At 41.7% G+C, this 81,543-nt stretch carries 65 protein-coding genes (1 of these 65 cut by a window edge); 37 read left to right on the top strand and 28 right to left on the bottom strand.

Translation table 11 applies throughout. The annotated features are described in order from the left end of the window. Nucleotides 1–204 precede the first annotated feature (204 nt). The 20 genes from H6541_07215 (at nucleotide 205) to H6541_07120 (ending at nucleotide 25,161) form a co-directional block, all read left to right on the top strand. Entirely contained in the window at nucleotides 205–921 is a 717-nt protein-coding gene (locus H6541_07215) for a DUF3784 domain-containing protein (protein MCB9015571.1), read from the top strand. 402 nt (nucleotides 922–1,323) lie between these two features. Beyond that, nucleotides 1,324–2,364, top strand: a complete 1,041-nt coding sequence (locus H6541_07210; protein ID MCB9015570.1) for a Fic family protein — start codon at nucleotides 1,324–1,326, stop codon at nucleotides 2,362–2,364. A gap of 345 nt (nucleotides 2,365–2,709) precedes the next feature. Continuing rightward, nucleotides 2,710–3,777 carry a ribosome small subunit-dependent GTPase A gene (gene rsgA / locus H6541_07205; protein MCB9015569.1) on the top strand — a complete coding sequence of 356 codons (1,068 nt, stop codon included), beginning with the start codon at nucleotides 2,710–2,712 and terminating at the stop codon, nucleotides 3,775–3,777. Between the two features lie 496 nt (nucleotides 3,778–4,273). Next, on the top strand, nucleotides 4,274–4,657 hold the full coding sequence (locus tag H6541_07200) for a hypothetical protein (GenBank protein MCB9015568.1): 384 nt from the start codon (nucleotides 4,274–4,276) through the stop codon (nucleotides 4,655–4,657). Between the two features lie 260 nt (nucleotides 4,658–4,917). Continuing rightward, nucleotides 4,918–5,427: a GNAT family N-acetyltransferase gene (locus tag H6541_07195; GenBank protein ID MCB9015567.1), complete on the top strand. Its 510-nt coding sequence runs from the start codon at nucleotides 4,918–4,920 to the stop codon at nucleotides 5,425–5,427. A gap of 266 nt (nucleotides 5,428–5,693) precedes the next feature. Beyond that, entirely contained in the window at nucleotides 5,694–6,101 is a 408-nt protein-coding gene (locus H6541_07190; GenBank protein MCB9015566.1) for a hypothetical protein, read from the top strand. Nucleotides 6,102–6,308: 207 nt separating this feature from the next. Beyond that, the gene (locus tag H6541_07185; GenBank protein ID MCB9015565.1) at nucleotides 6,309–6,710 is read left to right on the top strand and encodes a GFA family protein; all 402 of its coding nucleotides are present in this window, start codon (nucleotides 6,309–6,311) and stop codon (nucleotides 6,708–6,710) included. 534 nt (nucleotides 6,711–7,244) lie between these two features. Next, nucleotides 7,245–10,580: a PAS domain S-box protein gene (locus H6541_07180; protein ID MCB9015564.1), complete on the top strand. Its 3,336-nt coding sequence runs from the start codon at nucleotides 7,245–7,247 to the stop codon at nucleotides 10,578–10,580. A 203-nt stretch (nucleotides 10,581–10,783) separates the two neighbouring features. Further along, the gene (locus H6541_07175) at nucleotides 10,784–11,377 is read left to right on the top strand and encodes a YdeI/OmpD-associated family protein (protein ID MCB9015563.1); all 594 of its coding nucleotides are present in this window, start codon (nucleotides 10,784–10,786) and stop codon (nucleotides 11,375–11,377) included. Nucleotides 11,378–11,720: 343 nt separating this feature from the next. Then, nucleotides 11,721–12,764, top strand: a complete 1,044-nt coding sequence (locus H6541_07170) for a beta-lactamase family protein (GenBank protein MCB9015562.1) — start codon at nucleotides 11,721–11,723, stop codon at nucleotides 12,762–12,764. Between the two features lie 734 nt (nucleotides 12,765–13,498). Further along, nucleotides 13,499–14,989: a response regulator gene (locus tag H6541_07165; GenBank protein ID MCB9015561.1), complete on the top strand. Its 1,491-nt coding sequence runs from the start codon at nucleotides 13,499–13,501 to the stop codon at nucleotides 14,987–14,989. 304 nt (nucleotides 14,990–15,293) lie between these two features. Next, on the top strand, nucleotides 15,294–15,671 hold the full coding sequence (locus H6541_07160) for a DUF1801 domain-containing protein (GenBank protein ID MCB9015560.1): 378 nt from the start codon (nucleotides 15,294–15,296) through the stop codon (nucleotides 15,669–15,671). 97 nt (nucleotides 15,672–15,768) lie between these two features. After that, nucleotides 15,769–16,779 (top strand): DUF3089 domain-containing protein, encoded by a 1,011-nt coding sequence (locus tag H6541_07155; protein ID MCB9015559.1) that lies wholly within the window; start codon nucleotides 15,769–15,771, stop codon nucleotides 16,777–16,779. A gap of 142 nt (nucleotides 16,780–16,921) precedes the next feature. Next, nucleotides 16,922–17,503, top strand: coding sequence for a glutamine amidotransferase (locus H6541_07150; protein MCB9015558.1), 582 nt, complete (start codon nucleotides 16,922–16,924; stop codon nucleotides 17,501–17,503). Nucleotides 17,504–17,752: 249 nt separating this feature from the next. Then, complete coding sequence (locus H6541_07145; GenBank protein ID MCB9015557.1) at nucleotides 17,753–18,922, top strand: glycosyltransferase; 1,170 nt, start codon at nucleotides 17,753–17,755, stop codon at nucleotides 18,920–18,922. A gap of 1 nt (nucleotide 18,923) precedes the next feature. After that, nucleotides 18,924–20,636 carry a hypothetical protein gene (locus tag H6541_07140; protein ID MCB9015556.1) on the top strand — a complete coding sequence of 571 codons (1,713 nt, stop codon included), beginning with the start codon at nucleotides 18,924–18,926 and terminating at the stop codon, nucleotides 20,634–20,636. Then, nucleotides 20,633–21,904 carry a polysaccharide biosynthesis C-terminal domain-containing protein gene (locus H6541_07135; protein MCB9015555.1) on the top strand — a complete coding sequence of 424 codons (1,272 nt, stop codon included), beginning with the start codon at nucleotides 20,633–20,635 and terminating at the stop codon, nucleotides 21,902–21,904. The genes H6541_07140 and H6541_07135 overlap by 4 nt, the downstream gene beginning before the upstream one ends. A gap of 34 nt (nucleotides 21,905–21,938) precedes the next feature. Further along, nucleotides 21,939–22,214 (top strand): TfoX/Sxy family protein, encoded by a 276-nt coding sequence (locus tag H6541_07130; protein MCB9015554.1) that lies wholly within the window; start codon nucleotides 21,939–21,941, stop codon nucleotides 22,212–22,214. Between the two features lie 54 nt (nucleotides 22,215–22,268). Continuing rightward, nucleotides 22,269–23,195: an SPOR domain-containing protein gene (locus H6541_07125; GenBank protein MCB9015553.1), complete on the top strand. Its 927-nt coding sequence runs from the start codon at nucleotides 22,269–22,271 to the stop codon at nucleotides 23,193–23,195. 82 nt (nucleotides 23,196–23,277) lie between these two features. After that, nucleotides 23,278–25,161 carry a type IIA DNA topoisomerase subunit B gene (locus H6541_07120; GenBank protein MCB9015552.1) on the top strand — a complete coding sequence of 628 codons (1,884 nt, stop codon included), beginning with the start codon at nucleotides 23,278–23,280 and terminating at the stop codon, nucleotides 25,159–25,161. Here H6541_07120 and H6541_07115 read toward each other — a convergent pair. The 3 genes from H6541_07115 to H6541_07105 all read right to left on the bottom strand — a co-directional run bounded on the left by H6541_07115 (nucleotide 25,158) and on the right by H6541_07105 (nucleotide 28,251). Continuing rightward, nucleotides 25,158–26,675 (bottom strand): NAD(P)H-hydrate dehydratase, encoded by a 1,518-nt coding sequence (locus H6541_07115; protein MCB9015551.1) that lies wholly within the window; start codon nucleotides 26,673–26,675, stop codon nucleotides 25,158–25,160. The two genes, H6541_07120 and H6541_07115, sit on opposite strands and share 4 nt — an antisense overlap. A gap of 69 nt (nucleotides 26,676–26,744) precedes the next feature. Further along, the gene (locus H6541_07110) at nucleotides 26,745–27,680 is read right to left on the bottom strand and encodes a hypothetical protein (GenBank protein ID MCB9015550.1); all 936 of its coding nucleotides are present in this window, start codon (nucleotides 27,678–27,680) and stop codon (nucleotides 26,745–26,747) included. Between the two features lie 10 nt (nucleotides 27,681–27,690). Then, nucleotides 27,691–28,251 carry a hypothetical protein gene (locus H6541_07105; protein ID MCB9015549.1) on the bottom strand — a complete coding sequence of 187 codons (561 nt, stop codon included), beginning with the start codon at nucleotides 28,249–28,251 and terminating at the stop codon, nucleotides 27,691–27,693. A gap of 201 nt (nucleotides 28,252–28,452) precedes the next feature. Here H6541_07105 and H6541_07100 point away from each other — a divergent pair, with 201 nt between their 5' ends. Continuing rightward, a complete protein-coding gene (locus tag H6541_07100; protein ID MCB9015548.1) occupies nucleotides 28,453–29,133 on the top strand; it encodes a response regulator transcription factor in 681 nt (226 codons plus the stop codon). On the opposite strand, the gene H6541_07095 is transcribed toward H6541_07100, so the two are convergent. Beyond that, nucleotides 29,121–29,894 (bottom strand): shikimate dehydrogenase, encoded by a 774-nt coding sequence (locus tag H6541_07095; protein MCB9015547.1) that lies wholly within the window; start codon nucleotides 29,892–29,894, stop codon nucleotides 29,121–29,123. The genes H6541_07100 and H6541_07095 overlap by 13 nt on opposite strands. 66 nt (nucleotides 29,895–29,960) lie before the next feature. Beyond that, nucleotides 29,961–31,358 carry a tetratricopeptide repeat protein gene (locus H6541_07090; protein ID MCB9015546.1) on the bottom strand — a complete coding sequence of 466 codons (1,398 nt, stop codon included), beginning with the start codon at nucleotides 31,356–31,358 and terminating at the stop codon, nucleotides 29,961–29,963. Nucleotides 31,359–31,704: 346 nt separating this feature from the next. Here H6541_07090 and glmM point away from each other — a divergent pair, with 346 nt between their 5' ends. Both glmM and H6541_07080 read left to right on the top strand, forming a co-directional pair. Continuing rightward, entirely contained in the window at nucleotides 31,705–33,093 is a 1,389-nt protein-coding gene (gene glmM / locus H6541_07085) for a phosphoglucosamine mutase (protein MCB9015545.1), read from the top strand. A gap of 98 nt (nucleotides 33,094–33,191) precedes the next feature. Next, nucleotides 33,192–33,494 carry a hypothetical protein gene (locus tag H6541_07080; GenBank protein MCB9015544.1) on the top strand — a complete coding sequence of 101 codons (303 nt, stop codon included), beginning with the start codon at nucleotides 33,192–33,194 and terminating at the stop codon, nucleotides 33,492–33,494. Here H6541_07080 and H6541_07075 read toward each other — a convergent pair. Both H6541_07075 and recR read right to left on the bottom strand, forming a co-directional pair. Next, nucleotides 33,472–34,182 (bottom strand): pirin family protein, encoded by a 711-nt coding sequence (locus tag H6541_07075; protein MCB9015543.1) that lies wholly within the window; start codon nucleotides 34,180–34,182, stop codon nucleotides 33,472–33,474. The two genes, H6541_07080 and H6541_07075, sit on opposite strands and share 23 nt — an antisense overlap. Before the next feature lie 92 nt (nucleotides 34,183–34,274). Next, a complete protein-coding gene (gene recR, locus H6541_07070) occupies nucleotides 34,275–34,892 on the bottom strand; it encodes a recombination protein RecR (GenBank protein ID MCB9015542.1) in 618 nt (205 codons plus the stop codon). Between the two features lie 110 nt (nucleotides 34,893–35,002). Here recR and H6541_07065 point away from each other — a divergent pair, with 110 nt between their 5' ends. Next, nucleotides 35,003–35,752: a toxin-antitoxin system YwqK family antitoxin gene (locus H6541_07065; GenBank protein MCB9015541.1), complete on the top strand. Its 750-nt coding sequence runs from the start codon at nucleotides 35,003–35,005 to the stop codon at nucleotides 35,750–35,752. Between the two features lie 3 nt (nucleotides 35,753–35,755). Here the strand turns inward: H6541_07065 and H6541_07060 are convergent, their stop codons facing one another. Together H6541_07060 and H6541_07055 are read right to left on the bottom strand one after the other, a co-directional pair. Next, the gene (locus H6541_07060) at nucleotides 35,756–36,433 is read right to left on the bottom strand and encodes an HAD family hydrolase (GenBank protein MCB9015540.1); all 678 of its coding nucleotides are present in this window, start codon (nucleotides 36,431–36,433) and stop codon (nucleotides 35,756–35,758) included. Between the two features lie 5 nt (nucleotides 36,434–36,438). Continuing rightward, entirely contained in the window at nucleotides 36,439–37,974 is a 1,536-nt protein-coding gene (locus tag H6541_07055; GenBank protein MCB9015539.1) for a glycosyltransferase family 39 protein, read from the bottom strand. Nucleotides 37,975–38,144: 170 nt separating this feature from the next. Here H6541_07055 and H6541_07050 point away from each other — a divergent pair, with 170 nt between their 5' ends. Continuing rightward, on the top strand, nucleotides 38,145–38,615 hold the full coding sequence (locus H6541_07050; GenBank protein ID MCB9015538.1) for a DUF4293 domain-containing protein: 471 nt from the start codon (nucleotides 38,145–38,147) through the stop codon (nucleotides 38,613–38,615). Here the strand turns inward: H6541_07050 and H6541_07045 are convergent, their stop codons facing one another. From H6541_07045 to H6541_07020, 6 genes are all read right to left on the bottom strand, one after another. Further along, a complete protein-coding gene (locus H6541_07045) occupies nucleotides 38,616–39,113 on the bottom strand; it encodes a metallophosphoesterase family protein (GenBank protein ID MCB9015537.1) in 498 nt (165 codons plus the stop codon). It lies immediately after the preceding gene. Between the two features lie 100 nt (nucleotides 39,114–39,213). Next, the gene (locus H6541_07040; protein ID MCB9015536.1) at nucleotides 39,214–39,873 is read right to left on the bottom strand and encodes an ATP-binding protein; all 660 of its coding nucleotides are present in this window, start codon (nucleotides 39,871–39,873) and stop codon (nucleotides 39,214–39,216) included. 179 nt (nucleotides 39,874–40,052) lie between these two features. Further along, nucleotides 40,053–41,303: a peptidase C1 gene (locus tag H6541_07035; GenBank protein MCB9015535.1), complete on the bottom strand. Its 1,251-nt coding sequence runs from the start codon at nucleotides 41,301–41,303 to the stop codon at nucleotides 40,053–40,055. 76 nt (nucleotides 41,304–41,379) lie between these two features. Further along, nucleotides 41,380–41,847, bottom strand: a complete 468-nt coding sequence (locus tag H6541_07030; GenBank protein MCB9015534.1) for an aspartate carbamoyltransferase regulatory subunit — start codon at nucleotides 41,845–41,847, stop codon at nucleotides 41,380–41,382. Between the two features lie 28 nt (nucleotides 41,848–41,875). Further along, nucleotides 41,876–42,784, bottom strand: coding sequence for an aspartate carbamoyltransferase (gene pyrB / locus H6541_07025; protein ID MCB9015533.1), 909 nt, complete (start codon nucleotides 42,782–42,784; stop codon nucleotides 41,876–41,878). Between the two features lie 113 nt (nucleotides 42,785–42,897). Beyond that, a complete protein-coding gene (locus H6541_07020) occupies nucleotides 42,898–44,241 on the bottom strand; it encodes a GTPase (protein MCB9015532.1) in 1,344 nt (447 codons plus the stop codon). Between the two features lie 322 nt (nucleotides 44,242–44,563). Here H6541_07020 and H6541_07015 point away from each other — a divergent pair, with 322 nt between their 5' ends. Then, nucleotides 44,564–46,354, top strand: coding sequence for an arginine--tRNA ligase (locus H6541_07015; protein MCB9015531.1), 1,791 nt, complete (start codon nucleotides 44,564–44,566; stop codon nucleotides 46,352–46,354). A gap of 355 nt (nucleotides 46,355–46,709) precedes the next feature. Here the strand turns inward: H6541_07015 and H6541_07010 are convergent, their stop codons facing one another. The 4 genes from H6541_07010 to H6541_06995 all read right to left on the bottom strand — a co-directional run bounded on the left by H6541_07010 (nucleotide 46,710) and on the right by H6541_06995 (nucleotide 51,195). Then, on the bottom strand, nucleotides 46,710–47,366 hold the full coding sequence (locus H6541_07010; GenBank protein ID MCB9015530.1) for an HAD hydrolase-like protein: 657 nt from the start codon (nucleotides 47,364–47,366) through the stop codon (nucleotides 46,710–46,712). Nucleotides 47,367–47,504: 138 nt separating this feature from the next. Next, nucleotides 47,505–49,310, bottom strand: coding sequence for a 3-isopropylmalate dehydratase large subunit (locus H6541_07005; protein ID MCB9015529.1), 1,806 nt, complete (start codon nucleotides 49,308–49,310; stop codon nucleotides 47,505–47,507). Between the two features lie 23 nt (nucleotides 49,311–49,333). After that, a complete protein-coding gene (locus H6541_07000) occupies nucleotides 49,334–49,879 on the bottom strand; it encodes an HD domain-containing protein (GenBank protein MCB9015528.1) in 546 nt (181 codons plus the stop codon). A gap of 116 nt (nucleotides 49,880–49,995) precedes the next feature. Further along, nucleotides 49,996–51,195: an isocitrate/isopropylmalate dehydrogenase family protein gene (locus tag H6541_06995; protein ID MCB9015527.1), complete on the bottom strand. Its 1,200-nt coding sequence runs from the start codon at nucleotides 51,193–51,195 to the stop codon at nucleotides 49,996–49,998. Nucleotides 51,196–51,409: 214 nt separating this feature from the next. Between H6541_06995 and H6541_06990 the strand changes: the two genes are divergently transcribed. The 3 genes from H6541_06990 to miaA are packed head-to-tail and all read left to right on the top strand — an operon-like array spanning nucleotide 51,410 to nucleotide 54,410. Continuing rightward, a complete protein-coding gene (locus H6541_06990; GenBank protein ID MCB9015526.1) occupies nucleotides 51,410–52,834 on the top strand; it encodes an HD domain-containing protein in 1,425 nt (474 codons plus the stop codon). Between the two features lie 59 nt (nucleotides 52,835–52,893). Then, nucleotides 52,894–53,490 carry a hypothetical protein gene (locus tag H6541_06985; GenBank protein MCB9015525.1) on the top strand — a complete coding sequence of 199 codons (597 nt, stop codon included), beginning with the start codon at nucleotides 52,894–52,896 and terminating at the stop codon, nucleotides 53,488–53,490. Beyond that, nucleotides 53,484–54,410, top strand: coding sequence for a tRNA (adenosine(37)-N6)-dimethylallyltransferase MiaA (gene miaA / locus H6541_06980; GenBank protein ID MCB9015524.1), 927 nt, complete (start codon nucleotides 53,484–53,486; stop codon nucleotides 54,408–54,410). The genes H6541_06985 and miaA overlap by 7 nt, the downstream gene beginning before the upstream one ends. A gap of 104 nt (nucleotides 54,411–54,514) precedes the next feature. Here the strand turns inward: miaA and H6541_06975 are convergent, their stop codons facing one another. After that, nucleotides 54,515–54,904 (bottom strand): hypothetical protein, encoded by a 390-nt coding sequence (locus tag H6541_06975; GenBank protein ID MCB9015523.1) that lies wholly within the window; start codon nucleotides 54,902–54,904, stop codon nucleotides 54,515–54,517. Between the two features lie 576 nt (nucleotides 54,905–55,480). Between H6541_06975 and H6541_06970 the strand changes: the two genes are divergently transcribed. After that, the gene (locus H6541_06970) at nucleotides 55,481–57,121 is read left to right on the top strand and encodes a T9SS type A sorting domain-containing protein (protein ID MCB9015522.1); all 1,641 of its coding nucleotides are present in this window, start codon (nucleotides 55,481–55,483) and stop codon (nucleotides 57,119–57,121) included. A 218-nt stretch (nucleotides 57,122–57,339) separates the two neighbouring features. Here the strand turns inward: H6541_06970 and H6541_06965 are convergent, their stop codons facing one another. Next, nucleotides 57,340–59,376: a S9 family peptidase gene (locus H6541_06965; protein MCB9015521.1), complete on the bottom strand. Its 2,037-nt coding sequence runs from the start codon at nucleotides 59,374–59,376 to the stop codon at nucleotides 57,340–57,342. A 365-nt stretch (nucleotides 59,377–59,741) separates the two neighbouring features. On the opposite strand from H6541_06965, the gene H6541_06960 reads away from it, so the two are divergent. Then, the gene (locus H6541_06960; GenBank protein ID MCB9015520.1) at nucleotides 59,742–62,084 is read left to right on the top strand and encodes a response regulator; all 2,343 of its coding nucleotides are present in this window, start codon (nucleotides 59,742–59,744) and stop codon (nucleotides 62,082–62,084) included. 108 nt (nucleotides 62,085–62,192) lie between these two features. Here H6541_06960 and H6541_06955 read toward each other — a convergent pair whose 3' ends face one another. The 6 genes from H6541_06955 to H6541_06930 form a co-directional block, all read right to left on the bottom strand. Then, the gene (locus H6541_06955) at nucleotides 62,193–64,652 is read right to left on the bottom strand and encodes a glycoside hydrolase family 31 protein (protein ID MCB9015519.1); all 2,460 of its coding nucleotides are present in this window, start codon (nucleotides 64,650–64,652) and stop codon (nucleotides 62,193–62,195) included. Between the two features lie 71 nt (nucleotides 64,653–64,723). Continuing rightward, on the bottom strand, nucleotides 64,724–66,049 hold the full coding sequence (locus tag H6541_06950; GenBank protein MCB9015518.1) for an alpha-glucosidase C-terminal domain-containing protein: 1,326 nt from the start codon (nucleotides 66,047–66,049) through the stop codon (nucleotides 64,724–64,726). A gap of 209 nt (nucleotides 66,050–66,258) precedes the next feature. After that, nucleotides 66,259–68,367 carry an insulinase family protein gene (locus H6541_06945; protein MCB9015517.1) on the bottom strand — a complete coding sequence of 703 codons (2,109 nt, stop codon included), beginning with the start codon at nucleotides 68,365–68,367 and terminating at the stop codon, nucleotides 66,259–66,261. Between the two features lie 15 nt (nucleotides 68,368–68,382). Beyond that, nucleotides 68,383–69,699: an insulinase family protein gene (locus tag H6541_06940; protein ID MCB9015516.1), complete on the bottom strand. Its 1,317-nt coding sequence runs from the start codon at nucleotides 69,697–69,699 to the stop codon at nucleotides 68,383–68,385. Nucleotides 69,700–69,737: 38 nt separating this feature from the next. After that, a complete protein-coding gene (locus H6541_06935) occupies nucleotides 69,738–70,397 on the bottom strand; it encodes an HAD family phosphatase (protein ID MCB9015515.1) in 660 nt (219 codons plus the stop codon). Then, nucleotides 70,397–70,867, bottom strand: a complete 471-nt coding sequence (locus H6541_06930; GenBank protein ID MCB9015514.1) for a methylglyoxal synthase — start codon at nucleotides 70,865–70,867, stop codon at nucleotides 70,397–70,399. Before H6541_06930 ends, H6541_06935 begins: the two co-directional genes overlap by 1 nt. A gap of 180 nt (nucleotides 70,868–71,047) precedes the next feature. Between H6541_06930 and H6541_06925 the strand changes: the two genes are divergently transcribed. Further along, nucleotides 71,048–72,142, top strand: coding sequence for an ATP-dependent 6-phosphofructokinase (locus H6541_06925; protein MCB9015513.1), 1,095 nt, complete (start codon nucleotides 71,048–71,050; stop codon nucleotides 72,140–72,142). 114 nt (nucleotides 72,143–72,256) lie between these two features. On the opposite strand, the gene H6541_06920 is transcribed toward H6541_06925, so the two are convergent. Beyond that, a complete protein-coding gene (locus H6541_06920) occupies nucleotides 72,257–74,515 on the bottom strand; it encodes a CotH kinase family protein (protein MCB9015512.1) in 2,259 nt (752 codons plus the stop codon). A gap of 245 nt (nucleotides 74,516–74,760) precedes the next feature. On the opposite strand from H6541_06920, the gene H6541_06915 reads away from it, so the two are divergent. From H6541_06915 to H6541_06895, 5 genes are all read left to right on the top strand, one after another. After that, complete coding sequence (locus tag H6541_06915) at nucleotides 74,761–76,041, top strand: NAD(P)/FAD-dependent oxidoreductase (protein MCB9015511.1); 1,281 nt, start codon at nucleotides 74,761–74,763, stop codon at nucleotides 76,039–76,041. 229 nt (nucleotides 76,042–76,270) lie between these two features. Next, nucleotides 76,271–79,420 (top strand): HAD-IA family hydrolase, encoded by a 3,150-nt coding sequence (locus H6541_06910; protein ID MCB9015510.1) that lies wholly within the window; start codon nucleotides 76,271–76,273, stop codon nucleotides 79,418–79,420. Nucleotides 79,421–79,459: 39 nt separating this feature from the next. Beyond that, nucleotides 79,460–80,098 (top strand): uridine kinase, encoded by a 639-nt coding sequence (locus H6541_06905; protein MCB9015509.1) that lies wholly within the window; start codon nucleotides 79,460–79,462, stop codon nucleotides 80,096–80,098. 100 nt (nucleotides 80,099–80,198) lie between these two features. Continuing rightward, the gene (locus H6541_06900; GenBank protein MCB9015508.1) at nucleotides 80,199–80,834 is read left to right on the top strand and encodes a uridine kinase; all 636 of its coding nucleotides are present in this window, start codon (nucleotides 80,199–80,201) and stop codon (nucleotides 80,832–80,834) included. A gap of 182 nt (nucleotides 80,835–81,016) precedes the next feature. Next, a protein-coding gene (locus tag H6541_06895; protein MCB9015507.1) for an alpha-amylase crosses the window boundary here: on the top strand, nucleotides 81,017–81,543 show its 5' portion. 763 nt of this gene lie beyond the right edge of the window; only the first 527 of its 1,290 coding nucleotides appear in the window; it begins with the start codon at nucleotides 81,017–81,019; the stop codon falls past the right edge of the window.

Raw genomic sequence — 81,543 nt, 5'->3', positions numbered from 1 at the left:
TGCTGTTTTCGGTAAGTTTGAAAAAGGGTAAAGGGAAATGATAAAATGCTCATAACAAAAGCTAAATGCAAGCGGGCAGATAGTGCTGATTTGAAGCATCATACATTTAATAAGCATAGTGGTTTATTAAATGTTGATTGCTTTGAAATGCCCGCCTGCACTTAGCTTCGGCCGCTGGCCACAATTTTTCAAAACAGACAGACAATGGATATACTTAATTTAGTTGTAGGATTATTCATGATTGGGATTGGATTTTTAGTAAAATCTGCACCTGATTTGATTGCTGGATACAACACCATGTCCGCAGAGCAAAAGAAAAATGTGGACATTGACGGTTTATCGACTTATATGCGCAATGGATTAATTATTATCGGATTGTCAATTATAATCGGATATTATTTATTTAAATGGATTGGCTTTACAATGATAGCCAACTCAATGATACTGATAGTTACTATAGTTGGGGTGACTGTTTTGGTGGTTAAAGCACAAAGGTTTGACAATAACAAGAAGAAGAAAACTAAACTTACATATTTGATTCCTGGATTGGGTTTTATATTGGCGATTGTACTTATAACTTATGGACTTATTCCTTCAAAGGTAATTTTCAATAAAGATTCGGTTCAATTTTCAGGCATGTATGGAATTGAATTTAAAATTGCCGAGATAGAAAGTGTTAAACTGGTTGACAGCCTTCCAGAAATCAAAATGCGGACAAATGGATTTAGTTTTGGAACAGTTAAAAAAGGGTTTTTCGACCTTAATGAATTTGGAAAATGTCGATTGCTTATTCATTCAGAAAAGCCTCCGTACTTGATTGTTTCAAAAGAAAACGGAGAGAAAACAATAACTAATTTCAAAGAAAAATCTGTTACTGAATCGGCATATATTGAGATTAAAACATTGAAAGAAAAAATATAACTGTGGCCAGCAAACAGGAATTAAATCGGCGTGCAAGCCCTGTTCCGCCAAAGCGAAAGCCCGGCGAATATGAGCTTCGCTGAGCTCGTCCTTCGTTCTCGGTTACCGGTTAAACTACATTCAACAGCCTGTTCAATCCCGAAGTTTCGGGATAAAACCCGATTTTTTTCTCATATCAGAAATTTTTGTTGTGAATAATTCCTGAATAACGGAAAGAATCGGGTATTTTTGATGAAGCTATCCCGCGCAGGCGGGATTTAGTTCAACAATGCGTATAATACATTGCTTACATTCTGCTAATTTGTTAAGGACGTTGTAGCTCATCTTGAAAGAAAATACGGCTCAATATTACGACTATTTGAGCCATAATAATTATATTTGTGAGCCGTAAATTAAAACTCTATGATTGATAAAAGAGAATTAGAAATAATTGAGCTTATAAAGAAAAACCAAGAAGTTTCTTCAAGTGAAATATTTGATAGTCTTTCGACATCGATTAGTTATGCTACTGTAAAAAGATTACTTTCCAAGTTAATCGATGAAAATCTCTTAACAAAAAAGGGACAGGGAAAATCAACGAAATACTTGATATCACCTACTTATGAAATTCTATACCCTGTCGACAAAGAGAAATACTTTGAAAAGGAAATTGATGAAAGAGTAATTAAGGAAAGTTTTAATTTACAACTCATCTCAGAGACCCTCAAAGTGTGTAGCGTATTCACATCAAATGAATTAGAGCAGTTAAGTTTACTTCAAAAGAAATTCGAAAAGAATATTTCACAACTATCTGAAATAGAATACAAAAAGGAATTAGAACGGTTAGCTATTGACTTAAGTTGGAAATCGTCTCAGATTGAAGGAAATACATATTCTCTGCTGGAAACGGAAAGACTTTTTAAGGAAAAGGAAACTGCATCAGGCAAAACAAAAGAAGAAGCTGTTATGCTTCTAAATCACAAGGAAGCCATTGACTTTATAGTTGAAAACCCTGATTATCTGATTCCATTATCAGTTTCGAAAATTGAAGACATACATAGTTTACTGATAAAAGAACTCGGGGTAGACAAGAACATAAGAAAAGGAAGAATAGGTATTTCGGGAACAAATTATCGCCCTCTTGATAATGAGTTTCAAATTTCAGAAGCCCTTTCGAATATGTGTGAGTTGGTGAATAGCAAAGAAAATATCTTCGAAAAAGCATTGCTCTTGTTGGTGCTAATTTCATATATCCAACCCTTTGCAGATGGAAATAAAAGAACGGCAAGAATTGTAAGTAATGCTATTTTAATGAATTATAAGTATTGTCCTGTTTCATTTAGAACTGTTGACTCTGTTGAATATAAGAAAGCAATGCTTTTATTTTATGAACAGAATAATATATCTAGTTTTAAAGAAATATTTATTGACCAATTTAAATTTGCTGTAAATACTTACTTTTAATGGTACGATAAAAAACGAGCTAAAACAAATAGGAATTTGAGCGGCGTGCAAGCCCTGTTCCGCCAAAGCGAAAGCCCGGCGAATATGAGCTTCGCTGAGCTTGTCCTTTGTCCCCGGTTAACGGTTGAACTACATTTCAATGCTGAAAAGAAATACCACCCCGGAGGGGTGAAATGTTTATAGAAAATGGGATGTCAATCCATGAATCCGACCCCGTTGGGGGTCGTACCTTTTACCCGCGTTTATCATTCTGCCATGGAGAAAAAGTAAAGGAAAAGTGTTAAGTTTGTGTTGGTAAACGCGTGGTGCGAATATTGAAATAACAGGCTTAAACTGGTAACTGAAATGAAATTGGAAGATTTAGGGTATAATGAGAAGCTTGAAAAGTTAAGGATTGAGCATAAGCTGAAGGATTTTGAGATTGGCAGGGTTATTTCTGAACACAAGGAAAGATATATTGTCAGGACAGAGAACGGAGAATATGAAGCCGAGATAACAGGGAGTTTGCGGTTTTCGGCGAAAAATCGGGAGGATTTTCCCGCAGTAGGAGATTGGGTTGCATTGACAACTTATGATGCTGATTTTTCGCTTATTCATCAAATACTGCCACGGTTTTCAATGATTGCCAGACAAGCCGTTAGTCAGTTTGGAGAAATACAAATAATTGCGGCAAATATAGATTATGCGCTGTTGGTTCAAGCTGTCGACAGGGATTTTAATATCAACAGACTTGAAAGATACCTGACTATTTGTTATTCATCTAAAATAGTTCCGATAATTGTACTGACGAAAACTGATTTGATAAACGAACCATCTAAAAATGAAATTATCGATAGTATCATTCAACGAATCGGCAATATTTCAGTTTTTGCCATCAGCAATGAAACACAGGAAGGATATGAAGCTTTAAAACTGATCATGGAAAAAGGTAAGACTTTTTGTATGCTTGGCTCTTCGGGCGTTGGAAAATCTACCTTGTTGAATAATCTTTCAGGAAGGCCTGTAATGAAAACTGATGCAATTAGCCAAAGCACAAACAAAGGAAGGCACGTTACAAGTCACAGAGAATTAATTGTGCTTGAAAATGGCGGAATACTTGTTGACAATCCGGGAATGAGAGAAGTTGGCATCGTTGATACAGCTGATGGATTGGCCACAACCTTCGATATAATATTCAGACTTTCGGAAAATTGCAGGTTTAAAGATTGTACCCACACAAATGAGATGGGTTGTTTGGTTCTTGAAGCCATTGAAAAGGGTGAAATAGACAAGGCTTCCTATGAAAATTACTTGAAAATGGAAAGAGAGAAAGCTCATTTTGAATCAACAATTGCGGAGAAACGAAGAAAAGACAAAGCATTTGGAAAAATCCTCAGGAACTATAAAAAAGACCTGAACAAAAATAAGTACTAATCGCGCCGTGCGGTACAGCCAATAAGGGGTTCAGAGCTATGGCAGGGATTGCAGCCCGTTTCAGCTTTTGTGTTCCTGACAGGAAATGGTTTGAAACCCTTTACCGGACACACTGACAGACTGCCCTCTCAAAGCCCCTGACATTGCCCTTTGTGTGCCGGTTTTTTTCTGACAGCGCAATGGCTGCTTCGGGCAGTGATTGAACAGTTGCAAAGGTTGTGCGATACGCTGATGCCTGATGGTTTTAAATTCAAATGAAAGCCTTTTTAAAGGCCATTTAAAAAGGCTTTAAGAATGGAATAAACAGTGCTGTTTTGTGGGGAAGCTTACTCCCTTTTACAGCGATTTCAAAAGCTAACAATAACGAACCCGGTTGTATTTGTTGCCTGAATGCAGCCAAATAAAAAATAAACATATGGTATTGCAGGATTATTACAAATTCCAGCCCGAAAAATTTAATCAGGAAGGTCTTCACATCGAAACCCGTGAATGGTTTATGGATGTATTAACGGAGTTTGAAAGGGATTTTCATCATAAGCATGAACATTGTTATGCCAATTATTTATTTGCGAACAGTTCGACGATGATTTTAATAAATAAAGCCCTGGACCTGGGCAGCCATGAAAGCTGTGGAATGGACTTAATTGATGGTGAAGTTAATTTGGATGCCAATCTGGAAATTGAAACGTTTAGTGAAATGGATATGGTATATGCAATTGGTTCAAAATTAGAACAAAATGAAGATGAACCTGTATTTTTAGTTACAGATGAGCAGATAGGAGATGGATTGATTTTATTAAAATATATTCCGGATACAGAATCGGATGATGCTGAACCTCAAGTGCCGGTGAATGAAAATGTATTGACAGGCATGGATTAAAAACGCAGGGTAACAGCCGTGCACCTGATTTTCTCCGGCACCCCTTGTGAAGCCACGGTGTGCCTGATTCCATTGCCGGACTAGATTTACTTTGCGATAGTGATGGGCGCTGCACAGAAAATGGATTGAAGGTAAAATTGAATTTGAGAAAACGCGATTATGCCTGAATGAAAGAATAAATCGGGTTTTATCCCGAAACTTCGGGATTGAAAAAGCTTTCCTGCGCAGGCGGTGCCGGGTTTAATTTAGATTAATCTGAAATGATTGAAACAGAACGACTGATATTAAGGCCATTAACTTATGAGCAGTTAATCAAATATGCAAAATGCGATAACTCTCTGGAATTGGAGCTCAGGCTGAATAAATCGGCAAGGTCGGTTTCAGCAGAGCTTCAGGAAGCATTAGAGCAGACCATTATTCCAAATGTGAGGGATAAAAGCAAAAACTATTTGTATTCAACCATCTGGACAGCCATTTATAAAACTGAAAACAGAATGGTGGGCGACCTGTGCATTTATGGAGAGCCCAATGCTGAGGGTGAAATAGAAATTGGTTATGGCACTTATGAGGAGTTTCAGAATCAGGGATTTATGACAGAAATGGTAAAGGGCTTAGTTGATTGGGCTTACATGCAGCCGAAGGTAAAATCAATCATGGCTTCGACTGATAAAACCAATACGGCATCGTTTCGGGTGCTTGAAAAGAATCACTTCGTCAGAACGGGGGAGTCAGGAAATTTATATCATTATAAATTGGAATTGAACAGATAGGGCCATAAATCAAGTGGCTGCCAATGAAGTGCATGAGGTGCGGTCGCGTTTTCTGACAGAGCCGGCGATAAACCTTGCCTGCAATGCCTCCTTTGGCCTGTTGATGTACCAGGCGACGGTGAAAGGCATGTTTTCAGGCAAATCATGTTTGAAAAACGGAAGAAACTGCTATTTTTGAAAAAGCTATACTGCCAGGGTGTCATTTGGTTCATCAGCCATAAAATATCAATATAAACTATCAAATAAAAACAATGGAGGTTATCAAAATGAAAAGAACTTATTTATTCATGTTCCTGTTTATGGGGATCATTCATCATGTCGGGGCGAGTGATTCAATTTCAAAATCATTAATTGGTCATTGGTTTGTGGTGCAGAGAAATTATGATTATTCAAGCGGGGATTCAGTGAATGATGAAGAAAAAGTGACATATAATTTTGTGTTCAATGATGATGGATCGGGTTATTGGATGGTTGAAACAGAAAAGAAACATTCCGGTGGCAAGCCGGTGAAGAACGAACAAAAGTTCAATTACAAATGGACGGTTAAGGACGATAAAATTGTTCTGGACTTTTTTGAAATGAGTAAAACTGTTGAATGCAATTTTAAATTTTCAGATGCTGTTTTAACGCTAACCGATCCTGAGAATAATACGAGAAAATACGCAAAAAAATAGGTGTATGATTTTATACTGACAGTGGCCGGATGCACTGGTTTTGTCAGGGTTATGGCAGGGAAGGTGTTTGATGCCAGGCTTGCTGCCCGGTTAAACAGCGTAACCGTATGGCCGTAAAGTGTTGTACAATCTGTAATTGTGCAATTTCTGGTTAATGCCGCAAAATGCGGGTCTGTTCAGTTGAGCAATTAAAAAGTAACGGATTACATGGAATACGTGGGTTCTTGTTTGTGCAAAGGAGTTAAATTTAAAGTTACAGGTAACTTTGAGCATTTTTATTTATGTCATTGCAGATATTGCAGGAAAGATACAGGGTCTGCTCATGCTGCCAATTTATTTTCGACGACAGCTAAACTTGAATGGATAAAAAAAGAGACAGAAATCAAGACATATCAACCGTCCAGAAGCAATCATGTGAAAGCCTTTTGTGTCCATTGTGGTTCGGCTTTACCTCATTTGCAAATGGATGGTAAACTTTTAGTTGTTCCGGCAGGATGCCTGGATACTAAGCTGGAAAAACGGCCTGATGCTCATATTTTTATCACAAATAAAGCGAGCTGGGACGAGTCGCTGGAAGCAATAAATAAGTTTGGACGTCTCCCCGGATGAAAAGTGAAGAAAAAGATATTTGCTGTTGTTAATTGAGCTTCACAGACATGGGGGTTAATCGCTTGAACTGCATCCCTGATTCCGGCTATATACTTGCTGGCTTTTGTGAATAGGATTTTAAGAAAAATAGGGCAGGTATTATTGAATTAAGGAAATAATGATTTTCTGTTTCTGAAGAATAGCCGTGCCCCCAAAATATTTTCATACAAATATTGAATATGAGAAAGAATCGGGTATATTTGAAATAGATATTTTATCGGGGTTGGATTTTGTTAAGGCAAGTTTAAATTAATGCGGGATAAGTATTGAGGAAGAGCAATGCAGTCATTATTTCCCGGTGAAGAGCATTCACTCAATCATCCATCCATTGAATTCAGGGAAGTTGCGAAACAATTAAATGCCATACAGCAGGAGCCTTTATGGAAACTGTAAATGTGCGAAGGGAAGTATTGTTGATTGTATGGGGGAGCAGACTCTTCATAGAAGTCAAATGGAATAACCGATTGTACTAAAACCCTGACAAAAACTAATTCAATGACTGATAATTATCTAAAAAAGGAACTTTATGAATTAATCAAAAGTGATGAATCCATTTTTGATTTTATTCAGGCGTCATCGCTTGACGGACTTTGGTACTGGGATATCGAAAATCCTGAAAATGAGTGGATGAATCCGAAGTTCTGGACGGTTTTGGGTTACAATCCTGAAGAAATGCCGCATAAATCAAGTGCCTGGCAAAACATCATCAACCCTGATGATTTAAAAGTTGCATTGGATAATTTTACAAAACATTGCGAAGATCCTGCTCATCCGTACGATCAGATTGTAAGATACACGCATAAAAACGGATCAACGATATGGATTCGTTGCCGCGGTTTGGCTATCCGGGATGAAAGTGGAAAACCAATCAGAATGTTGGGGGCACATCATGATATTACAGACATTAAGAATGTTGAACAGCAATTAAAAAAAGCCAGGGAGAACGAAGAAGAAAGTAAACTGAAATTTCAAAACGCTTTTGAACATTCGGGAATCGGAATGGCTTTGGTGAATACACAAAAGCGATTCACAAAGGTCAACAAGTTTTTTTGCAGGATGTTGGAGTATACCAATGTGGAACTTGAAAATATGTTTATTGAGGATGTTACTTATTTTGACGATAAAAATATTGGACAGGATGAGCTGGCTGCCTGTGTTCAAGGTAAACTGGCGCGCTTTAGCGTTTCAAAAAGATATGTGACGAAAACAGGGCGTATTGTTTGGGGAAATTTAAATGTAGCCATTGTCAGAGGACCCGATTTGTCGAAATCTTTTTTTATTGCACAGATTGTAGATATTACACGGCAAATAGAATACCAGCAGAGTTTGCTTCAGGCTAAGGAACTTGCAGAAAAAAACGAGGTTCAAAACAGGGCAATTCTTCAAACAGCCTATGACGGGTTTTGGTTAACCGATTTCAAGGGAAATATTTTTGAAGTAAATGATGCCTATTGTAAAATGAGCGGATATACCCGGCAGGAACTACTCACCATGAGAATATCTGATATAGAAGCCAACGAATCAGCGCTTGAAGTAGATAATCACATGATAAAAGTGCTGAAAAAGGGAGAAGATAGATTTTTATCAGTGCATCGTAAAAAAGATGGAAGTGTTTACAATGTAGAAGCGAGTGTAAAAGTTGTACCGGAATTAAATGAAAGAATAGTCGTTTTTTTAAGAGATATTACCGGGTTTTTAAAAGCCGAACAGCAATTGATCAATGCCCTGGAAAGTATGGAGGATAGCGAGAAAAAATACAGGGGGCTGTTTTCCAACTTGATAAGTGCGTTTGGGCTGCATGAAATGATATTCAACGAAAAGGGAGAACCACTTGATTATATCCTTTTGGAAGTGAACCCGATGTGGGAAAAAGTGGTTGGAATAGAGGCTTCATCTGTTATTGGCAAATCAATCAGAGAAATTATGCCTGCTATTGAGCAAAGTTGGATTGACAGGTACGGGAAAATTGTGTTAACGGGAATGTCTGAGGAATTTGTTGATTACAACGAGGCTACCCAAAAATACTTTAATGTTTTTGCATATAAGCTGGAGGGAAACAAGTTTGCGGTAGTTTTTAACGATGTTACTGAAAAAAAGCGTTTTGAGCTGGAAATGATTAAAGCCAAGGAAAAGGCCGAAGAAAGCGAACGGTTACAACTTCTTCAAAATAAGGAGATAGAGCAACAAAACGAGCGGCTGGAAAGTTTGCTGCGAATTTCTCAACTACAAACTACATCCATACAGGAGCTTCTGGATTATGCACTCGAAGAAGCCATTAAATTGACCTACAGTAAAATAGGATATATTTATTTCTATAATGAAACTACCCGGCAGTTTATTCTTAACACCTGGTCGAAGGAGGTGATGAATGAATGCACGGTAAGGGATCCGCAAATTACTTACGATCTGGACAAAACAGGCTGCTGGGGAGAAGCTGTCAGGCAACGGAAACCTATTGTATTGAACAATTATGCTGAAGATAATCCGATAAAGCATGGCACTCCCCGGGGACATATCCAATTGTCGAAATTCCTGACCATCCCCGTTATAATCGGTGAAAGAATTGTTGCGGTAGCAGGTGTAGCCAATAAAGAACAGGATTACAATAATGCTGACATTCGCCAGCTGACACTTCTGATGGACGCTGTCTGGAAGATTTCAGAAAGAATTTCATTAATCGAAAATCTTGAGAAAGCCAAAGAAAAGGCCGAAGAAAGCGACCGCCTGAAGTCAGCCTTCCTGGCCAACATGAGCCATGAAATACGCACCCCCATGAACGGTATACTTGGTTTTACAAACCTGCTTTTAAAACCTGATTTAAACAATGAAGAAAAAGAAAACTATATTAAAATCGTTCATAAAAGCGGGCAGCGTATGCTGAACACCGTGAATGATATTATCGAAATCTCAAAATTAGAAGCCGGATTGGCAGACCTCAGGTATGAAGCTGTTGATTTTAATAAAAGGGTTGTTGAATTGGTTCAATTCTTTACGCAGGAAGCATCAGAAAAAGGATTGAAACTGAGTTTGGAAAAATTACTTCCTGAAGAAAACAGAAATCTTAATACCGATAAAAATAAACTGGATTCCATCCTTACAAACCTTATCAAAAACGCCATCAAATACACGCAGGCCGGAACAATTTCTATCAGCTGTCAAATTCAGGCGTCTGTTATTGAATTTTATATAAAAGATACTGGTATTGGTATTCCGGCCAATCGTCTCAATGCCATATTTAATCGTTTCGAACAGGCCGATATCCGGGATACAAAGGTTTTTGAAGGTTCGGGATTAGGTCTGGCAATTGCAAAATCTTATGTTGAGATGCTAGGCGGCAAAATATGGGTCGAAAGTGAAGAGGGAAAAGGCTCAACATTTTATTTTACCTTGCCTGCTGCGAAATCAGAAGAGAAACAGGCCAATGCTGATGCAGTCTTATCGGATAATGGCAATTTAAATTCCAAAACAAAAGGACTGAAAGTTTTGATTGCTGAAGATGATGAGGTGTCCATGAACTATCTTTCCATTCTGTTGAAGGATTGTGGCAAACAGATATTAATGGCGGAAACCGGAAAGGAAGCCGTAGAACTTTGCCTTCGTCATCCTGACATTGATTTAATCCTGATGGATATTCAAATGCCTGAAATGGGCGGTTATGAAGCCTCCCGGCAAATCAGGGAGTTCAACAAGGAGGTAATCATCATAGCCCAAACAGCATATGCACTTTCAGGCGACCGCGAAAAAGTAATGGCAGCAGGCTGTAATGATTATATATCGAAACCTGTAAAAAAAGAGGTATTACAAAGCTTGATTGAAAAGTATTTCGGGTAGTAATGAATGCATCATTTGGGCAAAATCCTGGTGAACTTAACGTGAAAGATAAGCGGGGCTGGCTCTGAAAAAACTGTAATACAAGCGTGTTAAAGTGCCTGGATTGCATCTGGGAATTTACTGCAGGGGTTAAAAGAGCCGAAAACAACAGCGAATAACTTTGCTGATGCGTTGGCCAATGCTGCCTTGCTTAAAATATTGTGATGAAAGAGCTTGAACATTTATTTTTTGAGAGTCGCGAATCTTTTCGCCTTTGGTTAGAAACTAATCATGAAAAGAGCCCGGGCATTTGGATGATATTTTATAAAAAGCATCTGAAGGCAGAGGGTATCACATACCATGAAGCCCTGGAAGAGGCGCTCTGTTTCGGGTGGATTGACAGCTTGATTAAAAAAGTAAACAACGACCAATATGTGCGAAAATTTACACCAAGGACAAATATTTCCAATTGGTCTGACCTCAACAAAAACATAGTCATGTCGCTCATTCAAAGGGGCAAAATGACCAAAGCCGGGCTTGAAAAGGTGGATGTTTACTTAAAAACAGGGGAAATTGACTGGGAGAGCAGGCCCTTAAAAAAGCAAAGCAAAGAACTTGATACAGCTATCCCTGATTTTATGCTGAAAGCATTTGCTGAAAATGAACCCGCATTGACAAACTTTCATCAACTGGCCCCCACATATCAACGACATTATATTCTCTGGATAACCACAGCCAAAAGAGAAGAAACCGTTATGCTCAGGTTGAAAGAGTCAATAAAACTGTTAATAGAAAACAAAAAGCTGGGAATGAAATAGCGTGAATTTGCAGGCAGCTGCTTATAAAACCGGTGAATTGTTTTTGGGTTGATATTGCCACGGGCATGTTTCAGGCATTATGGCCGGTTTATCTCACACCTTGAGCAAAATGCCGGGCAGAAGGTATTGAAAAGATAATACCCGGGCCTGCAGGTGCCATAACCTTAATTTTCTCTCAAGCATGGAAGGCAACCGCAGGGCTTCACCTTGAAAGTTTGCCGGCCAGGCAACGAAAAAGACAGTCTGTTATGGTCCTGTGACTTGAAGTGTATAAAAAATGTTAAGTTTGTAAAGTGACTTGTACATTGTGGCTCATTTTACACAACGCAAAGCCCGAAGAAATATGCAGAAAAATACCATAAAGCGAATCATTCAGCTATTATTGCTGGTGGGGACCGTCATCTCATTATTTTTTGTTCCATGGCCCATTGTAAAGGCATGGTTAGCACCCTTGCCCGAAACCGTTCAGGAGCAGGTGAATAAAGCCATGGATTATGGATTTGACGGCATAGTTGTTTATGTGGATGAAGCCGGAAAACCTGCCAGATTGTACGTAGCCGGTTATAAAAACCGTGAAAACAAAATACCTGCCGACCCCAATGCTTTGTTCAAAATAGCCAGTGTGGGTAAGCTGTACAATGCATTATCGGTCGCAAAACTGGTAAGAAGTGGCAAACTCTCTCTGAATAAAACGCTTCTTGATTATTTGCCTGAGTTGGGCAACAGAATTGAGTATGCCGGCGAAATTACCGTGAAAATGATGGTACAACACCGGAGTGGCATTCCCAATTATACTGATTCCTACAATTATTGGGTTCACCCGAAAAAAAATGATGATGAAAAGCTTGCCTTAATACTGGATAAACCTGCAAATTTTAAGCCTGACCGCGATTATGAATATTCCAACACGAATTATTTACTGCTCGGCCGAATGATGAATAAAGTATTGGGTTATGACCATTTTGAATATGTAAAAGAAGAGATTTTAAAGCCGCTGAACTTAAACCATACATTTGGCTCCATTCACGATGTAGATATGAATGATGTGATGAGTGGTTACTATGTGGGCTACGACAAAGACTTAAAAACAGAGGATAATGGTTCAATGTTGGCCACTGCAGAAGATTTAGGGAAATTTATCAGGGCGTTAAATAATGGATCAGTATTTAAAGATGAGAAGGAAAAGGAAATCTATAGCTCATTATATAAATTTGGGCATACAGGGTTGATACCTGGTTATCAAACCCTCGCCTGGTATGAGAAAGAGATAGATGCGGTGGTTATTCAATTTACAAATACAGTTGATTTTAATGGCTATAACTGGAATTTGTCGGAGGTGATGTATAACCGCATTGTCAGAATAATTAAACAAAACAGCCGTCAATAAACAGTACGCAAAGCGATGTTAAGCTCCGGTAGGATAAAGTACCGGCGATAAACCTTGACAGAATTGCTCCCTTTTCAGGGCGATGAGTTAATCAGCAGCCGGGGATGGGATTCAGTACAAATTATGGGCTAAAGCTATGGGCGCCATGACAAATAATTGACGAAGTCTTAAAAAGCAAAGGTCTCCCGGGCATAGATAGCTCAAAGAATCTGTTCATTTGCTCAGCTGATAGAGAAAAGTTGTGTTTTGCACAGCAAAGACTGGTCTTTTTCAGGATGGGAAGCCTGCATACATCCGGAATATTCGGTTGCGGAGTTTTTTGAAAATTTTCGGGAGCTAAAGCGCATAATTCTTGCCGATAGAGCCATGTATAATTGCTACATTTGTGATGTTTTAGTTTATCTTGGATTCTTTATTTCTTGTAGCTGTAAAAATAACTAAACGTGAAGCGTATAAGGCTCCGACTTCCTAATTTACTGGCTGATAATATAGATTTATCGCCGGGGATATTGCGCTTGGGACTCATTTTTGGAATGGTCATATATGGCGCCTTTGGTTTGCTTGATTATTATGCCATGCCATCCAACTACAATATTGCCTGGATTATCCGGTATGCATTCATATTCCCCATGCTCATTGTAACTTTCTTACTATCATATTACAAGCCATTTTATCGTTATAGCAAAGCCGTATTGTTTCTTTTACTTACTTCCGGTCAATTGGGTATCCTGATAATGGTAGCTTTAAGCAAGCCCGGCGACATGGCTAACAATACATATTATGCTGGTTTGATTTTGATAATGCTTTGGGCTAGTTATATTTACCGGATAAATTTTTATACAACCATTTATATTGCATTTTCTACAATAGTTTTATACAACCTGACTGTTTTTTTTAAGCTTGAGCAATCTGATGGTTTGCCGGGGCTATCAGAAATATACATGCTTATCAATAATAATTTTTTTCTGATTTCGGCAGCTGTTCTGGTTGTTATAGGAGCATATCAGTTTGAAAGAAATTCCGGCAAAATCAAAAAAGCGAATCAGGAACTAATCAGGGAGAAAACGCAGTTAAGACTGGCTAAGGAAAAAGCCGAAGAAAGTGATCGACTGAAATCAGCTTTCCTGGCAAATATGAGTCATGAAATCCGTACACCTATGAACGGAATTCTTGGCTTTGCCGATTTGTTGAAAAAACCGACACTTACGGGTGAAGAACAGCAGAATTATATCAGGATTATCGAGAAAAGCGGAGCCCGCATGCTTAATCTTATCAATGATATCATAAGCATTTCGAAGATAGAGTCGGGTATAATGGACATTTACCTTTCCGAAACGAATATAAACCATCAAATGCAATTTGTTTATGATTCGTTAATACTGGACGCCAGACAAAAAAAACTCAACTTGTCTTTTGCTTGCGCTTTATCCGGTAAAGAAGCAATTATACAAACAGATGGGGAGAAGTTGTATGGAATTCTTTCCAATTTGGTTAAAAATGCCATAAAGTATACCGATACCGGAACAATTGAATTTGGGTATATTGAAAAAGCTGATGAATTTGAATTTTACGTAAAGGACACGGGAATAGGAATCCCGAAAGAAAGGCATGAAGCTGTTTTTGAGCGTTTTATACAGGCTGATATTGGCGATAAAATGGCAAGGCAGGGCGCAGGTCTCGGTTTGACTATTTCGAAAGCCCATGTTGAAATGCTGGGTGGAAGAATTTGGTTGGTAAGTGAAGAATCTAAAGGCTCAACTTTCTTTTTTACCATACCCATCCATAAGAAAGCAGAAAGAAAACCAAATGCATCTGTTGTGTCTGGAAATGAAGTGCCCCCGTTGTCTTTAAATATTTCCGGTTTGAAAGTTCTTATTGCCGAGGACGATGAAACTTCAGAAAGGTTAATGTCTGTAAAACTGAAAAAGTATAGCCGTGAAATCCTTAAAGCTGCCACAGGGCTGGAGGCGGTTGAAATTTGTCGGATGAACACTGATATTGATTTAGTGCTCATGGATATTCAAATGCCCGGGATGAATGGATATCAAGCTCCCCGTGAAATTCGAAAATTCAATGAAAAGGTGATTATTATAGCCCAAACTGCTTTTGCCCTCGCTGGTGATAGAGAAAAGGCCCTGAAAGCTGGTTGCGATAATTATATTTCAAAACCCATAAGGCATGACCAGTTGTTGTCTTTACTGCAGTTGTATTTTGCGAATGAATGAGTTGTAACCCGGCATGAAAGCATTTAAAATAAAATATGCCTTATTTATAACCCACTCGCTGCGCAACATCACGACTCCGGCAACCCCCTCCGGTTAAACTAAATATTGCCAATTTCTTACTCTTTCTGATTTGGAAAGCAAGACTGGAGATCAAACGCCTGGCGTAAATATCCTGCAAATCTAGGCAGACGATAGCCTGGGAACGGGAATAGATGGGGTAAGCCTGCATTGAAGGGCGTAGAAAAGAATATTGAATGAGGTTCTCTAGATTTTTCCGCATCAAAATTTCATCAATAAGTAACAGATGAATAACGTTGACCATTATATTTCAGGGTTTCCGGCAGAGGTTCAGGCCATTCTCCTGCACATCAGGGTCATTATCAAAGAATCCGCTCCTGAAGCTGCCGAAAATATGGCATATGGTATGCCTGCTTACAAATTTAATGGCAAACCGCTGGTGTATTTTGCCTGCTTTAAACATCACATCGGGTTTTATGCCACTCCTTCGGGCCACCAGCAGTTTTCAGCTGAGTTGGCTCACTTTAAACAGGGGAAGGGCTCTGTCCAGTTTCCGCTTGATAAACCCGTTCCGTTTGACCTTATAAAACGGATGGTTGAGTTCTGGGTAAGGGAAAATTTATTGGCCAACCCAAAAAAAGGCAGTGAAAAACCGGATAAGTAAAATTATTTATTGAAATTTGTGATATCGAAATTAGTTTAATGCATTGAAGCTGAATTTATATGGGCTTGTCATAAAAAAAATAGATGAAATGATGAAAATGAATCTGAAGTTATTCAAAATTATTTTGGTTCCCGTTTGTTCATTGGTTATCCTGTCGTGCCAAAAATCAACATCCACCAACACTGCAACTGTAACCGATTATGCAAAAGGGGAGTATTGGTTGTCCCTTCCCGCCGATAACACAAAGGATGTCGATATTTTTTATGTTTATCCTACAGCCTGGTTTAAGGAGAGCCAGGACGAACCCAACTATTGTTCCATTGATAATCCAATGATGCTCATGGGCTCGCAACGTGCTTTTGATGTGCAGGCAAGTGCTTTTGAAACTGTTGGGAATGTTTTTGCACCCTATTACCGTCAGGCCGATGGCGTATATACACTTTCACTTTCTGAGGAGCAGAGGTGGGACGTTATGTCAGGAATTCCGGCGAAGGATGTGACAGCCGCTTTTGATTATTACATAAAGCATTACAATAATGGCCGTCCTTATATCCTGGTCGGGCATTCGCAGGGGGCCAATGTATTGTTGTGTTTACTGCAGGACTATATGCGTAAAAATCCTGCCGTTTATGCACGGATGGTGTGTGCATATGTAATCGGATATCCGGTAACTGCTGATTATTTAAATGCAAACAAGCATCTGAAGTTTGCCGAAAATGCGGATGATTTGGGTGTGATCATTTCTTATAACACCCAGTCGCCTGATGTTGTACAAGGGGCAAATATTGTTGTGGGCAATAATATTGGAACAGTGATCAATCCTGTTAACTGGAAAAGGGATGAAACCCTGGCAACGGCATCTGAAAGCCTCGGCTCGTATATGATAGTTGACAGTGCAGGCCACTTTGGGTTGGTGGCTCATTTTGCCGATGCCCGTATTGATTTGGCTAAAGGGGTTTTGTTATGCAGCAGTGTAAACGATAGTGCCATGTTTCAGATTTCAGGAAAAATGGGATTAGGTGTTTATCATAGTTTTGATATCCCTTTTTATTATTATAATCTGCGCGAAAATGCAGAGAGAAGAGCCCGCAATTTTTTGGGACAATAAATTGCAATATCCTTTGATATGGCGCAAAGGGTGGTTGTAAAAAAAGGCGGTTGCTTGTTTTTTATTTACAAAGGCAGGCTTATGCTTGAGGAGATGATTTTGTAGCGCAGTTTTTAAGAATTTGTAATTAACACCATGTCACATGAAAAAGAAAATATGTGTATTTCTGTTTGATGGTTTCGCCGATTGGGAAATTGCCTATCTGATGCCAGAAATCAAAAAAAGAAGTGATAAGTTCGAATTAATAAGTTTCACTCTTGATGGTAAACCGGTGCATTCAATGGGCGGTTTGCATGTGACTCCGGAAATGTCGCTGTTACAGCTTAAGCCGGATGAGATATTTATGCTTATACTGCCCGGGGGGACAGCATGGGAAAAAGGGGGCAACACCGCAATTGATGGCCTGCTTGATACCTTATTTGCCCAAGATAAATGTATTGCAGCCATTTGCGGAGCCACCTTTTATCTGGGGCAAAAGGGATGTTTAGACCATGTAACACACACAAGCAACGATCTTTATTATCTGAAAGCCGTTTCGCCTGCATATGCCGGAGCATTGAATTATGCAGATGAACCGGCTGTTACCGGCCAAAATATCATTACAGCCAAAGGCGTGGCGCCAATTGAGTTTGCCAGGGAGATTTTTGAAAAGATTGAACTTACAGATAAACAGAATATTGAAAAGTGGTTTCAGCTGTTTAAGCACGGTATCTGGAGCGAATAAAACCCAGTGGCTCAACAGAACGTGATTGCACAGGACAATGATTTATTGCAATTTATGCAGCATCAGAATAAACAGGGGCAGCTGGTAGTGCAATACAACATGATGCGATAACTGGTTTACGCATTTCAGTCAGATTTTTACAGCGAATTATTAATTGAAATTAAATAAATCGTCTATACGGTTATACCTCTCTCTTTCGGATAGGCTATTCCCTTAAATTTCCTTAATTTTGGGGCTGAATTCAGAGTTATGCAAACAGCAGAGCCGAAGCATATTTTTTATATTCCACGCTGGTACCCTTCCACAGCAGATCCCATGCTGGGGCTTTTTGTGAGAAAGCATGCACTGGCAGCTACTGAAGCCGGATTTCGGGTGACGGTAGTTTATGCTGCTCCGGGGCTTACCGGTAAAAGCAGGGAGCTTTTTTCAACAGACATACAGTCGGCTGGCCTGCTTACCGAAGTTCGGGTTAGTTACCGTAAAGCCGAAGGGCTTTCGGGTATGGCCCGTCAGCTTATTGCCTGGAATCTGGCCGTAAAAACGGCTGTGCAGCAACAGGGACGGCCTGATTTGATACATGCGCATATTCTCACACGGGTGGCACTGCTGTCGTGCTGGCTGGCTTATAAATGGAAAGTGCCCTGTGTCATTACAGAGCATTGGTCGCGCTACTATCCCGAAAATATGCAGTACAAAGGCTGGTTGCGGCGTTTTTTAACTGAAAGGGTGGTCAAACGTGCACAAGCTGTAACAGTGGTTTCAAACCGGTTGGCCAATGCCATGAAAGCGCAGGGACTACAGTTTGCTACAAAGCTGCTGCCTAATGTAGTGGATACAGCCGTTTTTAAGCCCGCCGAAAAATATAAAGGCCCTTTCAGAATTGTGAGCATTACCTGTTTTGAGGAAAAGTCGAAAAATCTGAAAATGCTGGTGGATGCCGTTGCACATATTGCCACACATCGGCATGATATTGAATTAGTGATGATTGGCGATGGGAATGATTACGATCTAATCAAAAAATATGTTGCCGGAAAGCATATGCGTTATAAAACGGTGCGGTTTACAGGCGTGCTTCAGGACCATGAGCTGGCCGAAGAGCTTCAGCAGGCATCCTGTCTGGCGCTTACCAGTAATTATGAAACTTTTGGCATTGTGGCGTTTGAAGCTCTCGCTTGCGGCATACCTGTGGTAGCCACCGATGTGGCCGATTTAGCCGTTTTTATCAACGAAGAGAATGGCAAAATTGTGAAAACCGGCGATGCTGAAATTCTCGCCGTTGAACTGGAAAATGTATTAAACCGCTTGCCTGAATACAAACCGTCGGATATGCACAAAAGGGTAGAGGCTGAGCTGAGTAGCCGCGCCGTTGCTGAAAAGCTTAAAGAATTGTATATCAGTGCTATCGGAAATATCAATTAAAGTGACAGAAGAAAAGAGAGTGCTGAAATTTGCCATCATGAGCAACACTGCTGTTTTGCAACAGTGGCAGCGCGATGTGCTTGATATCCTGCAGCAGAGTTCATATGCCGTGCCTGTATTGCTGATAATGCCCGAAGAAGAGCAGGTAATAGCTAAAAGTCTGGTTTCTAAAATGATTCATTACAACTGGCATCAGTTGTTTTTCAGGCAATATTACCGTCATTTTTTCAGGCCTAAAGCATTCAGCCGGGTTGACAGTTCTGACATCTTCGGAAAGCTTACTGTTTTGCGTTGCAGGGTGAAGATGAAGGGGCGCTTCAGTCAATATTTCGAGCCTGCCGATATTGAAAAAATAGAAGCGCATCATCCTGATTTTATCTTAAAGTTTGGCTTTGGTATAATAAGGGGAGATATTTTAAAATCAGCACCTTATGGAATATGGTCATTTCATCATGGCGATGAGCAAAAATACAGGGGTGTGCCTCCTGCATTTTGGGAAATTGTGAAAAAGGATGAAATCACCGGCGCCATCCTGCAACGGTTGACCGAATCGCTCGATGATGGCATTATTCTTCGCAAAGGCTTTTTCCCCACCATTAACCATTCATGGCAGGCCAACCTTGATCAGGTTATTCAGCTATCGAAAAGCTGGCCGGCCGAAGTGTGTCACGAAATTGTTACCCAACAAACATTCCCCTCCGAATCTGACAGCCCGCCTACGAATGCTGAAATTTTAAAAGAGCCTGAGAACTACACATTTATGCAGTTTCTCTTTATGCAGGCCTTTAATAAAATATATTTCCATTTCAGGGAAATGTTTGCTGCTGAAAAATGGCAAACGGGCTTAATGAAGGCCCGGACAGCCGAAGTTGTTACGGGAACAGGATACCTTATCGATAAACAAATGGTTCATTGGCTGTCGGCAGGCGGTGCTGACCGTTATTATGCCGATGGTTTTGTAATACGTGAGCAGGAACGCTTACTTACCCTGTTTGAAGCCTATGATTACCGCACCCGCAAGGCTGGCATTGCTGCCAGTTGGTTCAGCGAGCGCGATGCCATATTTACACCTGCAGTGCCAGTGCTTGAAGAAGACTGGCATTTGTCGTATCCGTTTACCTTCAGACACGATGATGTAATTTACTGTGTTCCGGAGTCGCTCAGCCATGGAGCCATTGAGCTGTATCGTTTTGATGTGGCAGGGATGAAGCTGCTGCATGAGCGTACCCTTGTTCCTGACATGGCAGCTGCAGATCCCACACTGGTTTTTCATCAAAACCATTGGTACCTGTTTTTTACCCCGGCTCATGCAACCAACATTGAGCTGCACATCTGGCATGCCGATACTCTTGACGGCCCTTTTGTGCCGCATGAGCTGAATCCTGTTAAATCAGATATATCGAATGCCAGGCCGGCCGGCGCCTTATTCAGTCTCGATGGAAACTTGTACAGGCCTGCACAAGATTGCTCGCACACCTATGGTGGCCGCATTATCATCAATGAAATAAAAGTGCTGAGCGAAACCAGTTTTCTTGAAATGCCGGTAAGTACGCTGGAGCCCCCGCCGGGTTTCAAAGGGATACATAACCTTTCATTCTCAGGTGACTATATGTATTTCGACTGTAAGCGTGAACGTTTCTCTCCCGCGTCATTCAAGTGGCAGTTGTTCAGGCGGTTAGGCCTCATTTCAAATAAGAAGGGAGGCAGCAGGTGATTCGGAAAATTATTTCCACCACAGCTTCAAGACTTGTCATAGCCCTGCTCAACCTGGCCATCATATGGTTGCTGGCGCGAAAGCTCGGTGCCGAAGGGGTTGGAACAGTGTCGCTGGTAGTTCTGGGTATTAGTATTATTCAGATGGTGAGCGCTTTAGTAGGCGGCAGTGCACTGGTTTATATGGTGCCGCGGCATCCTCTGATGCAACTGCTGATGCCTGCCTGGATATGGGCAGTGGTGGTTTCGGCCGCCGGCAGCCTGTTGCTCGGTTGGTTTTCACTGGTGCCGCATGAATATATGCTTGATCTTTTCTGGATATCACTGCTGCAGTCCTACTTCAGTATCAATCAGAATGTGTTGCTGGGCAAGGAAAAGGTGTTTCAGTTTAACCTGCTGGCTGTGCTGCAGGTAATGCTTGTGCTGGCTTCGCTTCTGGTTCTGTTCGGAGGTCTTCACTTGTTCAGCGTAAGCGCTTATATTATAGCGCTTTACATCTCTTTTGGCAGTGTATTCCTTATCAGTTACCTGCTTATTTATCGGTATACCAGCCTTTCGGGATGGTGGAACAGGGCTATTTTCAGGGATACATTCCGCTTTGGCGGATACCTGCAGGCGGCCAGTTTTATGCAGCTGTTTAATTACCGCCTGAGTTACTATATCATTGAAAAGTATTTCGACAGGGCTACCCTGGGGGTTTTTTCCATTGGCGTTCAGATTTCGGAAAGCGTATGGATTATTTCGAAAAGCATTGCCATGGTACAATATGCCCGGATTGCCAACAGTACCGACGAAGCTTATGCACACCGCCTTACCAGCGATTTTTTCAAAATCACAGGTCTGATTACAGTAGCTATTCTGGCGGTATTGCTGGTTTTACCCGCTCAGTTCTTTGTATTGATATTTAAAGCGGGATTCAGCAATGTAACAGAAGTTATTCTGAGCCTGTCTCCGGGTATTCTGGCGGTTGCCCTTTCGCTTATGCTGAGCCATTATTTTTCGGGCAGCGGCAAACCATGGCACAATACGATTTCGTCGGGCATAGGGCTCGTATTTACAGTTGGACTGGGATTTACCCTTATACCTGTTTATGGCATCAGCGGGGCAGGACTCACGGCTTCTGCTGCATACATGGCTGGCATGCTGTATCAGCTGTTTATTTTTATACGCCGATCGCCCAATGGCTGGCGATGCCTGCAACTGAAACAAAGCGATTTTGCCGGTTTACTCACCGAACTGCGGAAAGGCTTCATCAGCAATAAATCCTGAAATCATCTTCACGTAAGCTCATTAAATATCCTTTATGAACCTGAACGAACTTCCCAATATAGGCCCCGGACTGGTTAAAAAGCTGAAGCAGGTGGGGATTGAAACGGCAGAGGATCTCGCACAAACAGGCGCAGAGCAGGCATTTATCAGGCTGGATGCGCTCGATCATACTGTATGTATCAACACGCTTATGGCATTGGAAGGAGCTTTAAAAGGCATTCGCTGGCATCAACTGCAGGCTTCCGACAAACAGATGCTGCGCTTGTTTTTTCAGCAGGTAAAAGCCGGCCATACCTCAAATGCGGAATGAATTCCCGGGCAAACTTTGGCAAAATGGCGGTAAATCAGTAATTTTACACGCGTAATGAATAAATACCGCTTCAGAAAAATGGTAACCAGAAGATTATATCTGTTTTTGTTATTTCTGCTGCTTTTGCTTCCGGGTGGGGTGGATGCTCAGGTAATTAACCTGGGGCCGGTAAAAGATCACTGCGCTTCGGCTGAAGAGGTGAGGTTATATAATCTTATTTCTGAGTACCGGCGAGTGCACAAGTTACCTGTAATCCCATTTTCGCGTTCGCTTTCCTATGTGGCACGGGTGCATGCCATGGATTTGCAGTTTAACCGGCCCGATTTTGGCGGATGCAATCCTCATAGCTGGTCTGATAAAGGCAAATGGAAAGCCTGTTGCTATACCCGCGACAAAAACCGCCAGTTATGCATGAACGAAAAGCCCAGGGAAATTGCCGGCTACCGCTACAAAGGCTGGGAAATGGTGTATTCAGGCGGCGAAGAAGCCCATGCCGGCGATGCCTTTGACCTGTGGAAAGGGCTGGGACTCACCAACGACTATCTGTTAAATACCGGAAAATGGATAAAGCCCTGGAAAGCCATTGGCATTGGTTTTTATGGCGATTATGCCACCGTGTGGTTTGGCGAAGGTGATGACACTGAAAAAGATTTTGGTGGCTGCGCTACCGATACAACAGCCAGTGCTAAAGCTGATGAAGTAGCAAATGCTGCAACTGAAGAAACAGTGCTCTCCGAAACAGAAATAGATATGGCTGGCAGGTTTCATATTATTACCGGAAGTCTTAACTCGGCTGAAAAAGCTGCAGCAGAGGTCAAACGATTGAAATCAACCGGTTATCAAAGCGCCATGATACTGCCCAATGGCAATATGTTCAGGATATCAGTTGACAATTACGCCACTGAAGCAGAGGCTGTTCAGGCATTGACTGAATGGCAGAAAGTGTTTACCGGCGCGTGGGTACTCAAGCCTCAGCAGTAAGTCATAAAATTTTTCAACATCAAACGTTTTATATCAACAAGCTCAACTACCATCGGCTACTTTAAGCTATATTTGCAATCCTATGGAAGAATCTGAATACACGCAAAGCAATCCCGGCCAATATTCTGATGACAGTGTACGTACGCTTGACTGGAAAGAACACATCCGGTTAAGGCCGGGGATGTATATTGGTAAACTGGGCGATGGATCGTCGCAGGATGATGGCATTTATGTGCTCATGAAAGAGGTGATTGACAATGCCATTGATGAATTTGTTATGGGCAATGGCCGTACCATTGAGGTAGCCATCAAAGATCAGCGGGTAACTATCCGCGATTATGGCCGTGGTATGCCGTTGGGCAAAGTCATTGATTGTGTTTCGAAAATCAACACCGGAGCCAAATATGACTCCAAGGTTTTTAAAAAAGCGGTAGGACTCAATGGTGTGGGGTCAAAGGCGGTGAATGCCTTGTCGAAGAGCTTTATTGCCCAGAGTATTCGCGAAGGCAAAACCAAAATAGTTGAATTTGAACGAGGTGAAGTGGTTAATGATCATCCGCTGGAGCCATCTAACCTCAGGGCCGGTACCCTCATCAGTTTTATTCCCGATGAGACTTTGTTTGGCAATTACCATTTTCTTCCTGAATATATTGAGCAGATGCTGTGGAATTATGTTTTCCTGAACAATGGGCTTACCATTTGGTTCAATGGCATCCGCATGCAGGCTAAAAACGGGTTGCTCGATTTGCTTGAACGCAACAACAATGGCAATCCTGTGGTTTATCCCATTATTCAGATAAAAGATGAGGATTTTGAATGTGCTTTTACCCACAGCGCACGGCAATATGGTGAAGAGTACTATTCTTTTGTGAATGGCCAGCACACTACACAGGGAGGGACGCACCAGGCCGCTTTTCGCGAAGCACTGGTGAAAACCATCCGCGATTTTTACAAAAAAGACTTTGACCCGGGCGACATCAGGCAATCGTTGATTGCTGCCATCAGCCTCAAGGTGCAGGAACCCGTTTTTGAATCGCAAACCAAAACCAAGCTCGGTTCGCAATATATGGAGCCCGACGGGCAAACCATCCGCAATTATATTGGCGATATTCTTAAAAAGCAGCTCGATAATTACCTGCATATGAACAGCGAAGCAGCTGAAGCCTTGCTGCGCAAGATTATGCAGAGTGAGAAAGAGCGGAAGGATATGGCCAATATTAAAAAACTGGCCCGCGAAAGTGTAAAAAAAGTAAGTCTGCATAATAAAAAGCTGCGCGATTGCCGTTTGCATTACAACAGCAACGATGCGCGCAGGCTTGAAACCACCCTCTTTATTACGGAGGGAGATTCGGCCAGCGGATCAATCACCAAATCGCGTGATGTAAATACACAGGCCGTTTTCAGCCTGAAAGGGAAACCTCTTAACTGCTATGGCCTTACCAAGCGGGTTGTTTACGAAAATGATGAGTTTAATCTGCTGCAGTCGGCACTCAACATTGAGGAAGGTGTCGAAAATCTCCGTTACAACAACATTGTGGTGGCAACTGATGCCGATGTCGATGGTATGCACATTCGTTTGCTGCTTCTTACCTTCTTTCTGCAGTTTTATCCTGATGTGGTAAAATCGGGGCACTTGTACATTCTGCAAACGCCCTTGTTCAGAGTAAGAAACAAGAAAAAGACCAATTACTGCTATTCTGATGAAGAGCGGCTGGCGGCCATTGCCGAGCTGGGCCCGAATCCTGAGATTACCAGGTTTAAAGGACTGGGAGAGATTTCACCCGATGAGTTCAGGCATTTTATTGGATCATCTATGCGGCTCGACCCGGTTATTTTAAGAAAATCATCAGAAATACCTGAAATACTTTCGTTCTATATGGGGCGCAACACTCCTGACCGGCAAGGATTTATCATCGATAACCTGCGCCTCGAAGAAGATATTGTAGAGGAAACGGCAAAAGTTTAATACAATTTCTTAAAAGCTTTACCCAGGTATTGAATAATGTCGCCGGGGAGCATGGCTTCCTGTCCGAATTTGCGAGCGGCCATATCGCCGGCTTTGCCGTGCAGCCAAGTTCCCAAAATGCAGGCATCGCGCGCCGGGTAGCCCGAAGTGAGAAGTCCGAGAATGATGCCGGTTAGTACATCACCGCTTCCGCCAGTGGCCATTCCGGGGTTGCCGGTGGGGTTAAAATAGATGGTTCCATCGGGGGCAGCAATAGCAGTGCGGGCTCCTTTGAGGATGATGAATAGCTTAAACCGCATGGCCATCAGCCGCAGCATCTCGAGTCTGTCGAAGTGGTTGGCGGTGGCTCCGGCAATACGCTCAAACTCTTTGGGGTGAGGCGTAAGGATGCTTCCCGCAGGCAAAAAGGAAATCCAGGTTTTATTTTCGCCCAAAATGTTGAGGGCATCGGCATCTATCACCAACGGAACATGGGTTTGCTGTATCAGCAATTTAAAAGCAGCTTGTGTTTGCGATTCCATACCCAGCCCGGGGCCAATGCCTATGGCCTGATAGGGCGCTATGTCAGGCATCTGACTAAAACAAAAGTCTTCAGGGTCAATGCTTACCATGGCTTCATGTACCGAATTTTGCATAATCAGAAATCCATCGCCCGGAATATGCGCAGTAAGCAGTCCCACACCTGAACGCAAGCAGGCCCTGGCAGCCAACATTGCAGCGCCCATTTTTCCTGTGCTTCCGGCTATAAGCAGGGCGTGGCCGTAATGTCCCTTGTGCGAAAATAGCGTTCGCGGACGATATAAATTGCGGCAGTCCTCTTTTTCAATCAGCAGATGATTGCATTCGCACGTCTCCATGAATGTGGCATGCAATCCGATGTCGAGCACATGAACCCTGCCGGTGTACAGTTCGTTTTCGGCCATCATAAAAGCAAGTTTAGGCGTTTGGAAGGTAAGGGTGTAATCGGCCCTTACAATTGCCTGCCTGTTAAGTTCGGCCGGGAGGTCGGCAAAAAGCCCTGAAGGTATGTCAATGGAGATTACCAGGGCATGGCTTTGGTTAATCTGCTCAATAATGCCGGCAATAAACCCCGTAGCCTGCCGGTTGAGACCTGATCCCAGAATGGCATCAATTATCAAATCGTCAGCAGTGAGATCAAGGGCCGGGTCGCTTTCAAAAATATCAGTAATGACCAGTTCGGGAATCTCACCCAGTTGCCTGAAGTTTTCTGTAAAATCGGGCGAAGCCTGATCGGCATGCCTGATTACCAATACTTCCACATCATAGCCTTCGTTGTATAGCAGGCGCGCAATGGCCAGTCCGTCGCCACCATTATTGCCCACGCCGCATATAACCCTGATAAGCTTTTCTTTGGGTGCGTTTTTGATCATCCACCGGAAACAGGCCAGCGCTGCTCGTTCCATCAGCTCAATTGATGCGATGGGTTCATGCGCTATGGTGTAGGCATCTGCCTCTCTTATTTTCTCGACGGGTAAAATTTTTAAGGCACACATGATTTACTTTTTTTTGAATTTCAGACGGATAACATACAGCATGGCCGGTTGTGCTCAGGCAGGCTAATGTCAGATTCCGGTTGTGTTGAGGTTGCCAAGGCTCACTGTGACTATCTTTTTTTGTGATTCATCATCATTGTTTACCAGGCTCATGCTTACCTGCAGATGCAGGTTGTATATATTGATGTCAGTTTCCTTGGCCTTAATCTTCCCGATTTTCAGAATGTCGGAGTTGATAATGCCTTCGTTGCGGCTGGCTTCGCGGCCGAATATTTTATCGGACAGGGTGGCCAGTGGAAGCAGGTTGTAATCGCCGTTAAATTCGTGGATGTGCGAAACATCTTCAATGGTGAGTACCTGCAGGTTTTCAATTCCATCAATGTTTACTGTAAACCAGCGGTGCACATGCTCATCAATAAGGCAGCGGTTGAGGCTGTCGCGCGAAAGTATGCGGGCATTGTTGATAATGGCTCTGCCATAGTGATTGTCGTTGTATGAATAAACATGATCGTAGGTGATGGCATATCGTGTGCTGATGCCCCCGATGATTTTGCGCAAACGCGGGTAAAAGTGAAAAGCATTGTAAATGCGCAATGTAATGGCATAATTACAGGCAAATAGCAGTGAATGCAGGGGTGTGTCGAAAATTAAAAATCCACCATCACCGGTGCTGATAAAGCTCTTCTCAATCTTTTCGCGGTTGTATTTCTGAAATATAAAAGGATGATTGTCAATACAAAGGTCGATGGTGGTAGTGAGAATGGTTTTGAATAAAAACGGAATCAGCATTTGCTCAAACTCGCCATAGGAACTGTACTGGTAAATATCGAGACCTAAAACCGATTTGGAGTTCATGTTTTTTATATCGATGCATTTTTCCAACTCGGCAAGCATCTCGGTTTCGTCAGGAACCACATTGGTTTTTTCGAAGATTACCCGTTTGTCATATTTTTGCAGTATCTCCTTAATCTGTTGGTGCTCCAGCGTTTTAATACGGTTCTTCATGATGATGGTTTTATGCAGTGGTAGTTGTGCAGGTTTTGATGACAGTTTTAACTTTATCGAGCAGCCATTGCTTTTCGGCATTGGTGCAACGCTCGCCGAATGCAAAAGCTTCCCCGTTGCTGATAAAGGCAGGATAAACACCTTTGCGTGTAATCCCCGACAGGGTTTTGTATGTGCCTTCAACCAGGCAAATGTCTGATATTTCTCCGTGTTTAAATTCAACAGAGGCGGTGTTTTTTCGCTGTTTCTTTTTCAAAAGAACGGATTGCCTGCTGATGATTAATTGTTGCGAAGCCAGTATGGTGCTGAGCGAAAGCCGCAATGTAACACCTCCTAGCAGCCAGAAGGGGATGGACAGCAATGTCCAGGCCAGGCCGTATTGCATCAGTAATACAGTCCATACCAGTATCATCAGCAGCCAGAAAAAAATGACAAACAGCGTGAAAAAGCCTTTTGTGCTGAAGCCTTCTTTGGGTATGTCAATCTGAACAGCTTCTTCGGGCAGCAGGGTAACGCGAAAGCGGTCAGGAACTGCCAGGCTTGTCTTTTTTTCTCCTGTTTCTTTTTCCATGAATGAAGCGATGTTATATTGATTCAACGATTTATAGCAGTAAGACCAGCTGTATTCCTGATTATCAAAAGTAGTAAATTAAATGAAACTTCAATGGCGCTGATGCCTTAAAACGTAAAGAGTATAACTGATTATTAATATACAGTTTACAATAACTTAATACAGGGCGTTTACATTTGAGGCCGGATTTAAAATGGAAAAATGGATTATCAGAACAATACTATCCTGTTGGTTGATGACGAAGCAGATATTCTTGATTTTTTAAGCTATAATCTCAGAAAGGAAGGGTTTACAGTTTTTTGTTCGACCAATGGAAAAGATGCCCTGAAGGTAGCACAGGAAAACAAGCCTGGTCTTATTATTCTGGATGTAATGATGCCCGGGGCTGATGGTTTTCAGGTTTGCCGCGAAATCAGGAATAATCCGGCGTTAAAAGACTCTGTGATTGCTTTTTTATCGGCCAGAGGCGAAGAGTTTTCACAGATAGAGGGTTTTGATGCTGGTGCTGACGACTACATCCGGAAGCCTGTAAAACCCAGGGTTTTTGTAAGCCGTGTTAAAGCACTTATGCGCAGGCAGTCGCATGAACATGTGAATGATAATCGCTTGTATATCAATGATATTGTTATTGATAAGGAGCGTTATATGGTGTTGAAGGAAGGTCGTGAGATTGAAATGTCGAAAAAAGAGTTTGAGTTGTTGCTGCTGTTGGCTAAACGTCAGGGAAAAGTGTTTTCGCGTGAAGAGATTTTTACCCGAGTATGGGGCGACGATGTTATTGTGGGCGAGCGAACCATTGATGTTCACATCAGAAAAATCAGGGAGAAAATAGGTATCGATAACATTAAGACTATCAAAGGAGTGGGCTATTACTTTTCGTAAAAGCTTTCTTTTTGCCATATTTCCCAGGCCATATCAGCCTGCCGTATCAGCATTCCAAGGCCGTTGCGGGTTTGGGCTCCGCGTTGGGCTCCTTCCTGTAAAAACCGCGTTTCCGGCGGATTGTATACCATGTCAAACAGGTAATGATTGCTGTTTATCCATGCCATGGGAAGGTCAGGCAGTTCATTGGTATGCGGAAACATCCCGACCGGACTGGCATTGATAATAAGCCTGCAGCTTTTGATGATTTGCATATTCAGCTGATTGTAAGCCATGATCTCACTGTTGGGATGGCCATGTTTGTTGCGGCTCAGCATTTTGTATGACCAGCCTTTTTGTTTAAGTACGTATGCTGCTGCTGCAGCAGCGCCGCCTGTGCCAAGTATAAGGGCATGGCCGGGCGTTTCTCCGGTAAATTCGCGCAGTTCAAGGGCGAGTGCTCTGGCATCTGTGTTCCATCCTTTCAGAATGGTTTGTCCGTTTCTCCTGCCAAAACTTATCGTATTAACTGCCCCAATCTCACGGGCCTCATCAGAAAGCTCATCAAGAAACGGTATGATTTCTTTTTTGAATGGTATGGTTACGTTCAGCCCCTTCAACTGAGGTTCGTCTGCCAAAAGTCTTGCAAAATCACTAATCTGCTGAAGCGGAAATAGTTCATAAACAGCATCAACCTTGAGCAAAGTGAACTTTTGCGTAAAATAATCCTTTGAAAAAGAGTGTGATAGCGGAAAACCAATCAGTCCGTATTTTGGTAACATACTGTCGGAGTTTGATTGTTAAGTGAATCAGCCTGCACAGTAGCAGCGTGTATACTACAGGCAGAATTACAACGAATCAATGATGGCTGTAATCACCTGATCATTTTGCAGGTAAGGGGCAAATTCAAAAAGTGCCGCAAGGCCTTCTTTACCATGAACAAGGGCTGCCTGTAATTGAATATGAGCCTCTTTGGGTTTGCCCAGGCTGTAGAGATAAGCCACTTTTCTAAACTCAAGAGCCACATTGTCAGGTTGATGGCTGAGCCCGGTTTCGAGTACTTCCAGGGCATGGGCATATTCAAAAAGTTCGGCAAACATGGCAGAAAAATCGAGCCATATGTCGGCATCCATCGGGTCGAGTTCAGCAGACAGTGTAAAAGAGTTGGCGGCTTCACCAAATAAACCGGCATGTTGCTGGCAAACGGCCAGGGTAGCCAGGTATTCAGGGTTTTCGGGGTCGAGCTCTAAGCCTTTGGCAATGTAGCGGAGTGCCGATTTTGCATTTCCCTTCTCTTCGTAACATACGCCCAGGCCCACCCAGGCATCGGCGATGTTTTCATCCATTTCAATCGTTTTCCTGAAGTTTTCAATGGCTTTGTCAAGCTCACCGGTTTTTTCGTAGCATTCACCAATGTAATAATAGGTGAGGGCTTCAGGTTCTTCATGTTCAAAAGTTTCACGGTAAGCGGCTATGGCATGATGGTACATCTGCATGCCAGCCAGTGAATTGGCTTTATTGAAATAGGCCGATGAAAATGTAGGTTCAATGGCTATGGCAAAATCAAAAGCTTCAATGGCTTTTTCGAATAACTCAATATTATTGTAGGCTACACCCAGGTTAAACCAGGCAAAACGCGAATAAGGATGACGATCAATAAACGCATTGAAATATTCGATACTGGCTTCAGGCTGATTGGTGATTTCATAACAGAAGGCAAGCTCGAAAATGATGGTCTCATTTTCAGGCTCAATTTCCAGCACCTTTTTCAGGTATTCGATGGATTTTTCGTAATTGCCCAGATTTTCGTATTCAAAGGCAATATTCGAATAAATACTGCTTAAATCTTCATCGTGACTCAGCGCTTTGTTGTATTCCTTGATTGCATCGTCGTAACGTTTCAGCTGGCTGTAAATAGCACCTTTGGTAATATAAATATCGCTGTTTGACGGGTCAATATCCTCAACCCGCGCAAGAACGCGCAATGCTTTTTCCGCTTTGTTGGTCGATACAAGTAACTGGGCCTGCCTGATCATCAGGTTGCTGTGGCCGGGATATTGCTCCAGAGCATGACTGATGGCAGAGGAGCATTTTTTCAGGTCGTTGATACTCAGGTAATGGTCAATCAGATCTTCGTATTCTTCTACATCGAAGAAATAATGGGCGTCTTCCGAGAGCATGGTATCAAACCGCTCCAGCAAGTCGCTCAGGGAATCATCATCTTCGTGTTCAAAAAAATCGTTCATTGTTGTAAGATTTTGGTCAATACACCGGGCATTAACCGGCTGCAAATTTACGCATTTTTATCATCAACAGGACTGAAACAAAAAATGTAATGTGTAATTGTCCGATTGACCACTCTTGTAATATTAATGTATTTTTTACCTCAAAAGTCATGCAGGGTGTCAAAGTTATAGACAATCTGTTGTTAATAAATAATTGAAAGTTAATTTCTGGATGATGTCATAAATCATTGATAAATAATGATATGTAAATGAGAAATTGATTTTTGAGGAACGAAAAAATGAGTTTGGTACTTGGATTTACTTCATATTTTAGGCTACCTTTGCTCCCTGTTTTATAACGTGCAATATGACTTTAATCAAAAGTATATCAGGGATCAGAGGTACAATAGGTGGTCATCCCGGAGAAGGGCTCAGTCCGCTTGATATCGTAAAATATACATCAGCTTATGCTCACTTGCTGGGCAACAATGGTGAAAAAAGGCTGAAAGTAGTTGTAGGCCGCGATGCGCGGGTGTCGGGACCTATGGTAAATAGCCTGGTTTGCGGCACTTTGTCGGGAATGGGAGTGGATGTGGTAGATATTGGATTGTCAACTACACCCACCGTTGAAATGGCAGTCATCGATCTTGAAGCCGATGGAGGTATTATTTTAACAGCCAGCCATAATCCATGGCAATGGAATGCGCTGAAACTGCTCAACAGAGATGGTGAGTTTATCAGTGCTGAACTTGGCGAACAGTTGCTGAATGTTGCTGCCAGCGGCAATTATACCTATGCTCCGGTTGATAAGCTGGGAACCATTACCCAGGATGACAGTCAGATAAGAAAGCACATTGAAAAGATTCTTGCTTTACCTCAGGTAAATTCCTTTGCCATCAAAATGGCACGTTTCAGAGTGGCTATTGATTGCGTTAATTCAACCGGTGGAATTGCCATTCCTTTGCTTCTCAGGTCGCTGGGTGTTGAATTGATTGATGAGCTGTATTGTGAACCCAATGGTCTTTTTCCGCACAACCCCGAACCTTTACCCGAAAACCTGCAGGAAATCTCCAAACTTGTTGTAAAAAGCAAAGCACATGTTGGTTTTGTTGTGGATCCTGATGTTGACCGTTTGGCCATTATTTGTGAAGATGGCGAGATGTTTGGCGAAGAGTATACACTGGTTGCCGTATCAGATTATGTTTTATCGGCCACGCCCGGTAATACAGTTTCCAATATGTCATCAACCCGTGCTTTGCGCGATGTAACCGAAAAGCATGGCGGCCGTCACTATGCTTCTGCTGTTGGCGAAGTTAATGTGGTTGAAAAAATGAAGGAAGTTGATGCCATCATTGGCGGCGAAGGCAATGGAGGCGTTATTCTTCCGCAGCTGCATTATGGCCGTGATGCCCTGGTGGGAATTGCCCTTTTTCTTACCCATCTGGCACAGTCGGGCAAACGAACCTCAGCTTTGAGAAGCACTTTCCCCGAATATTTTATCTCCAAAAATAAAATTCAGCTTTCGGCTGAAATGGATGTGGATAAAATTCTGGAAAGTATTACTGCTAAATACAAAAAACAGCCGGTTAATACCGAGGATGGAGTAAAAATTGAATTTGGCCATGAGTGGGTTCACCTGCGAAAGTCAAATACTGAACCCATCATCCGTATTTATTCAGAAAGCGATTCGATGGTAAAAGCCGACGTGCTGGCAAGGAAGATAATTGACGATATTAAAGAGGTGATCAGAGGCTAAGTTTTGCACCTGGCCATGATTTTCCCGATTTCTTATATTTTCAGGAAAGTTGGCTTTACTTTTCTGTTTATATTCGTGCAAACTTTGAGTATCTGTCTATGGCCGCTAAACGTAAGCGCAGAAAAGTTAGAAAATTCAAGCAGGTTAGTTTTAAACTGACTACTCAGCAAAAAAAGCGGGTCGATGCTTTTTGTGTGAAACATCACACATCTCCTATCAATATGTATAAGAAAGCCATTATGCTTTATCTGGCCAACAACGGATATGGCAGTCATAAGCTTCCTGAAAATTATATTGGCCCCAACCAGATGAGTATTTTTGATTTTGTTGAAGACCCGTTGCTGGAAGAAATCAAAAATGATCCGAGGCTCAGGTTTATCAGTCCTGAGGAACCTCAATAATAAGGAGCCTGCTTTTTTGCTTACTGGTAAATTTCAGGACATCAGCACCGGTAATTTCAGCTGAGTCGCGCTCTTGCAGCAGATGGAGGCCTGTTTCTATCTCACCTTCTATGACAAATAAAAAGATGCCATTCTCTGCATGGTGAGGTTCATACGTATAAGATTTCGACTCGTCAGAATCGAGCAGGCTAAGCCAGGCCTGCTGATGGATAGTTATGATTTGGTCGCCACCTTCAGGTGATACGATGGTTTGAATTTTATTATGCCGGTCGGCACGTTGTAAACTTATCTGTTCATATCTGGGTTGCGTATTACGGCTTTGTGGAAACAGCCATATCTGCAGCAGGTTGATGGGCTCGGTGGCCGAATGGTTTAACTCAGCATGCTCCACACCCGAACCAGCCGACATATATTGCACGTCGTTTTCTTTAATCACCATCGTGTGTCCCATACTGTCGCGGTGCTCAAGCGCGCCCGACAAAGGTATGGTAATGATTTCCATGTTGTTGTGCGGATGTGTGTTGAATCCTCCACCACCAGCTATGATATCGTCGTTCAATACGCGCAAAACGCCGAATCGTTCGCGCAAAGGGTCAAAATACTCTGCAAAACTAAAGCTGTATCTGGCTTTTAACCAGCCGTAATCAGCAAAACCCCGTTCATGCGATTTATGCAGTCTGATTTTCATATCCTGGTTTTTTAACTTTCAGAGAATAAGGTTACGCCCATGTGTGCATACTAAACAAGCAGCCGGAAAAATGGATTGTATCTGAAGCAAGTTTAGTCAAACAGCTTTTCATAAAGTACCCTGTTGATGATCGACTTGCCCAGCGTGATTTCATCCGCAAATTCGAGATCATCGCCAATGGCTACTCCGCGCGAAATGGCTGAAATGGTTTTCACTTTGTCTTTCAGCTTCTTAAACAGATAATAATTGGTAGTGTCACCTTCAGTGGTGGCAGGCAGGGCCATGATTAGTTCGGCTATGGATTCAGTTTCTGCCCTTCTGATAAGGGAATCAATGTTCAAATCACTGGGCCCAATGCCATCCATGGGCGAAATGATACCTCCCAGCACATGATAAAGCCCCCTGAATTGACCGGTATTTTCAATAGCCATCACATCCCTGATGTCTTCTACCACGCATAAAACCGAAGGATCGCGTTTCTGATCCGAACAAATGTCGCACACCTCTTCATCGGAAATATTATGACAACGAACACAATACCTGATGCTGGTCCTGAGCTTGATGATAGCATTCCCCAAAGTCCCTGCATAAAGCTCATCCTGACGAAGAATATGCAGTGCAAGTCTCAGAGCGGTGCGCTTCCCAATGCCGGGCAGCCGCGTTAATTCATTCACTGCATCTTCAAGCAATCGCGATGAATAGTTGTTCATAGTTCAGAAAATATTGAAACCAGATATTGTTTTACCTATTTTTGTACAAATTTACAATAGTTTGTTGGTCGAGAAGTAAGTCTTTTGATTTTAAATTCATTGGTTTGATAATGAGATATTTAAGTATAGTTTTTCTTGTATTTTCCTTTCTTGGCAATTATTCAGCTTATGCCCAGCTGCCGTCTGAAACCACTGCTATAAACCAGTTGGATGCCAAAGGATACAAACAGGGCGATTGGAAGAAAACCGATAAGGAAGGGCGCCTGGTTTATGAAGGAAAATTTATTAACGACAAGCCCGCCGGCCGGTTTACCTACTACGATACTACCGGTAAAGTACGGGCCGTTTCTGAATTCAGTGAAAACGGGGCAAAATGTTTCACTACTGCTTTTTATAAGGGAGGTGGCAAGATGTCGGAAGGGCTTTATGTGAATGAAAAGCGCGAAGGCCTTTGGAAGTTTTACAACGAAGAGGGTGTGCTGGTAGCTGATGAAAATTACAAGAATGGTATTGCTGAAGGATTGTGGAAGACATACTATCAGAACGGTGCTTTACTGGAAGAAATTACCTATAAAAACGGTGAAAAGGAGGGTCCCTGGAAACAATACTTTTATGATGGGCCGCTGAAATTGAGTGCCAGATATAAGCAGGGAAAGCTTGAAGGACTTGCTACTTTTTATTATGCAAGCGGCCGGGTGATGGTGTCGGGCCCATATACCAATAATTTTAAAGATGGTGTATGGATTCATTTGAATGAAAAAGGAGTAGCCGAAAAGAAGGAAGTTTGGGCAGGGGGATTTCTGCAGGCTGAAGAATATTACGACAAAGAGGTTGAGCGTATGGTAAAGGAAGAAAAATAAGCTTTATTGACTTATGGGTGATTTTTCGAATACTTTTTCAATTTCCTTTAAACTTTCTATTACAGAATACCCAGAGGATTGAAGCCTTTGTGCTGATTGATGCCCGTTGGCAACAAGCAGGCAATGAATGCCAAGTTCATGAGCTACCTCTGCATCGTGCAGGGTGTCGCCAATCAGGCAGGTTTCCGAATGTTTGAATCCTGTTTTCAGCATGGTCGATTTAGCCAGCCCGATTTTTCCAAAAGCCAGATGGTCTTCAATACCATAAACAGCGTTAAAATGTGTTTCAATCTGGTGAGCTTTTACCAGTTTCAAAAGTTCGGTCTGTTCCATGGCCGATAAAATAATTTGTTCCCGGCCGCTGTTTTTGAAAAAGTGCAGCGTTTCGTTAACGTTGGAATGTAAGCCGGCTGTCTTTACCAAATCAAGATAGTGATCCATAAATTCAACAGCTACCATTTCATAGGGTTCCTGATTGAAATCAAAACCGGCAGATACATAATAATCTTTCACCGGAAAGGTGAAAATTTCAAGGTACTTTTGAATGTTCAGCTGAGGCAGGCGGCGTTTTTGAAGCAAACGGTTGATGGATACCACGCAAATGTCAAGGTCGTTGAGCAAAGTGCCGTTCCAATCCCATATGATGTTCTTGCAAGCCGAAAGTTCAGTTGAATACTTCATTGATTTTAAGGATTGTTTTTCAGAATGATGATGCCTGGTTCGTTTCCGACAATAGTAAAACCATATTTTTTTAAGTCTGCGACAGAAATGCTGCTGATTTTGAACCGGTCTTTGTATTCATCAGTAATCAGCAAGTAGTCTATTTTCATGCTATCGGCATAATTCAGTAACTGTGACCCTGCAATCTTTTTACCGGCTTTCTGCATCTCGGCAAGGCTAAGGTCGCTTTGTATCCTTTTAAAATTGCCCATTTCATTGAATATATAGGTCATCGGAGCCAGAATGTTCAATTTATGTGTGTTGGGGTCCATATACTTTTCGGCAATTCTGACATTTTTCTCTACATCAAACTTTCTGAATGAAACACGCACATTCCAAAAGGAGTTTACACTTAAATAAACCAGCACAAGCAGCAGGCTTATTACGGCAGGTTTTTGGCCGGCTAATCTCACTCCCTGTGCTGAAGAGCTGCTTTTGTTTTGATATATTTCGTAAAGTGAAGTGATGATGATCAGGAAAATATAAGGGATGTAAAGCAACATATACTTCGATGTGGAATGTACTGCAACCAGCGATAATGATACAATGAGCAGAAACAAATAACGCAACAGGTTGCTGTGTTTTTTTAGGTTCTTAAAGTTTACAACAAGCAGAAAAATAAACAGAAGCGAAAAAGTAATTTCCTTGGGGCTGTGAAAAAAGCGCATCTGTTCATTCAGCATTTTGGCAAAGAAGGAAAGAGAAGCCGGCAATACCGATGATTTTTGCAATGCAGGGGAGTCGTTGATTTGATAAAGCCAGTAACTGATACCGAATTTTTCAGAGAAGTCGTAAAAATAAATGGCAAAGGCGGGTAATGAAGCCAGTGAAAACAGCACAGTTGCTTTTATTCTTTTATTCCAAAGAAGCAACAGGGCGCCTGCTACCATAAAAATAAGTCCGTTCAGATGTGTAGCTGCCGCCAAACCTGCAAATACACCGCCAAGCAGGAACGCCAGAAGTTTTCTTTCCTGCGAAAGACCTTTTTCGAGGAACAGATAGGATACAAAACCTAATGTCATCACCATGATTTCAGGCCTGAACACAAATGAATACTGAAAAATCAGGGCATTGGACATTATTATCAGCAAGCTGAGCCAGGCAGCCTCTTTGCCCATGTTTAGCCATACATATCTTGCGAAAATAATCAGGAAAATTCCGAGGAAGAGTAAACTCACACTTTTAAGGGTGGTGAGTGAAAACCCGAAAATGCTGATAAAAAGTGCACCAACCAGCGTAAATGCTTTGTGGTGAACAATATGTCTTGTTTCCTGGCCGGTAATGCCATGCATCAGCTCTGACTTTACATAGCCCTTTTCGGCCATCCAATAAGCGTGTTCACCAATCCATGCATCATCAATGTCAGGCTGGCGCTGCCACAGACTATATGAAAACAGAATTAAAGTGCAGAAAATGAATATTTTGACTAAAATGAAATACTTCATCAGGGTCTTATCCGGTTCGGGATTATTTTTTAAGGCTGCAAAGGTACAGCTTTTCATCTTAATCATTTAAAAACTGTATGCAGCTCATGAGTAACAACTATCAAAAACAGGGCCGGAAATTTAATTTCTGCCGGTCAGTGTGTGTCCAGCCCTCAATTTAATATACAGGCAGGGCGTTTCAATCCAATCTTGTTTTTATCTTTGCAGGCAAACTAAATTCATTGAAAATGATTCAGCGCATTCAAACTCTCTTTTTGGTTCTGGCAGCAGTTGTTCTGTCCATGGCATTCTTTTTTCCGTTAATTACTTATATCGACGGTCAGGTTTGGCTTGAAGTTTTCCTGAAAGGGATAAAAGATAATTCAGCTCCTGTTTTCGGGCTAAGCAATAAGCTTTTGCTGCCTTTGCAGATTATAAACGGTATAACTATTTTACTGGCGATAGCTTCTGTATTTCTCTACAAGAACAGGAAGTCGCAAATGAAAATGGTAAGAATGGGTATAGTTTTAACCCTGGTAAATATTGCCCTGGTGTTTTTTTATTTTGCGAATGTTTTAGCCCGCATTACCTCAATGGCTCCTGATTTTAATCACACAGCCATTTACCTGATTCTGGTTGGCTTGGTTATGTTTGTGATGGCTAACCGGTTTATTATGAAAGACGAAAAGCTCGTGAAAGCTGCCGACCGCCTTCGTTAATTATTGCTTTTTAGGCATTTCCATAATTTCTAAATCTCTGATATCAGCACCGTCAATGGTAAATCTGACAACGGTGCTGATTTCATGAAAGCCCTGTTTGCCGGCAGCACCCGGATTGATGTGCAGCAGTTTATTTTTAGGGTCGTTGATTACTTTCAGGATGTGCGAATGGCCGGTAATAAACAAGGCCGGAGCTATTTCTTTAATCAACTGACGGGCCTCAGCACTGTATTTGCCCGGATATCCGCCGGTATGCAGCATCAGCACTTTTATGTCTTCGCACATAAATTCCTGAAAAGGGGGATAAAACGATTTTAAGTCATTTCCGTCAATATTGCCAATTACGGCTTTCAGTGGCTTGATGGATGCCAGTATTTTTGCGGTTTCAAGGTCACCTATGTCACCGGCGTGCCATATTTCATCGCATTCAGCAAAAAAGCCTGATATCTTAGGGTTAATGTAACTGTGTGTGTCTGAGAGCAATCCTATTCTTTTCATTCGTTTTATTATATTTGTTAATACCTGGGCTTTACCGGCATCTTTTTTCTTTCTTCCGGGTATGATTGCAATTCTGAAAGCTTGCGCGATTGCTACAGGCTTACTTTTCGCTATCGGTGCTGAATCTGTATTCGGGATTCAGAGAATAGTATACTCCACTGCCTGAATAATTTAGATTGATAATATTCAAAACTATGAAATCAGCCAGTATGTGTTCGCATCGCTGATAGGTGTATCCTGATAATTTTTTAAAAGCAGAGACCGTAATTCTTTCATTAACCTCAAGATAGGCCAGCAAGGTACGTTCTATACGTGAGTATTCGATATAAACCCCTTTGGGGTCTTTCTGTTTCCTCCAGACTTTGCGCAATACGCCGTTGGCCGGAAAGTTCTGGTCGCCCACCCTTACATATACCTGATATTTTCCATCTTTGTCAGGTGCGGAATGAGGTCCTGAAAAACTTTTTGGTATAATGATTTCCAGAACATTGCGTCCGTTTTCTATCCATTCTTTCAATTCAAAATGAACCTCGGGTCTGCAATAAAGGCTGGCTCCGGCTTCAACCATATAATATTCCTCATCAGAACGCACACCGGCAATGGCGCCATTGTCTTTTACGCCCAGCAGTAAACGTCCGCCATCGGTATTGGCAAAGGCAGCAATGGAACGGGCAATTTTTTTCGAGTCGGTGATACCGAATTTAAAATCGAGTTGCTGGTGTTCGCCTTCGCTGATGAGTTTTTGAATATGTGTTGGCATATTTAATTCCGGGTGTACAGTGTATAACTGCAGGTTATTCAATACGTTGCCGTTTATTATTCACTTTACTTCAGTTGTTTTGTTCAAAAGAAGCTTGCCGGCAAAGGAAGGCAAAGGTGAGATTCGGTTGAAGAGAATGTAAACTTCAGACTGAAACTCACCTTAGCCCGGAAGCTTTTCTATTTACCAAACATGGGAAGCAAATCTTTGAGGGCTTCCTTGTTTACCAGAAAAGTCATCATTTTCAATTTTACATAATCTTCATGTACGAAATAATAACCGAAATTCGGGTTTTTATCTATTCCGCCTGTTCTTGAACCTGCTCCGGAATCTTTAAAAAGAAACCAGGTTGTGCCATTCATTTCTTTGTAGCCGACTACATGCATGCCATGGTCATCGGTGGTTGTTTCATTGCTGAAACGAAACTGACGTGCATTTTCATCAATGGCTGCTGAAGGGATATCGAATGATGGAATCATTGCAGCATTGGCCTCACGGGCCAAAAATCCGGCTTCTGAAACATCGCCGGCAATAGAAACTGTGATGCCCGCTTTTAATGCTTTCTTTAAAATTTTCATGTAATCGTCAAGCGGAATGTTGTAATAGCTTGCATCGCCCCACCAGTTGTCCGGCACTTCAAAAATAACCTGTTTCCAGTAAGGTTGTTGCATATAGGACAGAACATCCACGTAATCGTCAGGATTGATGCGCAGGATTTCAGCCAGATATTGCTGAGGGGTGTAATCCTTGCCTTTTACATTAACAGCCGCAGGCGGTTCACCCATGTAATGGTTCATAATACTTTTGACAGTGGCCACCACCTGACTTTCGTTCCATGCATTGCTGGTTTTAACACCTTCAAGATATGCTTTGATTTCATTAAACATCTTTTCATGCGACTGAAATTCCTGTCCGGGTTTTAGTCCTGAATAAGATGAATAGGGGAGGGCTCCGTATTTTTTCATGATTTTAATCACCGCATTCATTTCCGAGCCTTCGCCAATATAGATTTTTCCTCTGGTTCGCACAAATTGTTGGGCTCTTTCAATGTACTCGCAGTAAGCTGTGTACATTTCCGAAAGTTTAACCTCCTGCCTGGTGAGACGATAAATGTCAGACTCGAGCATAGATGTGGCTGAATAACTCCAGCAAGTGTTGGTGTTGCCCTGCGATACAGGAGGCAAATGCCAGATTGTTTTAAATGTACTTTTATCGGTTGGTATGTTCAGCCCTGTTGGATCCAGTTTAAATGTGGCTGTCTGTTTCACCGGCAATTGGGTGCTTTCATACTGTTCAATCCCTTTAAGTATTGAATTTTGATAATAGCCCGGCTCGTAAGTTTTAAACATTCCTTTGTTTGAAACGGGTGTCTGGGCAAAAGAGGCAGCCATAACAATACTGCCAAGCGAAACAAGCATTTGTTTTTTCATATCTGTTTGATAGAGATGACTAACCCCTGCCAACCTTAAGAAAACCGGATTGACAGGGGTTAAAAAAATCCGGAAACTAAAGAATCTCGATATTATTTTTTGCAGTGATTTTTTCACAGTAATGACACTGGAGCTTAAGCTCATCCTTGTCAATAACATCAAACTGTGTGCTAACCTGCTGATGATTGGTTATACAGTTAGGGTTTACACATTTCACAAACTTACGGATAATATCAGGAATTTCTACATTGAGTTTTTCAACTACTTTGTAGTTCTTGATAACAATCAGGGTTGCTTTAGGAGCAATAAGCGCAATTTTGTTGATATCGCGTTTTTCAAAAAACATATTGCTCACTTTGATAATCCCTTTCTTTCCGTATTTTCGGCTATCAAGGTTAAAGCCAATGGTAACCTGTGTCTGGTTGTCTTCAAGGTTAAGCATTTTTACAACCCTGAATACGCTTTTAGCAGGAATATGGTCAATAACGGTTCCGTTTTCAATAGCCGAAACAACCAGTTCTTTTCTAATATTTTCGTTTTCCATTTTTTGCTGTGAGTTAAAAGTTTGTTGCTTATTTTACACCTAAGATTGTTGCCAGAAGTGCTTGTCTGACATAAACACCATTAAGGGCTTGCTGAAAATAATAAGCCTGGCTGGTTGAGTCCACATCTTCTGTAATCTCATTTACTCTTGGCAGTGGGTGTAAAACCCGCATATTGTCTTTACAGCCTTCGAGCATGCTGGCGGTTAAGATATAAGCATTTTTAACTTTTTCATATTCAATGGGGTCGGAAAACCGCTCTTTTTGGATGCGGGTCATGTAGATGATATCAGCAAACTGCATTACTTCCTGAAGATCGGTGTATTGATGGTATTTCAGGTTGTTGTTTTTGATATGCATTTTAACGTAACTCGGCAGCTTGAGTTCAACCGGCGATACCAGATGGAAGGTGGTGTCGAAGTTGCAAAGAGCCATCACATCGGAATGAACGGTGCGCCCGTATTTAAGATCTCCCACAAATGCTATGTTCAGCCCGTCGAGCTTGCCCTGCGTTTTGCGGATGGAATAGAGGTCGAGCAAGCATTGCGTAGGGTGTTGGTTTCCTCCGTCACCGGCATTGATAATGGGAACGGTAGCGACTTCACTGGCAAACCTGGCGCTTCCTTCGCGCGGGTGGCGCATGACAATAATGTCGCTGTAGTTGCTTACCGTAAGAATAGTATCTTTTAACGATTCTCCTTTTGAAACACTGGAGTTGGTCGCATCAGAAAAGCCAATTACCTTGGCTCCTAAACGAGAGGCTGCACTTTCAAAACTAAGCCTCGTACGCGTTGAAGGTTCAAAAAAGAGAGTCGCTACCACGAAATCTTCAAGAATCCGTTGGGTGGGTTGTTTTTCAAATTCTTCGGCCAAATCGAGTATCTTCAGGTACTCAGCCTTTGTGTAATCGTTAATGGATACTAAGCTCCGGTTTTTCATGGTTAATTTGTGGGTTAGTAAAAATTTGGTTTAACAAAAATAATGAACTTCAGTTTTCAAAATGTCTTTGATTGAAAAAGCCAAAAAAAAGCCCCGATAAACGGGGCTTCAAATTATTTAACCAGATTGTGTTTTTTAACAAACTCATCAATAATGCCGGAAAGGTTGGGAGTGCCGATTTCCTGAAGGTCGTAACCAACTTTAACGGTGGGTTTATTAATTTTAACTATTCTGCTCAGATCAATAGGAGTTGCAATTACTACTGCGTCGCATGGTGTGTTCTCAATGGTTTTCTCAAGATCGCGAACCTGCTCTTCGCCATAACCCATAGCTGGTAACAAAGTACCGATGTTAGGATAAATGCGGAAAGTTTCGCTGAGTTTACCAACGGTGTATGGACGTGGATCAACCAACTCGCCAGCACCAAATTTAAGAGCGGCAACAACACCGGCTCCGATTTTCATTTCACCGTGGGTAAGGGTTGGTCCATCTTCAACAACCAATACGCGTTTGCCGCGGATAAGTTCAGGTTTGTCAACAGTCAGTGGTGAAGCACCGTCAACAACCACAGCAGTAGGATTGATTTTTGCCAGGTTGGCGCGCACGGCATTGATGTTTTCAAGGCTTGCTGAGTCAATTTTATTGATAACAATAACATCTGACATACGGGCAACCACTTCACCGGGATAATAGCTTACTTCAGCACCCGGGCGGAGGGGGTCAGCAACACCAATCATCAGGTCGGGTTTGTAGAAGGGGAAGTCATTGTTTCCACCATCCCACAATATAACATCGCAACCATCAGGATCAACTTCTGCAGCGCGAACAATGGCTTCGTAATCAACACCAGCATAAATCACGTTTCCGCGAACTACATGTGGTTCGTATTCTTCCATCTCTTCGATGGTGCATTTGTGCTTCTTCAAATCTTCAACAGTAGCAAAACGCTGAACTTTCTGTGCATTCAGGTCGCCATATGGCATTGGATGACGAATAGCCACTACTTTCAGGCCTTTTTCCATCAGAATTTCAATAATGCGGCGGCTGGTCTGGCTCTTGCCACAACCGGTGCGGGTTGCACCAACGGCGATTACAGGTTTGGTACTGGTTACCATGGTATCTCTGGGGCCGAGTAAAATAAAGTTGGCTCCTGCCGAGTTAACGATGGCACTCATATTCATTACCCTGGGATAAGGTACATCGCTGTATGAGAAAACACAATCATCAGCTTTTAATTCCTTAATCAGTTTGGGTAAATCCTGTTCAGCATAAATAGGAATTCCGGCAGGATAAAGATCCTCTCCGGCTAATTCTTTCGGGTATTTGCGACCATCAATATCAGGAATCTGTGCAGCAGTGAAAGCAACAACATTGTAGTTTGCATTACCGCGATAATAGGTGTTAAAATTGTGGAAGTCCCTTCCGGCGGCTCCGATGATAATTACATTTTTTTTCATTGGTATTGGTTTTTGTATTGATAATTGAGTGAAATAAGTGCTTGCTTAGCGTATTTCAGCTCTTTCACGGGCCCGGGCAGACTTTTTAGCCTGCTTTAAGAACCTTTTCCGGCAACCTGCCGCAAAAAAACCGTTGCAAATATAATTGTTTAAGTTTCATAGCAACGTTTAGACTGAATATATTTTTTATCTGTGGCTAATTCATAAATATTATAAATAACCAATTACGGCATTGTGTATATAATTGATAGTCAGTAAGGTGTAAAGAGGTGGCGTTTTGTTGAATTTTCATGTAATTTTGCAGCCCAAATATTCTGACTGTATGACTATAGAAAAAATCCTGACTGAAAAGGCGGCCGAGGCTGTTCAATTGCTTTTTCAAACTTCTGTCGATCCTGCTTTACTTGCTGTTCAGCGTACCATTCCTGCCTTTCGCGAGCAAGGCGATTTCTCCCTTGTGGTATTCCCTTTGCTTAAAATATCGCGCAAATCGCCTGAAGATACAGCCAACATGCTGGGTAAAGTAATTCTTGATAGTATGCCGGAAGCCGAAAGCTTTGGCGTGGTGAAAGGTTACCTGAATGTCAGAATTAAACAGGATTACTGGTTGCAGTTTATTTCTTTGCAGGAAAACAATTCCAGCTTCGGGTTGTGTGCTGCTGATGACGCTAAACCTGTTGTGGTTGAATATTCATCACCGAATACCAATAAACCCCTCCATCTGGGTCATATTCGCAATAATCTGCTCGGATATTCAGTTTCTAAACTGTTGAAAGCCAGCGGTAAAAATGTATTAAAGGTTAATCTGGTCAACGACCGGGGAATTCATATCTGCAAGTCAATGCTGGCCTGGAAGCTGTTTGGCAATGGCGAAACGCCTGAATCATCAGGTAAGAAAGGTGATAAACTTGTGGGCGACTATTATGTGCTTTTCGATAAAAAATATAAGGCTGAGATAGCCGAATTAATGGCTTCAGGCTTATCGGAGGAACAGGCTGCCCAGTCTTCTGTTTTTATGCAGCAGGCCCGCGAAATGCTTGTTAAGTGGGAAGCCCGTGACGAAGAAACCATCAGGCTGTGGGAAATGATGAATGGATGGGTTTATAAGGGATTTGACATTACTTACAAGCGGTTGGGTGTTGATTTTGACAAGATTTACTATGAATCGCAAACCTACCTGCTGGGAAAGAAAACTGTGCAGGAAGGCCTGGAAAAAGGCATTTTATTTCGCAAAGATGATGGTTCGGTGTGGATTGATCTCTCCGATGATGGTTTGGATGAAAAGCTGCTCTTACGCGCTGACGGCACTTCGGTGTATATGACGCAGGACCTGGGAACCGCTCAGTTACGAGCCGACGATTTTAACCCTCAAAGCCTGGTTTATGTTGTTGGAAACGAGCAAAACTATCATTTTGATGTGCTTAAACTTATCCTGAAAAAGCTGGGACGCCCATGGGCCGATAGTATTTTTCATCTTTCATATGGCATGGTTGAATTGCCGGAAGGTAAAATGAAATCGCGCGAAGGAACTGTAGTGGATGCTGATGACCTGATTGATGAAATGGTTGCAACAGCACGGGCAATGACGGAAGAGTTGGGCAAGATTGAAGATTTTAACAGCAAGGAAGCCGAAGCCTTGTATCGCATGGTTGGCCTGGGCGCTCTAAAGTATTATATGCTGAAGGTGGATCCTAAAAAAAATATGCTGTTTAATCCACGCGAAAGTATTGATTTTAATGGTAATACCGGCCCTTTTATTCAGTATACCTATGCCCGGATTAAGTCAGTGCTGAGAAAAGCTGCTATTGCAGAAGCTGCCAATGAACCTTTTACAGGTGTTACGCTACAATCAAAAGAGGCGGCTTTGCTTATACTCCTGTATCAGTTCCCTCAAACAGTTATCCAGGCAGCTGAAGAATACAGCCCGTCGGTCATAGCCAATTATTTGTTTGAACTTGCCCGCGAGTACAATCAGTTTTATCATGAATTAACCATTCTTAAAGAGCCTGATGCTGCCAGCAGGGCTTTGAGATTGTCATTGTCAAAACTTACTGCGCAGGTTATTCAAACCGGACTCGATCTACTGGGGATAGAGGTGCCTGAAAAGATGTAAGCCTTTAAATGAAACGTATTGCTCAAAGGGAATCACGGTGCTAAAGCGGCTCTTTTGATTTCCTTTTTTTTTGAAAAAGTGGCGAATCATTATGGTGAATAAAATAAAAAAGACTGCTCTGAAAAGAAACAGCCTTTTTTTAATCAGGGATTGAGGAGGGGTTATCCGGTTAATAATTTGCCGGAATCAAATGCAACCGGCAAATAAAATAACAAGGTCTTTGATTATAAGACAATTAATGACTGTTTTACCCCTATCCTGGTAAAGAAACAATTGAAAATAATTTTTCTGTTAAGGGAGAAATGGATTTGTTTCTCCTTGTTTGTTCGTATAGCACTTTATGCAGGATTTCCCTTTACTTATGGTGAATTTTTTCAAACATTTCCCCGGGTGATTGAATGAAAAGGGAAGGATGTTCGGCAGCCAGTTCAGGGTAACTGCCATAACCGTAAAGAATTGCTGCGGAAGAAACACCTGCCAGACGCGCTCCTTTTATGTCGTGATAGCGATCGCCAATCATCAGTACCCTGCCGGAAGGTTCAAGACCGGTTTGTGCGAGTGTATAGGTGATGAGCTCATGTTTTTCGCTTCTTGCCCCGTTGAGTTCACATCCCGATACGGCGCTGAAAAAACCGGAAAGACCTGCATGAATGATGATTTCTCTGGCATAGACTTCTGCTTTTGAAGTGACCACACTCAAATGATATCCTGCTGACTTGAGTTTTGCGAGGGTTTGAGGAATTTCATGATAAATTTTATACTCATTGATCCCTCTTTTACTGTAATATTCCCTGTAAACTGCGGTTGCCTGTTCGGCTTTCTTTTCATCAAAGCCAAACATTGTTTTGAAGGAATCGCGCAGTGGAGGGCCAAGAAAAGGATTGAGGTCGGCTGGTCGCTCATTTTTAGTAACACCCAGCATATCAAGTGCATAGATGAGTGAATTGAAAATTCCGGGACGCGAGTCAATGAGCGTGCCATCCATGTCAAAGAAGAGATGCGTATACTTCATGCGTTGTCTGCTGTTACTCAGTTTTTCGAAGGTGCAATTTATTAAAATTGTTGTTTCGGCCTGAGACAAAAACTTTATTAAAAAATGAGCTGATGGTTGTCATCAGCTCACAGGCATAAATGAGAAAGAATTGCAATGCTAAAGCAGTCCTCCATTCAGAAAAATCTGTAACTGAGCATCATAAAACCTGTGAATAAAGGTCGATTTTCCTGTATTGAGGTTTGTAAGTTCGCCGGTTAAAAAGTCAACACTGATTAAATCCCCTGTTTTAAGTTCAACTTCGGCCATCATGTGCTGGTTACTGGTGAGGATGGGCAATGCCGCATTTATAGCATTTCGCTCGTAAATGGCGCCATATGATTCAGCAATGATACATTGAATGCCTAAGGCTTTGAAGCAATCAACAGCCTGTTGCCGCGAACTGCCTGCACCGAAATTTTTACCGGTAACGATAATGTCTCCGGGCCGCGCTTTTTTGGCGAAATCTTCATAGCCTTTCAGGTTATCAAACGTGTACTGTCCCATTTCATTGATATCAGTAATGGTAAGATATCGGTTATGAAAAATCATGTCTGTATCAATGTCGTCCTTTGAAATAACCCACACCCGGCCTTCGACAGCTGTTTTAGCTTCACGTGGGGCAGGCTTTGCTTTTTTTTCAGTTACAGCCATGTGTTCTTTTGGGCTAAATGTTGCCGGATGTTCAGGAATTTCGTCGGGCGTTGTAATAAACCCTGCCACTGCTGAAGCTGCTACCACAGAAGGAGAAGCCAGATAAACAAATCCTTTTCCCTGTTTACCTGAGAAATTGCGGTTTCCGGTGCTTATGGTCACTTCATCAGGTCCATTCTGGCCAACCTGACCTGCCGCGCAGCCAGCACAACCGGCGTTAGAAACCAATGCACCGGCTTCCTTAAAAGTCTTAATCAAACCCTCGTCAAGGGCCTGTTGCCAGATAGCATCAGTTGAAGGTACAATCTTTAAAACGACTCCGGGTGCAATTTTTCGGTGTTTAAGAATTGCAGCAGCAACTCGTAAATCTTCAATGCGCCCGTTGGTACAACTTCCTATAAATGCTGAGTCAATTTTAATATTCTTAACAGAATCAACAGAGGCATTGTCGTGCGGATGTCCCGGATTGGCAACCATTGGAACAAAAGTGCTGATCTCAATGGAGAATTCTTGTGCATACGAGGCATGATTATCAGCCACAACCGCTTCAAAACGTTTCCCTGAAAGCTTTTCAAGCTCCTGAAGTACAGCTTCGTTGGGTGTAAACAAAATGATGATAGCCCCCATTTCAGTTGCCATAGAAGAAATGGTGATCCGTTCATCCAGGGTGAGCTTGTCAACGGCATCGCCATATATCTCAACACTATAGCCCAATAACTTATTGGCACCAAAAACATGAAGAAGATTAAGCACGATATCCTTGGCTGTTACATTTTGAGGACGTGTTCCTGTTAAAATTATTTTTACAGATGCCGGAACTTTGAACCATACAGCGCCTTTAGCCCAGGCGGCTGCAATATCCTGATCGCCCATGCCTTGCCCAAAGGCACCGATTGCGCCCATTATGTTGGCATGTGAATCGGTAGAAACAAAGGTGGAGCCCGGAAAAGCCAGGCCTTTATCAATAGCCAGATGTGTGCCGATTCCGGCATCTACATCATAAACCTTCATATTGTTTTGGCGCGCAAATAACCGACAATACTGCTGATTGGCAGCATATTTCTGGTCTGAGCCTCCCGGATTGCAATCGAAAGTAAATATAGTACGGTTGGCGTCGGCAATAGAAAGGCCATTGTCAAGCAGGTTTTTAACCACATTGGCACCTCCAAAGTCACGGGCAGCGCGGGCGTCGATAAAAACATCAATAATATCGCCTGGTTTTACAGCTGGCTGATTAGAGTGGCTGGCAAGAATTTTCTCAATAATGGTCATGGTCGGGTCCTTTTAATTGGATGTCAGATTTTCAGTCTTTCACGAAATGGTTCAAATGTCATAAAATCTGCATGGTGCACAATGTATGCTTCAGTGGTTCTTTTTACCATGTTACCTTCGCCTGCATGGGTGGCAATAATGTGGCACACTTCGGCCGGCACGCCGCACATCTCAGCCAATGACACGCCGCTAAAGGGGTGGCGAATAAACTTCCCGTAGTTTCCCTGAACAGATTTGCCGTCTTTTATTTCGTACTCAAGAAGTTTGCCAACATCGGCCAGAATGGCGCCGGCAATTAAAATATCCATTTGAACAGGTAAATCTGTTTTAAAAAACAAATTCATCTGATTTCCACAATCTCTGGCAATATGTACAACCGCTCTTTTATGATCCATAAATGAAACTTTCAGATCGGGGCCAGCCAGCAGGGTAAATGGTATTTTATGCAAATCTTCAGGTGTGAGCACACTTTTTTGTAAGGCCAGAGCCCAGGTGCGGGATGTGGATTCGCGCAGGCTCTTATCAGAAATCCAATCAATTTCAGGCCATAAATGCCGGGCCTGTTCCATGTATTCAGGTTTAATTTCAATGGTCATAGCTCTTTTTCTTTGGAAGTGAACAGGTTCTCTTTGGCCTGGTATTTTTTAAATGAATAAAATGTGGCGGACAGGCGAATTTCTGAATGCTATTTAAGTTTGGCTATAATGGCATCGGCCATCTGATGGGTAGAAGCAGCACCTTGATGAATGACTTCAGGGGTTCCTTTGAGTTTGAGCATATCGTAGGCACGCACTTTGCCTTCCGAAACGACGTCACTAACTGCTTTGCGAATGCGGTTGGCCATTTCCCACTCATCAAGATGTTCAAGCATCATAACTGCCGATAATATCATTGCTATGGGATTCACTATGCTGGTTTCGTAACCGGCATATTTGGGCGCCGACCCATGGGTTGGCTCGAATACAGCGATTCCCCGTTCCGGATTATATTGAGCACTTGTGGCAAATCCAAGCCCCCCGATTAAGCCGGCAAAGGCATCTGAAACAATGTCGCCAAACATATTGCCGGCAACAATAACATTGTAGTTTTCAGGGTTTTTGGTAAGCCACATCATCATGGCATCAATGTTTACATCTTCAACTCTGATATCAGGAAACTCATTTTTACTCATCTCCTGCGCTATTTTAAGCATCATGCCTGATGTTTCACGTATGACATTGGGCTTTTCACAAACGGTAATTTTGCTGAAACCTCTTTTTTGAGCATATTCAAATGCTGCTTTGACAATACGGGTAGTGTACTTTCGGGTAAAAATTCTTGTAGATACGGCTAATTCAGGGCGGGGGCACCATGCAAAGTTTGCTTTAAACTTAGGATGTGTCATCAGGGCTTCATAAACCTTGTCATCGGGATTTGTCCATTCAACCCCGCCATACAAACCTTCGGTATTTTGCCTGAAAATCATAACATCAACGGCCGGTTCTTCCATGATACCTTCCTTCCCGCGCCTGATAAAATTCAGGGGATTTCCGGGCAAAGTCTGACAAGGACGCATGCAAATATCGAGGTCAAACATCTGGCGCATACTCACTATCGGGCTGTAATAGTTAAAGCCTTTCCCCTGAAGTTTAGCTTCCAGTTCAGCCGCTGCTTTGTCTTTGGGTTTTGAAGTGATGGCACCGAAAAGAGCAATTTTATGCTGTTTCAGAAGCTCAATGGTTCTGTCGGGTAACGGATTACCTTCTCTGCACCAGAATTCCCATCCTATGTCTCCGTGAACATATTCGGCTTCAAAGCCTGCAGCTTTCAATACGCGAAGTGTTTCATCCAGTACCACTTTTCCTATACCATCGCCGGGTAATGTTACAATCGTTCTTTTTGCCATCTTCGATTTTTTTTGTCGTTCATTATTATTGTCAGCTTCTTATCAAAAATAGGGAACAAAACTTTAAAGCCCAAACATTTATGAAAATAATTTTTTATCGCTGCTGCCTGGTTCCGGGCTTGCAAAGCAAGCAAGCAAGGCTTGCAACAGTTGCCGGTTGATGCGGGTCTCAGATTAGTTTCTTATTTTTGCTCACTCAGAAAAATATTCAAAGATGGATCTCCAGAAGCATTTAACCCACCGGATTTTTAAGACAGTTGCTTCAGCGGCAGCTGAACTGGGTCTCGATGTGTATGTTATCGGCGGCTTTGTTCGTGATATTTTTCTGAAAAGAGGGTCGAAAGATATTGATTTTGTGGTGGTTGGTGATGGTGTAAAACTAGCAACTGAAGTTGAAAGCCGGATGCAGGGTCACCAGAAAATCAGTGTTTTCCGAAACTTTGGAACTGCAATGATTCATGACGGGGAATTGCAGATTGAATTTGTGGGTGCCCGGCGCGAATCTTACCATCCTGAATCGCGCAAGCCTGACATTGAGCAGGGAAGCCTTGAAGATGATCAAAAACGAAGGGATTTTACCATCAATGCACTGGCAATCAGCCTGAATAAAGCTGATTATGGCTCATTAATTGACCCATTCGGAGGGCTGCAGGATATGGATAACAAAATTATCAGGACGCCAATGGATCCTGATATTACGTTTTCAGACGACCCTCTGCGTATGCTGCGTGGTATCAGATTTGCCAGTCAGCTCGGATTTACCATTCATCCTTCAACACTTTCGGCCATCAAGCGCAACCGCAACCGAATTTCTATTATATCGGGTGAACGCATCAGCGAAGAGCTGAATAAAATAATTTTATCACCCAAACCCTCAGTTGGGTTCAGGTTACTTGACCAAACGGGCTTGCTTCAGCTGATCATGCCCCAGTTTGTGGCACTGAAGGGAACTGAAACAAAGGAAGGCCGCGGACATAAAGATAACTTTTATCATACTTTGGAAGTGCTTGACAGGATTGTGCCTCATACCGATAATTTATGGCTGCGCTGGGCTGCCCTTTTGCACGATATAGGCAAGCCTGCCACCAAACGTTTTCACCCTGAACTGGGTTGGACATTTCATGGTCATGATGCCAAAGGTGCCCGTATCGTTGCCCAGATATTCAGGCAGTTGCGATTGCCAATGAATGAAAAAATGAAGTATGTGCAAAAACTGGTGTTGCTTCATTTAAGGCCCATTGTGCTTTCTGAAGAGGAAGTGACCGATTCGGCAATAAGACGGCTCCTGTTTGATGCCGGTGATGATATTGATGACCTGATGACCCTTTGTGAAGCAGATATTACGTCGAAAAACAAGGAAAAAGTTAACAGGTATATGGCCAACTTCAGTCTTGTTCGTCAAAAACTGAAAGAGATTGAGGAAAAAGACCGTCTACGCAACTGGCAGCCTCCAATCAGCGGTGAATTGATAATGGAAGCTTTTGGTGTAGCACCCGGCCGGCAGGTTGGATTAATCAAACTGGCCATTCGCGAAGCTATATTGGATGGCCGACTGGATAATGATTTCGAAAAAGCGTATGCTTTTATGATTGAAGAAGGTAAAAAACAAGGCTTAGTGCCTGTAAATGAAGGGCTCTAAAATTTGTTTTTTTTTAATGAATGACTTAATTTTACTTTTTAATATTAAAAACTCACAAAATGCACGCATATCGTTTCAGGTTGTTATTTGACGAACAGGAAGACTTCCTGCGCGACTTCGAATTGCTTTCGTCGCAGACATTTGCCGACTTTCACGATCTGATAAAAAAATCTGTTGAGTTGCCTGGTAATGAACTGGCTTCCTTTTTTGTATGTGATCGTAACTGGCGTAAAAAGAAAGAAATTACGCTGATTAACATGAATGGAGGCAACCCGGAGGAAGAGGAAGATGATGACGACCGCCGTGGCCCTAAACCAACGCGGATGCAGGTAGTTGAAATGGACAAGGTGCGTATTCGCGAAGTGATTGACGATCCCCATCAGCGTTTGCTATATGAATATGATTTTCTGAATCCTAAAGTGTTTTTTGTTGAACTTACCAAAATACTGGAAGCCGGAGATAAAAGCCAGTATCCTGCCTGTGTGAAAAGTGAAGGTAAGCTCATTACAGCCAAGCCCTCCCTGCCTTCATTTGAAAATTCTGACCTTGATGAAGATGAAATTGCCCTCGTAAGTGAATTTGATGATATTCTCAATAATGATGATGAGGACGACTTGCCCATTGATCCATCTCTTGAGCAAACAAGTGAATGGTAAGCCCGCATTCTTTGGTTTCTGAAAATACTTTGTTGGTAATTGCTGGTCCTACTGCTGTTGGTAAAACCAGCGTGGCTATTGACGTAGCGCAACGTTTTGAATCCGAAATTATATCAGCAGATTCGCGCCAGTTCTACCGTGAGCTTAAAATTGGAACGGCTGCTCCTGATACCACGCAGCTTGCATTGGTGCCTCATCATTTTGTCGGAAATCTCAGTCTTTCTGATTCATACAATGTTTCACAGTATGAAACTGAGGTGCTTGAATTACTTAACCGGCTTTTTCAAAAACACAAACTGGTTGTGCTGACAGGTGGCTCAGGCTTGTATATCAGGGCTGTGTGCGATGGCATTGATATGTTGCCTGATGCTGAACCAGAGATCAGGCTTCACCTGCAAACCATATTGAAAACAGAAGGGCTTCCAACGCTTAGATTATTGTTACAAAAACTCGATCCGGTTTATTTTCAGATGGTTGATGTTGCCAACCCCGCCCGGATTATCAGGGCATTGGAAGTATGCATGTCTACGGGATTGCCTTACTCCTCATTCAGAAAAAAAAATCCGGCAAAACGCAATTTCAGAATCATTAAAATCGGGCTGGATTTGCCCAGAGCAGAATTGCATCAAAGAATAAATGCGCGTGTTGACCAAATGATGGCTGCCGGGCTTGAACAGGAAGCCCGCGAATTTTATCCTTATCGGCACTTAAATGCGTTGAACACCGTTGGTTATAAGGAGTTGTTTGACTATTTCGATGGAAATTGCAGCCAGGATGATGCTGTTGAAAAAATTAAAACCAATACCAGACGCTATGCCCGGCGGCAAATTACGTGGTTCAGGAAAGAAAACGATTTAAATTGGTGTAAGCCTGATGTAGAAGAGGTGATGAACCTTGTTACGATATTGCTGAATAGTTGAGCTTTAATTCAACTTTTTGCTGTTTTAAGAAAAAATTGATTTTGCGGCTGGAATAAGAAAAATATTTGCAGATAGGGTTTTCATTTTTTTAAAGAGTCTTATCCTTACCTGAACAGCTTTATTTTGCAGGTTTCTTCAATAAACCTGAAGTACCAGTATAGTTTACGGTTCACTTCCATCCCATAGTCTATGGTTGGATTGAAATTTATATAAGAGTTTACAACCTGATTGTACCGGTTGCGGGTAAAATACTGATTCCAGTTGGTAACGCCCCTGTCGTTCATCAAACGGTAGTAGTCATTACTTCTGTCAAGTGCCGGTGAAAAGTGAAGAAGATACCATCTGTCAAAATCTGTATCAAAAATAGTAATTTCGTATTCAGTTGAGTCAATGACAACTTGTTTGATGTCGGCAGACGCTTTGGATATGTCTTTTTGTGGGCTGCATGCCCATGCCATTAACAGCATGAAAGCAATAAAAAGAAGATTTTTCATTTCACTATGTTTTATAAAAATCTGATGTAAAACTATGCAAAACATAAAGTTACAAAAAATAATTGTATGTTTTACCAATCGTTTCTTTTTTTGGTTGATGAGGATTGTAGTTGCAAAATGAATATTGTTTATCTGTTAGACGCTTGATGCTGATTGCATTTAAAAACCCTATTACTTGTTTGAAAACCGGCTGTCCGATAAATTTTTTCAGTACTTTTGTTCATGTTGTCGTTTGGTTGCGCAAACTCTAAATTCAATATCGGGTGAACCTTAACGGGCGTACCCCTTACTTATTTATTTTTGTAGTTCAGTAGTGATATATTTTAAATACCCGATATATGATGCCATCTCAATTAACCATTCATGTAAAGAGAGAATCCTTTGTTTGTGTTTATTTGTGTGAAACAAACTATAATTCAGCCCTTCATTTATTTGCACATCCTTTCCGGAAATTAGTTCCATATTTACCTTTATTTTTTCCGGCAATGGATGTGACACCGTGAATCGTAGCTGAATCAACATCACTTGCGGAAAGCGCTATTTTAAGCGTATATTGAAATTGAAAATACCAATAAAATGAAAAAACAAATTCTCTTCTTTATTATTATTCTCAGTAGTGTTTATACTGTTTCCGCTCAAACCTGGCCAAAAATTTACATTCATCCAGGCATACATTCTTCGGGTAAAGTGGCGCATGAGACCTATGATAATGGAATAATTCTACTCTCAGAAAACCTTGGCCAATATGGCTTAAGGACTTCAGGCTGGCTGATTAAAACAGATATTAACGGGGGTATTATTTGGGATCGTATAATTGGAAAATCTTCTGAATATTTATCACTGTTTGATAATATGTCTTTAACAAGCGATTCAGGGGTTATTATGGCAATGTCTTCACAGTATGCGCAGCAAAATGCAACAGAAATCGATGTAGATCCTGTTTTTTTAAAAATAAATGCATGTGGAGAAACAGATTGGTGTAAAATTATTGATCTTATTGATATAGAAAATTCCGGAACCGATGTAGTACAGACGAATGACGGATATATTGGCCTGTACTTTAACTGGAATGTACCCACCAATGCTATCGGTGTTGTAAAAATGAATCTTAATGGCCAGATTCAATGGCTTTTTACTTATGATTCAGATACAATAATTGATAATATGCCTTTCGATATCCTTGCCCTGGATGATGGCTCTACCATAATAACCGGCTATGGTTATTATGATGATGGACAATCTGCTACCTTGAGTTTAAAGCCAATAAAACTTCATATTGCTCCTGACGGCGAAGTTATTAACTGGCAAGCAAATCATTACGAGGATGATTCGTTGAGAGGAGGGGATTATCAGACCATAAAGGACAAAAAGGGAAATTTGTATTCAGCGGGGTTTACTAAAACCACCAATACCTACCCATTAAACTTTATCAAAAAATCGCTCAGAAAACAAAAAGTAGATGGCTCACAATTGGAGTACTATATTCTGAATGACACAGTAAGTTCTAACGGTTTTCTTGACTGGATGCCTGACAGTACTATTGTTATTACAGGCTCAACTGAAGGCCAGGATAATAACTGGTTTCAATCCCGTGCCGATGTATTGCTTATAGATACACTGGGCAATATACTTCACCGACGAAGGTTTCTGAATGACTATACCGGGCCCGCTTATAGGGCAACAACCACCCACGATAACAAAATACTGGCCACCGGCAGCGCCGAGGAAAACCCTTACGGCCCCATGCTCAACACGATGCTTTTCAAGCTTACCTCCACCCTTGAAGATGATGTGTATGACCCCACCCCACATGTGTACGATTATGCCTGCCCGGGTGGCGTGGCACCGCACGATACCATTGGCATGGAAGAATGCGATATAGTGGTAAGCGCTGAGCATCTGGCCACCCTGCCCGATGTGGCGGTGATGGAGGTGTATCCCAACCCGGTAAAAGACCGGTTTTATATAAGATTGCCGGAGTTTATTGCCCTGCGCAACAGCAACAAAGGTTTGAGCACAGCTTTGTACCAAAGCAACTACCAGCAACAAAGTATGTTACAGGTTTTTGATTTGAGTGGACGGTTTGTCACAGAACAAAAACTTACACAAGGGCAGCAGCTCGCTGAATTCGATGCGTCAAACTGGGCTCCAGGGATGTATCTGCTCAGGCTGGTTTATAAAGATAAGACGGTGGGGAGCGCGAAGGTGGTGAAGTGAAGTCGGAAGTCGGAGGTCAGCAATCGATAACCACAAACCAGCAATCCAAAAACAGAAAATCCTGTAAATCCTGTAAATCCTGTCTAAAAAAATGCAATAAATAAGAACCGGAAAGTCGCTAAGTAGCCTTTTTTTGATGAATAAATAACCCCATTGGAAGTAAAACCAATGGGGTTGCAGTAGAGTTAACAATAATTGTTATTTTGTTTGGTCTGTTTTTATTTTAGATAAATATCCAGCCATCTGAAAAATTCTCTTTGCCAGAGTACTGAATTTTGGGGTTTCAATACAAAGTGTGATTCTTCAGGAAAGAACAGAAAGCGACTGGGAATGCCCATCAGCTTGTTGGCATTAAAAGCCTGCATCCCCTGGGTGTATGGAATACGGAAATCATAACCGCCATGAATTACCAGCATTGGGGTGTCCCAATTGCGTAAAAAATTATGGGGCGAGAAATCGTAGCTTTTCGGACGCGGGTTTTGCCAGAATGCACCTTCATAGTCATGATTAACAAAAAACACTTCTTCGGTTTCAAGGTACATGCTTTCAAAGTTAAAAATTCCGCAATGAGCAATAAAAGTTTTGAAACGTTTATGGTGGTTGCCGGCAAGCCAGTAAACCGAGTACCCTCCGTAGCTGGCTCCAACAGCGCCCAAACGGTTGGCATCCACATATGGTTCTGCCGAAACAGAATCAATAGCAACCAGGTAATCCTGCATGTTTTGTCCGCCATAATCGCCGCTGATCTGGTCATTCCATTCCTGTCCGAATGTAGGAAGTCCGCGTCGGTTGGGGGCAACAACAATATAATCATGCGCAGCCATCATCTGGAAGTTCCAGCGATATGAAAAAAACTGGCTGACGGCACTTTGAGGTCCGCCCTGGCAGTAAAGCAATGCCGGATATTGTTTGTTGGGATCAAACTGAGGAGGGAGAATAACCCATACAAGCATTTTTTTACCATCGGTCGTTGTTACCCATCGTTTGGTTGTTTTTCCAAATTCAACGTTCTTTAAAATGTCGCGATTGGTAAATGTTAATTGCTCTTCAGTACCATCTGATTTGTATCTGAAAACTTCAGAGGGTAAATCCATGCGCATTTTAGTGATAATCAAATCTTTGCCATCTAAAGCATAAGCCTGTATGTCATGGTCGCCCCGGGTGAGCTGCGTAATTTTTCGCGTCTCTATATCCATACGGTAAACCTGAAAAGTTGCCTGGGTGCCACTGATAAAATAAAGTTGTTTGCCATCAGCACTCCAGTTAAAGTTGGATGAACTTTGGTCAAAATTTTCTGACAAGTCTTTCATTATCCGGGTTTTTGCTTTCAAATCGCAAAGGATAATTCTGTCTTTATCTGACTCAAAACCTGGCGTTTTCATGCTTCTCCAAACAATTTTTCCTCCATCAGGCGAAAACACAGGGTCTTGATCATATCCGGGGTTTGATACGCTGAGATTTTCAGTTAATCCATTCTCAAGGTGATAAAGATAAATATCACTATTGGTACTTACTGCATAATCTTTTCCTGTAAGTTTTTTTGAAGTGTAGGCCAGTAGCTTTCCATCAGGTGAAAAGGTGATTTGTTCCATGCCACCATTGGGCATTAAGGGACTATCCCAGGCTTCGCCTGGCATAATATCTTTGCCTTCGCCTATTTTGCCGTCAGTGTAAGGCGCAATAAAAATATGACTGTAAGCATAATCATGCCAGTTGTCCCAATGACGATACATTAAATCGTCATAAATCAGTGCATTTGAAAGCGGAAGATCGGGGTATAAGTCATGCGCATCTTTCTCTAACTTCACGTCTTTAATATAAACAATCTTCGACATATCTGGCGAATAGGCAAATCCATTGATTCCTCCGTCAATATGGCTGATTTGAATTTTATCCTCCCCGTTTTTCCCCATTTCCCATAACTGCATTGAACCTGATTCAGCCGAAAGAAATCCGATTTTTTGGCCGTCGGGCCGCCAAATGGCATTGATTTCACTTCCTTCAAAATCTGTTAACTGCCGGGGTGATTCAGCATTGCGATCAAGTTTATAGATATTCCGGTTGCCTTTATTGGTTGCCAGATTGTAATGTGTAACACCGTAAATAAATGAATTTCCATCGGGTGATAGCTGCACATCGCTGACCCGCCCGAGTTTCCACATCGTTTCTGCTGTAAATCGCTCCTGTGCAAAAAGATTTGATGTTGCAAGGGCGCTGGTTATCAGGCACATTCCAATTAGTTTTAATTTTTTCATGTTGATGAATGATTGATTTTTTTTGCGAAAGTAAACAATAACAATCAATGACTAAGGGATGACCGGGGTATTGTTGTCTAATTTCTGAGTTTAGGTTCTTATGAACGATGCTTATGGAACCCGCGAACGGGTATTTTTATGTCCCGTATTGGTGCTATTTTGTCCTGAATATGGACATTTTGCGCGTGCTGTGTTTTATAAGTCTTAGATTTGCAATGGGATGTGGAAATGGCTGTAAATTTGATGGTTGAAATCCCTATTTTTGTTTAACGGGATAAACAGAAGGGACTTTCTGTGGGTGATTTACCGACAATTATACAGATAGTATTTATTACAGATTTTAGGATAAAGAAGAGAGGATTAATATGGTGCGACCAGTGGTTGCTGAAGAGTACACAATTGCTCCGCGTTCAGCCAACGGCAATAGTTTACTCATTTGTCTGAAACCTGATGGGTTTATACGGTCAGTGAAGGGCCCGGCTTTAAATTTGCTAGGGTTCACCTGTGAAGAGCTGGAAGGTACTCTGCTTTCAGATTACATTTTTTGTGAGGATGGTAACTCATTTCATTGTATTGAAAATGCAGCTACTGACAGATGTGAGTTCAGGCTTTTAAGGAAAGATAAAAGTCATTTTTATGCAGATGCCATTATCTACAATGTTTTTGATAAATCGGGTAATGCAGCAGGTGTCTGTCTGCGTATTTACGATGCAACTGCCAGAATTACAGCCATTCACAATCTGATTGAAAATGAGGAAAAATACCGGGCCATTGTTGATAGTACGCTTGATTTTTTATGCATTTTCCGAAAAAATAAAATCCTGTATGTCAACAATATAGTTGAACCTTTATTAGGGTATACCATTTCTGAAATTTACAACATTGATTATTTTTCCTTATTTGATTCAGCAGATAGGGAAAGGGTTGAAGAAATGAGATTCAATTTCAGAAATTCAGCGAATGAGGTGAACAGTTTTGAAGCTCATTTGGTTACCAAAAATGGTGAAAAGAAAATTTGTGAATTTAATATCAGAAGGATTAATTATCAGGGGGGGCTTGCTGCACTGGCTGTTATAAGAGATGTAACAGCTTACAAAAGCGCACATCATGAGCTTATAACAGCAAAACTTGAGGCCGAATCGGCCAATCGCATCAAATCTGATTTTCTGGCAATGATGAGCCACGAAATTCGCACCCCGATGAATGGTGTAATCGGAATGACCAGTCTCTTATTAAGCACACAGCTAACTTCTGCTCAGCGCGATTATGCCGAAACTGTGCAGGTTTCAGGTGAAAGTCTTATTAGTATTATCAATGATATCCTTGATTTCTCAAAAATTGAATCAGGGAAAATGGAGCTGGAAGAAACCCATTTTGAGCTCAGGTCATGCATTGAAGATACTTTGGATTTGTTTGCCATCAAAGCAATTGAAAAAGGGCTGGATTTGCTTTATATGATTGATTCCGATGTTCCTTCTAATTTTCTTGGCGATGCAAACAGGTTACGGCAGATTCTTGTCAATCTCATTAATAATGCCATTAAGTTTACTGAAAAAGGTGAAATTTTAATTACAGTTCAATTGCTGCATGAGAGCAATGGCCTGCTTGAATTAAAGTTTTCAGTGAAAGATACAGGAATTGGCATTAAACAGGAAACCATCAATAATTTGTTCGAGCCGTTTATTCAGGCTGATAGTTCAACAACCAGAAAATATGGAGGTACAGGTCTTGGATTGGCTATCTCAAAACGATTGGTGAGTCTGATGGGCGGAGATATCTGGGCCGATAGTGAGCCCGGAAATGGATCAGCCTTTCATTTTACTGTCAAAATAAAAAATTCAGACGTCGGTCAAACAAAATTGCATGTAAAGGGGTTTTTACCTCAACTGCGGGGCCGTAAGGTATTGATTGTGGATGATAACCAAACAAACCGTCAGATACTCAGACTTCAGTTTGATACATGGGGCATGGGCTCCGTACTGGCTGAATCAGGGGCTGAAGCATTAAAAGTTATTCATGCTGAACCTGTTTTTGACCTGATTGTGCTTGATTTACAGATGCCCGAAATGGACGGGATTGAACTGGCCGGGAAAATTAAGGAGATTAGCCAGAAAGGCTCTGTTCCTTTATTGTTACTTTCATCTTCTGGCGATTTAAACTATTCAAGTGGAAAACTGTTTGCCGGTCAGTTGTCAAAACCGGTTAGACAAAAAGATTTATTTCAGGAAGTACTTCATATCATGACCGAAGCGTCGAAAAAACAAACACAATCATCAAAATCAGGTGATATTGATTTTACGTTGAGTACAAAGTTTCCACTTAGCATTCTCATTGCCGAGGATAATCTCGTGAACCAAAAACTTGCTATTTCACTGTTAAACCTGATGGGTTATAAAGTTGATGCTGTGGTGAATGGGCGGGAAGCTGTTGATATTCTTTACGAAAAGCATTTCGATATTATTCTGATGGATATTCAAATGCCGGAAATGAGTGGGATTGAGGCTACACTGAAAATAAAAGAGAGCTTTCCTGCTGCCAAACAACCTTATATTATAGCGCTTACAGCCAATGCAATGGTTGGCGACCGTGAAAAATGCATGGAGGCTGGTATGGATGACTATATGGCCAAGCCAATAAATATCAAGCATTTGCAGGAAATGATTGTGAAATGGGGGAGCGTTGTCCTTAGTCGGAACGGGCATGTTTAATCAGCCGGACAATGTTGGCTTCCTGATTGTTATTTAATGTATTCTTTATAAACAAAAAACGCCGGTATGTGCCGGCATTTTTTGTTTACTTGAAAAAGATTATAAGGTTTACCATTCAATTGTCATTTTTGAATCTGAAAGGTTTACCCGGGTGCTCAATGCATCAAGCTTTTGATGTATTGTTTCCAGATACTGAGGGTCATTAGCTTCTAATGCATTGAATAAATCAACTTTTACCTGTTCTGTTTTTAGTGTCGTTTTGTTCATTCTGAACGACTGATTGTTGTCAAATCCGTGAAAAACAAGCTGAATTTGTTTAAACCGGCTGGCATACGTCCCTGTATTTGCATCGATGCTTAACTGATGTTTCGAAGGATCAAATACAATTTTTCTGCTGCAGAATTTTCCATTTTCGTATTCATATGATTTTCCGTCATCTTCATAGTAAACAAACTCAGATGCGTTACTTCCATTGAAAATATGCAGAAAAAGAACTTCGCCAGGGTCTTCTGAAGTGCTCTGCACGGCTTTCTGCATAGGAATAACCGAGCCGGCTTTAATAAACAATGGCAAAATTCCTGTAGGGCATTCGGTGGTCATCTCATTATTCCCCTGAAGTTTTATGCCTGTATGCAGATTATACCATTCTCCTTCAGGCAGGTACACTTTTACAAGGTCGCGTGTACTTTCGGTTGGAGCTACCAATATGGAAGGGCCAAACAAATACTGGTTCTGATAGTTGAAGTTATAAATCTTTTCATCAAAAGTGTAATGAATGGCAAGGCTTCTGGCAACAGGCATTCCCGTTTCAACTGATTCGTGAAAAGCAGAATAGATGTATGGTAAGAGCCTGTATCTCAGCTGTATGTAATTTCTCGAAATGTTTTCAACCACTTCGCCAAAAGCCCATGGTTCAGCCGAGCGCGTGTCATGGTGAGTGTGGCTTCTGAAAAACGGGCTAAAAGCACCAACGCCTATCCATCTGGCGAAGAGAGAAGGTGTGGGGTCTTTGCTGAAGCCTCCCACATCAACTCCTGTAAAAGAAACACCACTTAATCCTAAACTGTTTAGTAATCTGGTGCCCAGTAGCATATGTTCTTCGGTGGCCTGATTGTCGCCTGTCCAAAGTGCAGTGTAGCGTTGTAATCCTGCATAGCCTGCCCTGGTAAGAATTAGCGGGCGCTGGTTGTTCATGAGTTTTCTGGTGCCTTCAAATGTGCTGCGGGCCATCAGCATGCCATAAACATTTTTGGCCTGTCTGTAAGTAGTTCCTTTGCCTTCCCATTCAAACTGCACCATGCCCGGGGTGTAGCCACCTCCCCATGAGGCAATTTCGTTCATATCGTTCCAGAATCCCTCAACACCGTTATTTACCAGTCCGCTGAACTTATTACCCCACCATTCACGTGCGGCAGGTTTTGAAAAGTCGGGGAAATGACACCATCCGGGCCAAACCTGTGCCGTATAAACATCTCCGTCAGGGTATTTGATAAACATATCCTTTTTCAGGCCATCTTCATAGGCTTCATATCCTTTTTCAACTTTGATACCCGGATCAACAATTACCGTTGTGTGAACACCCATTGATTTAAGATCGCTCAGCAGTTTTTGTGGATTGCTAAACCGCACCGGATGCCATGTAAAAATCTTATAAGCATCCATGTAATGAATGTCGAGATAAATCACATCAAGCGGAATTTTTCGCTCCCGAAAATTCTGGACAATATTTAAAACTTCTGAATCAGGGAAATAGCTCCACCTGCATTGCTGATATCCTAAAGCCCACATAGGAGGCATGGTCATGCGGCCTGTTAGTTGTGTATAATCCTTGATGATACCGGCTACGTTTGTTTCGTACATGAAATAGTAGTCCATTTCACCGTCATCAGCTCCAAAAGAGCTGAAACGATTATTGCTTGCACCAAAGTTAAATCTGCTGCGGTGTGAGTTATCCATGAAAATGCCATAAACGAGGCCGCTGTGAAGACCCATGTAAAATGGAATGGTTACATACAAAGGATCATCGTTCGGGCCGTAGCGCGGATTGTCGGTGTTCCAGTTTTCATAGGCACTTCCCCTGCGATCAAGGTTACCGGTTTTTTCGCCTAAGCCTATAAAGCGTTCATCCTTTTGAAGCTGCTTAAATGTGTTGGTTTCAGTTCCTATCCACGATGTTCCGAATGATTTGTCGTCAGCATTGATCAATTTTCCGTCGGAAGTAAAGAAAGTAAAACGGGCTGGATTTTTATCAATTTCAAGTTTTAGCTGTGAGGTCGAAAGTATAAGTTTTTCACTTTCCTCTTTTAGCTGTACATCGCATTTCTCAGGTTTAGCAATAACTGCATAAGAAAAATCATCGGCAAATTGATCTTTAACCATCCGTAAACGGAAGATTCCAGGACTGTAAACCGTAATTTCAGCCTGGCCATAATCTGTTTTCAGCTTGAGCACCTGCCCGTCTAACTGATGATAAAAGATTTTCCCCAGGCTTTTGGACTCGCTACTCTGGGTATATGCCATGTTCATAATTGATAGGATTAGCGAGAGAATAAGAGTTGTTTTTCTCATTTTTCTTTGTTTGATGGCAAACAAAAGCCTGCTGTATTTATTTGTTCAGCAGGCTTTTATATCACTTTATTTTACTTGAAATACACTTTGTAGCCCCAGGCAGGCAGTTCAATTGAATTTTCAGATTCAAGTGCCGCATTTTCGCCTGAGAATAATTCAGTATAGCTGCCTTTGATCGCATCATTGTTTAATTTTACGGTTGCGGGCTCAGGGCCAAGGTTTACTACCGAAATTACTTTATGTTCATCTTTGCTGCGGATAAGTGCAAAAACCTTTTCATTGTCTCCTGTATTTATTCTTTCCCAGGAGCCGCCATAGTTTCCATTGAACAAGGCAGGGTTTGTTTTCTTTAAATTCAGTATTTTTTTGTAAAAGTCAGCCATTGGGTAATTGCCCCATTCAACAGCATCTTTTTCGAAAAACAGAAGCCTTTTGTTCATGGCTGATTCCTGTCCGGTGTATACCAGTGGCATTCCCGGTATTGATACCGTGAGCACATAAAATGCTTCAACACCATCGCCGAGGCGTTCAAATTCAGTTCCATTCCATGAGTTTTCGTCATGATTGGTGATGAAGTTCATGCGATAAGCATCGGTTGGATAGAGGGAGTCGTTTTTTAGCAAATATTTTTCAATGTCATTGGTGGTGTTTTCTCCTTTGAAAATTTTATTCATGATATGGTGAAACTCCCAACTGTAAGTCATGTCAAAAGCTGCATGATGCCGCGGGCTTTCGTCTTCAGCCAGCATAAACACCGGTTTTATTTTATCGAGTTCAGTACGGGCCTTTACCCAGAATGTGTCAGGAACTAATCCGGCTACATCACAGCGATATCCATCGATGTTAAAATCTGAAACCCAATATTTCATAGCATCAAGCATATAGTTGCTCATGTCAGCATTCGCATAATTAAATTCAACCACATCAGTCCAGTCATAGGGCGACATCATTTTTCCCGTCGAGTCTTTTTCATACCAGTCAGGATGCTCGGTAACCAGTGCGTTGTCCCATGCCGAGTGATTGGCCACCCAGTCAACAATCACATATAGTCCCAGTTCATGGGCTTTTTCAACAAAGTGTTTGAAGTCCTGAGCTGTTCCAAAGTCGGGATTAACTGCTTTGTAATCTTTTACGGAATAATAGCTTCCCAGATTTCCTTTTCGGTTTAACTCTCCGATTGGATTGATAGGCATGATCCACAGAATATCAGTGCCAAGTTCTTTCAGGCGTGGAAGATGGGCTTCCAGTGCTGCAAATGTTCCTTCCGGCGTGAATTGTCTGACATTGATTTCGTAAATGTTCAGATTTTTACTCCATTCAGGATGTTTAACCTGAACGAGTGTGCTGTCAGCGGTTTCAACTGACGGCTTCTGATTACAGGATACACCTAAAATCATTGAACCGGCAACGAGTAGGAGAGCTGGTAAAAAATTCTTTAAACTGAATTTCATAAGTACGTGTAAATTAATGTTTTAAGTATTAGGTTGATTTCTGATATGCAAAGATACTAAAATCGTATTTACTTAAAAATCGGAAAGATAATTCGTAATTAGACAAAAAAAGAGGATTAGTTCCCTAATCCTCTTTTTATCAAAATAGCCTGAGATTATTTCAAGGTAAAGATGTCATCTTTCAGCTTTGAATTAACCTTAATGGAGAGTACACCAAGTTTTACAGTTTGTGGGCCCATTTGCTGTGAAATGGCATATGGGAATTTAACACCATTTACTTCTCTGTAATCACTGAATTCAGAAATGCCCTGTTCGCCAATTTCTCTGATAAGAAGGCCTGTATTGACATCGAAAAATCTGGTTGATTCTTTTCCGGTAGGGTAGGTGAGAAGAACTCTGTAAGCATCTGCTCCGTTAACTTCTTCAATACCTTCAAGCAGCAGTTTGATACCTTGCTTTTCGTACTGCAATTCAATATTCAGAATGGATTCGTATTTCATTGCTTCCAGTTCTTTGCCCTCGAGGGTTTTATTTTCGCCACCCATTGGAGAAACCAGTTTGGCTGTAACTCCATCGTAAGCCATTTGCTGAAATACCATATCTCCGGCACCAATCTTCATCATGTATTTATCCGGAGCTTTTCTGTAAATATCAAAACCAATGGTCATTCCTTGCATGCTGGTGCTGGCCATCATGGTGATGTCTTTGATTTTGAGTAAGGCTTTTTCACCTCCGATAGCGTTGATGTAAGCTTTGTTTACATCTTCGGCAGTAATACCTTCCGGTGCTGGTTTAACTTTTTTATTAGGGTCATATTCCTTGCCTTCTGTATCGAAATAGCGAATAGGCTCACCACCGGTAAACCGCTGAAGTTTATCAGCAATTTCAGAAGCTTTACCTACAGCAAGAATATAAGCATTGTCAGGCCTGATGTATTTAACGGCCATTTTCTGTACATCGTCAGATGAAACTGCAGCCAGTTCTTTCAGGTAATTTACATAGTAATCGGCTTTTAAACCATATCTGGCTGTGCTGATAGCAAAATTAGCAACAGTCTGTGGTTCTTCAAGAGAAAGTGCAAAAGCGCCTGACAAATAATTCTTTACAAGGTCAAGCTCTGGCTGGGGAACTGGCTCATCACGCAGTCTTTTCATTTCAAAAAGAATTTCATTGATGGCGCTGTCGGTAACCGAATTGCGTATTTCAGTGCTGGCGGTAAATCTTCCGGCAAGTTTATCAGCACTTAATCTTGAATATGCACCATATGTGAAAGCCTTTTCTTCACGTAAGTTGTTGTAAAGACGGAAAGTACCTCCTCCAAGGATAGTGTTGGCAACTCTTGCCTTAATTGCATCCGGATTACCTGGTTGGTAGTCAACCGGATAGCTGATGCTGAGCGTTGTTTGAACGGCATCAGGTCTGTCGACCAAAGCCACAACATTTTTAGCGGGCATTACAGGCATTTGGGGTTGCATATTCATGACGTCAGCTTTTTCCCATTTGCCAAAATATTTATTGACGAGCTCTTTGGCTTCAGCCAGATTAATGTCGCCCACAATAGCCATATAAGCTATTTGAGGTCTGAAGAAGCCCTGGTAAAATGCTTTGCACTGTTCAATTGAGATGTTTTGAACTGATTTCTCTGTCATTGACTCGCCATAAGGATGGTTTGCCCCGTAAACCAGCAGTTTTCCTACCCTGTCGCTGATGGCTGAAGGCTCATTTTTTTCAGCTTCCAATCCAGAAATTGCCTGAGTTTTAATTTTCTCAAGTTCTTCGGTCGGGAAAGAGGGGTTTAACAAAACATCAGACATTAATTCCAATAGTCTGTTATTGTGTTTTTTAAGAGCCGAGCCATAGATGCCTGATGCACTGGTTGAAAGAGTTGCTCCGATAAAGTCAATCTCTTCGTCAAGCTGATCTTTGGCATAGGTTTGGGTTCCCTTTCTCAACATCTGACCAGTAAAATCAGACAAACCACTAAGTTCGCCCTCTGGAATGGGGGTATAATCAATAGTAAGTGAATATGCAACCCTGGGGATTTTGTGATTTTCAACAACGAAAACTCTTAATCCGTTTTCGAGCTCGAAACTTTCATATTTTCCAATATTGATTTCGGGAGCCGGGCCGGGAAGCGGTTTAATGCTTCTGTCAAGCGCAGGCTGTGGAGTAGTCTTGGTTTTTGTGCTTTTTACCTGAGCATTTGAATGAAATGACAGGGCCAGCAAAGCAGTGGCAAAAGTAATGGCAATTATTTTTTTCATGATATTTCCTCCTGTTTACTGGCTTTGTTTGGGCAAATAATAGAGAACAGTGCGGTTTTGCGGAATCAGATATTCGTTGGCAACACGCTTGATGTCTTCTTTTGTAACTTTCATATATTTATCAATCTCAGTATTGATGAGATTGGCATCACCAAAATACATACGGTAATCGGCCAAACTTTCAGCAATGCCAGCCATGGTTGAGTTGCGGCTTACAAAATCGTTTTCAATTTTGTTACGCAATTTCTCAAATTCACGGTCTGACAGTTCTTCGGTTTGTGTTCGTTTAATCTCGCTGTCAATAGATGATTCCAAATCGGCAGGAGTTACCCCCATATTTACAATTCCAAACACCAGAAATAATCCTGGGTCTTCAAGGGGGATGGGGAATGAGCCAACATAAAGTGCTTTTTGCTGTTTGTCAACAATGGCTTTGTTTAAACGTGAACTTTCACCATCAGAGAGTAAGGTGGTAAGCATATTCAAAGCATAATAGTCAGGTGTTCCCATGGCTGGGATGTGGTATGCCTGAACAACAGCAGGAAGTTGGATGTTGTCAAAAACTGTGTCGCGTCTTTCAACTGTTTGTTTGGGCTCCACAATGCTGGGCCTGTAAATAGGTTTTGTGCCGCGGGGAATATCACCATAATATTTTGTAATCAAAGCCTTTGTATTTTCAATATCAATATCTCCGGCAATAGACAAAATAGCATTGTTAGGAACATAAAAAACAGAATGAAATTCAAGAAATTCAGCCAGTGTAGCTTCATCAATGTATTGAGCTGATCCAATCGGGGTCCAGCGGTAGGGGTGTTCTTTAAAAGAGCTGCTGAAGGTTTTTTCGATAAGCGAACCATAAGGGCGGTTGTCGTATGATTGTTTACGTTCTTCTTTTACAACACGGCGTTGTGTTTCAACACCAATGCTGTCGATACGAAGATGCAACAAGCGTTCTGATTCCATCCAAAGCCCTAATTCAAGCTGGTTGGATGGCAGAAGAATATAATAAAATGTGCGATCCCAGCCGGTATTGGCATTGATTTGGGCACCGGCATTCATGGCAATTTTGTCGAACTGTCCTCTGGGGATGTTGTCAGATCCTTCAAACATAAGATGTTCGAAAAAGTGAGCAAATCCTGTACGGCTCGGACTTTCGTTTTTAGAACCAACGTGGTAGGAAGTGGTGACTGCCACGATTGGCGTTGAATTATCCTGGTGCAGGATAACATGCAGCCCATTAGGCAAATCAAACTCCTGGAAGTCGATTTTGCTTTGAGCTATTGCAAAACTGCTGATCAACAGGATCGCAGTTAATGCAAGTGACTTTTTCATTGAATACATAGTAAAGTTTGGTTGGTTTATAATTGAGTTTAATTTAATATTTCGCTGATTTTTTGAAATGTAAGTTCTGAAAAATCGTTGATTACATAGTGGGCCTCTGTAAGTTCGGCAACGTGATGGGTAGTACCTACGCCAATTACCTTCATGCGGGCTCTTAAAGCTGCTTCAATTCCTTTGAGAGAGTCTTCCAGCACAATGCAGTCGGAAGGATTAACCTGAATTAATTGAGCTGCTTTGAGGAAGACCTCGGGGTCGGGTTTGCCGCGCGATATCATGGATGAGTCAACTACTACCTCAAATTGATGGTGCAAACCCACCGAGTCAAGTATAAAGTCCACATTGGCCCTTTCGGCAGAGGTGGCAATGGCTTTTGCAATTCCAGCCTGGTTTAAGTCGTGTAAAAAATCTTTCAGACCGGTAACAGGTTGAACGTTATTACGATAAAGCTCACGATAAATGCTTTCTTTTTCCTGCCCGTATTGTATAATTTGCTCCTGACTGAGCTGAGGGCCAAAAATAAACTTCAGGTGATCAGGATTATTGCCACCGAAAACATTTTCGCGAAATTCATCGGCCGAGAATGACTTTTTGTGCAGTTGACAAAATTTTTCCCAGGCCATCAGGTGGTAATTGAAGTTGTCAACCAACACCCCGTCCATATCAAAAATTACAGCTATGTTGCGGTTCATTACATTTTAACTTCACGATTAATATAGCTGGTGTAATCTTTTACCTTGGGGTGATATTCTTCGGTAAAAAGGTGCGATGAAATCAAAAAATCTGCTGTTGAACGGTTGCAGGCAGTAGGTACATTGTACAATACAGTGATTCTTAAAAGAGCTTTGACATCCACATCATGTGGTTGTGGTTGCATGGGATCCCAGAAAAATATCATGAGATCAATTTCTCCTTCTACAATTAATGCGCCCAACTGCTGGTCACCGCCAAGTGGTCCTGATTTAAGTTTAACTACTTCAAATTCACCATATTGTTCCTTTGTTAAACTTCTTCGAAGTTGTTCCTCAATGAGCTTGCCGGTTGTACCCGTGCAAACTATCTGGTGTTCGCGCAATTTATGAGCATTAAATTCAACCCATTCTATCAGGTCTTGTTTACGGTTGTCGTGTGCAACCAATGCCAGTTTCTTCTTCTTTTCCATAAAAGTTGTTACAAACCGCGAAAATACTCAATTAACGTTAAGTTATTGTAAATTCATTCTACTTTTAAGCAGGCTGAACTTGCAGATTAGTTAAAACCATTTTTTTTTGTAATTTTGCATCGTTTTTTCAGAAACAAGACCAAAAAGACCTAAGTTATTCATTATTAAAGTAAAAACTCTATGAAGAGGGTATTAGTTCTTACCGGAGGAGGCGACTGTCCGGGACTTAACGCGGTTATCCGCGCAATTGTTAAGCGAGCTTCCCGCGAAAAAGGATGGGAAGTTGTTGGTAGTATTGAGGCATTTAACGGGATTTTGCGTGAGCCTACTGAAATTGTTGTTTTAGACGAAAAAACAGTTTCAGGTATTCACTATCAGGGAGGAACCATTCTGCAAACAACCAATAAAGGAGGCCCATTTGCATGGCCTGTTAAGCAGAAAGACGGAAGTTTTTTAGCTGTTGATCGCTCGGATGAAATGATACGTAAAATTCAATATCTGGGTATTGATGCAGTTATCAATATCGGAGGTGATGGTTCACAGCGCATTTCCCAGGCACTATTTGAAAAAGGACTCAATGTAATTGGTGTTCCTAAGACCATTGATAATGACCTTTCAGCTACAGATGCTACTTTCGGTTTTCAAACTGCAATTCAGATTGCTACCGAAGCTGTAGATAAACTTGTTACAACTGCTGCAAGCCATAACCGCGTTCAGATTCTGGAAGTTATGGGACGTAATGCAGGCTGGATTGCCTTGAATGCAGCTGTTGCTGGTGGCGCCGAAATCTGTCTTCTGCCCGAATTCCCTTACGATATCAATAAAGTAATGGAAAGAATTGATCAGCGTTTTGATAAAGGCCGCGGATTTGTAAATATTGTTATTGCCGAAGGTGCACGCAATATTAAAGGTGACGTGTTTGCTTCAAACAGTAAAGAAATTGGTTACGAAAATGTTAAATTCGGCGGTGTAGGTTTCCGTTTTGAAGAAGAACTCAAAATGGCCGGATGCGAGCATAGTATCAGAACTACAGTGCTGGGACACTTGCAGCGCGGAGGAATTCCCATTGCTTATGACAGGGTGCTGGCAACACAATATGGTGTGAAAGCATTTGAACTTGCCAAAGATGGCGAATTCGGCAGAATGGTTTCTTATCGTCATCCTTATATCACTTCTGTAACTTTAAAGGAAGCGATACAAAAACCAAACCTGGTTGATCCTGAAACCGCACTGATGAAAACTGCACGTGGTGTGGGTATGTGTTTTGGCGACTAATAAATTGTTCGGCTAAATATTTAAAGTCCCGTTAACTATTGATTAACGGGACTTTTTGCTTAAGTTAAAATGCTTCGATTCATTGCCAGATAGACAACCGAAGGTTTGATCAGTTTAGTTAATGATAAACCGGCCACTTCTGCCGTCTTCACACCTTATCAGATACATGCCTTTGTGAAGTTTCGCTACAGAGGCCTGATTGCAATGATTAAAGTGCATCAATTCCTGCCCCTGAATATTGTAAATGCTAAATGTTTCCTTTTCGGAGAAATACAGTATTCCGGTTGAAACCGGATTCGGCCAGAATTTGAGCGTATAAAGCGAAATTTCATCTATTCCTACCATGCTGTTGGTGCTTCCGGGAGTAGGCTGATTGAAAAATTTCCATTCAGGAGAAGCGTCATTTACCCTGCCCATTGAAATGTCAGTAGACTGTGTTGTATAAGTAACCCCATCGAGCAAAGCGAAGCCGTTTTCTTCGTTGTCGAACAGTCCGATTTCTTCAGCATCTTTATCAAGCTTATAGTTGGTGTGCAAGGCGCCTTGCTCAGGCTGTCCGTCAGCCCATACCAAAAGGTAAGCTCCAGCAGCCAGATTTGTATCAGGCAGAGCCCATTTCTGAGGGTTCGACAAGTTATCGGTCAGATATTTATCGCCAAGCCAGATTGTTTGATTTCCATTGTTATACAACTCTATCCAGTCGTCAAATTCTCCATTTTCATCGGCAATGGTTGAATTGTTGCTTGCCATAAATTCATTGATGTAAATGTTGTAAGAGTTTGTGGATGGAATAGTGTATTGAACTGGTGAACAGGGTTTTGAGTTTTGTATCTGCTGGTTGTCAATTGCTTTTATTGTAAATTCCAGAAGGGTATTTCCTGGCATTCCGTCAATGTTTGCTGTAAAATAGTTGTCATTGGCTTCTGTATCTCCGTTGGTTCCGTCGTCGTGCATGGGTATTTGCTGCCATGCAGCACCGTTTAAACGGTATTCGACCTCAACCCCGCTTAATGCAGTTGCTTCAGCGAATGCTTTTATCGTAATATTCTGAAAAGCAAGCGGGGAGTTGTGTCCGATGTATTTAACAATAGGAAGAGCCTGAGTGTTTTCGGCCTGAGAAAGCGCACTGGCATTGCGGCTGTTAATAAATGGCAAAAGACCAATGGGAACATGCGCTCCGGTGCCCGATGTAAAGGATGTATTGAATGAGTTTATTGTATATCCGTAATCCAAAGGATAGTATGGGTCGATGGCTACGTATGCTTCAAGCTGGCTTTTTAATGCGGTGATGTTGTTTTGAAATTCTGCAAGGCTGGTTATCTGCCCTATAATTTGCCTGGTATAATAAGTAAAAGCATCGCGGTACTCAGGCACCTGCATCAGTCGTGTGTACAGTGGCCTGTTTTCATCGGGATTCGACCAATTGTAAATATTTCTCGAAGCCCAGTCAATGCCAAACCAATCGATGCCAAAAGTATTATCGGTGTCGTAAGGGATGTATTCAAAAAGACCTGTTGCGGTATTGTGATACAGGTAAAAATTGTTTTTGTTGTAAATATAGCCATCCCAGTTGCCGGTGAGGATGTCAATAGCTGCAATTTTAAGATAGTCCTGAACGTTGAATACTTTTTCAAGCTCACAAGGTAAATCGACCAGGGGAGTGTTGTTTAGCACACTTATAAAATTAGCCAGATCTGAATAGTCGTCAGCTTCCTCATTGATTTTGAGTTCGTAAGTGCGGCGATCGCCTGCCATAAATTTATAATCATCAGGGTTGGAACCGCGGTAGCCTAAATCAGCAGGCCACAAACATTTGTAAAGATTGCCATCGTTGTTGCCAAAATAGGTTTTAGCGAATTCTTCATCAATATGTTCTACATTGGTATATACCCCATAAAAGTTGCCATTAATGTAAACCCTTACATGGTTGGCCCGCGGGCCGGCAAGATGAGCCTCCCTGAGGATTTCCCAGTATAATCCGGCTCGTACCACCGACGGGTCGTTATGCTCGCCATTCAGATTCATTTTTTCAACGCCAAAATACTTTTGTCCCTGAATAAAAGAGTTAAATGAAACCTTAAATGATTTCTTCTGAGCGTATCGGGAGGTATTGCCGCGTAATCTGAACCCGATATTGTAAATAGTGTCGTGAATATGATTGTTATCATAAACGAAAGTGGCATGAAATTCCTGATCGCTTTCCACATTCTCATATATCCATGCCAGTGTGTCAGGATGAATCAAAATGTCGACTCTCGGGACAACTGAATGAATATAAAGTTCTCCGTTGTCAGGCAATATGGGTTGAGCCTTGATAGAAAGCTGTAATTGAAAGCAAGCAAAAAGTAAAACAAGAAGGACGTTTTTTTTCATAAATGAGGATTTATCAGTAATGAATAATCAGGTATACAAATTTATAAAACTTTGAGATAGCTCTTTGTTTATTTGTTTTCTGATAAAGCTCTCCAATGCCTTACGGTGATTAAATGCAGTTGTTGGTGTAATATTTATGCTTTTTCTTTGAGAAATGAGTGCCCCGGGCTGTTTGTAAAACAAAAAAAGTAGTTTGGCGGGATACAATGGTTTTTAAATTGTTTAAAAGGCCAAACATTTTGATTATGTCGTTGAATATTCCCGATACAAAGCAAAAAAGAATGGTCGTCATTGGCGCTGGTTTTGCCGGCCTGAAACTGGTAAGATCGTTGCAGGGTTCTCCATTTCAGATAATTCTTATCGATCGCAATAATTTTCATCAGTTTCAGCCCTTGTTTTATCAGGTAGCAACGGCAGGCCTTGAACCAAGCGCTATATCATTTCCTCTCAGGAAGATTTTTCAGAAAAGAAAAAACCTTCATATCCGGCTTACAGAAGTTGTGCAGATTGATACAGAAAATAAAGTAATAAAAACCTTATTGGGCGACCTGAGGTATGATGTTCTTGTACTGGCAACTGGTGCTACCACCAATTTCTTCGGTATGCAACAAATTGCTGAAGCATCATTGCCCATGAAAACAGTTGGTGAAGCACTGAATCTGCGCAATACGATTCTTAAAAATTATGAAGCTGCATTAACTTGTGATTCCATCAATGAAATGGAGTCGCTTTTAAGTATTGTTATTGTGGGGGGCGGGCCTACCGGTGTTGAGCTGGCAGGTGCTTTGGCCGAAATGCGAACATATGTATTGCCCAAGGATTATCCGGAGCTGAATTTCCGGGAAATGAAGGTTTATCTGGTGGAGGCTTCATCAAAGCTTTTGAGCAGTATGTCTGAAAAAGCATCACTAGGAGCTTATAATTTTCTTGAAAAACTGGGTGTGCAGATTTATACAGGAGTGCAGGTTACCGGCTATCAAAACGATCAGGTTTTATTGCACAATGGTGAGCATCTGAATGCCCACACACTTATCTGGGCGGCAGGGGTGAGAGGCGAATATATGGAAGGTATTTCCGAAGCTCATGCGGGCAGAGGCAGCCGGATAATTGTAAATGAGTTTAACCAGGTAATCGGACTCGATTCAGTTTATGCTATCGGCGATATTGCTTTGATGATGTCAGATGCTTATCCCAATGGGCACCCGCAAGTAGCCCAGGTTGCTATTCAGCAGGCGGCTGCGCTGGCCAGAAATCTGACTTCCCGACAGAAAAATAATAACTGGAAAGCTTTCCATTACCTTGATAAAGGGGCAATGGCAACCATTGGCAGAAACAAAGCTGTTGTTGATTTGCCTGCTATTCGTTTCAAAGGTTTTTTTGCCTGGATAATTTGGATGTTTGTTCATTTAATGTCAATAGTAGGCACTAAAAACCGTTTGCTTATCTTCATCAATTGGCTTTGGAATTATTTAACTTATGATCAATCGCTCCGGTTAATTATCAAACCGGGGAAAGGAAATCCTTAATTGATTCTAGGCAAATTTATCCGGCAGGGTGCTGATTTAGCGCTTTTAAAAATTAACTTTTATTTTGTTCAAAAGTATCTGTCAGAAAATGAGGGCTTCAGCCATATCAAAGGCCTTTGTCGCGCGCGCGAGAAGGCTTATTTTAAAAAGATCAATGTTCAGTTGAGTGTTATTCCTTATATTTGCTTTGTTAAGTGAAAATTTAGAAACAACACATAATCAATTCTTTATGCAGAATAATCGTTTCGATGCCGTAATTTTTGACCTGGATGGGGTCATAACTAAAACCGCTTTGGTACATAGTACAGCCTGGAAAAAGATGTTTGATGATTTTCTGAAAGATTGGGAAAAATCTCACCAGCTTCCATTCCGCGAGTTTACGCATAGCGGTGATTATCTGCCATTTGTTGATGGAAAACCACGTTATAAGGGCGTCGAAGATTTTTTAAAGTCAAGAGGTATTGCCCTGCCTTTGGGGAATCCATCCGATACACATGAAATGGAAACAATCTGTGGCCTGGGAAATCGCAAGGATTTTGCCTTTAATGAAATTCTTAAAAGGGACGGTGTTGGCGTTTACGAAAGTACAGTAGATTTAATCAGGCAGTTAAAATTACAGAACATAAGGGTAGGGGTAGCTTCTTCCAGTAAAAATTGCGGTCCGGTACTTGAAGCAGCCGGGTTGCTTTCTCTTTTCGAAACCCGCGTCGATGGAGTTGTTTCTGCTGAACTGGGTTTAAAAGGTAAGCCTGAACCTGATATTTTTACCACAGCTGCTGATAATCTTGGCGTTGCCTATGATCGGAGCGTGATTGTTGAAGATGCTGTTTCAGGAGTACAGGCAGGCCAAAAAGGAGCTTTCGGACTCGTAATTGGTATTGCTCGTGAAGAAAACTCCCGCGAACTTTTGCTTAATGGAGCTGATATTGTGGTTGATGATTTACAGGAAATTGGAATTGACCGTATCAATGCGTGGTTTGAAAAAGGATTGGAGGACGATAAATGGTCAATTACTTACCATGCTTACGAACCTTCAAAAGAAAGAACCCGCGAAGCTCTGCTGGCTGTCGGAAACGGTTATTTCGGTACAAGGGGCGCCATGGAAGAAACTGACTCGAACCAGGTAAATAATCCGGGCACTTATATTGCTGGTTTATACAACAGGCTTGCTTCCAAAGTAGGCGACCGTATGGTTGAAAATGAAGACTTTGTGAATGTTCCAAACTGGTTACCTGTTAATTTTAAAATAGATAATGGTGATTGGTTCGACTTTAATAAAGCTGAATTTACAGATTTTAAAAAACGCCTGAATTTCAAAAATGGGGTCTTTTGCAGGCACATGGTTGTGGTTGATGAGCAAGGCCGGAAAACTGAGATTGTTTCGCGGCGTATGGCCAGTATGGCTAATCCTCATCAAGCTGCAATTCAATATAAATTAACACCTTTAAATTACAGCGGACAAATAACAATTTGCAGCGGAATAAACGGTGATATCATAAACGATGGAGTTGAACGTTATAAGCAACTTAATCAGCAGCATCTGAAGCCCGGTTTTCAAGGGGCTCTTGATAATTTGGTTTGGGTTTCAGTTGAAACAACTCAATCTGCCGTTCATGTTGCTGAAGCCGCTCATCATCGTGTTTTTATTGATGGGCATGAACTGAAAGTCAACGGAACGCCTGTTATTGAACCTGCCAGGGCATATTTAATGTTTGAAATTCAGGCAGAAAAAGGAAAAGAACTGCTTCTTGAAAAAGCAGCATCTATCTACACCTCAAAGCACGACGATGTTAAAGAACCGCTGGCTGAAGCTAAAAACACTGCATTAAAAAGTGGATTGTTTGAGGAGATGCTGGCTGAAAGTGCTGTTGTATGGCAACAACTCTGGGAAAAAATTGATGTTGAGCTTGAAGGAAACAGGATGGATCAGAAACTGTTGCGTCTGCACCTCTACCATCTAATGGTTTCAGCTTCTCATCACAATGCTACTATTGATGCAAGCTTTACTGCCCGCGGACTGCATGGCGAAGCTTACCGCGGACATATTTTCTGGGACGAACTGTTTATTCTGCCTTTGTATAATCTTCAGCTTCCCGAGGCTGCAAAAGCTACGCTGATGTACAGGTACAACCGCCTGCCCAAAGCGCGTGAATATGCCCGTGAATATGGCTATACAGGGGCTATGTTTCCCTGGCAAAGTGGAAGTGATGGCCGCGAAGAAACACAGGTGGTGCACCTTAATCCTTTGAATGGAGAGTGGGGTGACGATTACAGCTCATTGCAACGCCATGTTTCATTAGCTATTGCATATGACATCTGGGAATATTATCACACAACCGGCGATTTAGAGTTCCTGATAAAATCTGGAGCAGAGATGTTTCTTGATATCTGCCGGTTCTGGACAGGCAAATCTGAATTAAATACGGAAACCGGCCGGTACAGTATTGCTAAAGTAATGGGGCCCGATGAATTTCATGAGCAATATCATGGGTCAACCGAAGGCGGTTTGCGCGATAATGCCTATACAAATATTATGGTTGTTTGGGCTATTGATAAAGCTTTCGAAATTTTAAGCTTGCTGGGTAATGATGCCGCTGAAGTTAAAAGCAGACTTAATCTGAGTGATGAAGAACTTGTACGGTGGAAAGACATTTCACGAAAACTCAATATTGTAATTTCACCCGAAGGAATTATTTCGCAATATGATGGTTATTTTGATCTCAAAGAGCTTGACTGGGATTACTACCGTCAGAAGTACGGAAATATTTATCGCCTCGATCGTATCCTGAAAGCTGAAGGAAAATCGGCTGATGAATATAAAGTGGCAAAACAGGCCGATACTTTAATGGCATTTTATAACCTCGATAGTGCCGAAGTCCGCACTATTCTTGATGAATTGGGCTATAAAATGCAGGATGATTATCTGGAAAAGAATCTGGCTTATTATCTGGCCCGAACCTCTCATGGTTCAACCCTAAGCCGTGTGGTACATGCATTGTTGGCAAATATGATAGGCGACCGTAAGTTAAGCTGGGAGCTTTATCAGGATGCTCTAAGCAGCGATTATAATGACATTCAGGGAGGTACCACTGCTGAAGGCATTCATATGGGGGTAATGGCTGGTACTGTTTTGATTGCTATTTATGCTTATGCCGGCTTGAATTTGAGGGGGAGTCACATCAAAATTAACCCTAATTTGCCTGATGCCTGGAAAAGTTTGAAATTTGGATTTTCATTCAGAGGTAACAGGTTGATTGTTAAGGTTAATAAGGATTCAGTTGAAATTAAAGGTTTAAATATTCAATCACCTATAGAAGTTGAAATTGGGGGCGAAAGGATTAAGCTGACCAGTAATGAATTAGTTAAAGTATTACTTTAAATAAGGATACTGACTGATTGTTAAATAATACTTAAAGAGATGTTAAACGATATTCTGTTGCTCAACAAAAAGCATGAAAATGCTGCCCAGACCATTTTGGAAAAAGTGCTGGATGAAAGAAAAGGCAAATACATTATCACCATATCCGGCGAAGTCGAAACTGGTAAATGTGAAGTAGCTCACATGCTGGGTAAGCTTCTTAAAAAGCAGGGAATTAAAACCAAACTGCTGCACATGGATAATTACTACAGGGTACCTCCCTCACTCAGAACAGAATGGCGCAAGCAACACGGTATTGAGTCGGTGGGCTTTGAAGAATATGAATGGCACCTGGTTTATCGAAATATCATGGACTTCAGAAGTGGCGAAAAGTCAACTTTCCCATGTGTTGACCTTTTTACTGACCAGATTGACCATATTACAACTGATTTTAAAGGAGTTGAAGTCTTGATTATTGAAGGCTTGTACTCTGTAAAAATTGAAGATGCCAACCTGAAAGTTTTTATTGAAATGACCTACCATGAAACAATGGAGGAACAAAAATTAACAGGCAAGGAGGAGTTGGATGAATTCAGGATGAACGTACTTGAACGTGAGCATCAGGTGGTTCAATCGCTTAAACCCCTTGCCGATTTTTATCTTGACTTTGATACTGCCAGTGAAATTTTTCACTATTAAACAAATCAGGTTTTCTGCCTGAGATTTCGGTGTCGGGCAATGAAACCAAATCTGATAAAGACCATTCATTTAGTTGTTAATAACCTCAAAAATCAAAATTATGCTCGGAGATGTGTTGCTTATTGGCGAAAAACATGAAAATGCAGCTAAGGAAATCCTGCCATATATCCTTAAAAACAGGAAAAACAAATTTATGATTGCAGTTTCAGGCGAATCGGGCTCCGGTAAAACTGAATTGTCTCATGTTCTTGCTAAGATGCTGAGGAAAGAAGGTATTATCTGCAAACCCATTCATATCGACAATTATTACAAAATTCATCCTTTAGAAAGGACTGAATGGCGTAAAAAAAATGGAATTGAAACAGCTGTTGGTTTAAATGAATACGATTGGGATACCATCTATAAGAATATCGACGATTTTAAACATGACCGCACCTCCACAATGCCCTGTATTGATTTGGTTACTGAACAGGTTGATCATCTGACCACCGATTTCAAAGGCGTGGAAATGATTATTGTTGATGGATTATATGCCATAAATACTGACGGGATTGATTTGCGGGTTTTTATTGAGCTTACTTATCACGAAACGAAAAAAGCTCAGGTTGTTCGTGGAAAAGAGCCTCAGAATGAATACCGTATGCAGGTTCTTGAGCGTGAGCATCAGGTTGTTCAATCGCTCAGAGATAAAGCAAACATATTTATCAATAAAGAGTATCAGGTTGTCCCTGCCTGAAATGTTTCAGATTTTTAATGGCGGAATGTGCCTGTTAATGCCAGTTTGGTGAAAATTGTTGTATTTTTCAAGCGCCTTAGACAGGGCGTTTTGAAGTGAAAAATTAAAACAAGTTTTACTTTTATTTACAGGTAGCTGTCTTGTAATGAGGTAGTTGCCTGTAAATTGCAACTGTTTGTTATATGCCTAACTCCCGCGATTTGCCGGTAAAATGGAGCCGGAATCTAACCATTTATGAAGTTAATTTAAGGCAATACACTGCTTCAGGAACTTTCCGGGAATTTGCTACACACTTACCTCGCTTGCAGAAGCTTGGGGTAGGAATCCTGTGGTTTATGCCTATTCAACCTGCAGGGATTGAAAAACGAAAAGGCACAAGAGGCAGCTATTATTGCATCAGCGATTATATGTCGGTTGATCCGGCATACGGAACGCTCGGGGAGTTCAAAGAACTTGTATCGGCGATTCATCAAATGGGTATGTATGTTATCCTCGATTGGGTGGCTATTCACACCTCATGGGATCATCAACTGACAAAAACAAATCCTGAATTTTATAAATTGGATGATAAAGGCGCGTTCAAACCTCCTGTAACCGATTGGAGTGATGTCATTCATTTGAATTATGATAATCCGGCTGTTGCGCAATATATGATAAAAGCCATGCAGTTTTGGCTTTACGAAACAGATATTGACGGTTTCAGATGTGA

Source organism: Lentimicrobiaceae bacterium (genome assembly GCA_020636745.1).
Lineage (GTDB): Bacteria > Bacteroidota > Bacteroidia > Bacteroidales > Lentimicrobiaceae > Lentimicrobium.
The sequence above is the reverse complement of the archived record's forward strand: the minus strand, read 5'-3'. Positions and strand labels throughout refer to the sequence as shown.

Excerpts from the sequence above, each read along its gene's own strand:
- H6541_07185 (MCB9015565.1), top strand. The coding sequence starts at position 6,309 with ATGGAATACGTGGGTTCTTGTTTGTGCAAAGGAGTTAAATTTAAAGTT.
- H6541_06945 (MCB9015517.1), bottom strand. The coding sequence starts at position 68,367 with ATGAAAAAAATAATTGCCATTACTTTTGCCACTGCTTTGCTGGCCCTG.
- H6541_07100 (MCB9015548.1), top strand. The coding sequence starts at position 28,453 with ATGGATTATCAGAACAATACTATCCTGTTGGTTGATGACGAAGCAGAT.
- H6541_06935 (MCB9015515.1), bottom strand. The coding sequence starts at position 70,397 with ATGAACCGCAACATAGCTGTAATTTTTGATATGGACGGGGTGTTGGTT.
- H6541_07160 (MCB9015560.1), top strand. The coding sequence starts at position 15,294 with ATGAATAACGTTGACCATTATATTTCAGGGTTTCCGGCAGAGGTTCAG.
- H6541_06905 (MCB9015509.1), top strand. The coding sequence starts at position 79,460 with ATGTTAAACGATATTCTGTTGCTCAACAAAAAGCATGAAAATGCTGCC.
- glmM (MCB9015545.1), top strand. The coding sequence starts at position 31,705 with ATGACTTTAATCAAAAGTATATCAGGGATCAGAGGTACAATAGGTGGT.
- H6541_07215 (MCB9015571.1), top strand. The coding sequence starts at position 205 with ATGGATATACTTAATTTAGTTGTAGGATTATTCATGATTGGGATTGGA.
- H6541_07175 (MCB9015563.1), top strand. The coding sequence starts at position 10,784 with ATGAAAGAGCTTGAACATTTATTTTTTGAGAGTCGCGAATCTTTTCGC.
- H6541_06950 (MCB9015518.1), bottom strand. The coding sequence starts at position 66,049 with ATGATTTTAGGTGTATCCTGTAATCAGAAGCCGTCAGTTGAAACCGCT.
- H6541_07015 (MCB9015531.1), top strand. The coding sequence starts at position 44,564 with ATGACTATAGAAAAAATCCTGACTGAAAAGGCGGCCGAGGCTGTTCAA.
- H6541_07090 (MCB9015546.1), bottom strand. The coding sequence starts at position 31,358 with ATGAACGATTTTTTTGAACACGAAGATGATGATTCCCTGAGCGACTTG.
- H6541_06990 (MCB9015526.1), top strand. The coding sequence starts at position 51,410 with ATGGATCTCCAGAAGCATTTAACCCACCGGATTTTTAAGACAGTTGCT.
- miaA (MCB9015524.1), top strand. The coding sequence starts at position 53,484 with ATGGTAAGCCCGCATTCTTTGGTTTCTGAAAATACTTTGTTGGTAATT.
- H6541_07050 (MCB9015538.1), top strand. The coding sequence starts at position 38,145 with ATGATTCAGCGCATTCAAACTCTCTTTTTGGTTCTGGCAGCAGTTGTT.
- H6541_07000 (MCB9015528.1), bottom strand. The coding sequence starts at position 49,879 with ATGGAACAGGCCCGGCATTTATGGCCTGAAATTGATTGGATTTCTGAT.
- H6541_07030 (MCB9015534.1), bottom strand. The coding sequence starts at position 41,847 with ATGGAAAACGAAAATATTAGAAAAGAACTGGTTGTTTCGGCTATTGAA.
- rsgA (MCB9015569.1), top strand. The coding sequence starts at position 2,710 with ATGAAATTGGAAGATTTAGGGTATAATGAGAAGCTTGAAAAGTTAAGG.
- H6541_07130 (MCB9015554.1), top strand. The coding sequence starts at position 21,939 with ATGAACCTGAACGAACTTCCCAATATAGGCCCCGGACTGGTTAAAAAG.
- H6541_07075 (MCB9015543.1), bottom strand. The coding sequence starts at position 34,182 with ATGAAAATCAGACTGCATAAATCGCATGAACGGGGTTTTGCTGATTAC.
- H6541_07060 (MCB9015540.1), bottom strand. The coding sequence starts at position 36,433 with ATGAAGTATTCAACTGAACTTTCGGCTTGCAAGAACATCATATGGGAT.
- H6541_07180 (MCB9015564.1), top strand. The coding sequence starts at position 7,245 with ATGACTGATAATTATCTAAAAAAGGAACTTTATGAATTAATCAAAAGT.
- H6541_06920 (MCB9015512.1), bottom strand. The coding sequence starts at position 74,515 with ATGAAAAAAAACGTCCTTCTTGTTTTACTTTTTGCTTGCTTTCAATTA.
- H6541_07045 (MCB9015537.1), bottom strand. The coding sequence starts at position 39,113 with ATGAAAAGAATAGGATTGCTCTCAGACACACACAGTTACATTAACCCT.
- H6541_06960 (MCB9015520.1), top strand. The coding sequence starts at position 59,742 with ATGGTGCGACCAGTGGTTGCTGAAGAGTACACAATTGCTCCGCGTTCA.
- H6541_07010 (MCB9015530.1), bottom strand. The coding sequence starts at position 47,366 with ATGAAGTATACGCATCTCTTCTTTGACATGGATGGCACGCTCATTGAC.
- H6541_06955 (MCB9015519.1), bottom strand. The coding sequence starts at position 64,652 with ATGAGAAAAACAACTCTTATTCTCTCGCTAATCCTATCAATTATGAAC.
- H6541_06900 (MCB9015508.1), top strand. The coding sequence starts at position 80,199 with ATGCTCGGAGATGTGTTGCTTATTGGCGAAAAACATGAAAATGCAGCT.
- H6541_06985 (MCB9015525.1), top strand. The coding sequence starts at position 52,894 with ATGCACGCATATCGTTTCAGGTTGTTATTTGACGAACAGGAAGACTTC.
- H6541_07105 (MCB9015549.1), bottom strand. The coding sequence starts at position 28,251 with ATGGAAAAAGAAACAGGAGAAAAAAAGACAAGCCTGGCAGTTCCTGAC.
- H6541_07065 (MCB9015541.1), top strand. The coding sequence starts at position 35,003 with ATGAGATATTTAAGTATAGTTTTTCTTGTATTTTCCTTTCTTGGCAAT.
- H6541_07035 (MCB9015535.1), bottom strand. The coding sequence starts at position 41,303 with ATGAAAAAACAAATGCTTGTTTCGCTTGGCAGTATTGTTATGGCTGCC.
- H6541_06995 (MCB9015527.1), bottom strand. The coding sequence starts at position 51,195 with ATGGCAAAAAGAACGATTGTAACATTACCCGGCGATGGTATAGGAAAA.
- H6541_07190 (MCB9015566.1), top strand. The coding sequence starts at position 5,694 with ATGAAAAGAACTTATTTATTCATGTTCCTGTTTATGGGGATCATTCAT.
- H6541_07150 (MCB9015558.1), top strand. The coding sequence starts at position 16,922 with ATGAAAAAGAAAATATGTGTATTTCTGTTTGATGGTTTCGCCGATTGG.
- H6541_07165 (MCB9015561.1), top strand. The coding sequence starts at position 13,499 with ATGGTAGCTTTAAGCAAGCCCGGCGACATGGCTAACAATACATATTAT.
- H6541_07020 (MCB9015532.1), bottom strand. The coding sequence starts at position 44,241 with ATGAAAAAAAATGTAATTATCATCGGAGCCGCCGGAAGGGACTTCCAC.
- H6541_07170 (MCB9015562.1), top strand. The coding sequence starts at position 11,721 with ATGCAGAAAAATACCATAAAGCGAATCATTCAGCTATTATTGCTGGTG.
- H6541_06915 (MCB9015511.1), top strand. The coding sequence starts at position 74,761 with ATGTCGTTGAATATTCCCGATACAAAGCAAAAAAGAATGGTCGTCATT.
- pyrB (MCB9015533.1), bottom strand. The coding sequence starts at position 42,784 with ATGAAAAACCGGAGCTTAGTATCCATTAACGATTACACAAAGGCTGAG.
- H6541_07040 (MCB9015536.1), bottom strand. The coding sequence starts at position 39,873 with ATGCCAACACATATTCAAAAACTCATCAGCGAAGGCGAACACCAGCAA.
- H6541_07080 (MCB9015544.1), top strand. The coding sequence starts at position 33,192 with ATGGCCGCTAAACGTAAGCGCAGAAAAGTTAGAAAATTCAAGCAGGTT.
- H6541_06970 (MCB9015522.1), top strand. The coding sequence starts at position 55,481 with ATGAAAAAACAAATTCTCTTCTTTATTATTATTCTCAGTAGTGTTTAT.
- H6541_07195 (MCB9015567.1), top strand. The coding sequence starts at position 4,918 with ATGATTGAAACAGAACGACTGATATTAAGGCCATTAACTTATGAGCAG.
- H6541_07120 (MCB9015552.1), top strand. The coding sequence starts at position 23,278 with ATGGAAGAATCTGAATACACGCAAAGCAATCCCGGCCAATATTCTGAT.
- H6541_07145 (MCB9015557.1), top strand. The coding sequence starts at position 17,753 with ATGCAAACAGCAGAGCCGAAGCATATTTTTTATATTCCACGCTGGTAC.
- recR (MCB9015542.1), bottom strand. The coding sequence starts at position 34,892 with ATGAACAACTATTCATCGCGATTGCTTGAAGATGCAGTGAATGAATTA.
- H6541_07095 (MCB9015547.1), bottom strand. The coding sequence starts at position 29,894 with ATGTTACCAAAATACGGACTGATTGGTTTTCCGCTATCACACTCTTTT.
- H6541_07200 (MCB9015568.1), top strand. The coding sequence starts at position 4,274 with ATGGATGTATTAACGGAGTTTGAAAGGGATTTTCATCATAAGCATGAA.
- H6541_06940 (MCB9015516.1), bottom strand. The coding sequence starts at position 69,699 with ATGAAAAAGTCACTTGCATTAACTGCGATCCTGTTGATCAGCAGTTTT.
- H6541_06930 (MCB9015514.1), bottom strand. The coding sequence starts at position 70,867 with ATGGAAAAGAAGAAGAAACTGGCATTGGTTGCACACGACAACCGTAAA.
- H6541_06910 (MCB9015510.1), top strand. The coding sequence starts at position 76,271 with ATGCAGAATAATCGTTTCGATGCCGTAATTTTTGACCTGGATGGGGTC.
- H6541_07115 (MCB9015551.1), bottom strand. The coding sequence starts at position 26,675 with ATGTGTGCCTTAAAAATTTTACCCGTCGAGAAAATAAGAGAGGCAGAT.
- H6541_06925 (MCB9015513.1), top strand. The coding sequence starts at position 71,048 with ATGAAGAGGGTATTAGTTCTTACCGGAGGAGGCGACTGTCCGGGACTT.
- H6541_07210 (MCB9015570.1), top strand. The coding sequence starts at position 1,324 with ATGATTGATAAAAGAGAATTAGAAATAATTGAGCTTATAAAGAAAAAC.
- H6541_07005 (MCB9015529.1), bottom strand. The coding sequence starts at position 49,310 with ATGACCATTATTGAGAAAATTCTTGCCAGCCACTCTAATCAGCCAGCT.
- H6541_07055 (MCB9015539.1), bottom strand. The coding sequence starts at position 37,974 with ATGAAAAGCTGTACCTTTGCAGCCTTAAAAAATAATCCCGAACCGGAT.
- H6541_06975 (MCB9015523.1), bottom strand. The coding sequence starts at position 54,904 with ATGAAAAATCTTCTTTTTATTGCTTTCATGCTGTTAATGGCATGGGCA.
- H6541_06965 (MCB9015521.1), bottom strand. The coding sequence starts at position 59,376 with ATGAAAAAATTAAAACTAATTGGAATGTGCCTGATAACCAGCGCCCTT.
- H6541_07125 (MCB9015553.1), top strand. The coding sequence starts at position 22,269 with ATGAATAAATACCGCTTCAGAAAAATGGTAACCAGAAGATTATATCTG.
- H6541_07155 (MCB9015559.1), top strand. The coding sequence starts at position 15,769 with ATGAATCTGAAGTTATTCAAAATTATTTTGGTTCCCGTTTGTTCATTG.
- H6541_07110 (MCB9015550.1), bottom strand. The coding sequence starts at position 27,680 with ATGAAGAACCGTATTAAAACGCTGGAGCACCAACAGATTAAGGAGATA.